Genomic DNA, 81547 nt, shown 5'->3' with positions numbered 1-81547 from the left:
CGTTTCCTTAAACGAATTAGCGTTTTATAGCCAGCACAGTCCAGGTAGGGTATTTTGGATGGTTTCTGGAAGTCGTACTTGGTCATCTGTTCTTGGCAATATTGGCATTTTGTGGCAGGGTAGTCCAGCTTAGCGATGACTTCCTTGTGGGTTCCAGCATCGATATAGTCTGAAATCGAGATATTAGGGTCTTTTATTCCGAGTAGGTTTGTGATAAAATTGAACTGTTCCATATGAGTCTTTCTAATGAGTTGTTTTATCGCTTTTCATTATAGGTCATATGGGACTTTTTTTCTACATTCAAAAAGGCTCCATAATCTCTGCAGGGGAGCTACCCACTACAGAAATTATAGAGCCTTGTTTAATTGAAATTACAATTCAATATCACCGAACAAATCAGCCATTGAGAACCCTGTTTGAGTTTCTGGTAATTCGAAGTCACGTTTTTGTTCGCGTTTTTGACGACGTGGACGTGATTGACGTTTTTCAGTATTTTCTTCGCCTTCAGCAGCTGCTGGACGCTCTTCCAAAGCCTTGATAGAAAGTGATACACGCTCATCTGCAGAGTTCACTTCAAGAACTTTAACAGTCACATCTTGACCTGCAGAAAGAACATCTTTTGGATTTTCAACACGTTTGTGTGAAATTTGAGAAATATGTACCAATCCATCGATACCTGGCAACACTTCTACAAAAGCTCCAAAGTCAGTCAAACGTTTAACTTTACCTTCAACAACATCACCTGCTGCCAATTTTTGCTCAACGCCATCCCATGGACCAGGTGTTGTAGCTTTAAGTGAGAGTGATACACGTCCTTCTTCTTCATCGATAGAAAGAACTTTAACCTCAACTTCATCACCAACAGAAACAACTGATTTAGGTGAAGCATTACGCTCATGTGACAACTCGGTAATGTGAATCAAACCATCAACACCACCAAGGTCAACAAAAGCACCAAAGTTAGTAAGACGAGCAACTGTACCAGTTACAACTGAACCTTCAGCAATTTTACCGAATACCTCAGCACGAGCTGCTGCAGCTGTTTCTTCAACAACATCACGACGTGACAAGATGAAGCGGTTTTCTGCTGGATCAACTTCTTTGATTTTAGCATCAAATTCTTCACCAACAAATTTTTCAGTATTACGAACGAAACGAGTATCGATCATTGAAGCCGGGATAAATCCACGAAGTCCTTCAAATTCAACTGAAAGTCCACCTTTAACAGCACGAGTTACTTTAACAGTAACAACTTCACCTTCACGACCTACAAGTTTGTCCCAAGCTTTGCGAGCTTCCAAACGTTTTTTAGACACAAGGTAAGTAACTGTATCAGTGTCTTTACCTACTACTTGACGAAGAACAAGTACTTCATGGCTTTCACCTGGTTTAACCAAGTCGTTGATATCAGCATCACGATCATTAGTTAACTCACGAAGGGTCAACACGCCTTCAATACCTGTGCCGCTAATAACAAGGTTAGCTTGGCCATTGTCTACTGTCAAAACTTCAGCAGTGACAACATCACCTGGGTTAACTTCGCTAACGCTGTTTAGCAAATCTTCAAATTCATTCATTCTAAAAAATCCTCCAACAAGAACTAGCCTATTCCAGCTCTTGCAAACAATATATTTATTTCAAGGTACCCGCAACGACAACAACTTTTATCTTTGACGGTCTCAGATGACTCTGATACCATGACTGGGGTAGCTGGATTCGAACCAACGCATGAGGGAGTCAAAGTCCCTTGCCTTACCGCTTGGCTATACCCCAATGTTTAAATGGAGAGAGAGGGATTCGAACCCCCGAACCCGAAGGAGCGGATTTACAGTCCGCCGCGTTTAGCCTCTTCGCTATCTCTCCGTAACAACAAGAACTAGTTTACCACAGATTCTTGTTAAAATCAAGCCCTTTTTCTTGATTTTTAGTGATTCAAGTTGTAAGTTTCAATCACGTTTTCAACAGCTTGATCAAGCGTTTTAAAGAAAGTCTCTACTTTACCGTTCTTGAGGGTGGCATAGCGGTCGTCAAGTTCCGCAATCTCCCCGATAGATTTTTTTCCGATGGTCAATTGGTAGCCATCAACGCTTACATTATTAACTTGAACTTTAGCATCCGCTACTTGAATAGCAATTTTTTTATCTTTTTTACTCATCATAGTCTCTTTTCTGAAAGTCTTACCTTTAAATTTTACACAAAAAAACAGGCACTTGCAAGGGCAAGCCCTGTTTATTTTTAGTCTACTTTGACAATCCAGCCTTCTGGTGCCTCAATATCACCAAATTGGATACCTGTTAATTCATCATAAAGTCGACGCGTAATCGGTCCTACTTCCGTTTCACTATAGAAAATGTGAAGTTTATCTTGGTATTGAACTCCTCCTATAGGGGAAATAACCGCGGCTGTTCCACAAGCTCCCGCTTCGACAAATTTATCCAATTCAGTTATATAAACATCTCCTTCAACGGGTTTTAAACCTAAGCGATGTTCAGCCAAATATAACAATGAATACTTGGTAATAGATGGCAAAATTGATAGACTAAGTGGCGTGATAAACTCGTTATCTTTTGTGATACCAAAGAAGTTTGCTGATCCTACTTCTTCAATCTTGGTATGAGTGGCAGGATCAAGGTAAATCACATCTGAAAATCCTTGTGATTTAGCTACTTTACCTGGTAAAAGACTGGCAGCATAGTTTCCTCCAACCTTAGCAGCACCAGTACCATGAGGCGCAGCACGGTCAAAGTCACCTTGAATCAAGAAATTAGTCGGAGCCAAGCCACCCTTAAAGTAATTACCAACTGGCATAGCAAAAATGGTGAAAATATATTCTTCAGCAGGTTTAACCCCGATAATATCTCCAACTCCAATCAAAAGTGGACGAAGATAGAGGGTTCCTCCAGTGCCATAGGGTGGAACAAACTCTTCATTGGCTTTAACTACCGCTTTACATGCCTCAACAAACTTTTCTGTTGGAACCTGAGGCATGAGCATGCGATCTGCAGTTCGCTGAAGACGCTTGGCATTTTCATCTGGACGGAACAACTGTACGCTGCCATCCTTAGTTCGGTAAGCTTTCAATCCTTCAAAGGCTTGTTGCCCATAGTGGAGAGCTGGTGAGGCTTCAGAGAGGTGTAAGATTGCGTCTTCACTCAATTTTCCGTCATCCCAAGCTCCGTCTTTATAAACGGAAATATACCGAAATGGTAACTGACGATACTCAAAGCCTAAATTTTCCCAATCAATTGATACTGTCATAGATAATCCTCATTCCTATTTTTTACTATTCTAAAACTTTTAGAGAAAATTTGCAAGTGAGTTTTCTGAATATTTCAATTATTTGAAAATATAGTCGTTTTCACTTCTGTTTTTTAAGTCAAAATAATACTTTGATGTCTCAACTCTACTCAGTCTGTGATTTGTTAAGAAAAAAAGGTTGTATGACTACAACCTTTTCAAATTCAATTACATACCTATGCGTTTAGCTAGATTTTCAATATCAGCTTTAATTGCTTCTAAACTGTCTGAATCACTTGAACTTGTCAAATTATCTAAGCGGTCAAAGAGGTCTTCTGCTTCTGTATCATAGTCACTCTTTTCCTCAGAGTCTTCCATTTTTTCAATGAAAGCTAAGATTGCCCAGATACGATTTTCAAGAGCTTTTCCTTCGGGAGTTGAAGTAACTGGAACTTCGTCTGTTTCTTCAGAGTCCTCATCTTCTTCATACTCATCATCTGATGGAGAGGGTTCTTCGACGTCATTGTCTTCTTCATCATCGATATCCGAAGATTCTGTTGATGGTTCTACACCCACTGGCAAATCTTGTCCACCAGTATTACCTCGACCATGATCACTATCACTGCCCCAACCGTCTAATTTTGGCCGAGCTTCAGGGTGAAGAACATAGTATTTTACCGTAGCAAAGAGGTCGGCCATTGTATAGCCTTCTGGTACTTCAAAATGACCAGTATCAAAGAGATACATCTTGATATTATGGTAATGATCATGATGAGGAATAATAAAGACATTGCCATCTTGAACTTCAACGGTCTGATGGAGATTATACGGAATCTTTTCAACTGGTACAATCAATTTTGGCTCAACTTCAGCGTAGATATCTTGGGCCGTCTTCTCTTTGTTAGAGTTAGTTGCCTCTTCATTTTCCACAGGAGATGCCGGATTAGCAATATTGTGATTACTATCACTACCCCAACCTTCAAGTTTAGGACGGGCATCAGGATGAGTCGCATAATATTTGACCGTTGCAAAGAGTTGCTCAATCGTATAACCAGTTGGCACCTCGTACATTCCGTCATCAAACCAAGTCATTTTAATATTGTGGTAGTGGTCAGTATGTGGAATCACAAAGGTGTTTCCATCTTTGATTTCAACAGTTTGATGCATGTTGTATGGAATTTTTTCAACTGGGACTTCCAATTTCGCTTCGACAGCATTATAAATTTCCTCTGCTGTTTTTCCGTTTTTAACATGTTCTGGCACAATTGGATTATCAATAGCATGATCGATTTCTTTATCGAGTTTCTTATAATCAACCTGCACCATCATAAGTGGCTCAGCACTCTTATTGGCCTTGATAGCTGAAACACGTTTCTTAAGTCCATTGATTTTAGCTTCATAGCGTTCATAGAGTTGATCGCTCTCAATGAATTCTGCCTTACTCAAAAGACTATCCAGTGCCTTTTCCAATTCATCTGCTGACATAGGTTGTCCAGCCAATTTAGCCTGATCTGCTTGCCACTCAGCGACTTGATCCAATTCAGATTGGTCAAGTTCATTGAAGGGAATAAAGTGGAAATGATCAGTGTGGCGCGCTGTAATCCCATCTTCATCCACTGAGAAAATAGACTCTTTAGTAAACGTATATCCATCACTAGTCGTATAAGGTTTTCCATCCTTGCCTTTTTCAGTAGCCTTAAAGGTCTTGCCTTGGAAATGCAAGGTAACTTCTGCTTCTTTTGTTGGAATTGTAGTAACGGGTTTTGACTCAATCGGTTTTACAATTGGTGTAGGTGAAACATCTGGATTGGATGGACTTGGTTGAACCGTTGGTTGATCTACAATGGTTGTTACTGGAGGAAGTACAGCACCAATAGGAATCATGGCTGAAATGCGTGCTTCAAGGTCAGACATTTTGTCATACGGAATGACATGGAAGTGATCCCCATGTGGAACAACAACTCCTTGGGGAACACGACGAATAATCTGCGCTGGGTCAAAGACTAAACCATCTCCTTCCACGTGACGCTCACTAAGTGGTAAGGCGTATAATTGTCTTAACAGGCTCTGCCATTCTGCCGTATTTCCCTGATTACCAGTAGGTGTGGAAACCGTTGGCTGTGTTGGTTGAGTTGTATGGATTGGTTGAGTTGTATGGATTGGTTGATTACCATAAGCTGGTGGTGGCGTTACTACAGGAGAGTACGGCTGATAGTGACTTCCCCCACCTCCAGCATGTACGTGAGTACTCGATTTTGGTGTGCTCGGAGTGACTACATTTCCTCTCGTTGTTCCGCCATTTTTTCTAGCCCAATAAGCTTCAGCAGCTGCCAATTCACTTGGTGACAAATCTTTCTTCGGAATGTAATGGAAGTGATCCCCATGCGGAACTAAGTAAGCATCCCCAAAGTCATCTAGAACATCTGTGGGACTAAAGACGTAACCGTCATCTGTCGTATAGCGCCCTTCCGATTTTGCCTTAGAAATTTCTGCTTTGTTAGCTGTGTTAATATGGGATGCCGAACTGCTACCTTCATTAGCCCATTTTTTCTTCTCTTCTTCGATATGGTCTTTCGAACGAATATTTTTTCGGTCACTTCCTTCTTTTAAATAAAGATAGTAATTACCATTGACCTTGATAATGTAACCGTCACGAACTTCATTAATGACATCTTCCTGCTTAAAAATATAATTTGGGTCATTCATGATCAGTTCTTCGCTGATAATCGCATCATAGGGAACTTTACCATTAAAAAAATGATAATGATCGCCGTGCGATGTCACATAACCTGTATCTGTTATCTTAACAACGATTTGTTCAGCATTGATTCCCTCTTCTGCGCTAATTTGTTCAGGAGTTTTATCTTTAGTAGTCGTTGACTTTTGAGATTTAGTCGTCTCATCTGAATTGACATAGGCAATACCGTAGTCATCTGCAAGAGTATCCTGATGTCCTTGATAATGGCCAAGTTGATAGCTGGCAAAGCTAAGGATAATGGCAATAGCAGAGCCATAAACATAGTTTTTCTTTTTCATTTTTATTCCTTCTAATATGGTGTGCTTCTCTGACTTGATTATTTGAGGTCACGCGCCAAGACAGTCAGATTATGCTTGAGATTTTCTAAATAGCTTTTATGATTCTGAGGGTCAGCTTCAAGCGGTTCCAAAATTTTCGTCTTGACACCTGTTGATGTTTTGAGAGCTTGTGCCATCTTATCCGAACTACCTCGTTCTACAAAAATGGTCTTAACGTTATATTCCTCAATGAAATCTTTGATTTCACTTAATTGTCGAGGACTCGGCTCTTCCTCAGAAACACCTAAGATACCAAGCTGCTGAATCCCAAAGCGTTTAGCAAGATAAGCAAATGCAGTATGTTGAGTGACAAAGGTTTTTCTTGATGCACTGGCAAATAATGGAGAAAATTGATCAACCAATTCCAGGGCTTCTGCTTTCATTTTATCGGCATTTTTTTGATAACTGTCAGCATGTTCAGGATCAAGTTGTGACAATTCCTGAGCGATATGTTCAACTTCATCTGCCACTAAAACTGGGTCTAGCCAAGTATGAGGATCATACAAAGTTGCTTCATCGATTCCTTCGCCTACCTCAATATCTTCTAAACCTTCTACACGTTGCAACTCCAATCCTTTTGATGCCTCGATAAAGGTAACATCAGATTTAGATTCGGTTGGGTCTAAACGTCCAGCCCAAGACTCTAAAACATGCGAATGATAAATAAACACATCTGCATCATAAATAGCGTGAACATCAGACACAGATGGCTCAAATCCATGAATCCCTTGACTAGATTGAATCATTCGGACATCATTTAAATCTCCCGACACCTCCTTTGTCATAGCGTAAATGGGATAAAAACTCGTTACAATTTTTAGCCCTTCTTTGTCGGAAGTCTTTTGACTAGTTTTGTGGCAAGCTGTCAAACAACCTATCGCCACAAAACAACTTATCCAGTATATAATCTTTTTCACAAGAACCTCACTTTCTTTACTAGTTAATTAACTGGTTAATGAGTTTAGTATAGCATGACTAAAGAAAGTTGACAAGGGGTCATCTTAAAGAAACTCAATGAATTCGTTTTCAATAAAAAAGCACCAGATAGTATGACTATCAAGTGCTCTATAAATAGGTAAATCTCAGTTGTTACCGAAATCTTTAGTGAAGAACTTTAGCCACTCCTACATCCGCAATCGTATCTGAGATAAAGCTGCCATTGCTGGTGCGTTCAGATTGACCAAGATCTGCAAGATTGATGTCATAAACAGTTCCTGCGGTATCCACCACACGAAGGACTTCAGACTGGTTGCTGCTCTCTGTGCTAAAGAGGTCCAACTCTGTCGCTTCAGAAGAAACAGGACCTGCCGCAAAAACCGTATGCGGTTTTGTCTTCAGCGGACGTAAGACTTGCAGACCACGTCCTGCCCGCTTGGCAGTTGGAATGTCGCTGATGGCCATGCGTTTGAGGCTACCACGTTGGGTTAAAAGATACATGCTAGCTGCGTTGGCCACAAAGCTGGCCGCCACCACATCATCACCTTTTAGGTTGATGGCCTTAACCCCTGCTGCCTTGGCACCAATGACCGGCACTTCTTCCACGTTGAAGCGGAGGGCATAACCATTTCGGGTCACGACCATGATGTCGTCCAAGGCAACTGGAGAGATTGAAACTACGCGGTCGTTTGCGTCTTTGAGCTTGGCGAATTTGACTGACTTGGACTTGTAGGTCCGCCACGGGGTAAATTCCTTGCGTTCAACCCGCTTGATTTGTCCAGCTTGGGTTGTTGCTACGTAGGTCGTCGTGTCAAAGTCATCGACAATTTCGGCGTAGAGCACCTGCTCCTGGTTGTCAAAATTGGTCACGGTCTGGCTGATATGCTCTCCGATGTCCTTCCACTTAGTGTCTGCCAATTCATGGACTGGTCGGTAGATGACATTCCCGAGGTCGGTAAAGATCAGCAGGTGCTGGGTGGTCTTGGCCTGCGCTAGGAAGATGAGTTCATCGTCCTCCCGCTTACCGACTTCTTCTACCGTTGAAGCACCAAAGGAACGTGGGCTGGTCCGTTTGATGTAACCTGCCTTGGTCACACTGACATAAGTCTCTTCCTCAGCAATGAGGCTAGCCGTATCAATCTCGATGGTCTCTGCTTGGTCTTGCAACTCAGAACGACGCAGTGTCGCAAAGGTCTTTTTGACCTCACGGAGTTCTTTCTTCATGAGGTGGAACATGGTTTTCTCATCACCGATGATGGCGGTCAGGGTCGCAATCTGCTCACGCAAGCTCCTGTCCTCTTCTTCTAGGGTGACAATGTCGGTATTGGTCAAGCGATAGAGCTGGAGGGTCACGATAGCTTCTGCCTGCTCCTCGGTAAAGTCGTAGGAGACCTTGAGGTTTTCCTTAGCGTCAGCCTTGTTATCACTAGCACGGATGAGGGCGATGACCTCATCCAAGATGGACAGTACTCGAATCAAGCCTTCAACAATGTGAAGTCGCCGCTCTGCTTTTTCCTTATCAAACCGAGACCGCGCAACGATGACCTCCCGCCTGTGGGCGATGTAGCTGGTCAATATCTTGGTCAAGCCAACCTGACGAGGGGTGAAGTTGTCGATGGCAACCATGTTAAAGTTATAGTTGATTTGCAGGTCGGTGTACTTGAGCAGGTAGTTGAGAATGGTCTGGCTATCGGCGTCTTTCTTGAGCTCAATGGCAATCCGTAGGCCGTCTCGGTCACTCTCATCACGCACCTCGGCAATTCCTGGCACCTTAGCATTGACCCGCACATCATCAATCTTTTTGACGAGGACAGCCTTATTGACCTCATAAGGAATCTCGGTGATGACGATTTGTTCCTTGCCGCCCTTGAGGCTCTCGATAGCGGTTCTTGACCGCACCACGACCCGTCCTTTTCCAGTCTCGTAGGCCTTCTTAATCTCATCCGCTCCCTGGATAATGCCCCCCGTCGGGAAGTCAGGCCCCGGCAGAAACTCCATGAGCTTGTCAACACTGGCTTGCGGGTGGTCAATCAAATAAACCACCGCATCGATGACCTCCGCCAAGTTGTGGGGCGGAATGTCGGTCGCATAACCAGCCGAAATCCCCGTCGCTCCGTTGACCAAGAGGTTGGGAAAGGCCGCTGGCAGAACCGTCGGCTCCTTCTCCGTGTCGTCAAAGTTCCAGGCAAAGGGCACGGTTTTCTTGTCAATGTCATTGAGCAGGTAGCTGGAAATCTCAGACAATCGAGCTTCCGTGTACCGCATAGCGGCTGGTGGATCCCCGTCCATGGAACCGTTGTTTCCGTGCATTTCCACAAGAATTTCCCGGTTTTTCCAGTCCTGCGACATCCGAACCATGGCATCATAGATGGAACTATCCCCGTGCGGGTGGAAATTACCCATTATATTTCCGACAGACTTGGCCGACTTCCGGTAAGCCTTATCGTGGGTGTTGCCGTCCTTGTTCATCGAATAAAGAATCCGGCGCTGTACAGGTTTCAGACCGTCCCGAATATCCGGCAAGGCCCGCTCCTGAATGATGTATTTGGAGTAGCGCCCAAAACGCTCTCCCATGATGTCCTCGAGGGACATGTGTTGAATGTTACTCATAATTTAAGATACAAAGGGACGGTTCGGCTAGCCGAAAATTCCCGTAGAAAAATAGGAAATCTGACAAAGACGTTAGCGTCTAGGAAGATTTATCATTTTTCCTAGGGAATTAGTCCCGTGTTCAGTTCTCAGAACCGAACTATCCTTTCGTTAAAACTCTAAAAAAGTTATTTTATTTTTTGAAATAAGTCTGTTACTATTCACTATCCACTAAAAACGGAATAGGTTCTGGATGTGCTTTATAAAAGAGAGCAATCATATCGCCAACTCTATCATAAAGGTTATCATCCATATAAGCTAATTCTTCAACCATCAGTTCGTCGTCAGAAATGTCACTTTCATGGTATGCCTGAGCATACTCACCACATGACTTAAGATAACCCATGATTAGTTTCAATTCTATTTTTTGCTGACGAGAAAATATTTTCGCTTGACTCAAGGTATCAAGGATAAACTGACAATAGCCTGAATATTCTTCCCACCAGTTAATATTTCCATTTTCTTGAGCTTCCCAACGTAATTTTTCTAACTGACGAAGCAGCTCACCTTGTAACGTTTCAGAAATCCCTTATTTAGGCACTTCCGTTTTCCAAATATGGCGTAAAATCTTTAAATATTGAGTGTCATACTGTTCGCTTTTTAATGTCTCTATTGTTAGCTTCTTCTTGAAAAAATCAAACATTACTTTCTCCCCTTCTTCCACTCTTTTTCATCTTCAATATTCTTGTATGCTTACTTCCAATCCATAGTATTAATGCAAATCCGCCACCATTTCTGGCGACGGATTCTCTATCTATTACACCTTTGTTCCATTACCTAGAGCATGACTATTCTACCAAAATGCGGGCTTTTTGTCAAAATAGCAGAGCTGCTCAGCTATTTTACCAAACTACAGCGAACAAGAACACGAGCTAATCCTGCAGGCGTACAGGTAAACAAGCTGAGATCCCAATCTGTATCAGTCGCCGTATCCTTAAAAACTTGGTCCACTGCAGTTGGCTCAATGGTCTCTCTATTGGTTATAATATAATGATAGGTTTGACCATTGGTCGTTGTCAAAATGACCTCTGACCCCATAGCAATAGACTTAAGCGAGTCAAAATGATAAGGATAGTTATGGGCACAGATGACTAGATCATTTGTATAGAAAGACCCTGCATAGCGTGTTGGAGTTAGCGACATTTGTTCAAAACTATAATTGGCTGCAACCGGCAATTTAATACCGATAGCAGGAATTTCAATAGTTCCAATATAATCGGTGCCATCAACCGTTCCAACAGCCATTTCCCCGTCTTCTGAGCCTGTCTTATCTTGTGTAGAAACTTGCTCTAGCTGATTTTCAATAGTCAGAGAGGCATTGGCTGCCGCTTTTGCTTCGCTGATATTATGCCATGCCCACCAAAATCCAGAAGCTATGAGACAAACACCTAGCAATCGCAGGAAAAGTTTTACCACTCTCATCACGTAGGTCTCCTAGCGATAAAAGAAAGTCCAAGGCAAAGAATACCAGCACCAATTAGCAAGGGAACTGGCCACCATAACTGACCGGTGAACGGTAAGGTCTTATCCCGCTTCTGATTTTTATCCGGCACAACAGTCTTAGGTTTAACAGTCACCGGGCTCATTTTTTCAGTTGCTTCGATAGTATAGCTTCCATTTTGCGGAATACTGACCAAAAATGGTTGTAAGGTTTCATAGCCATCCGCTGCGACTGTCTGTACAAATAGGTAAAGACCTGGCTGCAGATTAGAAACCGTCATACCTTCTGCCGAGATGGATTCGACTGTCGTCACGGCTGTCGTACCTGAAGTATACTTAGCAAGTGTCTGTGCATAGTCACGATTATGCTCTGCCATGTTCTCGGTCGTCAAAGACAAAGAAGTTGCATCAAATGGAGATAAGAGCTGAAAGGTCAGATTATCAGACAGTATAGCCACTTGGTAAACTGTCATATTGCCACCGACAACTGCTTTTTTATCATAAGTTGAATGAATGATAATAGTCCCTAATTGACTACTTTCATCAGCTTTTACATCATACCCTCCTGCTACTAAGAAAGTCGTTAAAAACACGAGCAAAAGTGCTTTAATTGTTTTCTTCATTAGGAGACTCCTTTCTAGTCAAGCGAGCAAAAATTTCCTTGCGTTTATGTTGCATATGTGTCGAAGTTAAGAATGCAATCAAAAGTAAGAGAACAATAGGAATTGCTATAAACGGTGCGATGTAAATCGGTTCTATCTGAATCGCGTCCGCCACTACCAAGGCATCTCCATCCTCGTTTGCTACACGGTGTCCACGAACCAAAAGGCGATGCGTATTCACACCGTATGGCGTGCAGGTTAGAAGTGTTTGATAATCTTTGCCCTCTTCAATCTGAATCTGACTCAAATCCTTAGGCAACAGGGTACGAACTTGATCCACTTCGTAAGTATAGGTTTCATTAAGAATATTAACCGTCCAACGGTCCCCAACTTTTAACTTGTCCAAGTCAGTAAACAAGCGCGATGATGGTAACCCCCGGTGACCTGATAAGACTGAATGCGTGGATTCTCCCCCTACAGGTAAACTAGTTCCTTCCAGGTGACCAATTGAGGTCTGTAGTACGGATTCCGTTGTTCCATGGTAAATCGGTAGCATGACATTGATTTTTGGAATGGAAATATAACCCATGTAACCGGAATTCTCAATAGATAAGAGAGAGTTATAAACCGCCTTATCGTCGTCAGACATATTCCACTTGATGCCAGTTTTTACGAATTGAGTGTTGTAGGCAGCTGCATCTGCCAGCATCTTTCCATATTGGTTCGTATCTAGCTTTGTCACTTGTTTTTGATAATCCATAATTGCTCTGGATTGGTGAAAAGAATTCCAGTAATTTGCAAGTGAAGGATAGGTCATCAAACCTATCCCTATTGCAATTATAGCCATGAGCAGTATGGAAACAAGATCAAGTTTTCTTTTTTTCTTCTTCATCCGTCTGCTCACCTAAAAAGTTAGTCACGCAAGCGACGACGAGCCACCATCACCAGTCCAGCTCCAAGAACTAAGAGTGAACCTACAGTATAGAAGATCGTTGTTCCGAGTCCACCAGTAGATGGAAGTTCTGAACCTTTGTTGTTTTTAACTTCAGAAGTCACTAAGAGTGTGTCGTTTGAAGTATCTGATGATTTAGAAAGAGTAACTGATGTTCCATCTTTTAACAAGTTATATCCAGCTGGAGCTTTTGTTTCGACAAGAGTATAAGTACCTTCATCTAAACCAGAGATTTCAACTGTTCCATCTGAACCTGTTGTGTATGTTGTTGCACTAGCTTGGTCAGTTGTCCATTCTACATTATCTTTATCAGTATAGTTGAGGTATTCACCTTTACTATTTTTAAGGACAAATTCAGCTCCTGCAAGTGTTTTAGAGGTATCTGTTCCATCTACTTTTTTGATGGTGATCTTTCCGTCATAGACGTTTACTGTTTTACCATTATCATCTTTCTTAGTATTTGGATTGATTGTTGCTTTGTTTTTGTTTGTATCTGAGTCTGTAGAACCTTCTGTAGCACCGCTCTTAAGAACACCGGTATAAACGACTTTGATTGTGCTAATTGGATTGTAATAAAAATCATCAGCATCCCCTACATTATTGCTAGCAGTGTTAGTAGCTGCCCAAGGAATAGTCAATGAGAAGCCACTAGTGCTAGATTCTGTCAATTGATAGGTATTCTTTGCAGCAGTATCAGACTTTGTCAGCTCAGTTCCATTAACATAGACCTTGAATGAATCTGTATTGAGTGAGATACCTGACCCAACTGTATCCGCAACTACATATTGGTATACTTTATCACCTGATGAATAAAAAGTTGCGTTTGTGTAGTTCAGTGTGTAAGTGATGGTGTCACCGACAGCATAAGTGTTATTGCTATCATCTACAGTCTTACCACCATCATCTCCCCAAGTAGGTTCGTTATTCTTTTCTTGGATAGTAGCATTTGGAGATGCAGAGGTTACCATCACAGTGGAGCCGTTAGTTGCTGTTGTTGCTACATAGTAATAGCCGTAGCCAACTGATAAAGTTTCTACACCATCAGTTGACGTTTCTGTAGTTTTAGTTTCTTCTGAAAGTCCAGCAGTTGTCACGATTGTTTTTGCCCACTCAGCAATCGCTGTATCAGAGGCATCTGACTTTTTCGTTACGTAGGTTGTATCACCATTTTTTACAGTGTCAAACAGGGACAAGAAGGTTTCATCAGCAAGGTAAGCTGTTTCTTTTCCAGATGGAATTGTATAAGATACTGCCCCATTGTTGGTTGTAGTGTCAGCAACTGTCGCATCAAAAATACGGTAAGCTGTGTAAGTCGCATTTTTTTGCGTACTATTTACAGTGATAGTACCTGTATCAGCAGCGTATACTGATGGAGCAGTCGCTGTTGCTGTTCCAAGCACTAATGTTGCGGTAAGAAGTGTAGTTAATAAACGTTTTTTCATGATTTTTCCTTTTCAAAAATAGTTAATTTACTAAGTAAACCTACGCTTGCGGTAAAGCAAGGCAGCAGCTGGTATAATCATTGTTAAACCAGCTATAATAAAGACGCGTTCACCAATACCTCCGGTGGAGGGTAATTCAGTTCCCTTAGAGTTGGTAATCTTAAAGTTTGTCGTCACCGTACCATCAGGTAAGGTAACCTCTTCAGAGCTTAGCAGTTGTCCATTTTGCATCATTGAAACACCTGTACTGGTTACCACTACCTTGATATCTTCATCAGGTAAGAGATAGCCGTCTGGAGCCTTGGTTTCGGAAAGATAGTACTCTCCAACTGCTGCATTTAAGACTATGACACCTGAAGATGTTTGGACGAAGCCATCCTCACGAGAGGTAATATCAGTGTAAGCTGTTTGAACACGATTTCCATTCTCATCAATTTTGTAAATGGTGAACTGCGCACCTGATAGTGACTCATTCAGATTCTCAACATTGACCTTTTGAATGGATAAGGTTTGTCGATTACGCGTATTGGTAAAGACGAGGTCAATATCCCCATCTACCGTGACCGTTTGAGAACTGTCCCCCTCAGCAGTCTTATCAGCCTCACCAGAAGCAAGATTCTTATGGGTAATGGTTTCAACAGTGTCAAAATCAGCGTAATCCTGCTCAGCTATTGTAAACTGTGTTCCGTAAGGAACAGTAAATGTCTTGGTTTCTGTGTCTGCCAACGAGAAGTTTTCCTGTTGCAGGGAATCACTCGGTTCAAAGGTGAACTTAGTAGTCTTATCTTTTTCAGTACCTTTGACATTCTTAGTGACTGTAATCGTATAAGTTTTTGGCTTCCAGACTGCATAGAGAATGTTGTCTGATCCTTCTGAGTCGTCGTCGTAATTATTATCAAGACCAATCTCAGTTCCCGGAGTATACTGTACTGCACCTGCATCGGCTTGCTCCTTATTTTCATTCCAGCCAATAAGGTCATAGCCTGTTCGTGTAAAGAAGTCAGCATCTTCAGCTTGCACAGTACTGTTAAGATTCAAATGCGGGATAGTAACTGAGCTAGCACCACCCGTATTCGTTCCACCATTGCCATCATAAGTCAAGAAAGTATCCTCAACTGTTAGGCTAGAAATTGGAATCAAAACCGGCTTGACATGAACCTTCTTATTGGGATCAGCGAGTAAAGCATCTAAAGTTACTTGATCTCGTGGAGAGTAGACTTTCTCATTATAGTACCAACCACGGAAACGATAGCCACTCGGTATTGTTGGACGATTCAAAAGGGCAAAGTGAGACCCATCGTCGTATTTACTTCCGTCTGTTGGAACATCACTGACATTGACAGCATTTCCAGAATCATCCTCTATCGGATTACCATCCAGACCTACTGCGTCTGTATCATAAACGACTTGGTATTCACCAACTCGACGCCAAATCGCTCTTAAGGTCACATCTGAAACCACCGCACTTGAGAAGTTATATGGTTTTAGAGTTCCATCAGCTAAGACTTGGTACCAACCAACTAGTTTATAAGCATCCTGCTCAAAGCGGTAAGTCGTTTTTAGACTAACATTTGGTTCTGTAGAGTCAGTTGTATAACGGGCTACACGTGTAGTGGTTACGCCATCATTTGTATCATAACGGTAATAGTAAAGACCATTTGAGTCTGCAATATAGTTACGGCTAATATCCGTATATTCAGTAATTTTATCGCCGTACTCAACATTGAAATACGTCGCTTCTGTACTGGAGAGCTCTCCTCCATTAGGATCAATCGTAACATTATACTTAATCTTTTCAAATCCGGCATATACTTTCAAATCATGAGATGGCATGGTCGTAGACCAATCAATCTCTTGGGTCATGGCCGCATCCTTATACCATTTACCAGTGAAACGGTAACCAGGTTTTGAGGCCACAGGAGTGATACTTGAATCAGGTTTGTAACTAGAAATACTTTCTTCGTACTTCACATATTTTGAAGGAACGTTAGAAAGTTCCTGATTGGTGAAGGGATCCAAATAGTTGATTTTGTAGGACAAACGTTCGTAGCGAACTTCTAAGTTATAGTAATAGTTGTACCGATTGTAGTTATAAATCATCGAGACGCTATCACCAACGGAGACGCTCTGCCAGTTTTCTGCAGCATAACCACTTGAATAGACACGTCTACTCTGTTTAACCGTAAAACCTGCATACTTTTCAGAAAAACTAAAAGTTGTAGCTCCAGCGCCAATACCAGTATCATTTGGAGTCGTTGGATAGGTTCCATCTAAATTCTGTTTATAAAAATGGTACTCGTTCGTCTTGCTTGTTGCTGGAATCATACGAATCAATGTTCCATTAGAATCCATCACACCACTCGGTAAAATAAATTCACCTAAGTAACTCATCCCGGTCATACCGTTTGCAGAATTGAAATATCTCCAAGCATAGCCCGATAGCCAAGAATATCCATTTGATGCTAGTGTTGAGCCATATAAACCTGTATAAGTCGTTGTATAGTTAGAATAGCCCCAAGACAAATGACTATAAGTATTGTTTGTACTGTAAGTATTAAACTGCATCGTAATCAACTTACGGTTAAAGTAAATGTTAATAACACTTGAACCATCAGCTTTAACGGTTACAGATGATTCGCCTTTATCTGTTGTATATTCAAAACCGGTTTCTTTTGGTATCTTGTCTGTTGACGTGATCGAAACTGTAGTGCCAGTCGTTCCAGAACGCGTTTCTTGACCAGCATAATCATAAGTTTTTTGAGCAGCTGTTGCATTTTTATCATCAGTCACAGCCTGTTGCCAGTAAATTACCGTGTAGGAAGAGTTTGCGGCAGTCCAATGAGCATATAAGGTTGTATTTTTAGTGATGACACTTGAAAAATCAAACTCTGTACCGCCAGTTTCAGCTGTGTACCACCCTGCAAAAGTATAACCAGGTCGAGTCGGATCAGTTGGTTTAGCAATTGCAGCACTTTCACCTTCGATAACTGATTTAGGTGCGACATAGGAGGCACCGTCTTTGATGTCCCCTGTATTAAATTCAATCTTTAATGATTTTTTGAAAACAGGGTAGAGATTCTTATTTTCAGTAACTGTATAAGCTTTGGATTCAGACTCACTGATAGCTGTCCCACCAATCGTTTCAGACCAGCCAGCAAAAATCATATTTGAGCTTGGAGACGGTACTGAGTATTGGGTCAGGTCTACCGTTCCAGTTCCATTTTCAAGGTTGACTTGGTTTTTCTCAAGGATGATTGTTCCAGCCGTATCTTCGTAGAGAGTGACATAGGCAACTTCACCAAAACTTGGTCGAACATAGATATCCTTGGTCTCAGTAACAGAGATTGGATCATCGAAGACAACTTTTTCACCATAGGTATTTGTCGTCTTATCATAGAGATACCAACCGTTAAACTCATGGGTACCATCGACGATTGGAATACCTACCGTCCCTAGCGCCTCACCATTTTTTATAATTTGGATGTCCGTCTGTTGACCGGTATTAGTCATGAAGTAGTAGACTGAACCATCTGCATTTTCAAAGTGATAAGTCGCACGCGGAACCTCAGTCCCATCTGGGAGGACAATTGCATAGATTGAGAAGGATCCTGTTTGAAAGGCTATATCGCTTTCAATATTCTTGGTCTCATCATCTGATTTAGACTTAAGCACCTCGAGCTCTCCACTATCTTTAAAGTGGACAATCTCTGGCGTTTCTGCCGTAGTGTCAACTATCGGTTGGTCATAGGTGACTTCTACTGTAACTTTTGCTTGAGGCTGAATCTCAGTCTCACCATCATAAAGTTTAATGTCATAGAGTTTGATGGCTTTGACGTCAGATTCTGTTTTTTCAACCTTACTTAAGGCTTGATCCTTATAATTGCTATAATTCGATTGTTCTTCCGTTAATTCTGTTACAGTCAGGGTGGTCGACTTTGGCAATTTGGCATCTTTTTTAATACCAACCTTAACGGTATAGCCATCTGCTTTATAGATCAGGTCGCCTTCAAAGTAATCTTCCGCAACGGTTGTTGTTTCAGATTGAGTTGTTTGAGAGGTCACCTCTCCACTCGATTCAGAGTTAATATTCGCTGAATCCGTTTGATCTGCAGCAGCATTTGATGAATTGCTTCCAGACGTCGTCTCTACTTTAATTACAGCTTCTTCTGCTTTGCTATTTTCAATCGTTATGGCTGGCAAAATCAAAAAGTATGTCGTCAGGAAGGTCGTGAGAATCATTGTTCCCCACATGGATAACTTCCAAAATTTTTTATGCTTACTATTTTTTAAAGATTTTAGGAATATTTGATACCATTTGTCCAATTAACCACCCCCTCTCTTTGTTGAATTTCATGTTATTTAATTGTTCCTATTTTATTAAGTGGCCAGATGCGAAAGGCAATCTTACCGACGATTTGCTCCTGGGAAACACCGCCGATTGACGTGTTACGAGAATCAATGGATGTCGCTCGGTTATCTCCCATGACAAATATCTGTCCTTCTGGTACTTGGTAAGGATAAGTAATGTTGCTCTCACCGAGAGCTAATTCTTTAACATAAGGTTCATCAAGTTTCTTTTGATTGACATAGACATCGCCATCAGCGTTGATATCAACCCAGTCACCAGATTCAGCAATCACACGCTTAACGAGAACTTTATTATTATAGTAGAAAGCAATCACTTCTCCTGTGTCAAAATCTGACCCTTTTACAGTTAAAACAACATCTCCTTCCTGGAGTGTTTTATTCATCGATTGACCGTAAATACGTAAAACAGGTAACCAAAGTACAGCTATCAAAATAGCCGTTGACGCTACCGCCATCAAGATATAAACTGAATTTCGAACAACTCCCCAAAATCTATTGCGATAATTTACACGCTCCAGTTCACTTGATAGATCTTTTGTGGTTACTTTGGGTGAATCTGTCATGATTTATCCTCCGCTATAGCTTTGACACTGAGAAGATACTGATCCGCAGCTTGTTGAGCTGCCTCAAACACTCCATTTAGAGCAAGAGCAGCTTGAGCTATAGACCCAGCTTCCTCTATTTTAATTTCTCTCTGGTTTAGATTCGCTTCCAAAGTTCTTATCTTTTGTTCCTGCATTTCAATCGTTTCTTGCTGCTGTAACATGAGTTCTAGTAGCTGCTCACGTTTTAATTTACGCAGATTAACCTGCTCCATACAAGTTTACTCTCTCTCTTCAAATTAACTCAAGCTAATTTACCATATTTCAAACATTTTGTCACGTAAAGATGACTAACTTTATGGAATTCTTTAATTTATTTGACAATTTTAGAATACCTTAAAAACAACCTTAAACAAGGAATTAATAAGTTTAAAATAGTAAAAATTAACTACCAATCTATATTGGTAGTTAATATAGTCTTATCTATTAAAATGAGAGCACCTATGACTTATTCTTCTGCCACTGGCGATAATCATCTATATCTCTATGTACGTATTTCCAAACGGTAGCAATGACGAGGGCGTCATCCATTTGTCCAAGGAATGGAATCCAATCGGGCACGACATCCAAAGGAGACAGGAAATAAATCAAGGCACTGATAATAGCAATGATGGAACGGAATGGCACACGGGTGTAGTCCTTCTTCCAGTAACTCCTCACCATACTAATAAGAATTGGAAGGGACTTAAATTCTTCTCTAAGGAAAGGAATCCATTTCATTTTCTTTTCCAACTTAGTTAGGAAAGACTCCATTTTTTCGTCATCTTTGAGCAACTTTTCCGCCTTTTTATATCGCTGTTGCACCTGCTCCATAGCATCTTTTTGATTAAATTTGATTGGCATTTAGAGGTCCTCCGTTTTGTAGAGTGTGTAGCCTTCGTAGTAATAGGAAGTATCCAGGCCTTTGAAAAAAGTCTGCTGACTAAAGTCGTCTGTTAAGTGTTTGAGTAAGAGGTATTTGAGTTCACCGGTTGAAACATGGCTACGCACCATGGCGTTAAAGTACTCATCCTTGTCGATAGCGTTCCAATCTACTACCTGACCAAGAACACTACGCAACATACTATCGAGCCACAAGCGCATTGCTCGGCCATTGCCCTCCCGAAAAGGATGGGCAATATTCATATCCGCATACTTCTCCACAATCTCGTCAAAGCTTGCATGTGGAAGCTTGTCAATATATGTCAAAGACTGCTCTAGGAAAATACGTGGTGCAAAGGCAAAGCCGTCCTTGGCGATGTTGACATCCCGAATCTTTCCAGCAAAATCGTAGAGGTCTGAAAACAAGGCCTTATGGATAGCAGACAAACCAGCAAAGGTTCCGACTTCCACCTCATATAGCTTACCCGTTTCAAACAAATCCTTGGCTTTTAGCTTACTTAGTCGTTCTTCTGCCTCAGCGAGTTCAGCTGAATTGGTGATATTGAGTTTATTTTCTAGAACCATCTTTCCTCCTTTAGAAAACGGTCGTTTCCTCCAAGGTGAAGCGGACGTTGTCTTCAATCCACTGGCGGCGTGGGGCTGGTTTGTCTCCCATGAGGACAGAGACGCGGCGCTCGGCACGCGCTAGGTCGTCAATGGTCACTTGGATCAGGGTGCGGGTCTCAGGGTTCATGGTCGTTTCCCAGAGCTGGTCAGCGTTCATCTCACCCAGACCCTTGTAGCGTTGAAGCATAAAGCCCTTGCCAAATTCCTTGCGGAGGTCTTCCAACTCCCCATCACTCCAAGCATAGGCGATTTTCTCAGTCTTTCCCTTACCCTTACTCATCTTATAGAGCGGTGGCAAAGCGATGTAGACATGGCCCGCCTCAACCAGCGGACGCATGTATCGGTAGAAAAAGGTCAAAAGAAGCGTCTGAATGTGGGCACCGTCGGTGTCAGCGTCAGTCATAATGATAATCTTGTCGTAGTTGATATCCTCTAGATTAAAGTCTGCCCCAACTCCAGCACCGATGGTGTAAATCATGGTGTTGATTTCCTCGTTTTTGAGGATATCGGTCATCTTGGCCTTCTCGGTATTCAGGACCTTACCACGCAGTGGCAAAATGGCCTGGAACTTGCGGTCACGGCCCTGCTTGGCTGAACCACCGGCAGAATCTCCCTCGACCAGATAGAGTTCGTTTTTCTGGGCATTTTTAGACTGGGCTGGGGTCAATTTCCCAGACAAGAGGCCCTTATCTTTCTTGTTTTTCTTGCCAGAACGCGCATCATCACGCGCCTTGCGGGCCGCTTCACGGGCATCTCTAGCACGAATAGCCTTGCGGATGAGATTGCTGGCTACTTCTCCATTTTCCAGGAGGAAGAAGGTCAGTTTTTCAGAAACGATACTGTCCACAATAGGGCGGGCAAGAGGGCTCCCCAGCTTATCCTTGGTCTGGCCTTCGAACTGCAAATGGGCCTCAGGCACTAAGATAGACAGGACTGCTGAAAGACCTTCCCGGTAGTCCGAACCTTCCAGGTTCTTGTCCTTTTCCTTGAGGAGACCTGTTTTACGGGCATAGTCGTTCATAGCCTTAGTAATGGCTGTCTTAAATCCTGTCTCGTGGGTCCCGCCGTCCTTGGTGCGGACGTTGTTGACAAAGGAAAGGATATTGTCTGAAAAGCCATCGTTGTACTGCATGGCAATGTCGACTTGGAACTCTTGCTCCTCACCTGTAAAGGCAATAATCGGTGTCAGGGTTTCCTTGTCTTCATTCAGATAAGCCACAAAGTCCTGGACCCCATTTTCATAGTGGAAGCTGACAGCTTCACCAGACCGCTCGTCTGTGAGAGTCAGCGTGACATTTTTGAGTAAGAAGGCAGACTCGTTGAGCCGCTCTGCGATGGTCCCAAACTTAAAGTCAACCGTGGAAAAAATGCTGGCATCAGGCATAAAGGTGACCTTGGTGCCGGACTTAGACTTAGGTGCTGTACCAATTTTTTCCAGCGTTGTCACGGGCTTGCCGCCATCCTCAAAGCGCTGGCGATAGACAGCCCCCTCACGAGTAATCTCGACTTCCAGCCAGCTGGACAGGGCGTTGACAACTGAGGAACCCACCCCGTGGAGACCACCAGAAGTCTTGTAGCCGCCTTGGCCAAACTTACCACCCGCGTGGAGGACGGTAAAGATGACTTCGACCGTCGGAATCCCCATGGCGTGCAGACCGACAGGCATTCCCCTTCCGCTATCTGCTACCGTCACAGAACCGTCGCTGTTGAGCGTGACATCAATCTTATCTCCAAAACCAGACAGGGCCTCATCGACTGCATTGTCCACGATTTCCCAGACCAGGTGGTGGAGTCCCACACCGTCGGTCGAACCGATATACATTCCGGGACGCTTTCTAACCGCATCCAGTCCCTCTAGGACCTGAATGGCGTCGTCATTGTAATTATTAACGTTAATCTCTTTCTTAGCCAAAAGATGACCTCCATACTTGTATCTCTACTATTTTACCGATTTTTCGGACAAATAGCAAAATTATTTACCATTTTTAGACCAAACCCTCAAAATTTTTAAGCCAATGACATAATTCTATACAGGGCAAGCTCTGCTATGATATAATGAAACCATGAAAATAATGATTTTAATTCTCATTGCTTACCTGCTGGGCTCTATTCCGACTGGACTTTGGATTGGAAATTCTATCTATAAAATAAACCTTCGTGACCACGGCTCAGGAAATACTGGAACGACCAATACTTTTCGGATTCTTGGTTGGAAAGCTGGCACTGTTACCCTTGTCATTGATGTTTTAAAGGGAACCTTGGCTACACTGCTTCCTGCTTGGCTTGGTCTTGAAAGTTCATGGCCTTTGGTCATCGGTTTCTTTGCTATTATTGGCCACACTTATCCTATTTTCGCGCAGTTTCGAGGGGGAAAAGCGGTCGCGACCTCTGCTGGCGTCCTACTGGGATTCGCTCCAGCCTTCCTTTTCTTTCTCTTGCTTATTTTTGGAATTATGCTCTACCTCTACAGTATGATTTCGTTAGCCAGTGTAACAGCTGCAGCTGTAGCCTTGCTGGGAATTGCAGTTTTCCCAGCACTCAACTTCCTTCTCTATGATTATAATGGACTTTTTAGTCTTATCATTGTCTGCGTTGCCAGTATCATCATCTTTAGGCACAAGGAAAATATCCAGCGTATTCTAAAGAAAGAAGAGAACACCGTTCCCTTCGGGCTCAACTTAAGTCACCAGAATAAAGAATAATCAATTAACCAGGCTTTGCTATGATGCCTGGTTTTTTCGTGCAAAAAGGGAGCGGGAAAGAACTCTTAAAGGCTAAACATACTAAGATTAGTAGTGAAGAAATCTCCGACGGGAGAAAGTACTCACTACTTTTTTTATGTTAAAGTAGAGGTGTGTTGATAAGTCGTGAACTCTTTGGACGCTAGACGTCGTGTATTGAAAATGACATCACTAAGAACAAGGAATCATTCAAGACAATAGAGGTAACACAATGAGAGTAGTATTTGGGATTGATATCAGTAAAGCAAGTTTAGAAGTGGCTATTTTGGTCAATGACGACAAGGTTCATAGCTACACGATGCCCAATAATGCCTTTGGATTCAATCCTCTTCTGAATGACTTGAAAATCGTCCATAATCCTGAGATTATCTCCGAAGCGACAGGCGTCTATTCTCGTCGCCTCCAAGCTTTTCTTGAGGAAAATGGCTACGCCTATACACGGCTAAATCCTCTGGAAGCTAAGAAGCAACTGGACAGCTTGCGGGTCCGTAAAACGGATAAAATCGACGCTGAAAAGCTGGTTCAGTCTCAGTTTGTATTGAATCGCAAACCGACCTATGGGCAGGAAGAAGCCTATCAAGACCCGCGTGATTTAAGCCGTTACTATCAGAACTTGACTGAAGACATCGTGCAGACTAAGAATCGGCTCCATAAAGTCTTGCAGGTCACTTTCCCAGAGTTGGAGACTATCTTGTCTACACCCACTGGTGAACAATATTGGAATTTGGTCATGGTTTTTCCTTGCAAGGAATTTGTCCTGAGCTTGACTCAAAGTGAATTGATGGCTAGTATTCGTCAGTCTACTTCAAGACGTATTTCTGACAAGCGTGTGGCCTACTTAACTGAGCAGCTTACAGTTCTGGCTAAGCAATCTTATTGTGCCGTCAAGAAAACCTCTCCAATACTGGAAGAGGTCCGTTACTATGCCCAAGCATTGCTTAGACTTTCTGAACGCAGACAGATTGTCTCAGAGGAAATGGTGTGCCTAGCTCAGCCATTACCAGAGTATGAGAGTCTTCTGTCTATCCCAGGTATCGCTGAAACGACAGCCACAAGCATCATTGGCGAATTGGGAGATATTCGTCGCTTTCAGTCTGCCAATCAAATCAACGCTTTTATCGGAATTGATCTCAGACACTACGAATCTGGGAACTTTCTGGCCAAGGAACACATCACCAAACGTGGCAATCCTTACGCTCGAAAGATTCTCTTCAAGTGCATTCACAACATCGCTGCAGCTAGCCATACCTAATCCCTGTCATATCGCAGATTTCTATGAGAAACGAAAAAGGCAATCGCAAATGACTTCAACCAAGCCACATACGATTGCCTCTATACATCGCCTTATCAGAACGATACATTACCTCATCACGCATCACAAACTTTACGAGTATTCTTCTACCCAAAATCATTAAAGTTGTTGATGCTCTATTATTGTAACACCTTATTCAAAAAATAACAAAGTAAGGTGTTATTTTGCATGCCTTCTGATAACTAAACAACGTTCAAAATAAGGCCCTATAACCTCAAAATAGCCATTAGCTTGATATTTATTAAGCCAAAGCCTTGATAGACTTGACAAATGGTAGAAAAAAGAGTTAGATAACTTCGCTTCTGGATTTTTGAGCTGAGGCTGAAACGGTCTCTTCCCAGACCGTTTGACACTGACTTCGTCAGCTTTATTTCCCACTTCAAAAGGTCTCCCAGACCTTTTGAACTCCCACCCCCGCATGGCTTTGACAGTCTGGGGAGAGACTGTCAAAGGTGCGAGCCTAAAAATTCGAAAGCGAGCAACAGTCCACTAGACTGTTGGAGGTTGGAAATAAGGGAAACAAAGTTTCCCACCTTCGTTAGGCTTGGTTCGGAGCCTAAAACGCGAACGAAACAACCATTCAACCACTGCGTTAAAATGTTCAAACGAACTCTAGATAGCGAGGTTGGACATTATGCCCAGCCTCTTTTTAGTATAATCATAGTATTTCTCTTGACAGAATCTTCAAACTTTTCTATCATAAGCATAAGAAAGTATAAAAGGTAGCCCTATGAATATTCCTAGCTTCGGTCTAAAAAAAGATGGTGTAGACTATGTCAATCGTTATGGTGTCTATGCTGTTATTCCAAATGCTGAAAAAACTGAACTTATTCTCGTTCAAGCTCCCAATGGTGCTTGGTTTCTCCCAGGAGGGGAAATCGAAGACGGCGAGGAACATCAAGCAGCTCTGGAACGAGAACTCATTGAAGAATTAGGCTTTACAGCTACCCTTGGACAATATTATGGACAGGCAGATGAGTACTTCTACTCTAGCCACCGTGATACCTATTTTCACAATCCAGCCTATATCTACGAAGTTCTCTCATATGAAGAAATTGGACAACCCCTCGAAGATTTTAATCATTTGGCCTGGTTTCCTATTGAGGAAGCAAAAGCAAAGCTCAAACGCGGGAGCCATCAGTGGGGCGTTGAAATGTGGCAAAAAAATTATGCTAAAGACCTATTTTAAAATTACCGTGAACCATCAGAAAGTGGTATAATGAAGTAAGTAACACTCTTCCAAAATCAAAATAAACCCTTGTTTAGAAATTTTTCTTAACTCTAGTTATGCTATTGTCATCCTGCTTCAGCAAATTTGATTTTTGATTGAGTATAAGGCACAAGGAGAAAGATTATGCGACTGATTAATGTTACCGGTAGCCACCGTGAGCTTGTTACCAACCAATTAAAATCAACTGATGCTACCCTCGTTGAGGTCTATTCTGCTGGAAATACTGATGTTGTCTTTACCAGTGCTCCTCGTCATCACGAAATTTTAATTACAAATAAATACCGTGCTTTACAGGATAAGGAAATTGACACTATCCGTGATTTCTTTCTAAGACGAAAAATCAACATAAAAGAAACAAAACATGACCTCATTCAGACCATTACCACACCTAATCTGATTGAAATCTCTATTCCACGACATATCCAATAAACAAAGACAGATGAAGGCTGATTCAGCTTCATCTGTTTTTGTTTACTAAAGTAATAAAATCAAGGAAATCTTAATTTCCTTGATCTTATTTACCTATTTTACTTCAAAACCTTCGGCTACTGCTTCTGGGTATTGGTCTTCAACGATGGCCGCACAGTGGTCACAGATAGTGACACCGTAACTGCGTTCAACAACCGTCTCATCAATGCGACGGCAACGTTCACAAACCTGACCTTCTGCATGAGCTACTGTAAAGGCCACATCCTCAAAGGCAACAGCATCAGCTGGAGCTTGTTCATCTGTCACGGTTAATTGTGACACGATGAGAAGTTGCGCCACGTCTGTTCCCAAACCTTCCAAAAGGATACGAACGGGCTCAGAAGTGTAAACTGTCAAGTGAGCTTCCAAAGACTTCCCGATAACTTTAGCGTTGCGGGCTTCTTCCAAAGCTTTTTGAGCTTGACCACGGAAGGTCATGAAGGCTTCCCATTCTTCCAAAATCGCTTCTTGGCCTGGGAAAGTCAATGCTTCAGGCATGTCTGTTAATTGAACAAAGTCAGCTTCTTCATGCTCGAGGTAAGACCAAATTTCCTCTGACGTATGAGGAAGGATTGGAGTCAAGAGCTTGGTAATCTTAACCAAGATGTCATAGAAGACAGTCTGCATCTGACGACGGGCTCTGCTATTGCCAGCCTCAATATAAACTACATCCTTGGCGAAATCAAGATAGAAGGCAGACAGGTCAACGGTAATGAAATTAACCACAGCCTTGTAGATTGCCATGAAGTCGTAGTTATCGTAGGCAACAAGAATCTGAGCCACCAACTTGTTAAACTTGATAGTCATGTAACGGTCGACAGAGCGAAGTTCTTCAAAGGCAAGAGCATCTGTTTCAGGGTTAAAGTCGCTAGTATTGGCAATCAAGAAACGCAGCGTGTTGCGGATTTTCCGGTAGGTTTCAGAGACTTGCCCTAGGATGTCCATGGATACACGCACGTCGTTATCACTGTCGACTGAAGCTACCCAAAGACGAAGAATCTCAGCTCCATATTGTTTAGCAACGTCGTTTGGCGAGATGATATTGCCCTTAGACTTGGACATCTTTTCGCCCTTACCATCCAAGACAAAACCTTGGGAAAGGACTGACTTGTATGGGGCATGACCGTTAACTGCTACGGAAGTAATCAAGGATGAGTTAAACCAACCACGGTACTGGTCTGATCCTTCCAGGTACATATCCGCTGGGTAAGACAGGTTCTCACGGGCATTCATGACCCCATTCCAAGAAGAACCTGAGTCGAACCAAACGTCCATGATGTCCGTTTCCTTGGTGAATTCCCCATTTGGTGAACCTGGATGGGTAAAGCCAGCAGGCAAGAGGTCCTTAGCATCAGATTTCCACCATATGATAGAGCCGTGCTCTTCAAAGAGACTAGCCACATGGTCCGTCACTTCCTTAGTCATGATTGGCGTACCATCTTCTGCGTAGAAGATTGGGAGTGGCACACCCCAGGCCCGCTGACGGGAAATCACCCAGTCACCACGGTCACGGATCATGTTATAGAGACGAGTATGACCCCAGCTTGGATAGAAGGTAGTCTTGTCAATGTTATCCAAGATTTCTTGACGGAACTTGTCCACTGAGGCAAACCATTGTGGAACCGCACGCCAGATGATTGGTTTCTTGGTCCGCCAGTCAAATGGGTAAGAGTGGGTGATCACTTCTTTAGCGAGGAGCAAGTCACCCAGTTTTTCTACCACTGTTGGCACAACCTTGTCATAGAACTGCCCTTTAAAATCTCGACCAGCCAATTCGTTCATCAAACCACGCTCGTCAACGGTCACATAGACTTCCAAGCCATACTTAACTCCAACGAAGTAGTCGTCCTCACCAAAGGATGGTGCCGTGTGGACCACACCCGTACCAGAGTCCGTCGTGACGTGGTCACCAAGGATAACCAGTTCTTCTACTTCCTCATCCCATGGGTGCTCTGTGACGATGTATTCCAGTTCTGCACCCTTGTGTTTAGCGACCACTTCAAAGGATTCCCAGCCAAATTTAGGCGCCAGGCTATCAATGAGCGCTTCTGCCACCACGTACTTGCGGTCGCTACCAGCAGGACGAACCACTACATAGTCCAGATCAGCACCGACAGTCAAACCACGAGAAGCCGTAATGGTAAATGGCGTTGTTGTCCAAACGACGATAGTTGTATCTGTGTCCAAGACACCTTTACCGTCTTTGACCTTGTTGGCATAGTAAAGGGAGGTCGAGTCGATGTCATGATATTCAATTTCTGCTTCTGCAAGGGCCGACTCAGATGACCAAGACCAGTAGACTGGCTTAGCCCCACGATAGATGTAGCCCTTGTCTGCCATAACTCCAAAGACACGAATTTGCGCGGCTTCAAAGTCAGGTGTCAAGGTGATATAAGGATTTTCCCAGTCACCAGATACACCTAGACGTTTGAAGTCCTCGCGTTGCTTGTCCACTTGAGACAAGGCATAGTCACGACACATCTCCAGATAAGTGACCAAGTCCAATTCTTTACGTTTCACACCTTGTTTGGCAAGGACTTGCTCAATAGGCAGACCGTGCGTATCCCAACCAGGCACATAGGGTGCGTCGTAACCCATCATGGACTTAGAACGCACGATAATGTCTTTTGAAATCTTATTGAGGGCATGTCCAACGTGAATGTTCCCATTAGCATAGGGAGGGCCATCATGCAGGTGAAAGCTTGGTTTGCCGGCATTCAATTCTTGACGGCGTTGGTAGATATTCGCTTCTTCCCAGGCTTTTTGCCATTCTGGCTCCTTATTTGGAAGACCTGCACGCATTGGAAAGGCCGTTTGGCCTAAATTCAAGGTTTCTTTGAGTTTCATTTCTTCTCTTTTCTTTCTTTAAGTTTAATCCATGTTTAAAGTGGTGTGGCAAAATAAAATAACCCCCGTCAGCAAAGGACGAGAGTTCGTGGTACCACCTTAGTTCAGGAAAAATAATAGCACAAATACAATTTTGCTAGTATTTTTCCCCTCTGTAGTCATTAAGGGAACCACCCCTGTTGACTTACTCATTTGTTCAGTCAACTTCAATGTAAAAGGATAAAGCACCAATCAGGGAGTGTAGGCCTTCCACCGTCACCTACTCGCTAAAACTATACTTGGTCTTTTTGTTTTTACTATCTATTATTGATTATCAGTTTGGTTCTCTGCTTCAATGATCAGCTGTTCTGATTGAACAGTTTCCAACTCAGCATTTGCTTCTGCCATTCGACGGTAAAGTTCTTCCATCTCTTCAGGAGTAAATTGACGAGTTGCATCTAATGAAGATGAATCATTGGTCTCTGGAACATGTTCTTCCAGTACTTTTTCAACGACTTCTTTGAAAGCAGCATCCGAATTTTGTAGGTAAACAGCTGTCGGTTGTAAAAGTTCTGTCCACTCTGGTGAGTTCACAAGCTTACTTTGGCTTTCCATTACAGCAACAAGGCGTTGATGGAAGAGGCGACTTTGACGCTTCAAATCTTCTGTTTCAACTGCTACTTGTTTCGCATTATCAGTGGCATCCCGTAAAATTTGATTTGCTTTTGCCTTAGCTTCTTCAATCAAATGGTTAGCATCATAGTTTGCCTTATTGACAATATTGGTAGATTCATCTTGAGCCGAATTTTTAACCTTCTCAGCTGTTTCTTGAGCTAAAATAACTGACTGAGTCAAAGACTCTTTCATATTATCGTAGTAAGCAAGACGATCTTCCAAATCCTTGATGCGACTATCTTGTTGCTTATTCAAGCGAACAAGATTTTCATAGTCATTAACAACGATGTCTATGAATTCATTGACTTCTTCAACATCATAACCACGGAATTTTTTGTTAAATGTCTTATCTTTAATTTCTAAAGCAGTTAATGCCATAATTTCTCCTCTGTATCATTGTTTTTCCCAAAACAACTTCCTTTTGCAACTCACTTATTAGGCCTTATCTCTAAAAAACAATCAACTTATGCTTTCCTTGCTTTGAAAGGCCCTTATCATCTTCTAAACTAAATCTGCCGTAACCCCTAACACTAACCAAATCACCTATCCTCAACATTTCAGATGGTCGACTAACAAGTGCATAATTAACCTTCACTTTTTCTGCTTCAATTAATCGCAGAGCTTGTGAACGCTGTATCTTAAAAACAGTCGATACAATTTTATCCAGTCTCATACTAGAGACTAAAATATCCTGTTCCTTGCCACTTTTTTCAATAGGAAAGGCCTGATCCCAGGAAAGTACTTTAAAATTGACTGATGCTCTAGCAATTTTACCAATACTCGTAAAATGACTTTGTAACTGTCTATCAACAAAAATTTGGGCAAGACCTTCTCGCGTCCGAATATCTCCAAAAACTGTACGTTTAATCCCCAGGTGATTAATCAAAGTTCCCATAATTTGAGCATGGGTCAGCTGGTTAAATTTAGAATTGTATGAGATTTCCAATAACTCTATCTCAAAATCAGTCAAATCTAATTGATAATAGTCTGGTGCAAGAATAATACGTGCGTACTCGCTAGAAACATAATCACTACTAATATAGACACTCAAGCCAGAATGTCTAATAACACTTCGAGCAATTTGAATCTGACGAGGATTAAAAAACTCAGTAAGTACGATACTATAAGTATCTTCGACTCTTCTTATCATATCTTGCAAACGCTCAATGAAAAGAGTTTCTTCTGGCCTAAAATGTTGGTTTAAATCATTACTTGACTTCATATCAGAAGAAAATTATGAAAAGCATTTTTTGCAACATATTCAGGATAAAAATTGCAAGAACAACTGAAAAATCAAGTCCTGCAAACGACAACCCTAGTCGACGTAAAGGCTCTAAAAATGGTTCTGATAAATTGGACAATAAACGTCCAAAAGAACTTTGTCGAGCACCTGGAAACCAGGACATAAGTGCATAAACAACCAATACCAAATAATAGGCATAAATGAGTTTCGATACGATTGAATAAATTAATACAGCCATATTAACGTCTCTTCATGTCGTAATCATAGCTCAAATCAGGCGTATGAGTTGGAATTGAAAGTTCTTCAATATCAACGACAACATTTTTAGGTGTCAAAAGATACATAGATGAACCAACTTTTTGAAGGTTACCAAAGAGAACCTTACTTGCTCCATCGATGAAATCTAAGCAGCGTCGTGCCTGAGCATCAAGCATGTATTGAAAATCAATTAAAACACATTCATTAACAATGAGTAAATCAACAATCGTCTCAGCATCTTCATATTTACGAGGATATTTGAGAGCAATGCGTGCTTGAGGTGTCTCAATAGTTTCACCTGCGTTTTGATTAGGATCACTTACTGAGCGAAGATGTTGCTGCTCCTCCATGCGTTGACGGGCTTGTTTTTCCCTTTGTGAAGGAGGAATGCGGGGCACATTAGTTGATGTTGGATAAGGACGTACAGGAGGTTGCACAGTTTTTTGCGCTCGTTCCTGACTCACTTGTGGTTTGACTGGTCGTTGGGCTGGAGCTTCTTGTACAGGAGCAACAGTCTCTTCAATTTCCTCAGCTTCCACTACTGATTCTTCTTCGACAACGTCAGTATCAAAGTAAGAAATAAAATTTGTAAATTTATCTTTTAATGCCATATTCTTTTCCTTTAATCAAAGAATGCTGAGCCTATTCGAACAAAAGTTGAACCATGTGCGATAGCGATTGGAAAATCACCACTCATTCCCATGCTCAACTCAGTAAAAGGCATATGCTGTCTTCCTTGATTGGCAAGTTTTTCTCTTAATCTATTTGCTTCGGCAAAGAGTTCATGTAATTCTTGGTCTGTAGCTGACAATGGTGCCATTGTCATCAAGCCAACAATTTCCACCTTATCGAGCTCCGCAATTTCTTCCAAAGCTGCTTCGATTTCTTCAATAGCAAAGCCATGCTTAGTAACTTCTTGAGAAATATTGACCTGCAAGAAACACTTAATTGTTTTTTCTGCACGCTTTTGAATTTCTCTGGCTAGCTTCACTGAATCTAAGGCGTGGAAATAGTCTACAAAATTGATAACATCCTTGACCTTACGACTTTGAAGACTTCCAATAAGATGCCAAGTAACTCCTTCGTCTTTTAGAAAATTATATTTTTCCAAAAACTTATCGACTCTATTTTCACCAATATGTTGAACACCTGCTGAGACAAGCTCTTTGGCAATTTGAGGTTCTACATATTTTGTAACAGCGATAATTTGGACACTGCTTGACGGTCGACCAGAATTTTGAATAGCCTGATCAACCTCTTCAAAAACTCGTTTTTTGTTATCTTTAAGACTCATCATTAACGGTTCTTGAAGAATGGAGGTGTCTCTAATTCATCATCACCTTCATTAGTTGTAGAGAATGTTGTCATACTGAGACGACTATCTAATTCTCCTTCAGTTGGACGTGTAATATTTTCGCGACGTAAGTCCCAGTTACCAAAGGCAGAGTCTTGAGAAGCAGTATGTTCTACAAAGCGACTTTGAGTTTGTGATGGCATCTCAGGGCGTTCTTGCATATCAAAATCATAGCCAGAACGATTGGCTTGAGTTGTATGTTCATTAGCGTACTGAGCTCCTGCTTGTGATGCCACACCGTTTGTAGAGGCGAATGAACGACCATGGCCGAAGGCAACTTGATCCGCACGATCCTTACGAACTCCTGTCGCCACAACTGTTACACGAATTTCGTCACGCATCGTATCATCAATTGAGGTACCGAGCCAAATATTAACACCCTTACCAGCTGCTTGACTAACGATTTCTGAAGCTTCTTCTGCTTCCGTAAGAGTCATATCAAGACCACCGGTTACGTTAACGATAACATCTTCAGCTCCATCGATTGTTGTTTCAAGGAGTGGTGAGTAGATAGCCTTACGTGCCGCTTCAACGATACGCTCTTCACCTGTACCAATACCGATACCCATAAGAGCGTTACCCTTGTTAGCCATAACCGTCTTAACGTCAGCGAAGTCAAGGTTGATAAGACCTGGTGCTGTGATTAAGTCTGTAATCCCTTGAACACCTTGGCGAAGAACATTGTCTGCTTCACTGAGGGCTTCAAGAAGTGGTGTTTTCTTATCAACAATTTCAAGCAAGTTGTTGTTTGAAATAATAAGGAGAGTGTCTACTTGTTCGCGTAATTCTGCAATACCTTCAATTGCAAAGTTGCTACGTTTGTTCCCTTCAAAACCGAATGGACGAGTAACGATGGCAACTGTCAAGGCACCGATACTTTTCGCGATGCGGGCAATAACTGGCGCAGCACCTGTACCAGAGCCACCGCCCATACCAGCAGTGATGAAGACCATGTCAGCTCCAGTCAAAGCTTCCGTTAAAGTTTCTTCGCTTTCTTCAGCAGCCTTACGACCAACTTCAGGTTGACCTCCGGCACCGAGTCCACGTGTCAATTTAGGGCCCAACTGAATGACTGTTTCAGCCTTAGAAGAGCTTAATGCTTGGATATCTGTGTTAGCTGCGATAAATTCAACACCAGCTACACCTTCATCAATCATTCGGTTAATAGCGTTTCCGCCACCACCGCCGACACCGATGACCTTGATTACTGCTCCTTGTACTGACGCTGCGTCAAATGAAAATACCATGTTAATTCCTCACTTTATATACTTTTAGTCAAATAAACCACCGACAAAATTACGAACACGATCTGAAATTTTGGGCTTGTCCTCTTTTGGTGTTGCCGGAGTCGCCTGTGTAGTAGGCTCGATGTTTGGTAATGGCGTAACTGGGGAAGTCTGTGTTGATTCAGTTGATTGATAAGAAGGTTGAGTATAACGTGTTTGGCCTACATCAATAGGTTTACGTCTTAACAACTCTTCTCCTGCAATCGCTCGTTGAGATATAGCATCAACTTCTGACTGGGTTCCTGCATACTCAACGATGCTAATCACATTAGCAAACATTGGATTGCGAATACCAACTTGATTTGGCACATACAATTTAACATTAACTCCCAAAATTTCTTGAGCTAATTCAACAACACCTGGAATGATTGCACCACCACCAACCATAATGACACCGCCTGGTAATTCAAGCACGCGACTACGGTTCAAGTCTTGTTTTACACGATCTAAAATATGGCTAATACGAGCTGAAATAACTTCTGCCAAGAAGCGTTCAGTCACATCAACAGGTTGGCTTTCTCCAACAACTTCAACTTGAACGGTCTCTGTTAAACTTGCTTCAGAAACATTCGCATTTCCGAAGTTAAACTTGAGAGCTTCAGCAGAAGGAATGGATGTCTTAAGGACTTTTGAAATGTCTTTAGTGACATAATCTCCACCCTCGGCGTAGATATTTGTATACTGTAACTCTTGATTACTCATGACAGCAACAGTTGTTTGCCCACCACCGAAATCAATGACTGTAGCACCAAATTCACGCTCGCCTTCATTTAACACAGAACGCGTTAAAGCTAATGGTGAGATAATGATGTTTTCCAACTTAATTCCAGCTTTTTCAACGGTTTTACGAAGATTATGAAGGATAGTCGTCGGACCAGTGTATAAAACACCTCTCATTTCCAAGCGAATCCCCATCATGCCGCGAGGATCACGAATACCATGGAAACCATCTACGATAAACTCTTCTGGGACTAGGGTAATCACTTCACGTTCAGGCGTGATGCTCTTCGTCAAAGCTGACCGCACAACGCTCTCTACATCCTCATCCTTGATTTCCTTAGAGTCACTTGGAACAGGAATCATCCCTTGTGTCGGCTCAACTTTTAGAAGATTAGCAGGCAGGCCAACATTAACCTTTTCAATCGTAATACCAGCTTTTTCTTCCGCTTGTTCAATGGCAACTCGAATAGCTTTGGCCGCGGCGTCGATATCAATGATAATTCCGTCTTTCACCCCTGCACTCTTCACGTTGCTAACACCGATTACGTTCATTTCGCCATTGATAAATTCAGCAACGAGAATTTTTATCGTACTTGTTCCAATATCTAAACCTGTAAAAAAGCCATCTCTAGCCATCCAGTAGACCTCTCAATCATTTCTATACTTAAAAACTGCCCAAAACAGCATTATTTCAAATTATAACACAAAAACACGCAAAAAGTTAGATTTTTGCGTGCTTTTTTCAAGTTTTTTCTTACAGTTTTGTTACAAAATCTGAGTTTTAGTTATTTTTTATGAGTTCTTATAATTTGGTCAAGAAAGTGATCAAAAGTTGAGCTGACTTTGCCCCAGCCTCAATAATAAATTCATCAAATGTGACATTCGCATCATGGGCGGCTGTATCACTCATGGCACGTATCACAATGAAGGGCTTACCAACAGAGTATGCCGCTTGAGCAACGGAAGCTCCCTCCATCTCAACCGCCAATACATCTGGAAAATGCCCCTTGATAGCATCAGTTTTTTCTTTGCCTGCAATAAAGCTATCACTGCTCGTGATGAGCCCAATACGACTATTAAGATGAGCCTCCTCCAGAACGTTCTGGAAGGTCTTCACAAATCGGCTATCAGACTCATAATAGAGGGGTTGCCCTGCCATTTGTCCAAAAACATAACGGTCAAAGGCAGTCAAATCAACATCATGGTAGGCCAATCGATCTGCAACAACAATATCTCCAACCTGTAAATCAGGATGAAGGGCTCCTGCTGAACCTGTATTGATAAGAGCCTCAACATCAAAATGGTCAACCAAAACCGCTACACTCATAGCCGACATGACCTTACCAACACCCGACTGTACGAGGACAACTTCATGGAGTCCCAACTGACCAGTGTGATAGGTGTGGCCTAGAACCTCCTCCGTCTGCGGGTTTTCTAATTCTTCAACTAAGATCTTCAGCTCCTGCTCCATAGCAGCAATAATTCCTATTTTCATTAATTCTCCTATAAATTAAAGGCAGCGTAAACAAGGATAGCGACGAGGATTAGTAAGATAATCAAAATCTTATTGAGTTTGGATTGAAATTGGCCACGACGAGCGTTCTCAATCCGACGACTTTTGACTGTACGGTTATCTTCAGCTAGGTCAATCGTATCCTCAAGATAGGGGGTCGACTCTTGTTTGATTGGAATAACCTTGGTTTCCTGAGAATCCCAATCTTCATAAGGATAATCGGTATGAATATCCTCTCCACGCGCCGCTTTTTCAAGTATTTCATCGGATAACAAGGGCTTTCCCATTGTCACTCCTCCTGTTTAAGTGTATTAGTTTTTGTTTAAATGCAAGCCAAAATATTGCAGAGCAATAATGGTCTTAGCATCCTGGCACTGGCCAGTTTTGACCAAGTCCAGACATTCTTCATAGGTCAATTCAAAAATCTCAAGGACCTCGTCATCATCTTGTGGACGTGGATTTGGAACCTTGACCAAGTCTGTCGCCAGATAGAGTTTGATTTTTTCGTTACAAAATCCAATGGCGGTATAAAATTCGTGTATCTCAGAAATTGAACCTGTATAGCCTGTCTCTTCTTCCAATTCACGCAGAGCAGCATCACGCTCAGAGCCACTTTCTCCGATCTCAAGCTTTCCTGCTGGAATTTCATAGCTGATTTGTTCGATGGCCTTGCGGTATTGCTTAACAATAATAATTTTCCCCTCTGGAGTAACGGCAAGAACCGCTACTGCTCCCTTGTGGAAAATCAACTCTCGCTTAGCATGACCGAGAGCATTGGGCAGTTCAACATCGTCAACAACTACGTCAAAAATGTGGCCCTTAAAAATTTCTTGACGGTTGATTGTTTTTTCTTCAAATTCCATAGTGTCCTACTTATTCTTTGGATGATATGGGAAACGAGTCGCATAGCCTTCCTTGTTTTCCTGACGACCACGCGCAATAGCGATGGCATCTGTTGGGACATCCTGAGTTAAGGTTGAACCAGCTGCCAAGACTGCATTGTCTCCAATTGTCAATGGTGCTACGATAGTTGAGTTTGAACCCACAAAGACATCGTTACCAATCGTTGTGGTAAATTTATTTTGACCATCGTAGTTGGCCAGGATGGTTCCAGCTCCAAAGTTAACAGCTTCACCAACCTCAGCATTGCCGAGATAGGTCAGATGCCCAGCTTTTGTACCTTTTCCAATAGTTGAGGATTTGACTTCGACGAAGTTTCCAATATGAACCTGTTCAGCCAGGCTTGATCCTGGACGAATGTGGGCATAGGGACCGACAGTCACGCCTGCAGCAATCGTTGCGTCCTCGATATCTGAATTACTGATCACTACATCTTCTGCAATCGTAGAATTAACCACACGTGTCCCATTGGTCAAGACCGTGCGTTCGCCAATTGTCGTTTGACCTTTGAGGACAACATTAGCCTCGAGGACAGCTTCAGCTCCAATTTCTACATCGATATCAATGTAGGTCGCTTCAGGGTTGACAAAGGAAACACCATTTACCATATGTTTCTCATTGATACGACGACGCATAACAGCCTCTGCAGTCGCTAGAGCAACACGGTCATTTACCCCAAGGCTCTCGTCATAATCTTTGAGAATGTAGGCCCCAACCTTCTCACCAGCTTCCCTGAAAATTCCAATAACATCCGTCAAGTAGTACTCCCCTTGGGCATTATTAGTATTGATGTTTTTCAGAGCTTCGAAAAGACGTTTGTTATCAAAAACATAAGTTCCTGTGTTAATTTCTTTAATCTGCTGTTCAAAATCAGAAGCGTCCTTTTGCTCAACAATCTTAGTCACTTCGTTGTGTTTGTTGCGAACCACACGACCATAACCGAATGGATTAACAGCCTCTGCTGTTAAAATTGTCGCCACATTTTTATGGGAAATGTGGAACTGGATGAGGTTAGCCAGACTCTCTCCTGTAATGAGAGGTGTATCTCCAGCGATGACCAAGGTATGACCTTGGAGGTCTCCAAGAACAGGCTCTGCCATCATTACAGCATGACCAGTTCCGAGTTGCTCTGATTGGAGGACAAAGTCTGATTGCCCTTCAAGCACTTCCTGAACCAGCTCTGCCTTGTGGCCAATAACCGTCACATTTTTAACAGGTTCAATAGCAGAAACACTGCGAAAAACATGCTCCAACATCGTGATTCCTGCAACCTTATGCAGAACCTTAGGCAGGTCAGACTTCATGCGGGTTCCCTTACCCGCAGCGAGGATAATAGCGTAATTACTCATTTTTTCTCAATTCTGTTTGTCATTTTTCCTTTAATAAAAGGCAATAGCAGAGCTATTACCCTTGGATTATATCATATTTTGATGGAATTGTTAATTTAAAGACGAAACGGCCTCATCCAGCACTGCCATGACCGCTAGACTATGCTCCAGTTGCGCTTGCGCTGCCACATGGTTATCCGTCCGGATCATCTCCTCAAAAGCAACAAACTCAGCCTGCATGCGGTGGTGAGGGGTGTTGGCATCCAGAGTCTGAGGCTCTTTCCCATTTAGAGCAAGGGTCACAGACGGCATGCTGTTGGTCGGACCATTGACCACTAGAGAGCCCTTGTTTCCTTGGATAGTTGAGGTAATAGCTGCTCCGCAATCTTTGGCACCGATACAAACTGCTTTAAACTCGCCATAGTCCATGGTCAGGATACCTGACGTGTCCACGCCACGCTCCATGTTGGGCAGATAAGACACACGCTTTGGTCGCCCAAAGAGACCGACTACCAAGTGGATGTTGTAGATATTGAGGTCACGAAGGGCACCACCACCCTGAGCAGGGTCAAAGGCAGGTGCAATCTCTCCCCGTTTAAAGGCATCGTAGCGGGACGAATACTGGGAATAATTGCAAGAGACAATCTTGACCTCGCCAAGGTCAGACAGATGGTCACGTAGATAGGCAAAATTGCCCAGGTACTGGTTGGTGATGGCCTCTAGCAAGAAAAGGTTTTGCTGCTCTGCTATGGCTACCAAATCCTCCAAGTCAGATAGTCGCAGGGTAAAGGGCTTCTCGCAGATAACGTGCTTACCAGCCAGAAGAGCCTTGCGAGCATAGTCATAGTGAAGGTGGTTAGGCACAGCCACATAGACTGTGTCCACGTCAGGATTTGCTAAGACCTCGTCATAGTCAGACATCGCTGTCCCTATGCCATACTGGTCAGCCAGCTCCTGAGCAGTTCCTAGACTGCGCGGTGTTGATAGGATAGCCGAGAGTTCAATTCCCTCAATCGTTGATAAGACAGGTAGAAGTTCCTTGACAATCATGCCTGTACCGAGTAATCCTAATTTCATAACATCTCCTCTTCGTTTTTATGATTTAGCGATTTTTGCCACTCGTCGTGCCATGATGATGGTCATCACGATACGAAGGACTACCTGAGCAATCAGGAGTCCCATAATAAGTGGGATTGAAGCCGCTGCTTTGTTAAAAACAATGTAATCCCATAACCCATGGTCCACTGCGCACCAAGTGATTTTTTGCATCAACAGATAAAGATGTGCATAGTAAAAACCAAGAATCGTCGTCGTGACAACTTGAACCATCACCGCCTTAACATCACTACCTGCAAAAATATTGAGGGCATGGAAAACGCCAAATACTAGTGCAGATAAAATAATGACTTTACGGATAGGAAACTTTTTCAGAAAGTAAGGTAAAATCACCCGTCTAAAGAGAAACTCCTCGCCAAAACCAACCAACAGAGTGCCGACCAGAGGCAAAATGAACGCTAGACTAATTTGAAATTACCCCAACCAGACCAGTAACAAGGTCAAAGCTAAAGGAACAAAGCCAATGACAAAATAATGACGCTGGGGAATAATTTCACTTGGTAAGCTAAATTTTTCGCCGTATTCCCAGACATACCAACTCATCATGGCGACTAATACCAGCAAGAACGGAATTTCAGCAATAACAAATTGGCTGTCTTGATAGGAAATTCCTCTGAACTGGAAGTTATAGATGAAACTCAGCACCATCACAGCAACATAGGCTGAGGTCAGTGCATATACACTTTTCTTTTCAGACATACGTGTCTCCTTTTTGTTTTGTTTTTCTCATACTAATCTAGCAAAAACAATTTAAAAAGTCTACCCATCAAAAAGTCTGATAAGGATTCTTTAAGGTTTACTGAGAGGATTTGGAGCGTATGCCTAAGATAAATTTCAGAGCTTTGCGCGACTTTTTGCCGCATTTTATCCCATCTTCGCTATCCCAAATAAAGACACAGTAGCCGACCCAAAGACGAAGGTAAATAGACTGAGGTGCTATGGGTCTGACCCAGCCTTTTACCTCGTACTCTGTACCATCGCTTGTCTCAAACTCTGTCCTCATGAACCAACGGTTGCCAAAGCCAATCTCGAAGTATTTGGTCATTTCAACCCCCAACCACCGTCAATGCGTACAATCTCTCCCTGCATGGATTGGGCTTTGCCAGAGGCGAGAAAGAGGGTCAGCTCTGCGATTTCCAGAGGCTGGGTATAGCGTCCGATAGGAGTTTCTTCTGCCACCCAGTCCGCTAAACCGCCTGGTTCAAAATCAGCTTGGGTCATGGCCGTTTGAACCGCACCAGGTGCAATCCCAAAAACCTGAACCCCATCGCGGGCATAGTCTAGGGCTAATTGCTTGGTAAAACCTGCTAGGGCATGCTTGCTAGCTGTATAGGCAGAACCTCCGCCACCGGCTAAAAAGCTAGCAATTGAGCACATGGTGATGATAATACCAGACTTTCGCTCGACCATCTGGGGCAGGTAGAGGCGAACCAATTTGGTCACACTAAAAAAGTTGGTCGCAAAAATTTGCTCTATTTCTTCTTCTGTCGTCTCCAAGTGCTTCTTATAGTCGTCGAGAACGCCTGCTGTCAGACAGAGCACATCAATTTCAGGCGCAAAGTCAAGCACCTGAGATAAGTTCCCTGTCAGGTCCGCCTGCAAGAACTGAAAATTGCCTGCCAAATCTGGTCGCTCTGATTTGTCGATGCCGTAGACTGCGCAGCCATTTTCCAAAAAAGCCCGAGCTTGTGCTAGCCCAATTCCTGAGGAAACGCCAGTGATGAGGACCCGTCTAGTCATGGACTTCTACCCAGTCAGTCGCCAGCACGTCACAAGGCGTTGGACTCCACATGGAGTAGCCCTCACCGTCACCCGTCACGTTAATCAGGAAATATGGTGTGGCCTCCAGTTTTTGTCCGTTGATCTCGATGGTATCAAAGAGCTGGACGAAGTTCTCAGCCCCACCCCATCCCGTGCGGACATACTTTTTCTTGGCCTTGAGGCCTGGCAAAATCTCTTCAAATGTCATGGTTTGCTCCTTTTACTGCTTTTACTACTTTTACTGAGTTTCACAGTACTCTCTAGTTTTCTTGTTCCCATTATACCAAAATTCCTCCCAAGATAGCTTGAGAGGAATGAATTTGTTTGTTTAGCCGATAATTGCACCATTCGGTACGCTTGGGTCCACGGTCAAGACGGTGAGGTTGCCGTCGTGTTCGGCTGACAAAATCATGCCTTGGCTGACGTATTTCTTCATCATCTTGCGGGGTTTGAGGTTGGCGACGATTTGGAGTTTTTTGCCGACCAATTCTTGTTCGTTTGGATAGAACTTGGCAATGCCTGAGAGGATTTGGCGGTGCTCGTCGTCACCGGCATCCAGTCGGAAGCAAAGCAATTTGTCAGAACCTTCGACCTTGGATACTTCGATGACTTCAGCCACACGGATTTCCACTGCGTCAAAGTCCTCAAACTTGACGTCTGCCTTGCTGTTTTTGAGGCTGACTTCATCAGGGTTCCACTCTTTTTCAACAACAGGTTTGCCAGCGGACATTTGTTCCTTGATGTAGGCAATCTCTTCTTCCATGTCCAAACGTGGGAAGATTGGTGTCCCTTTTTCAACAACCGTCACACCTTCTGGGAAGGCACCAAAGGCCAGGTTTTCCGTAGAAACTACATCGCCAAGCCCCAGTTGTTGGGTGATTTGGTTGGCGGTATTCATCATGAATGGTGCAATCATATGCGCCACCACGCGCAGGCTTTCTGCCAAGTGAACCATGACCGCAGCCAACTCGCTTTCTTGCGCTTCGTCTTTTGCCAAGACCCATGGAGCCGTCTCGTCGATGTACTTGTTGGTCCGGGCAATCAGGCTCCAGACTGCTTCAAGGGCACGTGGGTAGTCCACCAATTCCATGTAGGTATGGTAGTCAGCGATGGCCTTATCAGCAACTGCTTGCAGGTCTGCATCAAAGCTGGTTGAGCTTGCGATAGCTGTTGGCACCTTCCCTGCAAAATACTTGTTCATCATGGCAACGGTCCGGTTGAGGAGGTTGCCCAGGTCGTTGGCCAGCTCGTAGTTGATACGGCCGACATAGTCTTCAGGGGTAAAGGTTCCGTCAGAACCGACCGGAAGGCTGCGCATGAGGTAATAGCGGAGCGGATCCAAACCGTAGCGTTCTACCAACATTTCTGGGTAGACCACATTGCCCTTGGATTTGGACATCTTGCCGTCCTGCATCACGTACCAGCCGTGAGCTACCAATCGTTTTGGCAATGGCAAATCCAGCGCCATGAGGAAAATTGGCCAGTAGATGGAGTGGAAACGCAGGATATCTTTCCCGACCATGTGGATGTCCGCTGGCCAGAACTTGTCCAGGCGGTTTTCCAGGTTATTTTCCAGACCTAAGGCGGTCATATAGTTAAAGAGGGCGTCCAGCCATACGTAGACCACGTGTTTTGGATTTTGCGGCACTGGGATTCCCCAAGTGAAGCTAGTCCGTGACACGGCCAAATCTTCCAAGCCTGGCTCGATGAAGTTATTGATCATCTCGTTCATGCGACTGTTTGGCGTGATGAAATCAGGATTTTCCTTGTAAAAGGCCAAGAGTCTATCCGCGTATTTGCCCATGCGGAAGAAATAAGACTCCTCAGACACCCACTCCACTTCGTGACCAGATGGAGCTACCCCACCTGTGACCTTACCAGTCTCGTCGCGGAAGACCTCTGTCAATTGGCTCTCAGTGAAAAATTCTTCATCTGAGACAGAGTACCAGCCTGAGTATTCACCCAGGTAAATGTCGTCCTGCGCTAGCAATTTTTCAAAAATCCGCTGAACGGCTTTTTCGTGCTCAGGATTGGTCGTACGATAAAAAACATCATGGGAAATATCCAGCAAGTCCCAGAGTTTCTCAACGCCTTCTGCCATGCCATCGACGTACGCTTGCGGTGTCAGGCCAGCTTCTGCTGCCTTAGCTTCAATCTTTTGTCCGTGCTCATCGAGACCTGTCAAATAGTAGACATCATAGCCCAAGAGACGCTTATAGCGGGCTTGCACGTCACAGGCGATGGTCGTGTAGGCAGACCCGATATGGAGCTTCCCAGATGGGTAGTAAATCGGGGTAGTAATGTAAAAATTCTTTTCAGTCATGGGTTTTCCTTTCCGCGCGAATGAAACGCGTTTGTAGTAACAGTTTATTATAGCATAAAATTAGTATGAATTTGAGGCATTTGCGCTAGTGGTCCAAAAAATAGCAACAAATTTAAACTATATCCTGAAAATTCTGATTTTCTGGCCCAAAATCTGCCTATTTCTGCTATAATTAAGGCAATCAAAATCACAATGGCCAAGGCTACATAGGCTGACTCTGCTAAGTTTCCTACCTAGCACTGGCCACGGATACTCAGCAAAACTCATCTGTCAAAGCTGGTTAACGTAGCCATTAGAGAAGTTGGCAAGACCTCCTCATACCGATTGATGAAATTCTGCAAGAGTATGAGCGTTCTGATTTTACCAAGCACCCTATCAAAGAATTGGAGGATTTGCCATGTCACACGACGATTTAATCTGCTACAAGAGTATGCCCCGTTGGACGGTGGACACTATGCCTGAGGCCATCCGCAACCAGCACAATACAAAGGTTGGCACCTGGGCCAAAATTACCATTTTTTCAGGTCAGCTCCAGTTTGATCAGCTTGATGAGGCTGGCAATGTCCTTGGTCAACTCATCTTTGACAGCGAAACAGAGACGCCTTTTGTCGAACCTCAAGCCTGGCACAAGGTAACCCCGCTGACGGATGATTTGGAGATGCAGCTGAACTTTTACTGCACCCTTGAGGACTACATCAGCAAGAAATACGACATCAGCCGCACCCACTCCGAGGTCATTTTCGCCAAGGATTTCCTCGAGCCAGCCAGCAAGGTCTTGGATCTAGGCTCAGGTTCAGGCAGAAATTCTCTCTACCTAACCATGCTTGGCCATGAAGTGACTTCTGTTGATGCCAACGGCCAAGCCCTGGTCAACTTGGAGAATATGGCCCAGGCTGAAAATCTGCCCTCTGACGTTCACTGGTACGATATCAACGAGGCTACCATTGAGGAGGACTACGACTTCATCCTGTCCACCGTTGTCTTCATGTTCCTCAACCGAGACGACATTCCTGCTATTATCCACAACATGCAGACCCATACCAAGCCAGGTGGCTATAACCTTATCGTCTGTGCTATGGATACCCCTGACTACCCTTGTCAGATGCCCTTCCGCTTTACCTTTACTGAGGGAGAATTGCAGAGCTACTATGAAGGCTGGGAATTCTTACGTTATAACGAAGATGTCGGTGAACTCCACAAACGTGACGAAAACGGCAACCGAATCAAACTCCGTTTTGCAACCATGCTAGCGAAGAAACCAGACTAATACTCATAAAAAATCAGAACTAAACATCGTTAGGTTTTCTTGCTTAACTCCAGTTTTGCTTCCATTAACCGGCCTATTCTCTTTTGATTTTGAGTGAGTAGAGGGCCAGCTCTGCTATGGTCCAGTACACTCTAGTCGTTCTGACTAGAGTTTTTTGGTATAATGAGAGGCAAGTAAACTAGAAAAGGACACCCTATGAAACTCATTTCTTGGAACATCGATTCCCTCAACGCTGCCCTGACTTCTGACAGCCCACGCGCCCTTCTCTCACGCGCAGTCGTGGATACTTTGGTCGCTGAGAATGCTGACATCATCGCCATTCAGGAAACCAAACTCTCCGACAAGGGCCCAACAAAAAAACACATGGAAATCCTGGAAAGCTACTTCCCAGACCATGCCATTGTTTGGCGCTCGTCTTGCGAACCAGCTCGCAAAGGCTACGCTGGAACCATGTTCCTCTACCGCAAAGAACTATCTCCTATCGTGACCTACCCTGAAATCGGCTCACCAACCACCATGGACAGCGAAGGTCGGATCATCACGCTTGAATTTGACGGCTACTTCGTCACGCAAGTCTACACCCCAAACGCTGGGGATGGTCTCCGCCGCTTGGCTGACCGTCAGATTTGGGACGAAAAATACGCAGACTATCTGGCTAGCCTTGACGCTCAAAAACCTGTCCTTGCGACCGGTGACTACAACGTTGCCCACAAGGAAATCGACCTGGCCAACCCAGCCAGCAACCGTCAGTCCCCAGGCTTCACCGACGAAGAACGGGCTGGCTTTACCAACCTCCTTGGCAAAGGCTTCACCGATACCTTCCGCCACCTGCACGGTGGTGTAGAGGGTGCCTACACTTGGTGGGCTCAGCGCAGCCGCACCAGCAAAATCAACAACACTGGCTGGAGAATTGACTACTGGTTGACCAGCGACCGCGTTGCTGACAAAGTTACCCGCTCTGCCATGATCGACTCCGGCGCCCGCCAAGACCACGTACCGATTGTGCTTGAGATTAAATTGTAAAACACGACCACTATACCTGCCAAATCGTTAGTTTTTATGTCTAACTGCGATACAGGTTAAAGGTAGGTTTAGTGGTTTAGTATGATAATGTGAAGAACCTGAAAATCACATAACAAAAAGACCGTACAAAATTATGAACGGTCTTTTATAATATCTTTTCAATTTGAAAATCGAGAAAGAAAATCAATTGTCTTTCTCTGTAACCGATGCCAGGAACCTTACCTTTACTTGGTCTCAGTTTTCTCCCATGAACGGTGCTTGTCAGGGTCCCACACAAAAGAAGCAACCAGGCTAAAGAGCAGAACCAAGATAATCCAGATGAGAGCGAGCAGTATAGCTGGAATCCGCAAAATATAGGTCAAAGGATTGCCCATTTTCCCATTGTTGTAGGTCTTGTTTTCCTCATCGATACGGTCGAATTCCATCTGAATGCGACGAGCAACCTCGGCCACCCCTTCATCATTCATTCGCTTGATATCTGAAATATCAATAGGATTACCAAAGTTCATGTCTACACGTTCACCCTTGAGAAGTCCTGACAAGGTCATGGGACCTGAATAGGCACAAGGCATGATTTTAACCTTGGCCATCTTAGCGATAACGGCAACACCGCCCTTGACATCCTGAGAATGCCGGCTACCACTTGGAAACATGAGAAGGGAGCGATTGCTTTTCTTGAGGGCATTGACAGGATACCGGATGACCTCTTGGCTTGGATTTTCACGGTCCACAGGAAAGGCGCCGCACATACGAATCCACCACGATAAAATTCGATTTTTGAAGAGTTCCTTTTTAGCCATGACGACAAATTGCTTAGGCCGAGCCGCAAAAGCCATGTAGACAGGGTCCCACCAGGTCCGATGGGGCGATACTAGAATATAGTTTTCATCCTTGTCTAAGATTTTATCCCTATTATGGTAGTGGGCATTGCCATTGACAATCCACAAGAGAAAAACCACCAGGGTCCGTAAATGAGCATAAAACACGTCTCTTCTTCACTCCTTCAAATCAGTAATGTGGTATAATTGTACCATGAATTCACAGATTTTAAAAGACGGAGAGCGTATTGACCAGCTCTTCTCGACCGACGTTCAAATTATCCAGAACCGCGATGTCTTTAGCTACTCCATCGATAGTGTCTTGCTGTCTCGGTTTCCAAAATTGCCGAGCAGGGGACTGATTGTGGACCTCTGCAGCGGGAACGGTGCGGTAGGCTTGTTTGCGTCAACACAGACCCAGGCAAAGATTGTCGAGGTTGAACTTCAGGAGAGACTGGCAGATATGGCAGAGCGCTCCATCCAACTCAACCAGTTATCCGACCAGGTCAGCATGGTCAATGACGACCTCAAGAACCTGCTCTGCCATGTTCCACGGTCCGGAGTTGACCTCATCCTCTGCAATCCTCCCTACTTCAAGGCTGACGAGACATCCAAGAAAAATCTCAACGAGCATTACCTCTTGGCACGCCATGAAATCACGACTAATTTGGAGGAGATTTGCCAGGTTAGCCAGCATGCCCTCAAGAGCAACGGCCGCCTAGCCCTGGTTCACAGACCTGACCGCTTTCTGGATATTTTAGATACCCTCAGACAGTATAAACTGGCGCCCAAGCGCATCCAGTTTGTCTATCCCAAAGCCAACAAAGAAGCCAATATGCTTCTCATCGAAGCCATCAAGGACGGCTCAACGGACGGCCTTAAAATCCTCCCTCCCCTCATCGTCCATCAAGATAGTGGCGACTACACAGACGAAATTTTTGAGATTTACTTTGGAAAAAATGCAAGAAAAAGACCCTAAAAAGGGCTACATGTATGTCCTCGAATGTGCGGATAAAACCCTCTACACAGGCTACACAACTGATGTTGACAAGCGGGTCAAAACCCATAACGCCGGCAAGGGAGCAAAGTACACCAAGGCCAGACTCCCAGTCCGCCTCCTCTATGCCGAAGAACACGACACCAAACAGGCTGCCATGTCTGCCGAATACCACTTCAAAAAGAAGACCCGCCCTGCCAAACTGGCCTACATCACTGAACACAGCGAGACTTATCAAACAAAAAAGTAGAAGACCAACCGCTTCTACTTTTTTATCTATTTTGATCATTTGGGACCATGACCTTAATGGCCTGGGGAATCATCTCCAAGACAATCGGGAGCTGATCACTCTTATCCCCGTCGATCCGGGTTCTAGCCTTACGCCAAGTTCGCTTGTACTGGCGTATGGTCATCTTGCCTGTCCGGAAATGGGTGATTCCTTCTAGATACCCAAACTCTCCTCGTAATATTCTTGGCAGCGACAGCAACATTTTCCAAAAAGAAAAATCCGAGAGCAAATAAACGCTCATCAGCCCATCATTGAGGCCAGCCTTGGGATCAAATTGATCCATACCTCCAACCGAGTTGGTCAAGGTAATCAGTAAAATCTTGGTCTTATGACGTAGGGTTTGACCATCATGGGTTAGTTCAAGATAGTAATTACGGTTGCGCGTCAAGATTTTGACCGCATTTTTTAGATAGGCAAGAGGTCCCCATTTGCGTTTTTCATCGGCTGTTACATTTGCAGCAATATCCGCTAAAATCCCCAGGGTTAAGCTGGAGATGGCGTAGCTCTGATTGACTCGACAGAGCTCGACAGGCCTAGCTACTCCTTCCCTCAAAACAGAAATAGCGTCCTTACCTTGGGGCAATTTAAGAGACTTGGCAAAGTTATTGACGGTTCCAGAGGGTAAAATCCCCAGAGTTGAGTGAGCGCCACCCTCGTAAATACCACCAGCAATCTTATTGATGGTTCCATCACCACCCATAGTGACAACCAGATCGACATGATTTTCTGAGGCCTGCTTTGCCATGGCGACCGCTTCTTCTATAGACGAAGGTTCCTCGATAGCAATATCTTCTGCTAAATAGCCGTGTGCCAACAAGTCAGTCTTGAGCTGGTCAATCAACTGCTCCTTGTCACCTGAGCCAGAATTTGAATTGTAAAGGACAAGTACTTTCATATCAGTTCCTCCTCTCCTAGCCTTATTATAACAAAAACTTATGAAAACAGCTGACATTTTACAGAGAGCAAGCCAATCAGTACTCCAAACTCATATCTAGAAATTTAGAAATGCCGAAAGCCTATCGATTTGATTCAGATACATTTTGGTGCAAAATAAAAAACTGAGCTTCTAGATAGAAACTCAGCTAATTCCAAACTTATCTTTCACCCTTATTACGGATGACAAAACCAGTTTTCTTCTCACTTGATGTGTTCTTGTGAGGTTTTTTATTGTCTTGACGACGGTTGTCTTTCTTAAACTTGTCGTCACGACGATTAAAATCGCGGTCTCCGCGGCGGTTATCCCGACGACGATCTCCACGGAAACCATCTCGGTCACGGTCGTTTCTCCGACCTCGGCCACCATCACGACGATCACGATTACCACGGCCTCCCTTGCCCTTGGCTTGACCAGGAGCAAACTTGAATGGCAATGGTTTTTCACGCGCAATCTCAACTTCTGGCAAGGTGTCTGGGTCTTGAACAGTCAAGGTTAAGATATAAAGGGCCAATTCTTCTGGTGTGAACTCGCTAGCCAACTTGACAGCATCACCCTTGAACTTATCGAAGTTTCCACGGATTGCTGGATCTTCAAAGTCACGTTCAATCTTAGACAGAGCCACTTTTTTCTTGGCTTGGAAGGCTTCCTCAGCTGTCGCAGGTTTAAGCCCCTTCATGCGTTTCTTGGTCAAATCTTCAATAATAGCCAAATACCCCATTTCGTTGGGTGACACGAAGGTAATCGATTGTCCAGATTTACCAGCACGACCAGTACGGCCGATACGGTGAACGTAGCTCTCCGGATCTTGCGGGATATCGTAGTTGTAGACATGGGTAACCCCAGAAATGTCCAAACCACGCGCCGCAACGTCGGTTGCTACTAAGATATCAAGATTGTCATTTTTAAAATCACGGAGTACGCGCAGGCGTTTGCCTTGATCCAAGTCACCGTGGATACCTTCGGCACGGAAGCCACGAAGTTTAAGACCACGCGTCAACTCATCAACACGACGCTTAGTCCGTCCAAAGACGATGGACAACTCAGGTTGGTCCACATCCATAAGACGTGTCATCGTATCAAATTTTTCATTTTCCTTCACACGGATATAGTACTGATCGATTAGTTCCGTTGTCAGTTCTTTGGCTTTGACCTTGACATGCTCAGGTTCTTTCATGAACTTGACACCGATTTGTTTAATCGGTTCAGGCATGGTTGCTGAGAAGAGTAAGGTTTGACGGCTTTCAGGAACACGAGAGATGATGCTTTCGATATCTTCCAAGAAGCCCATGTTAAGCATTTCATCTGCTTCATCCAGGATAAGCGTCTCAACCCCATCCAATTTCAGAGCCTTACGCTTGATCAAGTCCAAAAGACGGCCTGGTGTCCCTACAACGATGTGGGCACCTGAACGAAGAGCCTTGATTTGTTTCTCGATGGATGAACCACCATAAACAGAGCGAACTTTAACGCCCTTGTCACGTCCAAAACGGAAGAGTTCTTCCTGACTTTGCACCGCTAACTCCCGCGTTGGTGCAATCACCAAGGCCTGCACAAGCGGATTCTCAGTGTTAATTTTTTCCAAGGTTGGCAGGCCAAAGGCTGCTGTTTTACCTGTACCCGTTTGGGCTTGACCAATTACATCCTTACCTTCTAGGGCCAAAGGAATGGTCATTTCTTGAATAGGCGATGGCGTTTCAAAGCCCGCTTTTTCGACTGCTGCCAAAATCTCGTTTGACAGATTCATTTCTGTAAATTTCATGTTTCTCTTTTCTAAAAGGACAGTGCGAAGCTGTCCTATCACGCTTATTTTGTTTTTCAACCTTACCAGTATACCACAAAGCCATCATATAAAACGGGATTTGACTTGAATTCAGACACTAATACGTTTTCATATATAAAATAGCAGAGCTCAATACCTGCTCTGCTATGGTCTAGCAAAATAATTGAAACTTTTAGAAGTAAACTGAAACCAATTATGGAATTTCCCAATATCCGCCCACAGAACTCTCATCAAGAGGCCTAGGATTTTTATAACTATATAAATAGGCTTCTCCACTGTCATCAACGACTCTCACTAAATCATCCGGAAGAATCTCCAATATAGTGTATACACGACCATTAGTCAAAGAATCTACTCCAAAAGATTCCCCGATATATCGCAATTTCATAATCTCATCTACCAAATTTAATCCTTTTATAATTTACCTTCATCTTCAGTTATGTTCACTACTTGGACAAGTCAAGAGTGCATTTAACCACTGCTACATTACTTTTTGAGACCATTCGAAACAACACAGCTCTAAAACCTGCAAGTGTCACCATAATTCCAACACAAGTTTTGGGACCATTCGAAACAACACAGCTCTAAAACGATAAAAGTTAGAATAAATCCTACTAGCTAGTTTTGGGACCATTCGAAACAACACAGCTCTAAAACACTCTTCAAGAGTTTTAGGAATAATAAAAGGTTTTGGGACCATTCGAAACAACACAGCTCTAAAACAATTAACTCTTCAAGGATAGCGTCAGCTTCGTTTTGGGACCATTCGAAACAACACAGCTCTAAAACAAAGTTCAATTACTGTTTGATACGCCTCAAGTTTTGGGACCATTCGAAACAACACAGCTCTAAAACATATGAACGATAATTCACTTCGAAGGGATAGTTTTGGGACCATTCGAAACAACACAGCTCTAAAACTGAGCCAACAGCTGTCGGTGCTTAAAGGGGGGGTTTGGGACCATTCGAAACAACACAGCTCTAAAACTTCATCATGTCCTAACGCAAGCCAAAGAAAGTTTTGGGACCATTCGAAACAACACAGCTCTAAAACATAATCCCAGGTAACCCGCAAATGTTGCTTGTTTTGGGACCATTCGAAACAACACAGCTCTAAAACCTCTGAAAAGTTTTTGTGTTGTGACATTCAGTTTTGGGACCATTCGAAACAACACAGCTCTAAAACCCGTTGAAGCTAATGGTGTAGGAAATGCAAGTTTTGGGACCATTCGAAACAACACAGCTCTAAAACGTTCTTGCTGAATTGGGCTACTTTGGAAAGGTTTTGGGACCATTCGAAACAACACAGCTCTAAAACCATAACTGCGCCACTGATGCCATCGTGCTCGTTTTGGGACCATTCGAAACAACACAGCTCTAAAACTGTTTCTTGGAACAACTGGTGTCGGTAAGAGTTTTGGGACCATTCGAAACAACACAGCTCTAAAACTAGCAGTCTTTCCTGCTGTCAAGATGAGTGGTTTTGGGACCATTCGAAACAACACAGCTCTAAAACAGTTAAATGGATATAACCCCTTCCTCCTAAGGTTTTGGGACCATTCGAAACAACACAGCTCTAAAACTACGAATATCGCCTCTATCAGTATTCTCCAGTTTTGGGACCATTCGAAACAACACAGCTCTAAAACCTCGTAGACGTATTTTTGTCTCGAAATTTCGTAATCGCACTGCTCATCTCAGCCTGACTTCAGTTTCTCCTGAATCCCTTCATTACTACTATTATACCATATTTTCACTGATTAAAAAATAGTCTTCATCCAAGATATACTGCGGAAAGTCATACAGTCGCCTTGGTTCAATAAATAAAACTGTCATCTGACTAAGTCTAATGTAATCAACCAATTGAGTTAACTCTTCTTTAGTCAAGTAAGCACCGCTATTGATAAAAATTAGGAGACGCTTCTTCGCTAAATATTTAAAAATCTGTAAAATTTCAAGACACTTTTCTACGATAGTATCTGTTTGCATCTCAATCTTTACACCCAGTGACTTAATTAACTCTAAAATCGTGATTTCATCATACTCTAAATCTAACTCATTTTCCAAACACTCATAAGAAATCAGCTCCGTAATTGTAGCTGTTAGTTTTTCAATCATAGATTTGACTTCAGGTTTGTCATTAAGTTGTTCTTCCAAATCAGCATGGACAAGCTTCAAAACAGCTGGAGAATTGATGTCAAAACCTAAAATATCAGTAATTACCATGATCTCTGATTCTTTTAGCGACTTTTGTTTCTCATCAAAAAGTCTCAAATCAGATTCCTCTGTATATTGATAAAGAGAACGTACTAACTGAGAAAAAATTTGAGTGTCTTCAACAACTAATATCGTTTCCTTATCCAGAATAATCGCTTCATCTAATATTGGGAAATTAAGTTTCATCAAATACATCTCCTAGAAATACGATACGATCATCTGTATTGGCTATAGATTGATCACGGTCACCATGTAAATAAACCATGCGAGCAAACTGCTTTTCCGTCACCGTCAATAAGGTAATGTGCCCTTTTTTAGGATTATTTTCCTGCAAACGTCCTAACATTGCGTTATTGGCAGTATTATTAAGCAACAGTTTGCTGTAAACAGAAAATTGGTGCATGATGAACCCCTCGTTCAACAAAAACTTGCGAAATTTCCGGTAGGCTTTTCGTTCGTCAGCCGTCTCCACTGGCATATCAAACATCAGTAACATTCTCATATAGCGGTAACTCATATCCTAAACTCTGGCATGCCCTTTCCGTTGGTGTTCAAAGCTTTAATAACTTTTTTAGTATAATCACTAACAATATTCGTTAGATACATCTCCTTCCCTTGATAAGAAAAGGTTTCTGAAAAAATGGTAAAGAGTTCACGTTTAATACCGACAAAAGATTTATCCCGATTAGCATAAACAATGCAGTCTATAACAGGGCGAAAAGGTTCCATGATGTCACTAGCAAAATTAAATTGATTGAACTGATTAGCATGTTTTAAGCCAAATTGCGTCATGCACCCACAGACAACAACTTCTCTTGCAAACATACTGAGCAAAAGACTATAGCCGTAATCTAAACCCGCATTGATTGGATTATCTTGTTCACGTGAAAAGTCATTTCCAAACAAGGTATTAAAATAAGTCCTAGCAGCATGTCCTTCACGGTTAGTAGGATCAAAACTCTCTAACCCGTGGTACATCTCCATAACAGCTTGAGATTTTTCAAAAAACTGACACTCTCCTAAGAAATAAGCTTGGTTTAAAATCTTTTGAGCAATAATGGCTGTCCACACTTCTGCTTTAACATCTTCTGCCCAAGCAATCTGACGCGAGAGTTGCAAACTGGAGTCATGTCGAGCATAGTAAGGCATCAGTTGTGCAATCGGCAAGCGTTTGTCATCACAAAAAATCAATAAAATATTTTCATCGACCAAACGTTTGATGAGCATGGTTGTCAGAACAATATCAGTTGTTTCCAATAGCAAGATGTCAATCTCGGACAGATGGATTAACTCTGTCCGAGAGGCATCCTTGAAAATCAAGTGATTGTTTTTGTAAGATAATTTTGAGTGGGTATTCACCACAACAGTCCGCCATCCCATCAGTCATCTCCCAATTTAGAAAGGTCAATCCGAGTTTCATACAGACCGGTGACAGATTGGTGGATGAGGGTACCATTCAAAAATGGTGAAATATAGTCCTTATCACCTGTGTATTGTTTTTGATTTAACTTTTCTCCTAAGAATACAAATGGTGACGATGCTCCAACACTCGTAAACTTAAATAATTCAATAAAAGAAGTCGCCAATTCTTCTATACTTGCAGAATGTGCTTTATCAGTATAAATTTTCTCTAATTTTGAAATATGCGGCTTAGATAAATATGTTTTCTTCGCGAAATGCATCATTTCATTAAGCAAAACGTCAAATTGTGCTTGATTGTTCTGTAAATACTCCAGACTTTCTGGTTTTGTCCTGCGATTAGCATGATACAGCAATGCCTCTGATTGTTTCGAAAGAATCATCTGATTTCCTTTATGGATTTCTTTAGCCGTAGCTGACATTCGTCTTATCCCTTGACCAATATCAATCAAGCTATATTTAGGTAATCTCACAATATTAGACAACTTGACATTGTGATAACCTTTCTCTTCTAAGAAAGCAATTGGATCAGACTCAAATTTCTGACGGTCCATAACACTAATTGGATACAACTCTTTGACTTGTTTTGCTTTTTTAGATTTTCCTGCTAGAGTATCAGCTACTAATAAAATTGGATAAGCGGTTGTTGGCTTACTATACCCTCCATATTTTTCTGCTGACAAACCTTGCTTAATTGGAATAAGTTTGTCGGCAGCAACTTTCTTAGGCGACACAAGATTGTTATCAAATAAACCACCATTTTGCCCAACCGTCTGCACTTCCGTCTTCTTTACTACGTTAACTTGTGGATAAGAAAGGACTTTTTTGACAATACCTATATGTTTATCTTTAATCCATGCTGTTTCGCCATCCGTGCTTGCCTGAGGTTCGTCGGATTGGAAAAATTTCATCACATTAGTGTAAAGGTAAACTTTTTCCGTTGCAGGTGTGGAGGATTTCGGTCTGTATATCTTCGCATATTCGCCATATACAAATTCTGGGGCTAATTGTGGATACTTGATGAGCAAAGCTTTTCCGACAACAGCGTTGAGATAAGCATCGTGAGCATGATGGTAGTCGTTAATCTCACGCACTTTATAGAGGTCAAACATCTTTCTAAACTGAGAAGTCAAACTTGATTTGAGTGTCAAAATCGCCACAGTTCGTTGGCGTTTACCATCCTCTCCGATAGTTGGATTAAACCGTTCATCAAGGAGACGTGCGACATGCTTGGTAATTTGGCGGGTCTCAACTAATTGGCGTTTGATAAAGCCTTTTTTTACTTCTTCTGATAACTTTCCACGAGTCAAATTATTATATTTTCGCTGAGTGATGAGTTTGGAGCGTAACAATTGATCCCAGAATGGTCGCATTTTTTGCACAACAGCCTCAGACGGAACATCATCCAACTTGCCACGGTTTTTCTCAGAAGAAGTCAAGACACGGTTGTCTAATGAATCATCTTTGATGAAACTTTGCGGAATGATATGGTCAATATCGTAACTGGATAGTCGGTTGATGTCCAACTCCTCACCAGTATACATATCCTTACCATTTTGAAGATAGTACAGATAAAGGCGGTCATTGCGAAGTTTATCATTGGACAAATCTTTTGGTAAAATATGACTACCAAATTCGTTCAGAGCTGTTTCCAGCATTTTCTTACGTTCTTCTGATTTTCTCCGACCACGGGCTGTTGTTTGGTTTTCACGCGCCATCTCCACAACGATATGTTCAGGAGCATAACCCATCACAGCAATCAACTCGTCCACAATCTTGATGGTCTGTAGAATCCCTTTTTTGATGGCTGGACTACCAGGCAAGTCTGCTACAACCTGTTGGATGTCATCAACTGTTTGACTCTCTTGAGCTTTAGTGATTTGGTCTTTAAACGTCAGTGCATCATCGTTGATCAGCTGCATAAAGTTTCGATTGCTGCGACCATCGTCAATCAAATAATCCAATATCGTCTTACGGCTTTGCTTGTCTTTGATTCCATGAATGAGTTGTCGAGATAACTGCCCCCAACCGGTATAATGACGGCGAGTGAGTTGTCTCAGTTCTTGACCAGAGAAATGTTTAGAAAGCCGATTAGTAATCATTTCCTTGTCCTCAAAGACTGTCAAGGTATGCACAACATCCTCAAGCAACTCTTGGTGTTCAGGATTATCCAAAAAGTCTCTCCCTAAAATCTTCTTCAAATCATGGTAGGTTCCTAAAGAAGCATTGAATGCACTCTTATCTTTGTCCAGACCAAGAAGATCTGTGATGCGGTATTCCGGAAATTCATTAGCCAAATAAGTTTTCAGGTGCTTAGCAGTTACCTTGCGATTTTCTTTGAAGACACCATCAAAAATCTCCTGTTTCATATTGGCATCAAAGAAATGACTCTTGCCCTGCTCATCAACATAGCGAATTTTCGTCAATTCGTTATAGACCATAAAGGTTTCATAGAGTAGACTATGCTTTGGCAAGACCTTTTTATCAGGTAGGTAGAGATCGTTATTGGTTAACTTGTTGATAAAGGCTGTTGCTGAGGCCTCTTTGTCGACAACTTCTTCAAAATTCCAAGGACGCACTGCCTCATCAGACCGACGTTTTAACCAAGCAAAGGAACTCTGACCATTGGCCAATGGACCAACATAGTAGGGAATGCGGAATGTCAAAATCTGCTCAATTTTTGCCTGATTATCTGCTAAAAATGGATAATGTTTCCCTTGTTGTTTTAAAATGGCTCGTAATTCTTTTAGGTGAATTTGATTTGGGATAGCACCGTTGTCAAACGTCCGTTGCTTTCTAAGGAAGTTTTCTTGTTCCATTTTTTCTAGAAAGACTTGGCTCCCCTCAATGGCTGACAAGACCGTTTTCATGTACTTGTAAAACTCTTCCTGCGAAACATTTCGCTCGATATAGCCCGCATAGCCATTCTTTGTTTCATCCTTAAAGACATCATGGTAAATCTCACGATGTCCACGAAGCAGATGTTTCAAAGCAGCTAAATCTTTTTCGTGCTCTTCATACCGCTCAACCATTGAGGCAGACAATTTGGCATGCGTATTTTTGCACCTAGTTTGCAAAATCCCTGAAAGCAATATAGCATCAGACAGTTTTTTGACCGTCGCAAACAACTCCTCGTAGCGACTATCCTCAACCTTCGCCAAAACAGCAGCTAATTCTTCCTCATATGTATCCTTAGATAGCTGTAATTTCGCCTCTTCATCCAAGCCAAAAGCGACTTTGAAATTCCCAGTCAAGCCGACCGCTAGGGCTAGGAATTGCTTTAATACAGCTTTTTTCTTCGGATCAATATCAGTAACCAAATCTAATACTTGGCCTACCTTACGCGACTTGCTCATCTTTTCAGTCAAAATCTTATCAACAAGAAGCGACCTAGAAGCTAACTGAGTCTCTTGCAAGGCATCAAATAGTTCTATAAATTGGTTAAACAATGGTTGAACATCTGGGTTATCTGCATTTATTTTACCCTCAATCAAAAAATGTCCACGATACTTGATAATGTGTGCTAAAGCCAGATAAATCAGACGCAAATCTGCTTTATCAGAATGATCAGCCAAATGTTTCCGCAAGTGGTAAATAGTTGGAAATTCCTCATAATAGGCCTTTTCTTCGGCTAAAGTTCCAAAAATCGAATATTTGCCATGCCGCTTATCATCTTCATGCAAAAAAGATTCTTCCAAGCGATGAAAGAAGTTGACATCAACCTTAGCCATTTCTGAGGCAAAAATCTCTTGTAAATAACGTAAACGATTTTTTCGACGAGCAATCCGACGACGAAATACCCGTTTTTGACGACGGTCAGCTGCTACTTGTCCTTCATCAAATAAAAGTACGCCCATCAAATTCTTTTTAATATGGGTTTTATCTGTATTTCCTCTGACAACCATTTTCTTAGCGGGAACCTTGTAATCGTCTGTAATCACAGACCAGCCGACAGAATTTGTTCCAATGTCAAGACCGATTGTATATGGTTTTTGCATGCTTTTCTCCTTGATATATTGATTTTGCTATTATTGTAACATAAAACGCTTGCAAAATCTCAAATTTATAGTATACTGTAATTGTTGGGACCATTCGAAACAACACAGCGCGTTAAAATAAGGCTTTGTCCGTATTCAACCTGCTATAGGGAGCACCGATTCGGTGCTTTTTGTTTTTTCAAAAGCTGAATTAGCAAGTATTTCCAAAAACAAAGAGAACTCCTGTAAAAGTAAGTTCTCTTTGTTTTCTCTATTTTTTATAATAGTTTAGGACAAAATTTAGGACAAAGCTAGTTTTGTTTTTACTATGTTCGCTTTACTTCTTCTCATCTTCGTCCATGGACAGAACACTCAAGAAGGCTTCTTGTGGCACTTCGACAGAACCGATGGCCTTCATCCGCTTCTTACCAGCTTTTTGCTTCTCAAGTAGTTTACGTTTCCGGGATACGTCACCACCATAACACTTGGCAAGGACATTCTTACGGAGGGCCTTGATGTCGCTCCGAGCCACGATTTTCTGACCAATAGCGGCCTGGATAGGCACTTCAAACTGCTGACGCGGAATGATTTTCTTGAGCTTGTCCACGATTAACTTTCCACGCTCGTAGGCAAATTCCTTGTGGACGATAAAGCTGAGGGCATCAACCTTGTCGCCGTTGAGGAGGATATCCATCTTGACCAGTTTGGATGTCCGGTACTCTGAAATCTCGTAGTCAAAGCTAGCGTAACCTCGGGTTGAGGACTTGAGCTTGTCAAAGAAGTCAAAGACAATCTCTGCCAGTGGAATTTGGTAGATGACATTGACACGGTTGTCGTCGATGTAGTCCATGGTCACAAAGTCCCCACGCTTGCGTTGGGCCAGCTCCATGACAGCTCCGACATACTCTTGCGGCACCATAATTTGGGCCTTAACATACGGCTCTTCGATGGAGTCAACACGGGTCGGGTCTGGAAATTCAGATGGATTTGCCACTTCAATCATCTCTCCATCTGTCGTGTTGACATGGTAGACTACCGACGGTGCGGTCATGATAAGGTCGATATTAAATTCCCGCTCCAAACGCTCTTGGATAACGTCCATGTGGAGGAGTCCCAAGAATCCACAACGAAAACCAAAGCCCAGGGCCTGGGAGGTTTCTGGCTCAAACTGGAGACTGGCATCATTGAGTTGGAGTTTTTCCAAGGCCTCACGGAGGTCATTGTACTTGTTGGACTCGATCGGATAAATCCCGGCAAAGACCATAGGGTTCATCTGCTTGTAGCCAGCCAGAGGCTCAGCTGCTGGATGGCTAGCCAAGGTCACGGTATCTCCGACACGGGTATCTGCCACGGTCTTGATAGAGGCTGCGATGTAGCCAACATCCCCTGTCGCCAAGATGTCACGGCCAACAGCTTTCGGCGTGAAAATCCCGACTTCGGTGACATCAAAAGTCTTGCCATTGCTCATCATTTGAATGGTATCGCCAGGCTTGACAGTACCATTGACCACGCGCACCTGAAGGATAACCCCACGGTAAGGGTCGTAAACGGAGTCAAAAATCAAGGCTTGAAGTGGAGCTTCCACATCACCAGTCGGTGCTGGCACCTTCTCCACGATTTGCTCCAGAATTTCCTCAATCCCAATCCCTGCCTTGGCGGATGCTAAAACAGCATCGCTGGCATCAAGACCGATGACATCTTCAATCTCTTGTCGAACACGCTCAGGATCCGCAGCAGGCAGGTCAATTTTATTGATGACAGGCATGATTTCCAGGTCATTGTCCAAGGCTAGATAGACGTTTGCAAGAGTCTGGGCTTCAATCCCTTGAGCCGCATCGACAACTAGGATAGCCCCCTCACAGGCAGCCAGTGACCGCGACACCTCATAGGTAAAGTCCACGTGTCCAGGCGTGTCAATCAGGTGAAATGTGTAGGTCTCACCATCTTTGGCGGTGTAATTGAGCTGGACCGCATTAAGCTTGATGGTAATCCCACGCTCACGTTCTAAATCCATGCTATCCAGGAGCTGGGCCTGCATTTCCCGGCTAGAAACCGTCTCAGTCTTTTCCAAAATTCGGTCAGCCAAGGTCGATTTTCCGTGGTCAATATGGGCAATAATGGAGAAGTTCCGAATCTTCTCCTGGCGTTTTTTCAAATCTTCTAAATTCATATGCATCCTTTTTATCTAAAACAGAAAGTCCCAAAAACGCTTGGGCTTCTTCTTATCCTCTTCCCGCAAAATTCCAAAAAACTGGTTATTAGCAGCTGTATAGCCCAACATAATATGCGGATAGTTTTCTTCAATATGTTTAAATAGCAGAGCTAACTGTGCGTCAATATCTCTAGTTTGTACAAAGAGTAATTGCTTCAAAAAATGACGTCCACGTTGTTGAACTCCAACCATCATGGAACGTTCGATAGATACCCGTCTCCAACCAAGTTGATGTTCATAAAGCCACTTAACTTCCTTCAAATCATAGACACGTAAACCACTCACACGAGCGACCAGAAAATTCTTATAAATCCAAATCCCGAGTCCTGTATCGGCATAAGTTGCTCCAGTTCTTAATATTTCCCAATCGCTTTTTACTTCTGGGTGTGCCAGGTAAAGCGCCTCATACATTTCTCGATTTTCACGATATCGATAGTGGGCAAAGGAAAGAAAGATGAGTCCTATCACTAAGAAAGGTAAGCCAAGCCAAAAATGCCCATAAGCCTCTGTGTCTTCCAATAAAAACATGAGGCATAATCCAATAAAACTAGCAAAACTTCCAATTCCAAGCGGAGTTATGACCCCCATCCAAGGCGTTTCACGCAACGGTTTCATCTTAAGCACCCCATTCTCATCGATTAACTAGACAGTCCTTCTCATTATATCAAAAAAGCCTAGTTTCGACTAGGCTGGATTCTTGGTTTTGATGAAAAATAGCAGAGCTTACGCCTCTTCTTTACCAAACCAGAGGGCGATTTCCCGCTGAGCGGATTCGACAGAGTCTGACCCGTGGACGACGTTTTTAATATTGCCATCCACTGGTGCCATGGCAAAGTCCCCACGAATGGTGCCAGGAAGGGCATCAACTGGATTGGTCGCCCCCATCATGTTGCGCCAGCTTTTGACCACCTTAGGCCCTGAAATGACCCCAATCAAAATCGGACCGCTCATCATATAGCCTTCGATATCCTTAAAGAAGGGCTTGTCAACCAAGTGATTGTAGTGCTGGGCCAGGATTTCCTTGGTGGCTGTACGTAACTCCAAACGCTCCAAGGTAAAACCGCGACGCTCAATCAAATGCAAAATCTCTCCCACCAAGCGGCGCTCAACACCATCAGGTTTAATCATGAAAAAAGTCTGTTCCATACAAGTCCTCCTAGTAAATATATGCTGATTTAATTTTACCATGAAAGCGGTATTATAGAAAGTCAGAGATGACAAAAATCGCAACCTTAAGGCTGCGATTTACAGGATTTTAGAACAATTCCTTGTAGAAAGCGATGGTTTCTTCAAGGGTTGGCATGAATGGATTACCCGGTGCACAAGCATCAATCAGGGCATTCTTAGAGAGGTATTCAAAGTCGAATTCTTCTTCTTTGATGTCAAGTTCCGTTAACTTCTTAGGAATACCAACGGTTTCTGACAATTTTTCAATTTCAGCAATAGCGTAAGCTGCACATTCTTCGTCTGTTTTACCAGCTGGGTCAAGTCCAAGGGCTTTAGCCACGTCACGGAAGGCAGCTGGGACACGTTTGGCATTTTCACGTTCTACTACTGGCAAGAGCATAGCACAGCAGACACCGTGTGGCAGGTGGTAAACCGCACCAAGTTGGTGAGCCATAGAGTGAACATAGCCAAGACCAGCATTGTTGAAGGCCATACCTCCAAGGAAGATGGCATTAACCATAGCTTCACGCGCTTCGATATCATGACCATTTTCGACAGCTTTTGGCAAGTATTCCTTGATTAATTCGATTGCACCGATAGATAATTTCTTGGTTACACCGTAGGCACCAGGTGTGACAAGTGCTTCGATAGCGTGAGTCAAGGCATCCATACCTGTTGCAGCAGTCAAAGCAGCTGGTTTAGAGAGCATGAGTTCTGGGTCATTGACAGAAAGAACAGCCAAGCTATTTTTATCAACCATTACCATTTTAACCTTGCGCTCTTCATCAGTAATGACATAGTTGATCGTGATTTCAGCAGATGTACCCGCAGTTGTATTGATGGCAACTACTGGAAGACCTAATTTTTGAGACTTGTGAAGTCCTTCGTAGTCTTGAGGACGACCACCATTTGTCGCAATAATAGAGATTGAGCTAGCTGCATCTTGTGGAGAACCACCACCGAGTGAAATGATGAAGTCACAGCCGTTTTCTTTCAGAACAGCAACTCCGTCTTCAACGTTTTTTACAGATGGGTTAGGGTCAACGTCGCTATAGACGACATAGTCAATACCAGCTTCCTTAAGGGGCGCTGCTACTTTTTCCATGATGTCGCTAGATTCGATGAACTTGTCTGTAACCAAGAGAGCTTTAGTGTAACCCAAGTCTTTGACATAAGAACCAATTTCATTTACAACACCACGACCGATAAGGTTGGTTGAAGGGACATAAAAAGTTGCCATAAGATTTCTCCTTTTTGAGATGATATAGTAATCGTTTACATGATTTATTTTACTCCTTTATCATTGTGAATTCAATAACAAATTTAAAAGTTTAATGTATCAAATTTACAGATATTGTGAAATTTATAACGAGCTAGACCTTTTTGGTATACCGTCCTACAATCTCAAGAGTTGGTCATACTATTCTCAGAGAGTTGGGCAAGGGTTTCATTCGATGATTCTTGAGATTTTCCTGAATTGATACTCTTCCAAAATCAAAAATACGAGTCAGTCAGCACTGCTCGCATCCATTTTTTGAAACCCTTTTTAAATACTGGACTCTTCTTTCTGTGAAATCTGAGCAATCATGCCTGCTGCAGACAGACTAAGAACCATGGCCAAAAACCAAATAAGATTATAGCTGTGAGTCACCTCCAGCAAAATTCCTCCAAGCCAAGAACTGACAAAGGCTCCAAACTGATGGAACAGATAGGCAATCCCAAACAAAGCACCGAGGGCTTTAGGGCCAAATTCTTTAATAATCAAGGAAGAGGTTGGTGGAACCGTCGCATTTCCAGTCAGACCAAAGAGAAAGGCCGTCACATAAACCAAGAAGACGGTTTTAGGGAGGACCAAAAGCAGAGCTGGGATCAGCAGACGAGAGGCATAGATACTGGCCAAAACCCATTTGTGATTGAAGTAATTCAGTAAGACTCCTGAACCAATTGAGCCAAGCACCGCGGCAATCCCATAGATAGAGAAAGCAAAGGCTACCAAACGTGGGCTAAAGCCGTAGGAAATGTATTGACTATGCAAATGCGTCTCAATGATAGACATATGGAAACCACAGGTAAAGAAGGCCAGGGCAATAAAGCGATAATTAAGATGCCTGAAAGCCTGACCAAAGGTAACTGTCTCCTCAGCTTCTGTTTGATGCTGAAGCGATTACGCACCTTTTTCTTGACTAAAAAGCCAGATTGTAACGCCGAGAAGGGCAGCCATCGGTCACACAAAAATCCAGAGCATAGCCTTGATACCATAGGTAGAAATCAAAAATTCCATCCCCGGTGAAATGATGATCCCACCCATTCCAGCAGCACCTGAGACAAGCCCCGAAATCAAGGCAGACTTCTTGGTCCCGATGAGAGGCGTGATCGCTCCCATGACAATCCCAAATGCCAAAGACCTAGACCACCTGAAACCAAGCAGCCCAAACGGATAAAAAGAAGGACAAAGGAGTGACTAACCGTCATCAAGCCCAGACCCGACATGACCATAAATAAGCCAATCATAAGGACCAGAGAATTGGTCCTTTTCATGGCCAAAGTTCCAAATAAGGGCTGAACCAAGCCTACTACCAACTGTCCAATTGCCATAACCAGACTGACGGATGAATAAGACAGGCCTGAGTAGTCTACTAGGCCATTGAGCATGATCCCATAGTTGGCACGAAAGCCCGAAGTCAATCCATAAATCAAACAAGCCGCCAGAGCCAAAAGATACAAGCTCCAACCTTTTCTTGTTTGCATCTTCTCTTTCCTTCTTTCACTTCATTTCTCTTCAAGGTCAATCGGAATGGGACCTGCTGAACCTGACCTCACCAACCTTATATTCTTCCAAAGTTAGACTAAACTTTGTATAATCTCCTTGCCCAACTCATTTCTATCGGTGTCAAGCTGGCTCTCTGTCAAGATTTCCAGGGCTATTCGTTAACAAATTCGACCCACACCAAATATTGATTTTGAAAGGTATTCTTCAAATATAGCACAAAATCCCTTCCCACATTGGGCCCTTGTACTCACAAATGAAAGAGGCCCACTTGAGCCTCTTCTTCTGCTTATTCGACCGCTGATCCTGTTAGTTCAGCAGCATTACTGATGTATTCTGAGTATTTGTCTTCTGCCAAAATCTTCTTGATGACCTTATCAATCGCAGCTTTGAGTTCATCACTGCCTTTTGGCATAGCAACTGCCTTAGCATCACCGTCGCCAGTTGTCAAAGCCATTTTGGCGATAGCCAAATCGTCATTTTGAGCCACATAACCTTCTGCAACAGGGCCTTCAAGGTTTACCGCAGATACCTTACCTGTCTTTAACTCATTAATAGCTTCGCTCATCCCAGTCAAGGACACGATATTTGAACTCGTCAATTGTTCCTTGGCCAAACCTTCTTCAATGGTTCCCTTTTGGACACCAACGGATTGGTCAGCAAGACTTTCAATCGTTGAGAATTTATCCAGGTCAGACTTGCGAACAAGGAAAGCATTTTCAGTTGTGTAATAGGCTTCTGAGAAGTCGTAAACTTCAGCCCGCTCAGCAGTGTAAGACAAACCTGAGATAGCAATATCAGCCTTACCAGATTGGAGACTAGCCAGGACGTTATCAAAACTCATGGTAGACAACTCAAGCTCTACTCCCAATTCATCAGCAATGGCTTGGGCCAATTCAATGTCAGAACCAACAACGGTATCTTTCCCGTCAACTAAAGCCTTGAACTCAAAAGGTGCATAGTCTGGGCTGACAGCCACTACCAACTTACCCTTCTCTTGAATGGCTTCAAGAGAGTTTTCTGAACTAGAGGATGAGCCACAAGCTGCAAGGCTGAGGGACGATAGCAGAGCAACCGCTCCGAATAATAGTTTTTTCATAATCATATTCTCCATAAATAAAAAATCACTGAAGTCACCTTCAATGATTTAAGTTTAACTCATTTTTATACAGTTGTCAATATATATGCGTATAAAAATTCAATTTAGTTGTAGCTTTTCAAAAATTCACTGAGCTTGGCTAGGCCTGCTTGCAGGGTCGCTGTTGGACAAGCATAACCCAGACGCACGTGTCCTTCAATGTCAAAGCGGTTGCCCGGGACAAGCAAGACCCCTGTTTCTTTGAGCAAGGCCAGGCAGAATTCCTCAATTGGTACTGAGACTTTCAATTTCACAAAGGCTGTTGAAACCTGGGCTGGGCTGATTAAGCTGACCTGATCTTCTATTGCCACCCAATCCTCCAAAATACGAAGGTTGGTCTGCACAATCTTAGCATTCCGCTCCAAAATCGCCTGACGGTGCTTGAGGGCCAGGGTCGCCACCTTATCATCAAAGACGCCAGCACAAATCATGGTATAGTCCCGGTAGTCCCGTAAAATATCTGTGATAGCTTGAGACGTCGCCACCCAGCCAACCCGAATTCCTGGTAGGGAATAGGTTTTTGAGAGACTGTTGACGGAAATCCCCTTGTCATAGAGGTCACAGATAGCAGGCACATCCAGCTCTGGAGAAAAGGACTTGTAGACCTCATCGGAAAGAATATAGGCGCCTGACTGACTTGCAATAGCTACCAACTCCTCCAAATAAGCCCGGTCCATCACGGCACCTGTCGGATTGTTGGCATTGTTGATGCAAATCATCTTGGTGTTAGGGCGCATCAATTCTCGCAAGTCATCCAGACTTGGAAGCCAATTTTGATGCTCTTGTATGGTCCAAAACTCAACTTCAGCCCCGAAGGACTTGGGGATATCGTAAAGTTGCTGATAGGTCGGGTAGAGGACAATCACATGGTCACCTGGTTCAATCAGACTATAGAGAGCCAGCATATTAGCCCCCGTAGCTCCGTTGGTTTGGAGAATATTTGCAGGAGTTTGATGGCCGTAGAGCGACGCTACTGCTTCTTTAAAATCCGGTGATCCCTCAATCCATCCATAATCTAGCTTGGTCTTAGCCAGGTCCTGCCAAAAGTCCACGGGCTCAACCTGGGCCAGTTGTAGGAGTTCCTCCACATAAAGTGAGGCGATGGAGACAGAGGCCAAGTCCAAACTAGCTGATTTTTCATGAACATTGAGCCATTCCTCGACTCCAAAACGCGGCAATTTCATTGACATTCCATTCTAGATTTTATTTGGTGCATCCTTATCGGCCTGACAGGCATACTTTTTCATCATAAGCTATCAGATTAGCTTTGTCAAGGTGAAGTGATTCATTCTAGACCATAGCCATAGAAGTTAAACGTTTTTTAGAAAACACAGATAGGATCATTCTAGCTACTTGATCATATTACAAACTTCCAAAGTCTCGGTCGTCACCTATTTATTTTTAATAAAATTGATAGAACAGCAGAAAGCATAAAACAGGACTGCATATTTACAATCCCATTTCTGTTAGCCATGTTCTTTATTTAGAAACTGACAGTTGATAGGCATCCGTCACAAACTGGTCGTATTGACCACTCGAAGTGAGCTCTGCAATAACCTCATTGATCTCAGCCTTGAGAGCATCACTGCCTTTTGGAAGGGCAATGGCATAGGCGTCTGATTCACTAGAATCCAGTGAGAAGGTCGCAAAGACTAGCTCAGCATTATTGTCAATATAGCCCTGGGCAATCGGCTCCTCTAGGACGACGGCATTCAGTTGACCAGACTTGAGTTCGTTAATCATCTCACTGGTTCCCGTCAGAGATACAATAGATGCCCCAGCAAGCTGGTCCTTGGCAACTGTTTCTTGGACTGAACCTTTTTGAACACCGACAGTGAGACCTGAGAGACTAGAAGAATCTGTATATTTTTCCAAATCGGCCTTCTGAACGAGGACCGTATTTTTCGATTGGTAATAGGTATCTGAGAAGTCAAAGACCTGTTTTCGTTCATCCGTAACAGAAATCCCAGCGATGGCTATGTCTGCCTTGCCAGCCTGTAAACTTGCCAGTACATTATCAAAGGACAGGACCGAAAACTCGACTTCAACTCCCAATTTATCGCCAATAGCCTTGGCCAACTCTATGTCTGCCCCAACTAAGGTATCCTTGCCGTCTACCAGAGTTTTAAACTCAAAGGGAGCAAACTCAGACTCTGTCACGACGACCAATTTACCAGCCTTTTTGACATCTGATAGGGAAGTATCTGTGCTTGCTTGTTTCGTGGAACAGCCTGATAAGCCAAGTCCAAGAACCAGAACAGAGAATCCTACAACTAGATTTTTCAATTTCATATCAACTACCTTTTTTATTTTTATAAATATAAAATGTATTTTAATTCATCTTTTAGAGGTTGTCAATATTTTTTTTGAATAGTTTTTACATTTTATCGTTTGAAAAGATTGCAGGAAGTGGTTCTATTTGTTATACTCTTGTCATTATGTGATTAAGGAGTTTTACATGACAAGATTGAAAAATAGTCTGTTTGCCCTGGCTTGTATTGCTGTTTTTATCTTAGGATTTTGGGGATTTCGGCAATTGTTTAAACCAGGTACAGAGACTACTAGCACCCAACAAGCAGAGACTAAGACGTCAGAAACAGAGGATGATACAACAAATGCAGCTCTGCAATTGCAAGGACAAAGCCTCCCTAACTTTAGCTTAACAACTGCGGATGGAAAGGCTGTGGACAGTTCGACTTTTCATGATAAGCCTATGCTGATTCTTGAATGGGCTAGTTGGTGCCCCCACTGTCAAACTCAGATGCCTGTCATTCAAGAACTCTACGAAGCTTATGGTGACAAGGTTAACTTTGTTTTGATTGATGCGACGGGTTTCAATGGCGAAACAACTGAGATGGCGCAAAAGTATATGACCGAAAATCATTACACCATGCCTTGGTATGTCGATGAGGGCATGGCTACCGCTGACCTCCTACAAATGGAAACGACCCCTACAACCTACATTGTTGATGAGAACCAAACCATCACTGCTGTTTTTCCTTCAGTAGAAAATAAAAAAACATTGAGCTCTGCCCTTGAAGCCGTTTTAAAATAAACAAAAGATGACCACACCTCAGGATTTCATTTCCTGATTGTGTGGCCATCTTTTTTGTGATCTCTCAAATCGTTTACTCAATTATCTTTTTGCCAGTAAAAATGGCTGAGCGACTTGAAAGAGAGTTTAGTTGCGACGGCGTTTGCCTAAGCTTGTTGCTCCAAGGAGACTTGCGACACCAAATGCCACATAGGCAAAAGCACTTGTATCTCCAGTTTGAGGTAGACCTGTAGTTGCTTGAGCTTGCTTAGCTTCTGGAGTTTTCTTCTCTGTAGCCACGGAAGTTCCTGTAGAAACAAGTTGAACCACTGGACGACTAGGCACTTTACCAACTAAAACTGTCGGCTCAGTCACTGGCTGATTAGCGACTGGACCCGTTGGTTGGCTTGGGGTTACTGGATCAGCTTGACCTGTACCAGTTCCTGGTTCATCAGGGGTTGGAGTTGTAGTCGTTCCTGGATCTACTGGACTGGTTGGTGTTGTTGGAGCGACTACTGGCTTGTAGACAACAGTGTAGTAACTGAAGTGGTTGACCGTAATTTCCAAACGTCCATCCGCCAAGAGACGATGCGGGATAACCTCATCTTTCAGCGCTGGATCAATGTAGTAGACTGCTTCTACTGCTTGATCAGCTCGAGCTGGAAGGACAACTGTCATTGGCTTGTGAACTGGTACTTCTTGACCTGCTTCATTGACAAAGTGAATATCGTAGATATCAAGTTCACGGCCCTTCAATTCTTCATCCAAGATAGACTCAACTTCACTGACGGGCACGTTTGGACGTACCACCAGGCTAAGGTTAGAGACTTGAGACAAGGCTGTTGTCAGATTGACGGTAACTCCAGTCGCTGGATCTGTGAAGGTCAATGGCGACTCAGTTTCAACCGTCTCAGGCACCAACTCTTCTGACCAGGTTTCTGATGTCACAGCCTCTTCCACTGGCTGGGCAAATTCTAGGGTCACGACATTGCCAGCGTAGTCAGCTGAACGATAAGACAGTCCTTCTGCAATCTTAGCCTCTGTGAGAGCAGACAAGTGAGCAAGGAAATCCGCATGCACAATGGCATCAAATTGAGCGGTTTGCACCTCTTTACCGTCGACCTTGACGATAATTCTGTAATCGTCGACACTTTCATCAGTTGCAGAAACATAATCATCCACAAGCCACTCCTCAACCACAGTTGGCTCGTCAGCTACTGGATATAACTCATCTACCCATTCGGAATCAACATCGGAATCGTCGTCGGTTGGATATAACTCATCGACCCATTCAGAGTCAACATCGGAATCATCGTCGATTGGATATAACTCATCTACCCATTCAGAATCAACTTCGGACTCGTCGTCGATTGGATATAACTCGTCAATCCATTCAGAATCAACATCGGAATCATCGTCGGTTGGATAGAGGTCGTCGACCCATTCTTCCACTACGGATGGTTCCTCAGCGACTGGATACAACTCGTCAATCCACTCTGAATTAACTTCTGGTTCTTCGGCAACTGGATACAACTCGTCAATCCATTCCTCAGTAGTAGGAATCACTTTTGTACCGACGCGAACAATTTCCTCTTGCGGAGCAACAGAATTTTCTTCACGGATAACTGTTATACCTTTGCGAATAAGTTTATCTTCACTGTATACATCAGCGTAGATTTTATCTACAGAACCTTTCTTACCAGGTTGAACAACTACAGTTTTTCCTTGTTCAAGATTACTATCCTCAACACGTTTGATCTCATAGTCAATGTCAATCGTTTCTCGACGTTCACGTGTTTCATATTCTGCAAAGTAAGTTGAAATCTCATAAATTTCACTCTCAGCCTTCTCTGGTAATAGCTGAATATCCAACAGATGTTTAACATTCTCAGGGAGAACTACTGTGGCAAAACTTGTCAGAACTTTTCCAACTTCAATCCAACTACTTGCAACATCTCGATCATGGCTCACTGTTTCATCTGTCACAACACGCGCTTTTACAAGAATTGGTGCTGATTCACTAGCATTAGACAAAAGCGTAATGTGATTGCGATTCGTATTTTCCGATAAATGATAGGTTATCGTTTCAGTATTTGTAGTCGTCTTGTAGCTTGTCAGGATGCGACCATCGACTAGATTTGTAGCTAAAGAGTCTGTTTTTTCTGTTCCAGTTGTGACTACTGTTGGATTATTTTCCTTCTTGACAAATTCGCCATGGTTAATGACAATTTCCGTAAAGGAAACAAAGCGATAATCGTAGTCAGCGGTGAAGAGAACACGGAGATAGTTAGCCTTAACAGGTGTTTCCAATTCTCCTTCGATATAACGATTTCCAGGGTTACTGCTGTCGTGAGTCCAACCATCAGACAATGAATTATCTGCAAAGGCATTAGCGACACCGTCACCTACGGTCACAATATCAGTCCAGTGTTCACCATCTGCGCTGACTTGAAGTTTACCATCACGGAGATAGTTTTTTGTGCCATCTTGGATGTAAGCTCGGATATGTTTAATGTCACGCTCACTGCCAAGGTTAATGACAATATCCCCATTTGCACGAGGTAGGTCTGAAAATTCAACATATTTGTTATCGAGAACACCATCAAACATGTCACCGATATTATTGCGATTACGGACATCTGACGCACCGTAATATGCGCTAATCCCCATCGTAGTTGACTTAAGACTTTCTGGCAAGATTTCCTTGGTCTTCACAATCAGATTTTGGGCACCAATGGTTTGTGCAATATCAGTTTCATTGACCAAACGAACATAACGAACAAGGTCTGTTGCATTTGATTGATCTTTTGCAAACCATTCGACACCATTAGCAGAGTATAGCAGACTAAGTTTTTCATTTACTTGACCGGCCAAACTAATATTGTCTAACTGATGAAGTCGGTCTAACTTAAGCCCCAAATAATCTGCTGGATTAAGACTAGCTGTAGGCAATACCATGGTATAGGTATCTGTCTTAAAGCGAGTCTTGGTATCCTTCAAGGCTTCAACAGACGTGTCTGTGTAATCTGCTACACCTGCATTTGACTCAACCTTGAAGTCAGCAATACGCCACCAAATACCCTTAGCTTGCGTGTTGCGGATACGCACTGCGGTCGCTTCGACATTAGTTTCCAGAGTAATGGTGCGGTCATTAGCAGTAACATCCTTGAGTTTCTTCCAATTTTGACCATCAATAGTGTACTCTAGTACACCAGCTGACAGGATATCTCCTCCATTAGCACGAGGATCTTGAACAATAGTAATCTTAGAGAGTTCTTTTTTCTCAGTAAGATTAAATTGCACATAGGCACCCTCAGGGAGATTATCTTGGCCGTTACTGTTTTTGATGTAAGATACGGAGTTCAGGTCACTGTCAATAGCTTGAGCTTGGGTTGTACCATAAGTAAATACAATATTATCACTTAAGGTCAATGTTCCAGATTCTCTATTGGTATTTTTTACAATTTCAAGCGGACGATTGACTGCAATTTCACGGACACCAAGCCAGGTGTTATCCTTAGCTGCGGTCGCAATCAAACGCACAGCCTTAGCTTTTATATCTAAATTGTCAAATATCAACTGCTGCTCATTGCCCGTATAGGTAGTTGCTGATGGTACATCAACCCACTCGTCAGCTTCGTTGAGGTATTGGGCCTTAGCTGCTGTGAAAGTATCACGTAAGTTACTAATGGCCCCCATAGCAAAGCTGAGACTGTTGAGGCTAATCGTACGACTGAACTCAAGACCTACATAATCACCAACTGCGATACTTGCTGGACTTGTACTGAGAATTTGAGTGTTCAAGCTTCCATCAGTAATTTGTTCCAGTCCACCTTGAACAGACCGATTTGTTATCAATCGACTTGTATAGGCAGCTTGATCTAGAGCTTGTTCGACTTGACCAGCCAAATATTCCAAGAGATTTGTCATAAATGGTCGAATGTGTTGCACACCAAGTTCAGCTGCTTCATTATGGTTCACATACCAGAATTCATGGGTCTTAGACTCGTTGTATTTGTCAAGGCCAGCCTTATAGTTTTTCCAAAGGGCTGTCTCATCTCCTGCAGAAAGATGTTCAGTTGCCGTTAATAATTTGTCAAAAGCATCCATTTGGTCAATCGTATTATCCAACCAATACTTGATTTGGTCTTTCATCCGATTATGGCCAGTAGCCTTATAAGTTTCTGCTGCAGACTTCAGCTTAGCAAATTCTTGACGTAATTCTTCCCTTTGAGCAGTCAAATCTCCGCCACTACGCAGGTTGTCCATAAAGGCTGTCAGTTTTGGCGCCAGTTCAATTGACTCTTCTAGCTTCACCACACGGCTATCCATATTTTGGTTAAGCATGTGTTTAGAGAGTTCTCTCAAAGCCTCTGACTCAGTACTTTCCTTGAACGTACCGGTCTCAACAAAATTGAAGGCAACATCATTAATGTGTTTAGCTTCCTCGTCAGAAGTCCAGATTTTCCAAGTATAAGCTGCTGCACTAAAGAGAGCAACCTTGGATGGCTCTGATTGTTGCATAGGGTTCAACATAACACCCGTAATCAAACTTGGATCTACATTAGCATGAAGGAATTTTTCACCACCACCCATAATCAAATGACTTTTAGAATTATCTGTACATGGCCAGTTAATCCAGAGTTGGATTGGACGATAGGTTGCTCCATTTGCTTCGAGATTCGTCTTAACAGTATTCAAGAAGCTTGTTGACACTTCTCCCCAAATACGACCACCAGTTAAGGTTAAGGCACTGGTTTCAGGTAGTCCAGAGTTTAAGCCACGCAATTCTGCAGATGTTCCGTTGCCATAATAATCAGATGGCACAAAAATCATTTCTTCGCGCAAATCTGTGACTGTTGTCTTTTGCTCCTTGAGCCAGTTAGTTAAGTCTGTCATCAGACGATTGTAATTGCTAACACTTGCTGCACCTGCATCATCCGCCAGGACTCCGAATTCCCTTACACCAACACTAATCAGTTGAGAGAATTTATTCTTAATGACTTGGAGATCGTCTTGGTACTGAGCCTCTGTACTACTGCCTACTCCTTCAAATCGAATGGCATTATTCATGAACGGATGAATGGTCCAAACATAATGAGTTTTAGTCTGATTACCCACACGCGCTAATTCACGGATTTCTTCTAGTTTTTCAGCTGGATAGAGTTCACGCCATTTGCTGTTGTGGTATGGATCATCTTTTGGTGCGAAGAAGTATTGATTGAGCTTAAGATCACCACCATAACGCATCAGTTCGGCGCGTTCTTCATTAGACCATGGATTTCCATAGTATCCTTCGATAAAACCACGATTCTTAATATCTGCATAATCTTCAACAGCAACCTCTCTTAAAACAGGTTGCTCACTATCATTGAGCATATGTTTAAGAGTTGTCAAACCATAGAAGACCGCATCTGTATCTTTACCAACAATAGAGATTGTGTTGTTTTTGATAACCAAGCTGTAAGCATCAATCTTATCAAATAACTCTGCTGCGATAGCACTATCTTTTTGAGCTTGACTTGCTAGTGTATCTTGTCCGTAGATACCTAACAAGATATTCGTAGCGCTTTCATTTTCTGTCGCAGATGTCGTATAAGAAACATTATGAGCTTGCAGGATTTCACGAATGCGATTGCGGGTGTAAATGTCAATATTGTCTCCGATAACAATGTTAACTGTGCCCGCAAGTGCCACTGTACCATCTCCGTAAGTAACCTTGTGAGGAGTTGGGAAAATGGTATATTCTTTTTTCAAGTAAGCTTCAGACTGAGATGCTTCTGAAATGGCTTCAGCACTGGTTGGTTGTTCAGCTGTCCAATGACGGACTACTTCCTTAGTTCCATCAGCTGCAACTTCTAATTCATCTTCAATCGGAGTAGGATTAGACTGCACTACTAATGATTTTAGGGCTTCAGTGAGACGGTTGATTTGGGTCTGAGTCAATAGATTTTGGTTAGATAAATCAGCATATTGATTTTCTAAAGCAACCACCCGTTCATCACTGGTTCCCAACCGATCTTTGGCAGCTGCGAGTGCTGTTGTCCAAGGTTGCTCGTCATCTGGAGTATTTGGACTCACTGGTAAGCCAAGTCTCAATTCAGCAGCTGAGACATACTTGTTATTTTCATTAGCATTATTGCCATAACTTTCTGTCGCTGTCAAAATCATTTCTTTGGCATTAATCGTTGAACCAAATTCAATCCGTTTAGTGGTTGAATCATTAGTCCAGCCACTAATCGCAAAGTCGTGACGCTCATTATTGGCATCAACAATGGTTAAGGTTCCAGTCTTAATGCGTCCATTAGCACCATTAGAACGAGGCACATAATCCAGATGAGTGACAGCGATAGGCTCTTTAAAAACAGCACGGGCAGGTTGACCGATACCACTGCCATTCCAAGCAGAATGCCAGATGGTTCCAGTATTGCCATCGAAGGCCTTCAACAAATCTTCGCCCTGACCTGCTTGCTCACTAGCTGTTGCTGTCTCAATGTCATTTGCAACTACTGCTAACTTGTGACTCGCTAAGGCTGCACGGGCATCCGCTGCACGTTTTACCAGGGCATTTGCTTGGTCTACACTAATGTCAGAACCTACTGCTGCTAATAATTCAACGACAGCATCCTTGTAAGGCACTAGGGTTTCCTTGGTATAGTTCGCATCAGTGACTGGCAAGTAACGTTTCAGTGCTTCTTCAATAATAATGTCTGGAGTAACTTCAATTTCTTCAATCTTCAAATTATCTAGGATGAAGTCTTTGTAGCCACGGAAGTTGGCATCATTGCCAGAAGTTCCTTGGGTATTGGCCTCAGTAGATGTAGAGAAGATACCAATCCAGCCATCACCAGCTTGATTACCAGTAATGATATAGTCTGCCTTACCAGCTTTTTCACTACCCTGCCATGTATTCTTCAATGGGTAAAGGGTTAGTTGATCAGGTGACCGGTATTCACCAGATCCAACAGCGAAAGCATAGGCATCATCAGAACCAGCCTCATAATCAAAGCTTACTCGGTAAGTTTTACCTGCTTCAAATTTGAAGTTTTGTGGAATGGTTTGGTAAAGGAGGTCTTGACCACCATCCAAGCCATTGGTTTTCAATGACCATTTACCATCAATAACGTCTGAGATGACCTTGTTATTCCAGCCACGTTGGGTATATGGTTCATGTTTCTCAGACAAGTGAGTCCGGTTATCTTCAACACCCTCAACACCACCAATAACGAATGGGAAAATCCCCTGTGGTGTATTTTCAAAGTCTTGGAAGAAGACCTTGGTCTTAGAGAAGTCGTGTTCGCCATCATACATTGTTGAAGCGTTTTCAAAAATACGTACTTCATCAAAGTAAACCTTGCCGTTACTTTCTGATGTTTCACCACTGCGACTAAGGGTTAGGGTAACGTTTGAAACATCCTCACCTGTCGTAAAGAAAACATACATATTTTGGAAGTAACTTCTGTTGCCAACAGTTGCATTTTTTCGCAAGGTATTGTGGGCGTAAGCCTTCACATAGTTGAGAGCTAGAGAAGTCTTCGTCGAATTACTAATCTCTTTATCGCCAACTTTAACAGTAATTCCTGCTTCAGCCTCGCTGCGGTTGTCAACCCCAACATAAACAGCATAGCTGGTATTAGGTTTGAGGTCTGTCAATGGTTGAGATACCGTTACGGTTTCAGTGTTAGCATAAAGAGCTAACATCGGGTTATCACCTTGGGAACGAACAATCTCAGCCTTATCCCGATGAGAAATTGTCCAGGAGTTGAGGTTACCACTGTTGAAACCTTGGTCGACGATGTGCATGCCTTCACTCCACTTGACATCTTGGTTAGTCTGTTGAGTTCTGTAAAGCACATAGGCAATATTAGCTTCACCTTCTAGGGTAACACGTCCATCTGTAACAGTCAGTTGACGTTCTTCCGTCTTACCAGTATCGGTCAGCTTGTAGATGTAAACTGGGCCTGTCTTCCAGTCATCTGGTAATTCCCAGCTGGTGCTACCTGATGCTGTATTGAAATAATAAAGTTTCTTATTGTTCTCTTCAAGAGCCTTACCGTTAGCATCCCAATCCCAAGGGAGCAAATAAGCAGAACCATCGTAAACTTTACGACCATTGAGGGTCATGGTCCGCTCACGGTAACCAGCATCGCTAACATTGTTAGACTTGCGGGTAATCACCAACTCACGACCAGCATCATCTTTGAGTTTGATTTCCATTTCTGGGGTCCATTGGTAGGTCTTACCATTGTCTGTCATGGTAACAGCTTCGCCATTGGTCCACTTAGTAACCTTAAAGTGTTGAATAAATTTGGTTGGGATATTGTTTTTGTAAAGGTTGGTCATGTAGCCACGGTAATCGCTACGACCTTGCCAGCCTTCAAAGTCCTGCATGTTATAGCCACCCAGAAGTGGGTTATTGGCAGCACCACCATAGGTAACATAGTCTCCAACCCACGAATCTTTTTGGTGGTTTCGGAGGAAGCGAACAATATTACTATTAATCCCTTTAAGCGTATAACCACCATATGTCAAGTCAGAGGCCCAGTGTTGGAAGGTTGAATCATACTCGCCCGCATAGCCCCATTCAAAGGCTGCACGCCAGCCATTATCATTAATTTCTTTGGCCAACATGTGCGTCGCCCAAGCTCCGTTATCTCCGGATTGGTTATTGCCCCATACATCGACGTAAATGAAGTCTAAACCTTCATCAAGGATGGCTTTCAAGTCTTCAAAACGTTCAAAACGTCCATTTGCCAGGTCATAGGCCGCATCGATATTGATACCTTGGTCAATCCAGTTCCAACCGTAGTTGTATGTACCATCAGCATTCTTACGGAGACGTTCTGGGTTAAAGTATTTAGATTCTGGATAGGTCTCAGACGCATTGACGTGAATCCCTAATTTAGCACCATAGGCCTGAGCCTTAGCAATCAAGGTCTTAAAGTCCTCGGCCCCACCGATACGGCTACCAATATCCGCATAGTTTAAGTGACCAGAATCATGACCTTCACTACCGTAACCCTTAAGCAAGATAGATTGGCCCAAACCATCTGTATGAAGGGTAATTTTCTTGATACCATCCAAGGTCATTAGGAATGGGTTTTGCGCTTGAGAACCGAAGTTCATGGCAATACGATAGGCTACCAAATCAGGGACACTCTCAGAACCTTGAGGGTTGTTCATGATATTACGGTAGGCGATGGCTGCATCCTGCCAGTCAACCTGGTTGTCTTCATTAGCATCCTTAGTGATGACTACTTTGGCACTTGGAAGAACAAAGGTCCGATCTGCATATACTTGATTTTTATAGGCACGTTGGTAGATAAATGGTGAACTTTGAATTCCCACATAGTTTTCACCATTGGCAGAGAATTTTTCTGCAGTTAAACGGGTGAAATCATTTGCCCCCCCACCATAACTAAACTGAGAGTTACTCCATACGCCGGCGCCAACTTATTATTAGAAACGAAGCCATACATATAGCCTCTCTGTTTCTCAATCTGAGTAGGGCTATATTGCGTAACGATGTCTCCCATAGTACGGGTTACTGCAAATTCTTCATCGCCAGCAAAATGGGTATTAACCGACATGCGGGCTCCGTTAAATTTAGCAACTTCATCAGCACTAGAGACAGAGACTAAGTGACCACCAGGAATTTCCAAGGTCTGAAGGAGCTTACGAGTATCGTCAATGGTCTGCCCTCCGACAACCTCATTGTGGTTGATAATATCTGTTACATCATAATGAAGTTCATTCTTATCGACCTTCAAGCGTACCTTGATGGTAGCATTGATGAGGTCTTCATCGGAACGGACGTCCATCGTGTAGACCGCAGTTGTAACATCAACCTTCTCATAAGAAACAGTTGGAGAAACTTCTTTCCCATTGATTTTTAGCAGATTTTTGGCAATAACCTGACCTGGCAAGGTTTCACCATCCAGCGTATACTCACGGATACGAGGGAAGGCTTGATCAATCTTGGCGGTCAAAATACCAGAAGTAAGCGTATCATAAGTATAGACAGAGTCATCAACAACAGTATCTGTCACGGTCGAAGGATTTGGATCCTCAGTCGCTGCTACCTCACGTTGATCATCTGTTTTGACATCTATTTTTGTAACCTGGTCGCCATATTTACCAACCTTGAGGGCAATCTTCTTATGTTCAGCTAGGGCCTGCATCACTTCGGTCGGTACGACAACCGTATCGAAGGCTTGTTGACCATTGACAGAAGCATTAAGCTGTCCATCATGCTTCAAGCTAATTACAAGATTATTGGTAGCACCTTTTTCTGGCTCTTGCATAATCCGAGTTTGCAACCAGCGTCCTGCCCCATTACGTTTGTATTCCCAGAACCAACCGGCTTGGTCATAACCGACAAAAATATGGTTATTGACGTCTTGGAAATTCAAAAACACACCAAAACGACTTTCGTTTGGCTCAGATTGATCCACAAAAGTTAAATCAATCGTTGCATTTCCCTCTGGTGACACTTCCATGCCATCTTTTTCAAAGGTTGCAACATTAGATGCATTATCATTACCAGCTTCCGGAGTCAAGCGATTATAGCGAATACCGTTTTCTTCCTTGACTTCAACATTCCCTTTGATGGTGGACGTTGCCAGCCAGTCAATTTTCTTAGGTGTTTCTTCTGCCGCCCTAGTAGTCCCAGCACTAACTTCTGAACTCGTTGTACTTGCTTCTGTTGTTGCTTCAGTGGTCTCACTAGCTACATCAGAGGCTATCTCTTTCCCTTCGGTTGTTTCACTCTCTGTCTCAGTTCTATTTTCTATGGAAATAGCAGAGCTTTCTGTTGTTATCGGCTCTTCTGTCACTACAGTTTCAGATTCAGAAGCTAAATGACTACTATCTGCATCCGTCACTACAGACTCTTCACTAACAGACTCCGTCACAGCCACGACATCTACCGCAGTTGAAGTTTCCTCTGATACATGCCCCTCATTTGCAAATACAGTTCCACCGGATACCAAAAAACTGAAGGCAATAACAGTCGAACAGACGCCAACTTTAAACTTTCGTATGGAGTACTTAGGCTGTTTGTTAAATTGACTCATTATGTTTATCTCCTTTAGAATTTTTTAATAATATTTGCCCACCAGTTTTCCACCTCCTTTTTTGGTAGGGCTTCCATTTTCTAATTTAAGCATATCATGACCAGTTGGCAAAGTCAATATATAGATATAGATTTATTGGATTTCTCTAATTGAATTATCTTTTAAATTAGAAAAAAAGAATGTTTTACCCATCTTAAAAATCCATCGCCTATATAGACGATGGATTTGCTTGAATATTCACTTTTCAAGAGGTCATGGCTGAGCGACTTGAAAGAGAGTTTAGTTGCGACGGCGTTTGCCTAAGCTTGTTGCTCCAAGGAGACTTGCGACACCAAATGCCACATAGGCAAAAGCACTTGTATCTCCAGTTTGAGGTAACGCAGCTTGACTGTCAGTTGAACCACCGGTCTGAGACGCACTGGCTACAATAGGAACATAGTGTCTGCTCACTTGTAGTGCTTTGTTCTGTTCTTCCATGGCCCTTTCCTTAATTGAAACCTGACCTGACCGCTCTGACTGATCCTTATCATCAGAACCGGATGAACGGTCTCCACTTGGTGTATCTGCCGTAACAAAACCTACCGGATCGTCCTTGATTGGGGTAGTTGGGACAGCTGGTGTTACAATATCCGGTGATGACACATCAGGTTTAGCCGGTGTATCTGCCGTCGGAACGTCAATCACGTCATCTTCGTAAACAACTGTGTAATAGCTGAAGTGTTGCACGTCAAATTCTAAGCGACCATCTGCCAAGAGACGATGCGGAATCAACTCATCTTTCAAACGAGGATCGATGTAGTAGACTCCCTTAATCTTACGTCCTGGTCGACGAGGGATGTTCACCGTCATCTTCTGATGAACAGGGAACTCATCTGAAGCCCGATTGATGAAGTGAATATCATAGATATCCAAATCATAATGTGTTAAGGCCTCATCGATAATGCTGGCAACTTCAGATACTGGGATGGTCGCACGAGCGTAGAGTCGGAGTTCCGCAAAGTCCGTTGGACGACCAAGTAGACTAACGATGATACCTGTCAGTTTGTGCGTGAAGATCAGTGGTCTGTTGGACTCTTGACCAGGACGCGGAATCAAACTATCGTTCCATTCTTCTACAACTGCTGGTTCGTCGGCTTTTGGATAAAGTGAATTGATCCACTCCTCAACCACAGTTGGCTCGTCAGCTACTGGATATAACTCATCGACCCATTCAGAATCAACTTCGGGCTCGTCAGCTACTGTTGAGGTGAAGGTTAAGGTTAAGATATGTCCGCCGTAGACAGCTGAAACATACGTCAACCCTTCTGCCAACTTCGCTTCAGTCAGGGCAGATAGATGAGCTAAAAAATCTTGGTAAGTTAGAGCATCAAAGTGGGAAACTTGATTGTCTCGCTGATCAACTTTAACAATAATTGTGAAGTTTTCTACCGTTTCATCTGTAGCCTTAACATAAGGATCACTTACCCAATCTTCGACAACTTCTGGTTCGTCGGCGACTGGATAGAGAGCATCGACCCACTCTGATTCAACTTCTGGTTCTTCTGCAACTGGATAGAGATCATCGATCCATTCCTCTACTACAGT

Annotated in this window: 62 protein-coding genes, 2 tRNA genes, 7 pseudogenes and 1 CRISPR repeat array; of the genes and pseudogenes, 9 read left to right on the top strand and 62 right to left on the bottom strand. The window is 43.1% G+C overall.

All coding sequences use genetic code 11. The features are described from left to right. The 20 genes and pseudogenes from ACFORF_RS04580 to parE all read right to left on the bottom strand — a co-directional run. Positions 1-233, bottom strand: a pseudogene (locus ACFORF_RS04580) (ISL3 family transposase); the annotation flags it as partial. 138 nt (positions 234-371) lie between these two features. Further along, positions 372-1577, bottom strand: a complete 1206-nt coding sequence (gene rpsA / locus ACFORF_RS04575; protein ID WP_380425921.1) for a 30S ribosomal protein S1 — start codon at positions 1575-1577, stop codon at positions 372-374. Between the two features lie 124 nt (positions 1578-1701). Beyond that, positions 1702-1773: transfer RNA gene (locus tag ACFORF_RS04570), tRNA-Gln, on the bottom strand. A gap of 9 nt (positions 1774-1782) precedes the next feature. Then, a tRNA-Tyr gene (locus ACFORF_RS04565) sits at positions 1783-1863 on the bottom strand. A gap of 61 nt (positions 1864-1924) precedes the next feature. Further along, a complete protein-coding gene (locus ACFORF_RS04560) occupies positions 1925-2155 on the bottom strand; it encodes a DUF2969 domain-containing protein (RefSeq protein ID WP_380425919.1) in 231 nt (76 codons plus the stop codon). Positions 2156-2235: 80 nt separating this feature from the next. Further along, entirely contained in the window at positions 2236-3258 is a 1023-nt protein-coding gene (locus tag ACFORF_RS04555; RefSeq protein WP_380425917.1) for a branched-chain amino acid aminotransferase, read from the bottom strand. A gap of 1506 nt (positions 3259-4764) precedes the next feature. Then, positions 4765-6273: pseudogene (locus tag ACFORF_RS11165) on the bottom strand (pneumococcal-type histidine triad protein); the annotation flags it as partial. 38 nt (positions 6274-6311) lie between these two features. Continuing rightward, positions 6312-7229 (bottom strand): metal ABC transporter solute-binding protein, Zn/Mn family, encoded by a 918-nt coding sequence (locus ACFORF_RS04545; RefSeq protein ID WP_380425913.1) that lies wholly within the window; start codon positions 7227-7229, stop codon positions 6312-6314. A 184-nt stretch (positions 7230-7413) separates the two neighbouring features. Next, positions 7414-9858: a DNA topoisomerase IV subunit A gene (gene parC, locus ACFORF_RS04540; RefSeq protein WP_380425911.1), complete on the bottom strand. Its 2445-nt coding sequence runs from the start codon at positions 9856-9858 to the stop codon at positions 7414-7416. A gap of 196 nt (positions 9859-10054) precedes the next feature. Next, positions 10055-10297, bottom strand: a complete 243-nt coding sequence (locus tag ACFORF_RS04535) for a hypothetical protein (protein ID WP_380425909.1) — start codon at positions 10295-10297, stop codon at positions 10055-10057. 437 nt (positions 10298-10734) lie between these two features. Further along, positions 10735-11319, bottom strand: coding sequence for a sortase (locus ACFORF_RS04530; protein WP_380425907.1), 585 nt, complete (start codon positions 11317-11319; stop codon positions 10735-10737). After that, positions 11319-11960, bottom strand: coding sequence for a hypothetical protein (locus ACFORF_RS04525; protein ID WP_380425905.1), 642 nt, complete (start codon positions 11958-11960; stop codon positions 11319-11321). The genes ACFORF_RS04530 and ACFORF_RS04525 overlap by 1 nt, the downstream gene beginning before the upstream one ends. Beyond that, positions 11944-12831, bottom strand: coding sequence for a class C sortase (locus ACFORF_RS04520; RefSeq protein ID WP_380425927.1), 888 nt, complete (start codon positions 12829-12831; stop codon positions 11944-11946). Before ACFORF_RS04520 ends, ACFORF_RS04525 begins: the two co-directional genes overlap by 17 nt. 20 nt (positions 12832-12851) lie before the next feature. Further along, a complete protein-coding gene (locus ACFORF_RS04515) occupies positions 12852-14333 on the bottom strand; it encodes a SpaH/EbpB family LPXTG-anchored major pilin (protein WP_380425903.1) in 1482 nt (493 codons plus the stop codon). Positions 14334-14363: 30 nt separating this feature from the next. Next, a complete protein-coding gene (locus ACFORF_RS04510) occupies positions 14364-18584 on the bottom strand; it encodes an InlB B-repeat-containing protein (protein ID WP_380425901.1) in 4221 nt (1406 codons plus the stop codon). Between the two features lie 104 nt (positions 18585-18688). Then, complete coding sequence (gene lepB / locus ACFORF_RS04505) at positions 18689-19264, bottom strand: signal peptidase I (RefSeq protein ID WP_380425899.1); 576 nt, start codon at positions 19262-19264, stop codon at positions 18689-18691. After that, positions 19261-19518, bottom strand: a complete 258-nt coding sequence (locus ACFORF_RS04500) for a DNA repair protein (protein WP_380425897.1) — start codon at positions 19516-19518, stop codon at positions 19261-19263. Before ACFORF_RS04500 ends, lepB begins: the two co-directional genes overlap by 4 nt. A 226-nt stretch (positions 19519-19744) precedes the next feature. Then, complete coding sequence (locus tag ACFORF_RS04495) at positions 19745-20146, bottom strand: YkvA family protein (RefSeq protein WP_380425895.1); 402 nt, start codon at positions 20144-20146, stop codon at positions 19745-19747. After that, on the bottom strand, positions 20147-20749 hold the full coding sequence (gene fic / locus ACFORF_RS04490; RefSeq protein ID WP_380425893.1) for a protein adenylyltransferase Fic: 603 nt from the start codon (positions 20747-20749) through the stop codon (positions 20147-20149). Between the two features lie 10 nt (positions 20750-20759). Next, the gene (gene parE, locus ACFORF_RS04485) at positions 20760-22703 is read right to left on the bottom strand and encodes a DNA topoisomerase IV subunit B (protein WP_380425891.1); all 1944 of its coding nucleotides are present in this window, start codon (positions 22701-22703) and stop codon (positions 20760-20762) included. 151 nt (positions 22704-22854) lie between these two features. Here parE and plsY point away from each other — a divergent pair, with 151 nt between their 5' ends. The 4 genes and pseudogenes from plsY to ACFORF_RS04465 all read left to right on the top strand — a co-directional run bounded on the left by plsY (position 22855) and on the right by ACFORF_RS04465 (position 26504). Further along, entirely contained in the window at positions 22855-23493 is a 639-nt protein-coding gene (gene plsY / locus ACFORF_RS04480; protein WP_380425889.1) for a glycerol-3-phosphate 1-O-acyltransferase PlsY, read from the top strand. A gap of 250 nt (positions 23494-23743) precedes the next feature. Continuing rightward, positions 23744-24947 (top strand): annotated as a pseudogene (locus ACFORF_RS04475) (IS110 family transposase). Between the two features lie 627 nt (positions 24948-25574). Continuing rightward, positions 25575-26033 carry an NUDIX hydrolase gene (locus tag ACFORF_RS04470; protein ID WP_380425887.1) on the top strand — a complete coding sequence of 153 codons (459 nt, stop codon included), beginning with the start codon at positions 25575-25577 and terminating at the stop codon, positions 26031-26033. Positions 26034-26198: 165 nt separating this feature from the next. Then, positions 26199-26504 (top strand): DUF1827 family protein, encoded by a 306-nt coding sequence (locus tag ACFORF_RS04465; protein ID WP_380425885.1) that lies wholly within the window; start codon positions 26199-26201, stop codon positions 26502-26504. Between the two features lie 93 nt (positions 26505-26597). Here ACFORF_RS04465 and ileS read toward each other — a convergent pair whose 3' ends face one another. From ileS to metG, 19 genes are all read right to left on the bottom strand, one after another. Then, a complete protein-coding gene (gene ileS / locus ACFORF_RS04460) occupies positions 26598-29390 on the bottom strand; it encodes an isoleucine--tRNA ligase (RefSeq protein ID WP_380425883.1) in 2793 nt (930 codons plus the stop codon). A gap of 303 nt (positions 29391-29693) precedes the next feature. Continuing rightward, complete coding sequence (locus ACFORF_RS04455) at positions 29694-30422, bottom strand: DivIVA domain-containing protein (protein WP_380425881.1); 729 nt, start codon at positions 30420-30422, stop codon at positions 29694-29696. A 70-nt stretch (positions 30423-30492) separates the two neighbouring features. Next, positions 30493-31266, bottom strand: a complete 774-nt coding sequence (locus ACFORF_RS04450; protein ID WP_380425879.1) for a YlmH family RNA-binding protein — start codon at positions 31264-31266, stop codon at positions 30493-30495. Position 31267: 1 nt separating this feature from the next. Next, positions 31268-31525: a YggT family protein gene (locus ACFORF_RS04445; RefSeq protein ID WP_380425877.1), complete on the bottom strand. Its 258-nt coding sequence runs from the start codon at positions 31523-31525 to the stop codon at positions 31268-31270. A 1-nt stretch (position 31526) separates the two neighbouring features. Then, on the bottom strand, positions 31527-32156 hold the full coding sequence (gene sepF, locus ACFORF_RS04440) for a cell division protein SepF (RefSeq protein WP_380425875.1): 630 nt from the start codon (positions 32154-32156) through the stop codon (positions 31527-31529). An 11-nt stretch (positions 32157-32167) separates the two neighbouring features. Continuing rightward, positions 32168-32839 carry a YggS family pyridoxal phosphate-dependent enzyme gene (locus ACFORF_RS04435; protein ID WP_380425874.1) on the bottom strand — a complete coding sequence of 224 codons (672 nt, stop codon included), beginning with the start codon at positions 32837-32839 and terminating at the stop codon, positions 32168-32170. A gap of 2 nt (positions 32840-32841) precedes the next feature. Next, positions 32842-34146: a cell division protein FtsZ gene (gene ftsZ / locus ACFORF_RS04430; protein ID WP_380425872.1), complete on the bottom strand. Its 1305-nt coding sequence runs from the start codon at positions 34144-34146 to the stop codon at positions 32842-32844. A 24-nt stretch (positions 34147-34170) separates the two neighbouring features. Then, positions 34171-35541 (bottom strand): cell division protein FtsA, encoded by a 1371-nt coding sequence (ftsA, locus tag ACFORF_RS04425; protein WP_380425870.1) that lies wholly within the window; start codon positions 35539-35541, stop codon positions 34171-34173. A gap of 166 nt (positions 35542-35707) precedes the next feature. Next, positions 35708-36400, bottom strand: a complete 693-nt coding sequence (locus tag ACFORF_RS04420; RefSeq protein ID WP_380425868.1) for a 5'-methylthioadenosine/adenosylhomocysteine nucleosidase — start codon at positions 36398-36400, stop codon at positions 35708-35710. A gap of 8 nt (positions 36401-36408) precedes the next feature. Continuing rightward, positions 36409-36705: a cell wall synthase accessory phosphoprotein MacP gene (gene macP / locus ACFORF_RS04415; RefSeq protein ID WP_380425866.1), complete on the bottom strand. Its 297-nt coding sequence runs from the start codon at positions 36703-36705 to the stop codon at positions 36409-36411. A 24-nt stretch (positions 36706-36729) separates the two neighbouring features. Beyond that, positions 36730-37281: an NUDIX hydrolase gene (locus ACFORF_RS04410; protein WP_380425864.1), complete on the bottom strand. Its 552-nt coding sequence runs from the start codon at positions 37279-37281 to the stop codon at positions 36730-36732. 6 nt (positions 37282-37287) lie between these two features. Further along, a complete protein-coding gene (gene glmU / locus ACFORF_RS04405) occupies positions 37288-38667 on the bottom strand; it encodes a bifunctional UDP-N-acetylglucosamine diphosphorylase/glucosamine-1-phosphate N-acetyltransferase GlmU (RefSeq protein WP_380425862.1) in 1380 nt (459 codons plus the stop codon). Positions 38668-38757: 90 nt separating this feature from the next. Continuing rightward, positions 38758-39723, bottom strand: coding sequence for a Gfo/Idh/MocA family protein (locus ACFORF_RS04400; RefSeq protein WP_380425860.1), 966 nt, complete (start codon positions 39721-39723; stop codon positions 38758-38760). A gap of 18 nt (positions 39724-39741) precedes the next feature. Next, positions 39742-40152, bottom strand: coding sequence for a CPBP family intramembrane glutamic endopeptidase (locus tag ACFORF_RS04395; protein ID WP_380425858.1), 411 nt, complete (start codon positions 40150-40152; stop codon positions 39742-39744). A 24-nt stretch (positions 40153-40176) separates the two neighbouring features. Then, positions 40177-40461: a hypothetical protein gene (locus tag ACFORF_RS04390; RefSeq protein WP_380425856.1), complete on the bottom strand. Its 285-nt coding sequence runs from the start codon at positions 40459-40461 to the stop codon at positions 40177-40179. A 97-nt stretch (positions 40462-40558) separates the two neighbouring features. Next, complete coding sequence (locus tag ACFORF_RS04385) at positions 40559-40807, bottom strand: DUF3977 family protein (RefSeq protein WP_380425854.1); 249 nt, start codon at positions 40805-40807, stop codon at positions 40559-40561. Then, complete coding sequence (locus ACFORF_RS04380) at positions 40804-41502, bottom strand: 3-oxoacyl-ACP reductase (protein ID WP_380425852.1); 699 nt, start codon at positions 41500-41502, stop codon at positions 40804-40806. The genes ACFORF_RS04385 and ACFORF_RS04380 overlap by 4 nt, the downstream gene beginning before the upstream one ends. Next, entirely contained in the window at positions 41495-41731 is a 237-nt protein-coding gene (locus tag ACFORF_RS04375; RefSeq protein ID WP_380425850.1) for a DUF2829 domain-containing protein, read from the bottom strand. Before ACFORF_RS04375 ends, ACFORF_RS04380 begins: the two co-directional genes overlap by 8 nt. Before the next feature lie 120 nt (positions 41732-41851). Next, on the bottom strand, positions 41852-43846 hold the full coding sequence (metG, locus tag ACFORF_RS04370; protein WP_380425848.1) for a methionine--tRNA ligase: 1995 nt from the start codon (positions 43844-43846) through the stop codon (positions 41852-41854). 397 nt (positions 43847-44243) lie between these two features. Here metG and tehB point away from each other — a divergent pair, with 397 nt between their 5' ends. Further along, positions 44244-45113 carry an SAM-dependent methyltransferase TehB gene (gene tehB, locus ACFORF_RS04365; RefSeq protein ID WP_380425846.1) on the top strand — a complete coding sequence of 290 codons (870 nt, stop codon included), beginning with the start codon at positions 44244-44246 and terminating at the stop codon, positions 45111-45113. Between the two features lie 195 nt (positions 45114-45308). Further along, on the top strand, positions 45309-46136 hold the full coding sequence (locus ACFORF_RS04360) for an exodeoxyribonuclease III (RefSeq protein WP_380425844.1): 828 nt from the start codon (positions 45309-45311) through the stop codon (positions 46134-46136). A 224-nt stretch (positions 46137-46360) separates the two neighbouring features. Here ACFORF_RS04360 and ACFORF_RS04355 read toward each other — a convergent pair whose 3' ends face one another. Beyond that, positions 46361-47122 carry a lysophospholipid acyltransferase family protein gene (locus ACFORF_RS04355; RefSeq protein ID WP_380425842.1) on the bottom strand — a complete coding sequence of 254 codons (762 nt, stop codon included), beginning with the start codon at positions 47120-47122 and terminating at the stop codon, positions 46361-46363. Between the two features lie 46 nt (positions 47123-47168). On the opposite strand from ACFORF_RS04355, the gene ACFORF_RS04350 reads away from it, so the two are divergent. Both ACFORF_RS04350 and ACFORF_RS04345 read left to right on the top strand, forming a co-directional pair. Next, positions 47169-47933 carry a tRNA1(Val) (adenine(37)-N6)-methyltransferase gene (locus tag ACFORF_RS04350; RefSeq protein ID WP_380425840.1) on the top strand — a complete coding sequence of 255 codons (765 nt, stop codon included), beginning with the start codon at positions 47169-47171 and terminating at the stop codon, positions 47931-47933. Continuing rightward, on the top strand, positions 47914-48201 hold the full coding sequence (locus ACFORF_RS04345; RefSeq protein WP_380425838.1) for a GIY-YIG nuclease family protein: 288 nt from the start codon (positions 47914-47916) through the stop codon (positions 48199-48201). Before ACFORF_RS04350 ends, ACFORF_RS04345 begins: the two co-directional genes overlap by 20 nt. 22 nt (positions 48202-48223) lie before the next feature. On the opposite strand, the gene ACFORF_RS04340 is transcribed toward ACFORF_RS04345, so the two are convergent. The 17 genes from ACFORF_RS04340 to ACFORF_RS04260 form a co-directional block, all read right to left on the bottom strand. Then, on the bottom strand, positions 48224-49135 hold the full coding sequence (locus ACFORF_RS04340) for a diacylglycerol/lipid kinase family protein (protein WP_380425836.1): 912 nt from the start codon (positions 49133-49135) through the stop codon (positions 48224-48226). Positions 49136-49334: 199 nt separating this feature from the next. Continuing rightward, a complete protein-coding gene (locus ACFORF_RS04335) occupies positions 49335-50936 on the bottom strand; it encodes a DEAD/DEAH box helicase (RefSeq protein ID WP_380425834.1) in 1602 nt (533 codons plus the stop codon). Between the two features lie 214 nt (positions 50937-51150). Continuing rightward, on the bottom strand, positions 51151-51360 hold the full coding sequence (locus tag ACFORF_RS04330; protein ID WP_380425832.1) for a hypothetical protein: 210 nt from the start codon (positions 51358-51360) through the stop codon (positions 51151-51153). Positions 51361-51447: 87 nt separating this feature from the next. Then, positions 51448-52606: direct repeats of the CRISPR family, unit length 36 nt; unit sequence GTTTTGGGACCATTCGAAACAACACAGCTCTAAAAC. Between the two features lie 91 nt (positions 52607-52697). Next, positions 52698-53360, bottom strand: coding sequence for a type II-A CRISPR-associated protein Csn2 (gene csn2, locus ACFORF_RS04325; RefSeq protein ID WP_380425830.1), 663 nt, complete (start codon positions 53358-53360; stop codon positions 52698-52700). After that, positions 53350-53691, bottom strand: a complete 342-nt coding sequence (gene cas2 / locus ACFORF_RS04320; protein ID WP_380425828.1) for a CRISPR-associated endonuclease Cas2 — start codon at positions 53689-53691, stop codon at positions 53350-53352. Before cas2 ends, csn2 begins: the two co-directional genes overlap by 11 nt. Then, the gene (gene cas1 / locus ACFORF_RS04315; protein ID WP_380425826.1) at positions 53688-54554 is read right to left on the bottom strand and encodes a type II CRISPR-associated endonuclease Cas1; all 867 of its coding nucleotides are present in this window, start codon (positions 54552-54554) and stop codon (positions 53688-53690) included. The genes cas2 and cas1 overlap by 4 nt, the downstream gene beginning before the upstream one ends. Continuing rightward, entirely contained in the window at positions 54554-58591 is a 4038-nt protein-coding gene (gene cas9, locus ACFORF_RS04310) for a type II CRISPR RNA-guided endonuclease Cas9 (protein ID WP_380425824.1), read from the bottom strand. The genes cas1 and cas9 overlap by 1 nt, the downstream gene beginning before the upstream one ends. A gap of 316 nt (positions 58592-58907) precedes the next feature. Continuing rightward, positions 58908-60740: a translation elongation factor 4 gene (lepA, locus tag ACFORF_RS04305; protein WP_380425822.1), complete on the bottom strand. Its 1833-nt coding sequence runs from the start codon at positions 60738-60740 to the stop codon at positions 58908-58910. Between the two features lie 15 nt (positions 60741-60755). Next, positions 60756-61397, bottom strand: coding sequence for a hypothetical protein (locus ACFORF_RS04300; protein ID WP_380425820.1), 642 nt, complete (start codon positions 61395-61397; stop codon positions 60756-60758). A gap of 108 nt (positions 61398-61505) precedes the next feature. Then, positions 61506-61928 carry a nucleoside-diphosphate kinase gene (gene ndk / locus ACFORF_RS04295; RefSeq protein WP_380425818.1) on the bottom strand — a complete coding sequence of 141 codons (423 nt, stop codon included), beginning with the start codon at positions 61926-61928 and terminating at the stop codon, positions 61506-61508. 109 nt (positions 61929-62037) lie between these two features. Continuing rightward, entirely contained in the window at positions 62038-63189 is a 1152-nt protein-coding gene (locus ACFORF_RS04290) for an iron-containing alcohol dehydrogenase (RefSeq protein ID WP_380425816.1), read from the bottom strand. 306 nt (positions 63190-63495) lie between these two features. Continuing rightward, a complete protein-coding gene (locus ACFORF_RS04285; protein ID WP_380425925.1) occupies positions 63496-64032 on the bottom strand; it encodes an MFS transporter in 537 nt (178 codons plus the stop codon). Positions 64033-64173: 141 nt separating this feature from the next. Continuing rightward, positions 64174-64350 carry a hypothetical protein gene (locus ACFORF_RS04280; protein WP_380425814.1) on the bottom strand — a complete coding sequence of 59 codons (177 nt, stop codon included), beginning with the start codon at positions 64348-64350 and terminating at the stop codon, positions 64174-64176. Then, positions 64287-64697 (bottom strand): hypothetical protein, encoded by a 411-nt coding sequence (locus tag ACFORF_RS04275; RefSeq protein ID WP_380425812.1) that lies wholly within the window; start codon positions 64695-64697, stop codon positions 64287-64289. Before ACFORF_RS04275 ends, ACFORF_RS04280 begins: the two co-directional genes overlap by 64 nt. Before the next feature lie 308 nt (positions 64698-65005). Beyond that, the gene (locus ACFORF_RS04270; protein ID WP_380425810.1) at positions 65006-65821 is read right to left on the bottom strand and encodes a transporter substrate-binding domain-containing protein; all 816 of its coding nucleotides are present in this window, start codon (positions 65819-65821) and stop codon (positions 65006-65008) included. 98 nt (positions 65822-65919) lie between these two features. Beyond that, on the bottom strand, positions 65920-67038 hold the full coding sequence (locus ACFORF_RS04265; protein WP_380425923.1) for an aminotransferase: 1119 nt from the start codon (positions 67036-67038) through the stop codon (positions 65920-65922). Between the two features lie 295 nt (positions 67039-67333). Further along, positions 67334-68146 carry a transporter substrate-binding domain-containing protein gene (locus tag ACFORF_RS04260; protein WP_380425808.1) on the bottom strand — a complete coding sequence of 271 codons (813 nt, stop codon included), beginning with the start codon at positions 68144-68146 and terminating at the stop codon, positions 67334-67336. Between the two features lie 166 nt (positions 68147-68312). Here ACFORF_RS04260 and ACFORF_RS04255 point away from each other — a divergent pair, with 166 nt between their 5' ends. Then, positions 68313-68909 (top strand): TlpA family protein disulfide reductase, encoded by a 597-nt coding sequence (locus ACFORF_RS04255; RefSeq protein WP_380425806.1) that lies wholly within the window; start codon positions 68313-68315, stop codon positions 68907-68909. 126 nt (positions 68910-69035) lie between these two features. On the opposite strand, the pseudogene ACFORF_RS04250 reads toward ACFORF_RS04255, so the two are convergent. The 5 genes and pseudogenes from ACFORF_RS04250 to ACFORF_RS04240 all read right to left on the bottom strand — a co-directional run. Then, a pseudogene (locus ACFORF_RS04250) lies at positions 69036-72278 on the bottom strand (discoidin domain-containing protein); the annotation flags it as partial. Between the two features lie 642 nt (positions 72279-72920). After that, positions 72921-74735: pseudogene (locus ACFORF_RS11160) on the bottom strand (beta-N-acetylglucosaminidase domain-containing protein); the annotation flags it as partial. Between the two features lie 51 nt (positions 74736-74786). Then, positions 74787-79546 (bottom strand): annotated as a pseudogene (locus tag ACFORF_RS04245) (endo-alpha-N-acetylgalactosaminidase family protein); the annotation flags it as partial. Between the two features lie 327 nt (positions 79547-79873). Next, positions 79874-79963 (bottom strand): annotated as a pseudogene (locus ACFORF_RS11155) (YSIRK-type signal peptide-containing protein); the annotation flags it as partial. Between the two features lie 279 nt (positions 79964-80242). Continuing rightward, positions 80243-81547, bottom strand: a 1305-nt coding sequence (locus tag ACFORF_RS04240; RefSeq protein ID WP_380425804.1) for an LPXTG cell wall anchor domain-containing protein, incomplete at its 5' end; no start/stop codon positions are given.

Source organism: Streptococcus caprae (genome assembly GCF_042649745.1).
Taxonomy (GTDB): Bacteria; Bacillota; Bacilli; order Lactobacillales; family Streptococcaceae; genus Streptococcus; species Streptococcus caprae.
Note: the sequence above shows the minus strand (reverse complement) of the source record. Positions and strands in the feature narration are given on the sequence as shown.

Excerpts from the sequence above, each read along its gene's own strand:
- ACFORF_RS04335 (WP_380425834.1), bottom strand. The coding sequence starts at position 50,936 with ATGAAATTTACAGAAATGAATCTGTCAAACGAGATTTTGGCAGCAGTC.
- ACFORF_RS04555 (WP_380425917.1), bottom strand. The coding sequence starts at position 3,258 with ATGACAGTATCAATTGATTGGGAAAATTTAGGCTTTGAGTATCGTCAG.
- ACFORF_RS04380 (WP_380425852.1), bottom strand. The coding sequence starts at position 41,502 with ATGACTAGACGGGTCCTCATCACTGGCGTTTCCTCAGGAATTGGGCTA.
- ACFORF_RS04525 (WP_380425905.1), bottom strand. The coding sequence starts at position 11,960 with ATGAAGAAAACAATTAAAGCACTTTTGCTCGTGTTTTTAACGACTTTC.
- plsY (WP_380425889.1), top strand. The coding sequence starts at position 22,855 with ATGAAAATAATGATTTTAATTCTCATTGCTTACCTGCTGGGCTCTATT.
- ACFORF_RS04510 (WP_380425901.1), bottom strand. The coding sequence starts at position 18,584 with ATGTGGGGAACAATGATTCTCACGACCTTCCTGACGACATACTTTTTG.
- ACFORF_RS04500 (WP_380425897.1), bottom strand. The coding sequence starts at position 19,518 with ATGGAGCAGGTTAATCTGCGTAAATTAAAACGTGAGCAGCTACTAGAA.
- rpsA (WP_380425921.1), bottom strand. The coding sequence starts at position 1,577 with ATGAATGAATTTGAAGATTTGCTAAACAGCGTTAGCGAAGTTAACCCA.
- ACFORF_RS04495 (WP_380425895.1), bottom strand. The coding sequence starts at position 20,146 with ATGCCAATCAAATTTAATCAAAAAGATGCTATGGAGCAGGTGCAACAG.
- ACFORF_RS04350 (WP_380425840.1), top strand. The coding sequence starts at position 47,169 with ATGAATTCACAGATTTTAAAAGACGGAGAGCGTATTGACCAGCTCTTC.
- ACFORF_RS04270 (WP_380425810.1), bottom strand. The coding sequence starts at position 65,821 with ATGATTATGAAAAAACTATTATTCGGAGCGGTTGCTCTGCTATCGTCC.
- ileS (WP_380425883.1), bottom strand. The coding sequence starts at position 29,390 with ATGAAACTCAAAGAAACCTTGAATTTAGGCCAAACGGCCTTTCCAATG.
- ndk (WP_380425818.1), bottom strand. The coding sequence starts at position 61,928 with ATGGAACAGACTTTTTTCATGATTAAACCTGATGGTGTTGAGCGCCGC.
- glmU (WP_380425862.1), bottom strand. The coding sequence starts at position 38,667 with ATGAGTAATTACGCTATTATCCTCGCTGCGGGTAAGGGAACCCGCATG.
- macP (WP_380425866.1), bottom strand. The coding sequence starts at position 36,705 with ATGGGAAAGCCCTTGTTATCCGATGAAATACTTGAAAAAGCGGCGCGT.
- cas1 (WP_380425826.1), bottom strand. The coding sequence starts at position 54,554 with ATGGGATGGCGGACTGTTGTGGTGAATACCCACTCAAAATTATCTTAC.
- ACFORF_RS04410 (WP_380425864.1), bottom strand. The coding sequence starts at position 37,281 with ATGGAATTTGAAGAAAAAACAATCAACCGTCAAGAAATTTTTAAGGGC.
- lepB (WP_380425899.1), bottom strand. The coding sequence starts at position 19,264 with ATGACAGATTCACCCAAAGTAACCACAAAAGATCTATCAAGTGAACTG.
- ACFORF_RS04300 (WP_380425820.1), bottom strand. The coding sequence starts at position 61,397 with ATGAAACCGTTGCGTGAAACGCCTTGGATGGGGGTCATAACTCCGCTT.
- ACFORF_RS04450 (WP_380425879.1), bottom strand. The coding sequence starts at position 31,266 with ATGAAGTCAAGTAATGATTTAAACCAACATTTTAGGCCAGAAGAAACT.
- ACFORF_RS04435 (WP_380425874.1), bottom strand. The coding sequence starts at position 32,839 with ATGAGTCTTAAAGATAACAAAAAACGAGTTTTTGAAGAGGTTGATCAG.
- ACFORF_RS04530 (WP_380425907.1), bottom strand. The coding sequence starts at position 11,319 with ATGAGAGTGGTAAAACTTTTCCTGCGATTGCTAGGTGTTTGTCTCATA.
- ACFORF_RS04340 (WP_380425836.1), bottom strand. The coding sequence starts at position 49,135 with ATGAAAGTACTTGTCCTTTACAATTCAAATTCTGGCTCAGGTGACAAG.
- ACFORF_RS04445 (WP_380425877.1), bottom strand. The coding sequence starts at position 31,525 with ATGGCTGTATTAATTTATTCAATCGTATCGAAACTCATTTATGCCTAT.
- ACFORF_RS04260 (WP_380425808.1), bottom strand. The coding sequence starts at position 68,146 with ATGAAATTGAAAAATCTAGTTGTAGGATTCTCTGTTCTGGTTCTTGGA.
- lepA (WP_380425822.1), bottom strand. The coding sequence starts at position 60,740 with ATGAATTTAGAAGATTTGAAAAAACGCCAGGAGAAGATTCGGAACTTC.
- ACFORF_RS04345 (WP_380425838.1), top strand. The coding sequence starts at position 47,914 with ATGCAAGAAAAAGACCCTAAAAAGGGCTACATGTATGTCCTCGAATGT.
- ACFORF_RS04265 (WP_380425923.1), bottom strand. The coding sequence starts at position 67,038 with ATGAAATTGCCGCGTTTTGGAGTCGAGGAATGGCTCAATGTTCATGAA.
- ACFORF_RS04455 (WP_380425881.1), bottom strand. The coding sequence starts at position 30,422 with ATGGCATTAACTGCTTTAGAAATTAAAGATAAGACATTTAACAAAAAA.
- cas9 (WP_380425824.1), bottom strand. The coding sequence starts at position 58,591 with ATGCAAAAACCATATACAATCGGTCTTGACATTGGAACAAATTCTGTC.
- sepF (WP_380425875.1), bottom strand. The coding sequence starts at position 32,156 with ATGGCATTAAAAGATAAATTTACAAATTTTATTTCTTACTTTGATACT.
- ACFORF_RS04360 (WP_380425844.1), top strand. The coding sequence starts at position 45,309 with ATGAAACTCATTTCTTGGAACATCGATTCCCTCAACGCTGCCCTGACT.
- ACFORF_RS04275 (WP_380425812.1), bottom strand. The coding sequence starts at position 64,697 with ATGCAAACAAGAAAAGGTTGGAGCTTGTATCTTTTGGCTCTGGCGGCT.
- ACFORF_RS04385 (WP_380425854.1), bottom strand. The coding sequence starts at position 40,807 with ATGACCAAATACTTCGAGATTGGCTTTGGCAACCGTTGGTTCATGAGG.
- parC (WP_380425911.1), bottom strand. The coding sequence starts at position 9,858 with ATGAGTAACATTCAACACATGTCCCTCGAGGACATCATGGGAGAGCGT.
- ACFORF_RS04255 (WP_380425806.1), top strand. The coding sequence starts at position 68,313 with ATGACAAGATTGAAAAATAGTCTGTTTGCCCTGGCTTGTATTGCTGTT.
- tehB (WP_380425846.1), top strand. The coding sequence starts at position 44,244 with ATGTCACACGACGATTTAATCTGCTACAAGAGTATGCCCCGTTGGACG.
- ACFORF_RS04470 (WP_380425887.1), top strand. The coding sequence starts at position 25,575 with ATGAATATTCCTAGCTTCGGTCTAAAAAAAGATGGTGTAGACTATGTC.
- ACFORF_RS04375 (WP_380425850.1), bottom strand. The coding sequence starts at position 41,731 with ATGACATTTGAAGAGATTTTGCCAGGCCTCAAGGCCAAGAAAAAGTAT.
- csn2 (WP_380425830.1), bottom strand. The coding sequence starts at position 53,360 with ATGAAACTTAATTTCCCAATATTAGATGAAGCGATTATTCTGGATAAG.
- ACFORF_RS04465 (WP_380425885.1), top strand. The coding sequence starts at position 26,199 with ATGCGACTGATTAATGTTACCGGTAGCCACCGTGAGCTTGTTACCAAC.
- cas2 (WP_380425828.1), bottom strand. The coding sequence starts at position 53,691 with ATGAGTTACCGCTATATGAGAATGTTACTGATGTTTGATATGCCAGTG.
- metG (WP_380425848.1), bottom strand. The coding sequence starts at position 43,846 with ATGACTGAAAAGAATTTTTACATTACTACCCCGATTTACTACCCATCT.
- ACFORF_RS04290 (WP_380425816.1), bottom strand. The coding sequence starts at position 63,189 with ATGGCAACTTTTTATGTCCCTTCAACCAACCTTATCGGTCGTGGTGTT.
- ACFORF_RS04515 (WP_380425903.1), bottom strand. The coding sequence starts at position 14,333 with ATGAAAAAACGTTTATTAACTACACTTCTTACCGCAACATTAGTGCTT.
- ftsZ (WP_380425872.1), bottom strand. The coding sequence starts at position 34,146 with ATGGTATTTTCATTTGACGCAGCGTCAGTACAAGGAGCAGTAATCAAG.
- ACFORF_RS04520 (WP_380425927.1), bottom strand. The coding sequence starts at position 12,831 with ATGAAGAAGAAAAAAAGAAAACTTGATCTTGTTTCCATACTGCTCATG.
- fic (WP_380425893.1), bottom strand. The coding sequence starts at position 20,749 with ATGGTTCTAGAAAATAAACTCAATATCACCAATTCAGCTGAACTCGCT.
- ACFORF_RS04420 (WP_380425868.1), bottom strand. The coding sequence starts at position 36,400 with ATGAAAATAGGAATTATTGCTGCTATGGAGCAGGAGCTGAAGATCTTA.
- ACFORF_RS04390 (WP_380425856.1), bottom strand. The coding sequence starts at position 40,461 with ATGTCTGAAAAGAAAAGTGTATATGCACTGACCTCAGCCTATGTTGCT.
- ACFORF_RS04400 (WP_380425860.1), bottom strand. The coding sequence starts at position 39,723 with ATGAAATTAGGATTACTCGGTACAGGCATGATTGTCAAGGAACTTCTA.
- ACFORF_RS04560 (WP_380425919.1), bottom strand. The coding sequence starts at position 2,155 with ATGAGTAAAAAAGATAAAAAAATTGCTATTCAAGTAGCGGATGCTAAA.
- ftsA (WP_380425870.1), bottom strand. The coding sequence starts at position 35,541 with ATGGCTAGAGATGGCTTTTTTACAGGTTTAGATATTGGAACAAGTACG.